Source organism: Alistipes shahii WAL 8301 (assembly GCF_025145845.1).
Classification (GTDB): domain Bacteria; phylum Bacteroidota; class Bacteroidia; order Bacteroidales; family Rikenellaceae; genus Alistipes; species Alistipes shahii.
This window is the reverse complement of the sequence record NZ_CP102253.1, coordinates 517,117-632,459: the sequence shown is the minus strand read 5'-3', so window position 1 is coordinate 632,459 and position 115,343 is coordinate 517,117. Positions and strand designations below refer to the sequence as shown.

The 115,343-nt window shown below is 53.5% G+C and carries 111 protein-coding genes, 1 tRNA gene, 3 pseudogenes and 1 riboswitch (1 of these 116 running past the window's edge); of the genes and pseudogenes, 55 read left to right on the top strand and 60 right to left on the bottom strand.

The window, feature by feature from the left end:
* The 5 genes in view from NQ492_RS02790 to NQ492_RS02770 are tightly spaced (at most 46 nt apart) and all read left to right on the top strand, a layout consistent with a single transcriptional unit that may run on beyond the window.
* Positions 1 to 846, top strand: partial view of a PcfJ domain-containing protein gene (locus tag NQ492_RS02790; protein WP_015547222.1) — the 3' portion only. The gene continues 438 nt to the left of window position 1, outside the view; 846 of the gene's 1,284 nt are visible here — the last part of the coding sequence; the start codon falls outside the window, past its left edge; its stop codon occupies positions 844 to 846.
* 42 nt (positions 847 to 888) lie between these two features.
* A complete protein-coding gene (locus tag NQ492_RS02785) occupies positions 889 to 1,206 on the top strand; it encodes a hypothetical protein (RefSeq protein WP_004295436.1) in 318 nt (105 codons plus the stop codon).
* A 46-nt stretch (positions 1,207 to 1,252) separates the two neighbouring features.
* Entirely contained in the window at positions 1,253 to 1,519 is a 267-nt protein-coding gene (locus tag NQ492_RS02780) for a DUF6956 domain-containing protein (protein ID WP_004295438.1), read from the top strand.
* Positions 1,520 to 1,523: 4 nt separating this feature from the next.
* A complete protein-coding gene (locus NQ492_RS02775; protein ID WP_004319137.1) occupies positions 1,524 to 1,703 on the top strand; it encodes a hypothetical protein in 180 nt (59 codons plus the stop codon).
* The gene (locus tag NQ492_RS02770) at positions 1,687 to 1,890 is read left to right on the top strand and encodes a hypothetical protein (protein ID WP_004319138.1); all 204 of its coding nucleotides are present in this window, start codon (positions 1,687 to 1,689) and stop codon (positions 1,888 to 1,890) included. The genes NQ492_RS02775 and NQ492_RS02770 overlap by 17 nt, the downstream gene beginning before the upstream one ends.
* 69 nt (positions 1,891 to 1,959) lie before the next feature.
* On the opposite strand, the gene NQ492_RS02765 is transcribed toward NQ492_RS02770, so the two are convergent.
* From NQ492_RS02765 to NQ492_RS02660, 22 genes and pseudogenes are all read right to left on the bottom strand, one after another.
* Positions 1,960 to 2,847 (bottom strand): IS3 family transposase, encoded by an 888-nt coding sequence (locus tag NQ492_RS02765; RefSeq protein WP_117615371.1) that lies wholly within the window; start codon positions 2,845 to 2,847, stop codon positions 1,960 to 1,962.
* Positions 2,778 to 3,302: a helix-turn-helix domain-containing protein gene (locus NQ492_RS02760; RefSeq protein ID WP_032558195.1), complete on the bottom strand. Its 525-nt coding sequence runs from the start codon at positions 3,300 to 3,302 to the stop codon at positions 2,778 to 2,780. Before NQ492_RS02760 ends, NQ492_RS02765 begins: the two co-directional genes overlap by 70 nt.
* Before the next feature lie 70 nt (positions 3,303 to 3,372).
* On the bottom strand, positions 3,373 to 3,759 hold the full coding sequence (locus NQ492_RS02755; protein ID WP_004295441.1) for a hypothetical protein: 387 nt from the start codon (positions 3,757 to 3,759) through the stop codon (positions 3,373 to 3,375).
* Between the two features lie 361 nt (positions 3,760 to 4,120).
* Positions 4,121 to 6,073, bottom strand: a complete 1,953-nt coding sequence (locus tag NQ492_RS02750; protein ID WP_004319139.1) for a DUF4116 domain-containing protein — start codon at positions 6,071 to 6,073, stop codon at positions 4,121 to 4,123.
* 63 nt (positions 6,074 to 6,136) lie between these two features.
* Entirely contained in the window at positions 6,137 to 6,580 is a 444-nt protein-coding gene (locus NQ492_RS02745; RefSeq protein WP_004303788.1) for a DUF3872 domain-containing protein, read from the bottom strand.
* A gap of 13 nt (positions 6,581 to 6,593) precedes the next feature.
* Entirely contained in the window at positions 6,594 to 7,178 is a 585-nt protein-coding gene (locus NQ492_RS02740; protein ID WP_004319140.1) for a conjugal transfer protein TraO, read from the bottom strand.
* A 1-nt stretch (position 7,179) separates the two neighbouring features.
* Complete coding sequence (gene traN / locus NQ492_RS02735; protein ID WP_004303795.1) at positions 7,180 to 8,100, bottom strand: conjugative transposon protein TraN; 921 nt, start codon at positions 8,098 to 8,100, stop codon at positions 7,180 to 7,182.
* A 72-nt stretch (positions 8,101 to 8,172) separates the two neighbouring features.
* Positions 8,173 to 9,453: a conjugative transposon protein TraM gene (gene traM / locus NQ492_RS02730; protein WP_004319142.1), complete on the bottom strand. Its 1,281-nt coding sequence runs from the start codon at positions 9,451 to 9,453 to the stop codon at positions 8,173 to 8,175.
* Complete coding sequence (locus tag NQ492_RS02725; RefSeq protein ID WP_004319143.1) at positions 9,428 to 9,727, bottom strand: TraL conjugative transposon family protein; 300 nt, start codon at positions 9,725 to 9,727, stop codon at positions 9,428 to 9,430. The genes traM and NQ492_RS02725 overlap by 26 nt, the downstream gene beginning before the upstream one ends.
* Positions 9,728 to 9,731: 4 nt before the next feature.
* Complete coding sequence (gene traK / locus NQ492_RS02720) at positions 9,732 to 10,355, bottom strand: conjugative transposon protein TraK (protein ID WP_004295450.1); 624 nt, start codon at positions 10,353 to 10,355, stop codon at positions 9,732 to 9,734.
* 11 nt (positions 10,356 to 10,366) lie between these two features.
* Positions 10,367 to 11,446, bottom strand: a complete 1,080-nt coding sequence (traJ, locus tag NQ492_RS02715) for a conjugative transposon protein TraJ (RefSeq protein ID WP_004303797.1) — start codon at positions 11,444 to 11,446, stop codon at positions 10,367 to 10,369.
* Positions 11,447 to 11,465: 19 nt separating this feature from the next.
* Positions 11,466 to 12,086, bottom strand: a complete 621-nt coding sequence (locus tag NQ492_RS02710; RefSeq protein ID WP_004319146.1) for a DUF4141 domain-containing protein — start codon at positions 12,084 to 12,086, stop codon at positions 11,466 to 11,468.
* Between the two features lie 35 nt (positions 12,087 to 12,121).
* Positions 12,122 to 12,436, bottom strand: a complete 315-nt coding sequence (locus tag NQ492_RS02705) for a DUF3876 domain-containing protein (RefSeq protein WP_004303798.1) — start codon at positions 12,434 to 12,436, stop codon at positions 12,122 to 12,124.
* A 14-nt stretch (positions 12,437 to 12,450) separates the two neighbouring features.
* Positions 12,451 to 14,028 (bottom strand): annotated as a pseudogene (locus NQ492_RS02700) (TraG family conjugative transposon ATPase); the annotation flags it as partial.
* 113 nt (positions 14,029 to 14,141) lie between these two features.
* Complete coding sequence (gene ltrA, locus NQ492_RS02695) at positions 14,142 to 15,803, bottom strand: group II intron reverse transcriptase/maturase (RefSeq protein WP_004319152.1); 1,662 nt, start codon at positions 15,801 to 15,803, stop codon at positions 14,142 to 14,144.
* A gap of 601 nt (positions 15,804 to 16,404) precedes the next feature.
* Positions 16,405 to 17,325: pseudogene (locus NQ492_RS02690) on the bottom strand (TraG family conjugative transposon ATPase); the annotation flags it as partial.
* Positions 17,322 to 17,648 carry a DUF4133 domain-containing protein gene (locus tag NQ492_RS02685; protein ID WP_032558190.1) on the bottom strand — a complete coding sequence of 109 codons (327 nt, stop codon included), beginning with the start codon at positions 17,646 to 17,648 and terminating at the stop codon, positions 17,322 to 17,324. The gene NQ492_RS02685 and the pseudogene NQ492_RS02690, both read right to left, overlap by 4 nt.
* Positions 17,649 to 17,668: 20 nt before the next feature.
* Positions 17,669 to 17,971: a DUF4134 domain-containing protein gene (locus tag NQ492_RS02680; RefSeq protein ID WP_004303800.1), complete on the bottom strand. Its 303-nt coding sequence runs from the start codon at positions 17,969 to 17,971 to the stop codon at positions 17,669 to 17,671.
* Between the two features lie 145 nt (positions 17,972 to 18,116).
* Positions 18,117 to 18,857 (bottom strand): hypothetical protein, encoded by a 741-nt coding sequence (locus tag NQ492_RS02675; protein WP_004303801.1) that lies wholly within the window; start codon positions 18,855 to 18,857, stop codon positions 18,117 to 18,119.
* Positions 18,854 to 19,273, bottom strand: coding sequence for a DUF3408 domain-containing protein (locus NQ492_RS02670; protein ID WP_004303802.1), 420 nt, complete (start codon positions 19,271 to 19,273; stop codon positions 18,854 to 18,856). Before NQ492_RS02670 ends, NQ492_RS02675 begins: the two co-directional genes overlap by 4 nt.
* 43 nt (positions 19,274 to 19,316) lie before the next feature.
* Positions 19,317 to 19,739: a DUF3408 domain-containing protein gene (locus NQ492_RS02665; protein ID WP_004295459.1), complete on the bottom strand. Its 423-nt coding sequence runs from the start codon at positions 19,737 to 19,739 to the stop codon at positions 19,317 to 19,319.
* Between the two features lie 6 nt (positions 19,740 to 19,745).
* Positions 19,746 to 20,498: a ParA family protein gene (locus NQ492_RS02660; protein ID WP_015547221.1), complete on the bottom strand. Its 753-nt coding sequence runs from the start codon at positions 20,496 to 20,498 to the stop codon at positions 19,746 to 19,748.
* Positions 20,499 to 21,201: 703 nt separating this feature from the next.
* Here NQ492_RS02660 and mobA point away from each other — a divergent pair.
* The 6 genes from mobA (at position 21,202) to NQ492_RS02630 (ending at position 26,029) form a co-directional block, all read left to right on the top strand.
* On the top strand, positions 21,202 to 21,624 hold the full coding sequence (gene mobA / locus NQ492_RS02655) for a conjugal transfer protein MobA (protein ID WP_004295462.1): 423 nt from the start codon (positions 21,202 to 21,204) through the stop codon (positions 21,622 to 21,624).
* Positions 21,618 to 22,763: a conjugal transfer protein MobB gene (gene mobB / locus NQ492_RS02650; protein WP_004295463.1), complete on the top strand. Its 1,146-nt coding sequence runs from the start codon at positions 21,618 to 21,620 to the stop codon at positions 22,761 to 22,763. Before mobA ends, mobB begins: the two co-directional genes overlap by 7 nt.
* A 37-nt stretch (positions 22,764 to 22,800) precedes the next feature.
* Positions 22,801 to 24,810 (top strand): conjugal transfer protein MobC, encoded by a 2,010-nt coding sequence (gene mobC, locus NQ492_RS02645; RefSeq protein ID WP_005681351.1) that lies wholly within the window; start codon positions 22,801 to 22,803, stop codon positions 24,808 to 24,810.
* 154 nt (positions 24,811 to 24,964) lie between these two features.
* Complete coding sequence (locus tag NQ492_RS02640; RefSeq protein ID WP_004295465.1) at positions 24,965 to 25,246, top strand: Imm17 family immunity protein; 282 nt, start codon at positions 24,965 to 24,967, stop codon at positions 25,244 to 25,246.
* A gap of 4 nt (positions 25,247 to 25,250) precedes the next feature.
* Positions 25,251 to 25,646, top strand: coding sequence for a hypothetical protein (locus tag NQ492_RS02635; protein WP_004295466.1), 396 nt, complete (start codon positions 25,251 to 25,253; stop codon positions 25,644 to 25,646).
* Positions 25,643 to 26,029 (top strand): hypothetical protein, encoded by a 387-nt coding sequence (locus NQ492_RS02630; protein ID WP_004295467.1) that lies wholly within the window; start codon positions 25,643 to 25,645, stop codon positions 26,027 to 26,029. The genes NQ492_RS02635 and NQ492_RS02630 overlap by 4 nt, the downstream gene beginning before the upstream one ends.
* A gap of 28 nt (positions 26,030 to 26,057) precedes the next feature.
* On the opposite strand, the gene NQ492_RS02625 is transcribed toward NQ492_RS02630, so the two are convergent.
* The 17 genes from NQ492_RS02625 to NQ492_RS02545 form a co-directional block, all read right to left on the bottom strand.
* On the bottom strand, positions 26,058 to 26,648 hold the full coding sequence (locus NQ492_RS02625) for a DUF4948 family protein (RefSeq protein ID WP_004319175.1): 591 nt from the start codon (positions 26,646 to 26,648) through the stop codon (positions 26,058 to 26,060).
* 92 nt (positions 26,649 to 26,740) lie between these two features.
* Complete coding sequence (locus tag NQ492_RS02620) at positions 26,741 to 27,286, bottom strand: imm11 family protein (protein ID WP_083810223.1); 546 nt, start codon at positions 27,284 to 27,286, stop codon at positions 26,741 to 26,743.
* Between the two features lie 75 nt (positions 27,287 to 27,361).
* A complete protein-coding gene (locus tag NQ492_RS02615; RefSeq protein ID WP_004295470.1) occupies positions 27,362 to 27,967 on the bottom strand; it encodes a hypothetical protein in 606 nt (201 codons plus the stop codon).
* A gap of 65 nt (positions 27,968 to 28,032) precedes the next feature.
* Entirely contained in the window at positions 28,033 to 28,653 is a 621-nt protein-coding gene (locus NQ492_RS02610) for a hypothetical protein (RefSeq protein ID WP_004295471.1), read from the bottom strand.
* Positions 28,654 to 28,711: 58 nt separating this feature from the next.
* A complete protein-coding gene (locus tag NQ492_RS02605) occupies positions 28,712 to 29,467 on the bottom strand; it encodes a DUF6630 family protein (RefSeq protein ID WP_004295472.1) in 756 nt (251 codons plus the stop codon).
* 70 nt (positions 29,468 to 29,537) lie between these two features.
* Entirely contained in the window at positions 29,538 to 29,891 is a 354-nt protein-coding gene (locus NQ492_RS02600; protein WP_008763881.1) for a hypothetical protein, read from the bottom strand.
* Positions 29,892 to 30,210: 319 nt separating this feature from the next.
* Positions 30,211 to 30,552 carry a hypothetical protein gene (locus NQ492_RS02595; protein WP_004295473.1) on the bottom strand — a complete coding sequence of 114 codons (342 nt, stop codon included), beginning with the start codon at positions 30,550 to 30,552 and terminating at the stop codon, positions 30,211 to 30,213.
* Between the two features lie 57 nt (positions 30,553 to 30,609).
* Complete coding sequence (locus NQ492_RS02590; protein WP_004319185.1) at positions 30,610 to 31,221, bottom strand: hypothetical protein; 612 nt, start codon at positions 31,219 to 31,221, stop codon at positions 30,610 to 30,612.
* Between the two features lie 76 nt (positions 31,222 to 31,297).
* Positions 31,298 to 31,993, bottom strand: coding sequence for an Imm19 family immunity protein (locus tag NQ492_RS02585; RefSeq protein WP_007851804.1), 696 nt, complete (start codon positions 31,991 to 31,993; stop codon positions 31,298 to 31,300).
* A gap of 81 nt (positions 31,994 to 32,074) precedes the next feature.
* Positions 32,075 to 32,539, bottom strand: a complete 465-nt coding sequence (locus NQ492_RS02580) for an Imm21 family immunity protein (protein ID WP_009040062.1) — start codon at positions 32,537 to 32,539, stop codon at positions 32,075 to 32,077.
* 40 nt (positions 32,540 to 32,579) lie between these two features.
* Entirely contained in the window at positions 32,580 to 32,828 is a 249-nt protein-coding gene (locus tag NQ492_RS02575) for a hypothetical protein (RefSeq protein ID WP_015547218.1), read from the bottom strand.
* Between the two features lie 72 nt (positions 32,829 to 32,900).
* Complete coding sequence (locus NQ492_RS02570; RefSeq protein WP_004319187.1) at positions 32,901 to 33,464, bottom strand: hypothetical protein; 564 nt, start codon at positions 33,462 to 33,464, stop codon at positions 32,901 to 32,903.
* Between the two features lie 78 nt (positions 33,465 to 33,542).
* Positions 33,543 to 34,436, bottom strand: coding sequence for an immunity 22 family protein (locus NQ492_RS02565; protein WP_018697075.1), 894 nt, complete (start codon positions 34,434 to 34,436; stop codon positions 33,543 to 33,545).
* 80 nt (positions 34,437 to 34,516) lie between these two features.
* Positions 34,517 to 35,140: a hypothetical protein gene (locus NQ492_RS02560; RefSeq protein WP_015547216.1), complete on the bottom strand. Its 624-nt coding sequence runs from the start codon at positions 35,138 to 35,140 to the stop codon at positions 34,517 to 34,519.
* A gap of 68 nt (positions 35,141 to 35,208) precedes the next feature.
* Positions 35,209 to 35,958, bottom strand: coding sequence for a DUF4241 domain-containing protein (locus NQ492_RS02555; RefSeq protein WP_004327342.1), 750 nt, complete (start codon positions 35,956 to 35,958; stop codon positions 35,209 to 35,211).
* A 73-nt stretch (positions 35,959 to 36,031) separates the two neighbouring features.
* Positions 36,032 to 36,457: a hypothetical protein gene (locus NQ492_RS02550; RefSeq protein ID WP_005681360.1), complete on the bottom strand. Its 426-nt coding sequence runs from the start codon at positions 36,455 to 36,457 to the stop codon at positions 36,032 to 36,034.
* A gap of 64 nt (positions 36,458 to 36,521) precedes the next feature.
* Positions 36,522 to 37,640: a tyrosine-type recombinase/integrase gene (locus NQ492_RS02545; protein ID WP_004319196.1), complete on the bottom strand. Its 1,119-nt coding sequence runs from the start codon at positions 37,638 to 37,640 to the stop codon at positions 36,522 to 36,524.
* Between the two features lie 313 nt (positions 37,641 to 37,953).
* On the opposite strand from NQ492_RS02545, the gene NQ492_RS02540 reads away from it, so the two are divergent.
* The 5 genes from NQ492_RS02540 to NQ492_RS02520 all read left to right on the top strand — a co-directional run bounded on the left by NQ492_RS02540 (position 37,954) and on the right by NQ492_RS02520 (position 48,444).
* Positions 37,954 to 39,411: a DUF3945 domain-containing protein gene (locus NQ492_RS02540; protein WP_004303814.1), complete on the top strand. Its 1,458-nt coding sequence runs from the start codon at positions 37,954 to 37,956 to the stop codon at positions 39,409 to 39,411.
* Positions 39,412 to 39,414: 3 nt separating this feature from the next.
* Positions 39,415 to 39,627, top strand: a complete 213-nt coding sequence (locus NQ492_RS02535; protein ID WP_007486319.1) for a hypothetical protein — start codon at positions 39,415 to 39,417, stop codon at positions 39,625 to 39,627.
* Positions 39,628 to 39,642: 15 nt separating this feature from the next.
* Positions 39,643 to 41,742 carry a type IA DNA topoisomerase gene (locus NQ492_RS02530; RefSeq protein ID WP_015547215.1) on the top strand — a complete coding sequence of 700 codons (2,100 nt, stop codon included), beginning with the start codon at positions 39,643 to 39,645 and terminating at the stop codon, positions 41,740 to 41,742.
* Between the two features lie 143 nt (positions 41,743 to 41,885).
* A complete protein-coding gene (locus NQ492_RS02525) occupies positions 41,886 to 42,335 on the top strand; it encodes a DUF1896 family protein (RefSeq protein ID WP_004295482.1) in 450 nt (149 codons plus the stop codon).
* On the top strand, positions 42,322 to 48,444 hold the full coding sequence (locus NQ492_RS02520) for a helicase-related protein (protein ID WP_005681365.1): 6,123 nt from the start codon (positions 42,322 to 42,324) through the stop codon (positions 48,442 to 48,444). Before NQ492_RS02525 ends, NQ492_RS02520 begins: the two co-directional genes overlap by 14 nt.
* Positions 48,445 to 48,507: 63 nt before the next feature.
* Here the strand turns inward: NQ492_RS02520 and NQ492_RS02515 are convergent, their stop codons facing one another.
* The 5 genes and pseudogenes from NQ492_RS02515 to NQ492_RS02495 all read right to left on the bottom strand — a co-directional run bounded on the left by NQ492_RS02515 (position 48,508) and on the right by NQ492_RS02495 (position 52,522).
* Entirely contained in the window at positions 48,508 to 49,521 is a 1,014-nt protein-coding gene (locus NQ492_RS02515; RefSeq protein WP_004295486.1) for a PDDEXK nuclease domain-containing protein, read from the bottom strand.
* A 136-nt stretch (positions 49,522 to 49,657) separates the two neighbouring features.
* On the bottom strand, positions 49,658 to 49,984 hold the full coding sequence (locus NQ492_RS02510) for a helix-turn-helix domain-containing protein (protein ID WP_004295487.1): 327 nt from the start codon (positions 49,982 to 49,984) through the stop codon (positions 49,658 to 49,660).
* Between the two features lie 3 nt (positions 49,985 to 49,987).
* The gene (locus NQ492_RS02505) at positions 49,988 to 50,299 is read right to left on the bottom strand and encodes a helix-turn-helix domain-containing protein (protein WP_004295488.1); all 312 of its coding nucleotides are present in this window, start codon (positions 50,297 to 50,299) and stop codon (positions 49,988 to 49,990) included.
* A 398-nt stretch (positions 50,300 to 50,697) separates the two neighbouring features.
* Positions 50,698 to 51,558 carry an RteC domain-containing protein gene (locus NQ492_RS02500; protein ID WP_004303821.1) on the bottom strand — a complete coding sequence of 287 codons (861 nt, stop codon included), beginning with the start codon at positions 51,556 to 51,558 and terminating at the stop codon, positions 50,698 to 50,700.
* 105 nt (positions 51,559 to 51,663) lie between these two features.
* Positions 51,664 to 52,522: pseudogene (locus tag NQ492_RS02495) on the bottom strand (helix-turn-helix transcriptional regulator).
* A gap of 497 nt (positions 52,523 to 53,019) precedes the next feature.
* Here NQ492_RS02495 and NQ492_RS02490 point away from each other — a divergent pair.
* A complete protein-coding gene (locus NQ492_RS02490) occupies positions 53,020 to 53,385 on the top strand; it encodes a YbaN family protein (protein WP_044054791.1) in 366 nt (121 codons plus the stop codon).
* Between the two features lie 79 nt (positions 53,386 to 53,464).
* On the opposite strand, the gene NQ492_RS02485 is transcribed toward NQ492_RS02490, so the two are convergent.
* Complete coding sequence (locus tag NQ492_RS02485; RefSeq protein ID WP_015547214.1) at positions 53,465 to 54,097, bottom strand: DUF4377 domain-containing protein; 633 nt, start codon at positions 54,095 to 54,097, stop codon at positions 53,465 to 53,467.
* A 129-nt stretch (positions 54,098 to 54,226) separates the two neighbouring features.
* Complete coding sequence (gene typA / locus NQ492_RS02480) at positions 54,227 to 56,029, bottom strand: translational GTPase TypA (protein ID WP_022062640.1); 1,803 nt, start codon at positions 56,027 to 56,029, stop codon at positions 54,227 to 54,229.
* 90 nt (positions 56,030 to 56,119) lie between these two features.
* Between typA and aroB the strand changes: the two genes are divergently transcribed.
* Entirely contained in the window at positions 56,120 to 57,133 is a 1,014-nt protein-coding gene (gene aroB / locus NQ492_RS02475; RefSeq protein ID WP_138265999.1) for a 3-dehydroquinate synthase, read from the top strand.
* A gap of 88 nt (positions 57,134 to 57,221) precedes the next feature.
* Here aroB and NQ492_RS02470 read toward each other — a convergent pair whose 3' ends face one another.
* The 4 genes from NQ492_RS02470 to NQ492_RS02455 all read right to left on the bottom strand — a co-directional run bounded on the left by NQ492_RS02470 (position 57,222) and on the right by NQ492_RS02455 (position 60,889).
* On the bottom strand, positions 57,222 to 58,502 hold the full coding sequence (locus NQ492_RS02470; RefSeq protein ID WP_015547211.1) for a malic enzyme-like NAD(P)-binding protein: 1,281 nt from the start codon (positions 58,500 to 58,502) through the stop codon (positions 57,222 to 57,224).
* Positions 58,503 to 58,601: 99 nt separating this feature from the next.
* A complete protein-coding gene (locus tag NQ492_RS02465) occupies positions 58,602 to 58,814 on the bottom strand; it encodes a hypothetical protein (RefSeq protein WP_044054412.1) in 213 nt (70 codons plus the stop codon).
* 10 nt (positions 58,815 to 58,824) lie between these two features.
* Entirely contained in the window at positions 58,825 to 59,832 is a 1,008-nt protein-coding gene (gene ruvB, locus NQ492_RS02460) for a Holliday junction branch migration DNA helicase RuvB (RefSeq protein WP_015547210.1), read from the bottom strand.
* 331 nt (positions 59,833 to 60,163) lie between these two features.
* Complete coding sequence (locus tag NQ492_RS02455) at positions 60,164 to 60,889, bottom strand: NigD1/NigD2 family lipoprotein (protein ID WP_044054411.1); 726 nt, start codon at positions 60,887 to 60,889, stop codon at positions 60,164 to 60,166.
* 134 nt (positions 60,890 to 61,023) lie between these two features.
* Here NQ492_RS02455 and NQ492_RS02450 point away from each other — a divergent pair, with 134 nt between their 5' ends.
* Both NQ492_RS02450 and NQ492_RS02445 read left to right on the top strand, forming a co-directional pair.
* On the top strand, positions 61,024 to 61,572 hold the full coding sequence (locus NQ492_RS02450) for an RNA polymerase sigma factor (protein WP_015547208.1): 549 nt from the start codon (positions 61,024 to 61,026) through the stop codon (positions 61,570 to 61,572).
* Positions 61,573 to 61,644: 72 nt separating this feature from the next.
* Entirely contained in the window at positions 61,645 to 63,012 is a 1,368-nt protein-coding gene (locus tag NQ492_RS02445) for a porin family protein (protein ID WP_015547207.1), read from the top strand.
* 245 nt (positions 63,013 to 63,257) lie between these two features.
* Here the strand turns inward: NQ492_RS02445 and NQ492_RS02440 are convergent.
* Positions 63,258 to 63,332, bottom strand: a tRNA-Arg gene (locus tag NQ492_RS02440).
* A 44-nt stretch (positions 63,333 to 63,376) separates the two neighbouring features.
* On the opposite strand from NQ492_RS02440, the gene NQ492_RS02435 reads away from it, so the two are divergent.
* The 6 genes from NQ492_RS02435 (at position 63,377) to NQ492_RS02410 (ending at position 68,239) form a co-directional block, all read left to right on the top strand.
* A complete protein-coding gene (locus NQ492_RS02435; protein ID WP_044054409.1) occupies positions 63,377 to 64,006 on the top strand; it encodes a hypothetical protein in 630 nt (209 codons plus the stop codon).
* Positions 64,007 to 64,011: 5 nt separating this feature from the next.
* Entirely contained in the window at positions 64,012 to 64,608 is a 597-nt protein-coding gene (locus NQ492_RS02430) for a riboflavin synthase (RefSeq protein WP_015547206.1), read from the top strand.
* A gap of 4 nt (positions 64,609 to 64,612) precedes the next feature.
* On the top strand, positions 64,613 to 65,662 hold the full coding sequence (locus NQ492_RS02425) for a sensor histidine kinase (protein ID WP_015547205.1): 1,050 nt from the start codon (positions 64,613 to 64,615) through the stop codon (positions 65,660 to 65,662).
* Between the two features lie 242 nt (positions 65,663 to 65,904).
* Complete coding sequence (gene lgt, locus NQ492_RS02420) at positions 65,905 to 66,777, top strand: prolipoprotein diacylglyceryl transferase (RefSeq protein ID WP_044054790.1); 873 nt, start codon at positions 65,905 to 65,907, stop codon at positions 66,775 to 66,777.
* Positions 66,774 to 67,745: a hypothetical protein gene (locus tag NQ492_RS02415; RefSeq protein ID WP_015547203.1), complete on the top strand. Its 972-nt coding sequence runs from the start codon at positions 66,774 to 66,776 to the stop codon at positions 67,743 to 67,745. The genes lgt and NQ492_RS02415 overlap by 4 nt, the downstream gene beginning before the upstream one ends.
* Positions 67,745 to 68,239, top strand: a complete 495-nt coding sequence (locus NQ492_RS02410) for a GtrA family protein (protein WP_015547202.1) — start codon at positions 67,745 to 67,747, stop codon at positions 68,237 to 68,239. The genes NQ492_RS02415 and NQ492_RS02410 overlap by 1 nt, the downstream gene beginning before the upstream one ends.
* Before the next feature lie 86 nt (positions 68,240 to 68,325).
* Here the strand turns inward: NQ492_RS02410 and uvrB are convergent, their stop codons facing one another.
* A complete protein-coding gene (uvrB, locus tag NQ492_RS02405) occupies positions 68,326 to 70,398 on the bottom strand; it encodes an excinuclease ABC subunit UvrB (protein ID WP_015547201.1) in 2,073 nt (690 codons plus the stop codon).
* Between the two features lie 177 nt (positions 70,399 to 70,575).
* Here uvrB and dnaG point away from each other — a divergent pair, with 177 nt between their 5' ends.
* From dnaG to NQ492_RS02380, 5 genes are all read left to right on the top strand, one after another.
* On the top strand, positions 70,576 to 72,549 hold the full coding sequence (dnaG, locus tag NQ492_RS02400; RefSeq protein ID WP_015547200.1) for a DNA primase: 1,974 nt from the start codon (positions 70,576 to 70,578) through the stop codon (positions 72,547 to 72,549).
* Between the two features lie 223 nt (positions 72,550 to 72,772).
* Positions 72,773 to 73,234 (top strand): SsrA-binding protein SmpB, encoded by a 462-nt coding sequence (gene smpB / locus NQ492_RS02395; RefSeq protein ID WP_015547199.1) that lies wholly within the window; start codon positions 72,773 to 72,775, stop codon positions 73,232 to 73,234.
* Positions 73,234 to 74,010, top strand: a complete 777-nt coding sequence (locus NQ492_RS02390) for a Cof-type HAD-IIB family hydrolase (RefSeq protein ID WP_259873661.1) — start codon at positions 73,234 to 73,236, stop codon at positions 74,008 to 74,010. Before smpB ends, NQ492_RS02390 begins: the two co-directional genes overlap by 1 nt.
* Before the next feature lie 127 nt (positions 74,011 to 74,137).
* A complete protein-coding gene (gene tsaB / locus NQ492_RS02385) occupies positions 74,138 to 74,845 on the top strand; it encodes a tRNA (adenosine(37)-N6)-threonylcarbamoyltransferase complex dimerization subunit type 1 TsaB (protein ID WP_015547198.1) in 708 nt (235 codons plus the stop codon).
* A gap of 15 nt (positions 74,846 to 74,860) precedes the next feature.
* On the top strand, positions 74,861 to 75,415 hold the full coding sequence (locus tag NQ492_RS02380) for a hypothetical protein (RefSeq protein WP_022061972.1): 555 nt from the start codon (positions 74,861 to 74,863) through the stop codon (positions 75,413 to 75,415).
* A 63-nt stretch (positions 75,416 to 75,478) separates the two neighbouring features.
* On the opposite strand, the gene NQ492_RS02375 is transcribed toward NQ492_RS02380, so the two are convergent.
* A complete protein-coding gene (locus tag NQ492_RS02375) occupies positions 75,479 to 78,094 on the bottom strand; it encodes a glycoside hydrolase family 31 protein (RefSeq protein WP_147620624.1) in 2,616 nt (871 codons plus the stop codon).
* An 83-nt stretch (positions 78,095 to 78,177) separates the two neighbouring features.
* The gene (locus NQ492_RS02370; RefSeq protein ID WP_015547197.1) at positions 78,178 to 79,539 is read right to left on the bottom strand and encodes a DNA recombination protein RmuC; all 1,362 of its coding nucleotides are present in this window, start codon (positions 79,537 to 79,539) and stop codon (positions 78,178 to 78,180) included.
* A gap of 63 nt (positions 79,540 to 79,602) precedes the next feature.
* Here NQ492_RS02370 and rpe point away from each other — a divergent pair, with 63 nt between their 5' ends.
* Positions 79,603 to 80,253 carry a ribulose-phosphate 3-epimerase gene (rpe, locus tag NQ492_RS02365; RefSeq protein WP_083810221.1) on the top strand — a complete coding sequence of 217 codons (651 nt, stop codon included), beginning with the start codon at positions 79,603 to 79,605 and terminating at the stop codon, positions 80,251 to 80,253.
* A gap of 55 nt (positions 80,254 to 80,308) precedes the next feature.
* Here the strand turns inward: rpe and NQ492_RS02360 are convergent, their stop codons facing one another.
* On the bottom strand, positions 80,309 to 80,869 hold the full coding sequence (locus NQ492_RS02360; RefSeq protein WP_015547195.1) for an HD domain-containing protein: 561 nt from the start codon (positions 80,867 to 80,869) through the stop codon (positions 80,309 to 80,311).
* An 80-nt stretch (positions 80,870 to 80,949) separates the two neighbouring features.
* Between NQ492_RS02360 and abc-f the strand changes: the two genes are divergently transcribed.
* The 4 genes from abc-f (at position 80,950) to NQ492_RS02340 (ending at position 86,254) form a co-directional block, all read left to right on the top strand.
* Positions 80,950 to 82,893 (top strand): ribosomal protection-like ABC-F family protein, encoded by a 1,944-nt coding sequence (gene abc-f / locus NQ492_RS02355; RefSeq protein ID WP_015547194.1) that lies wholly within the window; start codon positions 80,950 to 80,952, stop codon positions 82,891 to 82,893.
* Positions 82,894 to 83,056: 163 nt separating this feature from the next.
* The gene (gene rlmB, locus NQ492_RS02350; protein WP_015547193.1) at positions 83,057 to 83,797 is read left to right on the top strand and encodes a 23S rRNA (guanosine(2251)-2'-O)-methyltransferase RlmB; all 741 of its coding nucleotides are present in this window, start codon (positions 83,057 to 83,059) and stop codon (positions 83,795 to 83,797) included.
* 151 nt (positions 83,798 to 83,948) lie between these two features.
* Entirely contained in the window at positions 83,949 to 85,682 is a 1,734-nt protein-coding gene (locus tag NQ492_RS02345; protein WP_044054407.1) for a DUF4153 domain-containing protein, read from the top strand.
* Entirely contained in the window at positions 85,679 to 86,254 is a 576-nt protein-coding gene (locus NQ492_RS02340) for a M48 family metallopeptidase (protein WP_015547192.1), read from the top strand. The genes NQ492_RS02345 and NQ492_RS02340 overlap by 4 nt, the downstream gene beginning before the upstream one ends.
* Before the next feature lie 10 nt (positions 86,255 to 86,264).
* On the opposite strand, the gene NQ492_RS02335 is transcribed toward NQ492_RS02340, so the two are convergent.
* Positions 86,265 to 87,689: an MFS transporter gene (locus NQ492_RS02335; RefSeq protein WP_015547191.1), complete on the bottom strand. Its 1,425-nt coding sequence runs from the start codon at positions 87,687 to 87,689 to the stop codon at positions 86,265 to 86,267.
* A 23-nt stretch (positions 87,690 to 87,712) separates the two neighbouring features.
* Positions 87,713 to 89,281 (bottom strand): glycerol-3-phosphate dehydrogenase/oxidase, encoded by a 1,569-nt coding sequence (locus NQ492_RS02330; protein WP_015547190.1) that lies wholly within the window; start codon positions 89,279 to 89,281, stop codon positions 87,713 to 87,715.
* Between the two features lie 203 nt (positions 89,282 to 89,484).
* Between NQ492_RS02330 and NQ492_RS02325 the strand changes: the two genes are divergently transcribed.
* Positions 89,485 to 90,279 (top strand): DeoR/GlpR family DNA-binding transcription regulator, encoded by a 795-nt coding sequence (locus tag NQ492_RS02325; RefSeq protein WP_044054406.1) that lies wholly within the window; start codon positions 89,485 to 89,487, stop codon positions 90,277 to 90,279.
* Between the two features lie 98 nt (positions 90,280 to 90,377).
* Here NQ492_RS02325 and NQ492_RS02320 read toward each other — a convergent pair whose 3' ends face one another.
* Positions 90,378 to 91,013 (bottom strand): hypothetical protein, encoded by a 636-nt coding sequence (locus NQ492_RS02320; protein WP_022062311.1) that lies wholly within the window; start codon positions 91,011 to 91,013, stop codon positions 90,378 to 90,380.
* 55 nt (positions 91,014 to 91,068) lie between these two features.
* Positions 91,069 to 91,830 (bottom strand): glycerophosphodiester phosphodiesterase family protein, encoded by a 762-nt coding sequence (locus tag NQ492_RS02315; protein ID WP_015547188.1) that lies wholly within the window; start codon positions 91,828 to 91,830, stop codon positions 91,069 to 91,071.
* A gap of 263 nt (positions 91,831 to 92,093) precedes the next feature.
* Between NQ492_RS02315 and galK the strand changes: the two genes are divergently transcribed.
* The 18 genes from galK (at position 92,094) to NQ492_RS02230 (ending at position 113,443) form a co-directional block, all read left to right on the top strand.
* Positions 92,094 to 93,221, top strand: a complete 1,128-nt coding sequence (galK, locus tag NQ492_RS02310) for a galactokinase (RefSeq protein WP_015547187.1) — start codon at positions 92,094 to 92,096, stop codon at positions 93,219 to 93,221.
* A 440-nt stretch (positions 93,222 to 93,661) separates the two neighbouring features.
* Positions 93,662 to 94,729: a site-specific integrase gene (locus tag NQ492_RS02305; protein WP_259873651.1), complete on the top strand. Its 1,068-nt coding sequence runs from the start codon at positions 93,662 to 93,664 to the stop codon at positions 94,727 to 94,729.
* A 429-nt stretch (positions 94,730 to 95,158) separates the two neighbouring features.
* Positions 95,159 to 96,052, top strand: coding sequence for a phage integrase SAM-like domain-containing protein (locus NQ492_RS02300; RefSeq protein ID WP_004289225.1), 894 nt, complete (start codon positions 95,159 to 95,161; stop codon positions 96,050 to 96,052).
* Between the two features lie 46 nt (positions 96,053 to 96,098).
* Positions 96,099 to 96,428, top strand: coding sequence for a site-specific integrase (locus tag NQ492_RS16185; protein WP_004289226.1), 330 nt, complete (start codon positions 96,099 to 96,101; stop codon positions 96,426 to 96,428).
* Between the two features lie 386 nt (positions 96,429 to 96,814).
* A riboswitch (cobalamin riboswitch) is annotated at positions 96,815 to 97,006 on the top strand.
* Between the two features lie 155 nt (positions 97,007 to 97,161).
* Positions 97,162 to 98,079: a DUF4465 domain-containing protein gene (locus tag NQ492_RS02295; RefSeq protein WP_007567599.1), complete on the top strand. Its 918-nt coding sequence runs from the start codon at positions 97,162 to 97,164 to the stop codon at positions 98,077 to 98,079.
* A gap of 64 nt (positions 98,080 to 98,143) precedes the next feature.
* Positions 98,144 to 99,925 carry a PKD-like domain-containing protein gene (locus NQ492_RS02290; RefSeq protein WP_004293827.1) on the top strand — a complete coding sequence of 594 codons (1,782 nt, stop codon included), beginning with the start codon at positions 98,144 to 98,146 and terminating at the stop codon, positions 99,923 to 99,925.
* 14 nt (positions 99,926 to 99,939) lie between these two features.
* On the top strand, positions 99,940 to 102,030 hold the full coding sequence (locus NQ492_RS02285) for a receptor L domain-containing protein (protein WP_015547186.1): 2,091 nt from the start codon (positions 99,940 to 99,942) through the stop codon (positions 102,028 to 102,030).
* 28 nt (positions 102,031 to 102,058) lie between these two features.
* Positions 102,059 to 103,159, top strand: coding sequence for a YncE family protein (locus NQ492_RS02280; RefSeq protein ID WP_004293828.1), 1,101 nt, complete (start codon positions 102,059 to 102,061; stop codon positions 103,157 to 103,159).
* 18 nt (positions 103,160 to 103,177) lie between these two features.
* On the top strand, positions 103,178 to 105,256 hold the full coding sequence (locus tag NQ492_RS02275) for a TonB-dependent receptor plug domain-containing protein (protein WP_044054402.1): 2,079 nt from the start codon (positions 103,178 to 103,180) through the stop codon (positions 105,254 to 105,256).
* An 11-nt stretch (positions 105,257 to 105,267) separates the two neighbouring features.
* Positions 105,268 to 106,407: an ABC transporter substrate-binding protein gene (locus NQ492_RS02270; protein ID WP_004289233.1), complete on the top strand. Its 1,140-nt coding sequence runs from the start codon at positions 105,268 to 105,270 to the stop codon at positions 106,405 to 106,407.
* Positions 106,408 to 107,388: a FecCD family ABC transporter permease gene (locus NQ492_RS02265; RefSeq protein WP_004311292.1), complete on the top strand. Its 981-nt coding sequence runs from the start codon at positions 106,408 to 106,410 to the stop codon at positions 107,386 to 107,388.
* A complete protein-coding gene (locus tag NQ492_RS02260) occupies positions 107,385 to 108,143 on the top strand; it encodes an ABC transporter ATP-binding protein (protein WP_004289235.1) in 759 nt (252 codons plus the stop codon). The genes NQ492_RS02265 and NQ492_RS02260 overlap by 4 nt, the downstream gene beginning before the upstream one ends.
* The gene (locus tag NQ492_RS02255) at positions 108,140 to 108,706 is read left to right on the top strand and encodes a DUF2284 domain-containing protein (protein WP_004289236.1); all 567 of its coding nucleotides are present in this window, start codon (positions 108,140 to 108,142) and stop codon (positions 108,704 to 108,706) included. The genes NQ492_RS02260 and NQ492_RS02255 overlap by 4 nt, the downstream gene beginning before the upstream one ends.
* 1,782 nt (positions 108,707 to 110,488) lie before the next feature.
* Entirely contained in the window at positions 110,489 to 110,905 is a 417-nt protein-coding gene (locus NQ492_RS02250; protein ID WP_007567627.1) for a DUF3408 domain-containing protein, read from the top strand.
* Positions 110,906 to 110,934: 29 nt separating this feature from the next.
* Positions 110,935 to 111,321: a DUF3408 domain-containing protein gene (locus NQ492_RS02245; RefSeq protein WP_007567629.1), complete on the top strand. Its 387-nt coding sequence runs from the start codon at positions 110,935 to 110,937 to the stop codon at positions 111,319 to 111,321.
* A gap of 27 nt (positions 111,322 to 111,348) precedes the next feature.
* Positions 111,349 to 112,137, top strand: coding sequence for a ParA family protein (locus NQ492_RS02240; RefSeq protein ID WP_015547185.1), 789 nt, complete (start codon positions 111,349 to 111,351; stop codon positions 112,135 to 112,137).
* A gap of 146 nt (positions 112,138 to 112,283) precedes the next feature.
* Positions 112,284 to 113,213 carry an amidoligase family protein gene (locus NQ492_RS02235; RefSeq protein WP_044054392.1) on the top strand — a complete coding sequence of 310 codons (930 nt, stop codon included), beginning with the start codon at positions 112,284 to 112,286 and terminating at the stop codon, positions 113,211 to 113,213.
* Positions 113,210 to 113,443, top strand: a complete 234-nt coding sequence (locus NQ492_RS02230) for a hypothetical protein (RefSeq protein WP_015547183.1) — start codon at positions 113,210 to 113,212, stop codon at positions 113,441 to 113,443. The genes NQ492_RS02235 and NQ492_RS02230 overlap by 4 nt, the downstream gene beginning before the upstream one ends.
* Positions 113,444 to 114,306: 863 nt before the next feature.
* On the opposite strand, the gene NQ492_RS02225 is transcribed toward NQ492_RS02230, so the two are convergent.
* A complete protein-coding gene (locus tag NQ492_RS02225) occupies positions 114,307 to 115,314 on the bottom strand; it encodes an IS110 family RNA-guided transposase (RefSeq protein ID WP_231839903.1) in 1,008 nt (335 codons plus the stop codon).
* Between the last annotated feature and the right edge of the window lie 29 nt (positions 115,315 to 115,343).

Genomic DNA, 115,343 nt, shown 5'->3' with positions numbered 1-115,343 from the left:
CCGATGGGCTTCTTCGTTCACGGGTGGAGTTGGTCGAGCGCATTGGAACTGCGGGCGGAGAACGACGGGAAATACAACATCACGCCCACACGCATCTATCCCCGGCAACGGCTTATCCCCGAACTGCGCCGAAGCGGCTACGGCAAACAACTCCCCGATGTAACCCCTTTCGACCTTATCCACCTGCTGCTCTCGGAGAACAAGGCCGAAACGCTGCTTAAAGCGGGACAAACGGCACTCGTGCGATTTTTCGCCCGTTCCTCCCGCAATATCGCAGACTATTTGCCGGCCATCCGTATCGCCATCCGTAACGGGTACGCTATCGGGAAACCGACGGAATGGTGCGACTACATCGACCTGCTGCGATTTTTCGGGAAAGACCTGCATAACGCCCATTTCGTGTGTCCCGCAGACCTGCCCGCAGCGCATGACCTCTACATGGCAAAAAAACGGCGGCACATGCAAATGGAACGGCGGCAGGAGGAACGGCGCAAGGCGTTGGAACAGGAAGCCTCGTTTGTCGAAGCCAAAGGGCGGTTTTTCGGAGTGGAGTTTTCCGACGGGGAAATCTGCATCAAGGTGTTGGACAGCGTTGAAGCCATACGGCAGGAGGGCGAGGCCATGCACCACTGCGTGTTTACCAACGAATACTATCTGAAAGCCGACTCGCTCATACTCTCGGCCACAATCGACGGCAAACGTATCGAAACGATAGAGGTGTCCCTAAAACGCATGGAGGTCGTGCAGAGCCGTGGCGTGTGTAACAAGAATACCCCATACCACGGGCAAATACTGAAACTGATGAAGGGGAACATGTCCCTTATACGGAAACGAATGACAGCATAAAAATCGGGGCGGCGAAAGCCGCCCTACAAAAAAAACATAACAATGAAAATCATCTATAAAAGCTACATGGCACGCCCGCTCAAACCCTTCGGGGAGTGGGATTGGGAAGTTCGGGAAGCAGTCAAGACCGCCCTTGCGCTCGTCGAGGGGAAAAACGGGTTCAAAACCCATTCCGAGATATGGCGAAGGTGCAACCTCGTCATTACCGTGGGACACAACATCTACACCACGAGTATCGAGATACGACCACCCGAGCAGGACGTGATACGCCGTAGGAGCAACTGGCATAACGGCTACGCCTACTACTGCAACGGCGTGTTCTGGGCGAACATGAGCAGGGTTAGAGTGGAACTTGTCTGATTAAAAAATTTCGGGGCGGCAAAAGCCGCCCGTAAAAAGCGAGAATATGAAAACGAATGAAGTAAACAAGGAAATCTCCTATGAAACGCTGCTCGTAACCTTCGGCGAGGGTATCGGGCGGCTCAACACCATGTTCGACGACCCGCAGGTGTGGGGCGTTGCCACGCTGAAGCAGTGGATCGACGGGTATGAAACTACGCGCTTCACCGAAATCGACGACCGAACGGCGGTTATCACATCCGAATACAACATGGACAGCGTGAAGGAATGGCTGCAAAAGAACACACCGATTATCAACCTGGAAAAACGATAAAATCATGCGCAAGTACAAATTATTCATCGGCTACCGGCTGCTGGGAGAGTTTTCCGGTATATGGGAAGCTAAAAATTTCGCCGCTGAAAGCGGCATGAGCGGAATTTTCTCGCTCGTGGGAGAAAATTACCGGGACAGTTGGTACGAACCCAAAAAACAAGAAAAGAATGGAAACAAAGATTAAAGACATCACGGGAGCGGAAATAACCGTTACCGACTTAAAAGAGGCGGTACGCCAATGCCGGGAGTGCCTCGCAAGTCCCTACCTGATGCCCTCGGGGCATACCGTGGGGGAAAACCATGCCTACATGTTGCGGCAACTGCTCGCCCTGCAAAGGCGGAAACGGGAACACGGCGGGCAACGGCCGTGAAAATACGACGCGAAAAAAATCGGACGATAACTGAAGTGCACCCCAAATATTGGACGGATTAGTATTTGTTTAGATGGCATGAGTTCGGTATTGTACCGGGCTCATGTTGTTTAAGTATTTCTTTATCCGCTTGTTATTGTAGTAGTCGATATATTCTTCCAATTCTTTTCGGAAATGGTCTATGGATGAGAATTTTTGCAAATATAATAATTCGGACTTCAATAATCCAAAGAAACTTTCCATAGCAGCGTTATCCAGACAGTTACCCTTGCGCGACATGCTCTGTGTAATACCTTTCTGTCTTAAACGGAGCTGATACTGCTTCATCTGATACTGCCAGCCCTGGTCGGAATGCAAGACAATACCCGGAGAATCCGGTATTCTGGCAAACGCATCGTCCAGCATCTTCATGATCTGCATAAAGTTAGGGCGTTCAGCTATTTTATAGCTAATAATCTCCCGGTTATATAAGTCCATAATCGGCGATAGATATAACTTTACGCCGCAAACCGAAAATTCCGTAAGGTCAGTAACCCACTTCTGATTCGGTTTTTCGGCTGCAAAGTCGCGTTGCAGAAGATTGGGCGCTATCCGTCCGATCTGTCCTTTGTATGAACAGTATTTACGGAGCCTGACCTGACTTTTTATCCCGCAAATATTCATCAGCTTAAGTACGGTTTTGTGATTTATCGCATATCCGATCTTATTCATTTCAACGGTAATGCGCCGATAACCATAACGCCCCTTATGTTCGTGATATAACCTTATAATACTCTCTTTTTCGCGAGCATATTTATCGGGTTGTTTTGATTTTCTGAAGTGATAATAAAATGTGCTTCGCGCCATCCCTGCGGCTTTGAGCAATACTGAAAGCCGGCACTGCGGCCTTAGTCCTTCGATGGCTTGGGCTCTTTCCCGCTCTCGCGGACAATGCGCTCCTCGACTAAGGCCTGCAATTTTTTTAAGTAAGCATTCTCGGCACGAAGATACTCCAGTTCCTTAAGCAACTCTTCGTGCGGAGTCGTTTTGAGTTTGACTTTTTTAGTCTTCGATTTACTCATGGCCGGCCTCCTTCTTTGCGGTTTACGCCGCAGGCCTTCAGCACCTTGGTTTTGATAGAGCCGCTCCCATTGACGAATAACAAAAGGGCCCGGAATGCCGAAATGCACTGCTGTCTCCAGCAAAGATAGATGATTTTGGTGCATATGCTTCAAAACTGACAACTTAAATTCTGCACTGTAGCTACCGTGGCGCAGCTTAAGGCCGGCAAGGCCATGGCGCTCGAATAATGTTACCCACAAGTGAACTTGCGAGCGGCCACAGCCCAAGTGACATCCGGCTTCCCTAACCGAAAGTCCGCCTTCGAGTACCAGTTTTACGGCCTTTAAACGAATCTCATAATTATATTTCATAAAAAACACCCCAAAAGTGTCCAACTTTTGGGGTGCAGTACAAACAACCGTCCGATTTTTTTGTTTCCCGTCAATCGACCGCCGTATGGTCGCCCAGCTTCCCGTGCAGTTCACGCCCGATATGTCCGGCAATGCCACGGGGAGAAATTTCAGAGATTGAACCCCACCCGCCATGCGTGTATATGCACGTCTTGAGCGGTTCGGTACGGGAAAGGTAGAACAGATAGCCGTTGCGGAGCAGGATGCCCACGAACACCGAGCCGACCTCGATGTCGGCGATCTCGTCAAAACGTATCTTCCCGTCATTGTATAATACTGCCGTGCCATCCGCATCGGGAATGACGAACAGATCGTCTTCCATGACAATCCCGTGCAACTCGATTAGCGACCCCAGGCATTCACTCGCCGATACCCGGTCGTAATCACCCTTTACCTCATTTGTCGATTTCGTTTCCATATCGCTTTTCTTTAGGTTCAGACAAATACCATACGAAAAAGGCGTGAGAATACGTTAAATACCGGCATTGAGGTACAGCCAAGCACCCATCCACTCGATAGATAATTTCTCCCCACGCCGCTATCGCATACGCTTGACGCATATAGACACGACGATGAAGAAGAGAACTACCCATTATTTTGCGAGCGGATTAAAATTTGGCTGTTTTCAATGCCCCACCATAATGTGTTCCTTCCGTATGTAAATCGCCCGGCGGCACGCCGCCGGAGGATTCGATTGCAAATATAACGATTTCATCCGGGTATCGGCGACAACACGTGCGATTTTTAACAACCTTCCTGCCAAAGAACTACCCGCCGTCCTACAATTTCGGCCCCCGGGCGGGTTTGCGGGGCGCGACCTTCGGCTGCGCCTTCTTCTCCCTGGGCGGTTCGACGATCCGCAGTTTGAGTTTCTCCGTCTTACGGTCGTAACGCACCTCGCAGCAGTCAATCTCACCCGCAACCGACGTCCACACGTTGTTCACACGCACCGCGCCGCCCGAGTAGAGGGTCTTGTATTGTTCGTATTCGAGCGGCTGCCGCAATTTCGCGTCCACCTGACGGTGGAACGAATAGATATTACGTCCCTTTGCTATCTCGTCGGGAACGTAAACCCGCAACTCGGGATGGGTGGCCTCGGCATAGAGGCACAGATCCGCCGTGCGAAGCTCCCTCGGAACCCACTGGATCATCCTCGGGTCGCCCCGCACGGCCGTATCGGCCACGAGCGGCGTGATGGCCGTCTGGGGAATGTCGTACAGCACCCCCGCATCCTTGCGAACGGCCTCCAACGCCACCTCCTCCGTTACAAGCCGGCGGTTCAGGTGCAGGACACTCATCAACCGGTGTATCTTTTGCGGGTCGTCCTGCTCGCGGAACACCTGCAAGACCAGGGCGGGGTCGCTCAACGCGCTGATAACCGAGAAATCGGTTTTGTCCTTCCCGTAGGTACGCTCGAAAGCCTCCCGGCTCATCTCCGGCGTCCGGGCTTCGCGGGGGACGCCTTTCAGGTTTTGCGGGTTCTCCCGCACCAGGCTCATGTATAGATCCGGGCTTTTCATGCTCTCGGGCAGGTGGGCGATGGCATAGGGACTGCGCCGTATGGCCTCCATGCACAACTCCGGCGTTTTCCACTTCTCGGGGACATATTGCAGGTAGCTCCCGTCGTGCCCGACGGCCCGGCGGCACATCTCCTCGTTCTTGGCGTGGTCGGGAAGGTTGTAGAACAGCTCCGGCTCCAGGGCGAAGATCTCCCGGGCCACCCTCGGCGTGACGTGTGCCGGGTTCATGTGCTGCAAAAAATCGAAGGTCTTCTCGTAATTCGTGCAATAGAACCCCAACGCCTTCATGTGTATATCCTCGAAAGGGATATAGCGGAGGACACGCAGGTCGTCGGCACGGATCAACGCCCGGTTGCAGACCTCCGGCGTGAGCTGTTCGGGGTTGAAAAAGCGGATGGCCAGGGGATCGCGCTCCAGCGCCATCCCGCACAGACGGTCGGTTTTCAGATGCTTCGGAACGTACTCCAGCGCCAGGTAGTTCGAGGACACGGCGGCCTCGCAGACCCGTTCCGTGCGTAACTCCTCCGGCACTTCATGGAGCAGGATGCCGTCCCCACTGACGGCACGCAGGCAGACTGCCTCCGTGCGCAGTTCCACCGGCACGAGCGAAAGGCAGGACGCGTCCATCCCCACGCCGTGAAGGGCCAGTTCCCCGGTCATGACCTCCGGGGCAATGGAGGCGAAAATCTCGAACTTGTCCACGAACGACATCCCGAATTTTTTCAGCCCTTCCAGGCATATATCGGGATACGGAATGTAAGGGAGTATCTTGTAATCGGCACTGTCCACCGCTTTCAACGCCGCACGGCATATTTGCGGCGTCCTCAATTCCCCGGGAACGGCCTCCAGCACCAGGCCGTTGCGCTTCACGGCCGCCATGCACAGTTCGGGGGTCTTCAACCCCTCCGGAACGTAATACAGCGCGTAGCTGTTGCTATCGACGGCGGCACGGCACATTTTCGGTGTCTTCAGACGGTCAGGGACGAATTTCAGTGTTTCGCCCCGGTGGCCGGCCGCGGCAAGACAAAGTTCCGGCGTTTTCATCGCTTCGGGAACGAACTCGATGTTGAAAGCCGATTTCTTGATGGCGAAACGGCAGACTTCCGCCGTTTTCCGATCCTCGGGCAGCGTCTCGAAAAGGTTCTCACGCCACGGGTTCTCGTACACCCCCGTATCGAGATAGGCTATATCTATTCTCTCTTGCTCTGTCATGGTTTTCAGTATTTATGGAAAGCGCCCGGGTGACGGGCGCCTCTCTTGGTTAGACATATTCCGTTATCGTTCCGTTTCCTCCGTCCCGTTCTCGCTCTGGAACGTGAAGGAGGTCTTCACGACCTGACCCGTGTTGTCCTCGACATAGACGTCGATGGCCTGCTGGTCATCGCTGCGCGATGTGTAATAGAGGCGGAACACCTCACGGTCGAGCGGATAGCGGTCGTTGGGCAGGAACACCGTACCGTCGTCCATCCTCAACTCACCGCGCCCGTCGGGCTGGAAATAGCGGATCGTGTAACGCGCGCCGTCATATCTCCCCTCCCGCACGAGCGTGCAGCGGATTTCAGCGGTTTCACCAACGGAGATTCGCTTCTGAACGGGCATCGTTTCCAGAGAGAACGTGTACGCCTGCTGTATATCCAGCCCGTTGTCGCAGGATGCGCATAAAAGACCCAGGGCGGCGATCCAGACCGCCAGGGCCAATATCTTTTTCATCTTTTTCATGTCGCTTGCAAGTTTAATGGATTATGAATTTCACGCCCAGGCCGAACTGCGCGTGGAAATGTCCCGTTGTAGTGCCCCATAGGATACGCTCACGCCCCGTCAGCGAGAGGATAATCCTGTCGGTCAGGTACGCATCGACCTCCAGCGTGACGGCCCCGCCATAGAGGAAACGGTCGCGGTGGCGGAGCGTAGAGCCGTCATAGAGCCGCCTCTCGCCCCGGTTCACGCTCTCGTAACCGGCCAGCGCCGAGCCGCCGAGGTAGAAGAAAAAAGTCCTGGACGGGTCGGCGAGGAACTTGTAATAGTAACCTCCCTCGGCCGTGAACTGCGCCACCGGGATACGTTCCGACTTGTAGGGGTAATAACGGTTCAGGAACTCCGCGCCGAACACCCACTTGTCGGCATTCTTCGCGTAGCGGCTCATGGCCAGCCCGAACCAGTAGCCCGTTTCGCTGCGGCTGTCCCGGGTATAGAAGCCGTCGGCCATGCCTCCCCGTATTTCCAGCCCGCGCATGGCGGGCAGGGCACGCTGGGCGTGCGCCCCGTCCGAAAGGAGGAGGCATAACCCCAGCGTGAGAATGAATATCGCCCGTTTCATATCACTTTACCTTTAACTCGTTGATAACACGTGCGCGCACCAGGTCGGCATTCTCCACCGTGAAAGTCTGGTGTCGCCCGCCTTGCTGCTCGTGCAGTTCCACGACCAGCTGCTTGTCGTCGGCCAGCGTGAACTTCGGGAGCGTGAAGACCATGCGCTCGGTACGCTTGCCGCCGATGACCTGCACGTTGTTGTACGCACGCACGGGCCATACGACCTGCTCCTGGATGGCCGTGCGTTTGGCCACCTTCTTGTCCGTAATCTTGAACGTCAGGTAGTCCACGTTGAAAGGCACGTTGGAGGAGTTTTTCAGTTGGAGGTGGAAATAAAGCAGGTCGTTATGCACGTAGATACCTTTGAGGAGGTATTGTACCCCGAAACGCTTGCAACCGATATGCTTGATCTCGCGGCGGTCATTCTTGTAAATGGACTGCATGATCAGTTTGACCAGCAGCGGAGATTCGCATCCCAACTCCTGCAAATAGATGTCCAGCGCGTTATTGGGGCGGTTTACCGCCTCCCCGTCATGCAGGAAGTCCGCCATCTCGACCGACAGTTTCACCGGCTCGTCGGCATACTTGACATTGAAGCTGTAATAGGCCCCGTCCTCGGTAATGACCGAAAGGTTGCTCTCGCGCGAGAAATCACGCAGGGCCGCCTTTACACGCAGCACGTTTTCCGTGCCGTCGGCTTTCGCCGCCAGAAGATCCGAAGACCCCAGATCGACGTAACGGATGGCCGAGGGGAAAATCACATGAACGGTCTTGCTGAACGTCACCTCCAGCGCGTAGGGCGGGATAACCCGGTTGAAGGTCAGCGGACGGGTAAGACCGTCGTACAAATCGCCCGTGGAGGGCTTTTCCTGCGCGTGGGCAGCGAACATGCACCCGATAAAAGCGAGTGCCAGAAGAATCTTTTTCATACTCGATAAATTTTTGATTGTTGATAAAAATGGATTTTTTCAGTGGTGTACGGAAGTACGTCGTTTGTACCCTTATTGAAGGGGCGGGAGCAGCAGGACGCTGTAACCGGCCTTGAGCGTGACCTTGACCGAGCGCATCTTCTTGCTCACGTATTGCGACACGCCCTGGATGGCGCTGCGCCCCAGGTCGGAGAGCAGTTGCGAACCGGCATCGTCCGTGATCGTGATACTGCTGCCCATGCCCGCGCCCATATTGGCGGCGATCTCCTTCACGGCATTGAGTTCTTCCGACCCCGGCACGGGAATACCCTCGTTGCCGTTCGTGTCATAGACCGACAGATCGACCGGAACGACCGCCCCGCCGTGCTGGACAGCGCTGACCTTGACCGTCAGCCGTTCACCGTTGATCCTCGCCGCCCCCGTTACGGGCGTACCCGAGGGGATGAGCAGATCTCCCGCCATCATCGGTTCCAGCAGCCGGAAAGTAACCTCCCCGCCATCGGTGAGCGTCACGGTTTGCTGCACGGCGGCACGGATACTGTTGCGCTCGGGCTCGCGAAGGTCGCTCCCCACCGTGTTGAAACCCCAGTTCCGGGGCTTGACGAACTCACGGGCGAAGACCGAATCGGGCAGCGGGGCGGCAAGCAGCGACACGATGTTACGGCGCACCTGGCGCACGGGCTGCACGGAAGCCTTGCCGGAAACGGAGGCTTTCTGACGCGGGGCTTCAGGGGCCTGACCGCCGTTCATGTAGCGGGCGGCGATCTCGTAGGACTTCTCCAGCAGCGCCACCTGCTCCTCCTGGGCCGTTTTCTGCGCCTGCTGTTCTTCCAGGCGGCGTTCCAGTTCCTCGATGCGGGCCTGCATCTCGCGCTCTTCCCCCGTTTCACCGGCGGTGTCCTCGTAGAAACTGCCTAACTGGCGGTTGATGTCGGCATAGGCGGCACGGGAAGTCCGGAAAGCTCCCGACGAACCGCCGGCAGGGCCGGAAGACTTATCCGGCACGGCAGCGGGCATGACGGGCTCTTCCTCCTCGTCCTCCATCCCGAACGCGAAATCCTGCAAGGAGCGCATCTTTTCCCGCTCCCTGCGCCGCATCTCCTCCTGCACGTAGGCATCACGCTTGTCCGAGAGGATACCCTCCGATTCCGGGGTCGGCAGCTCCGTGTTGAAACCCGCCGAAGGCTCCTCCCGTTCTTTTTCGCCGGGGGAGAAGATCAGCCACATGCACCCGGCAAAGGCCAGGAAAAAGAGCGGGAAGACCACCATCTTCTTCCGCATCTGTATCTGCCGGGGCGTGAGTTCCTTTTTCCCCGCCTCCGGCCGTTTATTCTGTTTTTCGTTCGTCGTCATAATTGAAATCTTTTAGATGTTTTACACTGTCGGCCTCCTGCCGTTGTCTTAATTCCAGCTCCAGCCGCTCGATATGCCGTATCTGCATCCGTTCCCCGGCTCCCTTGCCGAAGCGGTAGATGGAAGACACGGTAAAGTAGAGCGACAAGACGGAAAAGAACAAGAGCAGCGTGAGGATCACGATAATCCGCTTATCGGGCGAGAGCGCCCCGCAAGCGCGGCGCAGGAGGTCTTCGACCCACTCCCCGAAAGCCTTTATTCTCTTCTTTGCCATAGCCTTATCTTTTTAATGTACGTAAATCGCGGTTCTCCAGAATCTCGAATTTCTCCATGATGAAACCCTGCGGGTTATTGTCCGAACGCCCCGAGTTGATCAGCTCGCAGCGCGTGACCAGCGAACGCTCGGTGATGTTGCTCTCGCGGACAATCATTTGCCGGGCATAGGTCATGGCCCGGTAGGGATAGGCGTTGAAGTCGCACACCACGGAGTCCACCTCGATACGCTGGCTGATGTTCCCCGACACCACACGGTTGTAGTAACCTTTCTCCTGCATGTCCTGGTAATAGGCGAAGGCACTCTTATCGACCAGGAACAGCGCGCGGTTGATGTTGCTTTCGATGGCCGCACGGTCGGGCGAGAGGGTAAAGAACAACTCGTGAAAACGCCGGATATGTTCGCGCGCCTCCACGGGGCGGTTCTGGCTCAAATCCTGCGAGAGCGCCAGCATCAGCGACTTGCCCCCGTCCAGGACGTAGATCTTCTCGCGCTGCTTTTCGGCGAAACGGAAGCTCGCGACCACGCTGAACACGGATACCAGCGCGCACAGGCAGAGGAACACGATACCGAAAAGCCGAATCTGCCTGAAACTTGTTTCGATGTTTTTTAATGACTTGAATTCCATTGTCCAAATTGTTATGAATGATTACTGTTACCTTGTGTTGCCAGGTTGCGCCCGTTGGGGGCACTGCCCGAAGCCGGGCCACCGCCGCCGTTACCGGAGGAGGAACCGCCACCGCCGCGACGCCCGAACGTGCGGCCGATCATGTTGCCGGCGATACCGCCCGCGACACCCGTGGCGAATGCCCCGGCCTTGTTGATACCGCCCATAGCCCCGCCGGCTCCGCCCGACTGGATCACCCACTCGGCAACGGTGGGGATCGTGAAATAGCCTATGATACCTATAATCAAAAAGATAATATAGACACCGCTGCCGCTGTCGGGAATGTAGTTGGGGTCTTGCAGGGCCAGGACGTCCGCCTGGAGCATCAACGTCTGGATCTTGGCCAGCACCGCGGAGAACAGGTCGGCGATGGGAAGCCAAAGGTACACGCTGATATAGCGGGAAATCCAGCTCGCGAGCGTCGAGTGGAAGCCGTCGTAAATGGAGAGGGCGAACGACAAGGGCCCCAGAATCGACAGCACGACTAAAAAGAATGTCCGCAGCGTGTCGATGGTAAGCCCCGCGGCGTTGAACAACAACTCGAAGAAGTCCCGGACAAGCTGCCGGAAACCGGCCTTGATGTCGTACCACGTGCGTTCGGCCCACATGCTGATAATCTCGCCCAAATCCGTGATACCCATATCCGCAAGCCGTTGTTCATACACCTCGTCGTCCACTAACCAAGCCTTGCCCTCGCGCCTGCGGGCCTCGGCTTCCAAATCGTCCTTCTGTTGCTGGTATGCCTGCAAATCCAACGTCTGCCCCTCCAGTATGGCGTGCGTGCCCTGCACCACGGGCGACATCACGGCGTTGATCGTCCCCAGAACCACGGTGGGAAAGAACATCACGCACAAGCCGATGGCGAAAGGCCGCAGGAGCGGGAACACGTCGATAGGCTCCGCATTGGCCAGTGCCTTCCATACCCGGTAAGCCACGTAAAAGAGCGCACCCAGGCCGGCGATACCTTTCGCCACCCCGATCATGTCGCCGCATAGCGGCATCATCTCCTGATACAGGTTCCGGAGAACCTGGTGTAAATTGTCGAAATCCATGACTGCCTCCGTTTTCAGGTTACCAATATCTGTCGTTCGGGTTCCCGTAAAGTGCCAGCACCCGGTGCGCGTCGCCCTTTTCGCGGCCGCGGATGAAGGACACGGAGATGGTCTTGCGCGTGTAATAGCGCGTGAGGTTGCGGTACTCCAGCATCTTCGTGTAAACCTGATCCACCACGTCCATCCGCTCCTTGTCCGAGAGCGAGAGGCCGTTGCCGCCGGTTATGACCGTCTTGAGTTCCGCCACCAGCGCGCCGCCCTCCTCCAGCAGCCGGGCGTAACCCGCCGAGATCGCCGCCAGCTCGTCCACCGTGAAGTTCGGGTCTGAAACCATACGGTTGAATCCCGAGGTGTAGATTTCCGTGATCTCGCTGACCATTTCGAGCGTCAGCTTCACCTTCCGGGCATCCTTGATGATGTTATGCACCGATTTGAGGGCGTCGTAGTAAGCCTTGCTCTGGTTATAAATCTTGATACTCTCTTGCAGCGACTTGACCATGTTGGTCGCCGTGGTCGAGCTTTGAACCGCGCTCTTGATGTTCTGAACGAGGTTCGACGGGTCGATGACCGTCCACTGCGCTTTTGCCTGGTACGTGAAGCAAAGAAGCCCCACGAACAGCGTTAAAATCAATCGTTTCATCCTTTTCATTATTTAATTCGTGAATACTTGGGCGGTCATTCCGACGCCCGGTAATAATCCCCGTAGGCGGAGAGCTGGAGCACCTCGCGCCCCGCATCGTAGGCCAGGGCGACATACCCGTAGAGGTCGAAGTAACGGATGCCTCCCCAATACTTCCTCACGGGACGGGAGAAGCGTGTCCCGTCCTTGTAAGACACCTCCACGTAAAAACCGCCGCCCCGGCGTCCCGGGTTGCGGTAGATGCGAACCCGGGGAGAACCCGAGCGGCTTTCCCACTCGCCCGCCACCTCGTACAGCGCGAAGTCCAAACGCGCCGCCGTGGGGTCTGATCCGATACACTTGCGATACATGGCCTGCCCTCCCTTTAACGTTTGCCCTCGGCGAGCTGCCTGATCGCCAGTTCCATATCACCGCCCAGCTCGCCGGCAAGCCGCTGCACCTCCACTTTCTCCGTTTCCTCGGTCGTGTAGGCCAGGTACTCCGGGACGCTGACCTCCGTGGCATAGACCGCCGACTGAACGCCGCCCAGACCGATCCAGACCTCCTTGTATTTACGGGAAGGGTCGTTGGACTGGTTGATCGAGAGAATCTGCGCCTTCTCCTTGTCGGTCAGCCCCAACAAGGACTGAATCGCGTCGAAACGGTTCATGAACTTGCGCTGGTCGAGCAGGATCTTGCAGTCCGAGTTGTTGATGATCGCCTCCTTGACCACCGGGCTGGAAATGATGTCCTCGACCTCCTGCGTCACCACGATGGCCTCACCGTAGTATTTGCGGACGGTTTTATACATATAACGCAGATATTCAGCCATATTGGCCGTAGAGAGCGCCTTCCAGGCCTCCTCGACGATGAGCTGTTTGCGTACCCCCTTGAGCCGTCTCATCTTGTTTATGAAAGCCTCCATGATGATGATGGTGACCACGGGAAAAAGCTCCTTGTTTTCCTTGATGGAATCCACCTCGAAGACCACGAAGCGCTTCGAGAGCAGGTCGATGTTGGCCCGGGAGTTCAGAAGGAAGTCGTAGCGTCCGCCCTTGTAATACTGCCGCAGGGTGATGAGCATGTTGTCGATGTTGAAATCCTCGCGGCTGACCCGGATCTCCCGCTCCTCCAGCTCGCGGCGGTAGTCGTCCCGCAGGTACTCGTAGAAACTGTCGAAACACGGCACGATATTCCGGTCGGCGCGGATACGCTCGATATAGGCGTTCACGGCACTGCCCAGCTCGCCGCTCTCGGTCTTCGTGATCTTGTCGTCCTCGGTTTTCCAGAGTGTCAGCAGCAGCGTCTTGATGCTGTCCTTCTTCTCCACGTCGAAATAGTAATCGTCGGTGTAGAACGGGTTGAAACTGATGGGATGTTCCTCGGTATAGGTAAAATACACGCCGTCCTCACCTTTGGTCTTACGCCGGATCAGCTCGCAAAGACCCTGGTAGCTGTTACCGGTATCCACCAGCACGACATGCGTGCCCTGCTCCCAGTATTGGCGGACTAAATGATTCATAAAGAATGACTTGCCTGACCCCGAGCCGCCTAACACGAATTTATTCCTGTTGGTAATGATCCCTTTTTTCATCGGTTCGTCCGAGATGTCCAGGTGCAGGGGCCTGCCGCTTACGCGGTCGCACAGCTTGATGCCGAAAGGACTGGACGAGGATTTATAGTTGGTTTCCTCCGTGAAGAAACAGACCGCGGGCTCGATGAACGTGTAGAACGATTCCTCGGCGGGGAAATCCCCCGCATTGCCCGGCATACCCGCCCAGTAGAGCGTGGCGGCGTCCACGGTGTTGTGGCGCGGGCGGCACTCCATCAGAGCGAGCTGGCTGCCCACATCATTGCGGATATGCCGGAGCTCCTGCACGTCGTCCGACCAGGCCAGCACGTTGAAATGGGCCCGGACGGATTGAAGACCGAACGAGTGCGCCTCGTTGAGATACTGGTCGATGTCGAGTAGGTCAGCCCCCTTACGGGAGCTTTCCCCTCTAAGAACCGTACGTGAGAGTTTCCCCTCATACGGCTCAAGCAATTCAAAACTTTTATTTGTAACTAAAAGCCGGCTCATAGTAACTTCCATTTATTTCTGTTAGTAATTCGGCTGCAATGATCATGTATTAGGACTTTCGCCTTTCTACTGCTCCCTGTCATTTCAGTAATTTTCCAGGGAGTTTCCCGTGTGATGTGCTTGCCACACACAGGGCAACATTGCATTTGCTGATTCCACAGGCGATAGATATATTGCTTGCCGTCTAAGTGTGCAAGCATTCTTCGGGTCTTGTATTGATCGAAGAAATCTTTCCAATCGGCATCATATGGGTTGGCCTCACTGCGGATTTTGATATGTCGCTTTATTTTCGTATCCGACAATCTCACAAGAGTGTGGTATTTATCCACTTTCCTGTTTTCAAGCGGTACGGCAAAAGTCCAGCTTCTACCTCTTACAGTGTGATAATACTTGTTGGCAATCCATCGTTTACCTTTTTTGGGATGTCTTCTGCGAGACCATCGCCATAGTTTGTTGAAAATTTGTGCATCTGTTTTACGGAAAGTTTCCGATGCAGAACACCCCTTGTAGTAGTTCGCCCATCCTCTAATGACTGGGTTTAGCAATCGTATCAAAGATTGTTGCTTAGAAGACTTGTTCTTGTCCACTATTTCACGAACCTTATCTAAAAATCTCTTTCGACTCTTCTTGGATGGTTTTGTGATAAACTTGCCTTTATATTTTCTGATATTGAACCCAAGAAAATCAAACCCTTCTTCTATATGAGTTATCTTAGTCTTTTCTTCTGATAAGGTAAGCCCTCTTGCTTGAAGAAACTCAATGACTAATGGTTTAACATGGTTCTCCAACAACTCCTTACTCTCTCCTGTGATAATAAAATCATCCGCGTAGCGAACAAGATTTATCATAGGAGTATAGTAATTTTTCTTCGAGCGGTTTATCGGAAAGCTATCGGCAAGCAGTTTTTCCAGTCCGTCCAAAGTCATATTTGCAAGAGTTGGGGAGATGATGCCGCCTTGAGGAGTTCCCTCCTCTGTCGGAAAAAGTTGCTTGTTGAAAATAAATCCACTTTTCAACCATTTACGGAGCAAAACTTTATCCATAGGGATATTGTCAAGCAACCATTCATGACTGATATGGTCGAAACAACCTTTGATATCACCTTCTAAGATCCATTGTGGGGATGTCGTCCTTGCCAGGTCATTGAAGCATTGTTGAACGGCATCTGCCGTGCTCCTTTCTTTTCTGAAACCATAAGAATTGGCATCAGCCGTTGTTTCAGCTACGGGAGCCAGTGCCATCAGATACAATGCCTGCATAGCCCGGTCTTTCATAGTTGGTATACCCAATGGTCTTAATTTCCCGTTACTCTTTCTGATATGTACTCGTCTCAGAGGTTGGGGTGTATAACCTCTCCTTTTCAGTTCGGTTATTGCACACACTTTAGCATCTGGCGTTTTCCATGTTACCATATCGACGCCAGCCGTTTTACTCCCATTATTGGAAGTTACACGTCTTACCGCTAATGCTTTAGCGTAAAACGAGTGGGTCAGTGTCCACTGCAAGGCTTTGACCTTGTTGTGGCGACCCTCTTTTTGAGCCTTTACAATACGCGCTTGTAGCTTTTGAACCGCAGCTTCGCATTTGAGCCAATTTATACTGTCCCATTTGCTCTGCGTTTGGTCAGTCGATGCACACGATTTTTTAATTTCGTTCATTTGCTTTTCTCCTTTTAAAAGTTCTAAAAGTTTCTTGTAAAGAATCACCTACCGCAGAAGTCAGCCTGCTTTCGCAGCGGGATGATGTTTCAATCCCTATTCACCCCATTACAGGGTGGCATTCGCTTTTTCTGCAATCCTATACCCGCACTCCATTCGGCATTCCTTACGGTCTGCTTACCTGTCATTGGCAGGAGAAATACGGGCTTACTACGTTCCGTGCAAGTAACTTATAAGTGGGTTAGGTTCTGTCTATTACACCGGCAGTACTCTGTTCGTGTATTCCCAGAATGGAGAGGAATAACCGACTGCTTCCCTTTTGGGCTGAAGCCTATCAGTATCTTTGGCTTCTTCAACCTTACGACGTTTAGACGACAGTTCGCTTACGCTAACCATACCACCCAAGCCAAGCTCCCTGACTGTATGATACTAACAGCCATTGTCTTTCCCTCACGGTTCTGACTGCTCCTTTCGGAAGGGCTACCTTGTCTGGACAGCTTTGATACAGTATATTACTATTGGTGCATCTGTCCATAGGCTACCGTTGACGAAACAACGGGTTAAATCTAAGTTTAACAATTACTTACACAGCGACGTATCGCACCCACTCCTTGTTTATCTGGTTCCCGCGGGAGTAGCGGGAAAGGGACTGCATGTTACGCGCACGTTTCTCGAACATACGCAGGTTTTCGTCGCTGTCTTCCAGGAACACGTACTGGTTGTAAAGGTGGTCGCAGGAAAGCAGAAGCCCCACGGGGGCCGCGAACGAGAGCAGGCAGTCCGAACGGTCGGTGGAAAGACGCTCGTAACGGGTGTCCGTACCCACGCGCCCCGGCAGGTCTTCCGTGTCCGAGAGCGTGTGCAGGCACACCCGTTTGTTACCCACGCGCAGAACCTCGGCCCCCAGCTCGATGTCCTGAAGAGAAGTCGTCTCCGAGAGCGAGAGGGAAAAGTACCGTTCCAGCAGGCCCGGACAATCCGCCGTACCCGTGATCTCGTCCCCCGTGAGGCGGACAAGGGTCAGGAAACCCGAATCGTTCAGAATACGCTCGAACTGTTCCGCCGCCTCCAGGAATTTTGTCGCCGCCTCCCGGTTTACCTCTTTGGGAATGATGTTGCCCCGGCAGAGGGTCGAGAAGTCTGAACGCATGTGCATACGCTCCCTCGTCGTTTTCGTCAGGTAGAGGAAGCAGGCGTGGGTCAGGAACGGACGCTCGTTGAAATGCCGCTCGTAACTGCGGGAGAGGAAACTCATGTCCCCCTCGCCCGTGGCCGGGCGGTAACGCTCGCGGATGAACCAGTCCTGCTTGTGTACCACGCTGTATTCGGGCAAGACCTTCAGGGCCTTGCACCAGGCGGCGTGGATCGCCTCGTACTCGGCGGACGTGACGGTGAACAGCTCCGGGAGTTCGACCCGATAGACGACCGTTATGTCCGCGTCCTTGCTGATGATACAACCGCCTTCCACGGCCAGGAGCGGGAACTTGCTTTCCAGCGTGGTAGCTTTCAAGATGTTTCTCATACGCGGCCCCCCTTTCTTTTCAGCAACCGGCGCAGGGACTTGCGGTTGAGCAGGTAGCGGGGATGCCGGCGCGCGGCGAGCAGCTTCATCAGCCCGTGTTCCCCGTAACGGGCGTTCAGGCGGAAGGTAAGCCAGACCAGCACCGAAGCCGCCGCAACGCCGAAAGCGATACATACCCACTGATCGACCCCTGCCATGTAGAGGATGACGAACACCACGAAGACGGCCAGCAGGCCGCCCGCGAAGATGAAGAGGTACTGCGCCTTCAGGCCCCGGAACTCCACGCTCTTGCCGATTCCCTTGTTGATTCCATATTCCATAATTATTTGCATGACAGGTTGGACTACAAGAAGAAAGAGCGTAGGATCGTCGCGGCGACAATCAGGAAAATACACGCGCCGAACCAGCTCGCGGCGGTCTTCGACGTGTCGGGGTCGCCGCTCGAAAACTTGTTATAGACCTTGATCCCCCCGATAAGGCCGACCACAGCCCCAATCGCGTAGATGAGCTTCGTTCCGGGATCGAAGTAGCTGGTTACCATGTTGGTAGCCTCCGTAATGCCGGCGATGCCGTTGCCCTGCGCGAAGGCGGAGGAGATGGCGGCAAAGAGAAATGCCGCCGGAAGAAGAATCTTGTTCTTTCTCATAACTCGATAATGTTTGAATTGTGGCGCGGGGATGGATAGGCCCCGCACCGGGTTAAACTTCTTGATTCGGATTTTTTCAGTGGTTCGAGGATAGCCTCACGCGCTACCCGTAGTCTTTTTCTTTCATCGTGATGTCATTATGGGGTTAAACAAACTCACGGACGTCGAAACCCGTGGGAACCGAACCCTGCGGAGATGGGCTTTCCGCAGACCTCTCGGACATACGCCGGTGAAAGGCCGAGAGGTAGGTGTCGATCAGGGATTTTACCCTGTCGTTCCCGTCGGGGCGGCCCGAAACGATGACCTCGAACATGTCGGTCTGTTTCAGGCCCAGGAGGACACGTCCCGTTTCCTCCCTTTGCTCGTCTGTTGAAGGTGGATCGTGTACCACGTGGCGGTAGGCTTCGCCCATCTGTTCAAAACTAACCCCCTGGGCAAGCGAGCGGCCCAAAAGGGGCAGCTCTTCGGTGTCGTCTTCATCCTCGTCATAATCCGGCTCCTCCGCGTCCGCATCCGGGAAAGATTCATCGTACAGCGGAAAGTCGATTTCCAGAGGTTCGTTAGGCTCCCCCTCGGGAGCGACACCGAACACTTCATCCAGGTCTTCCGGCGGAATCTGCCGGGGGTGTTCGGGTACATTCGTGGGCACAAATATATCGGCTTTTTCCGTAACTTTTTCAGTTTCAGATTCTACGGCAGCTTGTGGCCGGGAGTGGCGCGGGTCGAGGACAAAGCGGCTCCTGCCGATGATCTCCTGCCGGCAGGGCGTGTCTTCGGCAACGATCCCGTCTGCCGGTTCGTTACGTTCCATCCGCCGCAGGCGGAAAAACGCCCACAAGGCATACCCCACGGCAAAGAGGGGCAGCAGCCACAACGCCCCGTTCATCGCTCCTCCGCTTTGGGTTGCAGGGAGGCCACGGCCTCACGCTCCTCGAAAAGCCGCTCGATGGTTTCCCGGTTATCGTCCAGGTGCGCCTTGAGAACCTTGTCCACGTAGGCCGTGATCGTCACGTCGCCACGACCGATGACACGGGTGATCTCGCGGATACGCTCGTGGTACGACGGACGTATCTTCACGTGCTTGTTACCGGCGAAAGGCAGCCGCAGCAGGCAGATGTAACGGGCCAGGTACTCGGCCTCGGGGGTGGGGACAGTCCCCACGGCGACCTCCCCCGAAGGGCCGTCGGGGACGATAAGGGTTTTCATCCTGCGCCGGTAGCGGCACACGCGGAAGATGAAGGGTACGGCGACGCAAAGGACGGCCGCCAGGATAACAGATAAAATAATTGCTTTGTCTGACATGATGGATTGTTTTTAATGGATTGTAAAAATATTGGGTTCATAACTAAAAAATATCGGAGTTCCGTTTCTTGTAGAGTTCCGAAATTTCCTCCTGATAGGTCGCGAAATGCTGCTCCAGCACATTGTCCAGGTAGCTATACAGCGAGAGTTCGTTCTTACCGATAACCTGCACTATCCGGGTTATACGCTCGTGAAACTCCTTGCGGATATACACCGTTTTGCCGCTTCGGGTATTGGAGGGGGCGTTCCGGATAAAAAGACGCTCGTAATCCTGGCCTTTCCCTCTTCGGCGGCGTCCCTCCTCTTTCGTAGCCGACGAGGAGGCGGCCTCGCCGGACGGTTCCGATAGAGCCGATGCCTCCTCCTCTTTTTCCGGCGTGTAAGGATGTAGTGGCCGGTTTCGGCTTTTGGCCTGGCTGATGATGAAGGAAGCGTCCAAACCGTCGTCATGTTCTTTTCCGCTCATAAGATTCTACTTTAACAGTTCGATCAATTCATCCACGAGTTTATCCAGGTTGCTGCCCCGGATCAAAGAACGGTCTGCCGGGAAGAGCGTGGAGCGGAAGACAGAGCGACGGCTGGCGTTCTGCTCACGACGAAAACGCTTGGTGTCAGGCAGGAAGGTCTTCAGAACAGGAAGCTCCAACTCTTTCATTACCGCCTCGTAAACCTGATATAATTCTGTCTTTTCACGTCCGTCCACCATGTTCCATAGCATATACAGCCCTTTCATCCGGGACTTCTCGCGGCCCATGATATGCTCCTTTACCACAACCGCGTAATTCAGGGTGCTTTCCATGACAACCCGGTCGGCACTGATCGGGGCGACGAGATAATCCATTCCGGCCAGGGAATGAATCAGATCCTCGTTATTGATCGTACCGGGAAGGTCGAAGAACACATAATCGAAATCACCTTGCGGCAGGAGGTAGTCGGCATCGGCCAACGCCTCTTTCGTGTTGCTTTCCACGACAGGATAGGCTTTCTTTTGAAGCCGGGTGAATTGTTCGTAAGCTAACCTCTTGTAATGTTCGTCTTCGAGGGCAAGCTTCAGGTCACGTTCCCGCATCTCCACGATGGAGTGTTGGGGATAATCGCAGTCGATGACCGCGACATTGAAACCCTTTACATAGTGCAGGTAAGAGGCTGCCAGCACCGTGAGGGTGGTTTTGCCCGCTCCGCCTTTTTGGGTGGAGAAGGCCACGAATTTCGTTTTCTCTTTCATTGTTCCATGCGTTTTTAGTTATACAATCGGGTAATCGTTCATCTCTTCACGTATCCGGGCAAGTGACGGCATGAGATTTTATGCAGGTATGCCGGCACGCATATATGCTGGTGCGCTGGCAGGCTGTTACGCCGGTATGCCGGTGCATGGGCGCGTGTCCGATTTTATACTCATGCGCAACCGCATTTGCTTATCCGGACAAAGACCCGCTTTTTCCTCTGCACACGGTGTTTTCTGCATCCGTCCGCACGTGTGCGGACAGGAGGATGTGTCATTGCCCGTATCCGTTCTCACGTGCAAAGTAAACCCTTAAAAACACGGGTTGTATGCTCTTTTTCCGCTATGGCCGCGTGTGGCGTCAAAGTGGACGCAAGTGGCATAATCGCTTGTGGTACAAGCGATTGAATAGGTCGGTATCTTTGCCTCGTGAACGATCCCGACGCTAATGAAGCCGTCCTTGCCCCGTTTTACGGCGGCTCTTTCAATGTTCTGTCCGCGAGCGGGCAGAAGGTATTTGCAAAGGGCAAATAGCAAGCTGTGTTTTCTGCTGCACGATTCTCGTTTTGCAGCAGAAAACAGCTTGCCCGCAAGGGGGAGAAAGCACCTCCGGAGTCGGTGCTTTTCAGAAGGGCGGCAGGCCGCGAAGGGATCGGAATTTTCAGGAACCGGTGGGGCTCTGGCCTCTCCTTAAAATTTCGATGCGATGGAAAAGAACAGAAAGCCCCGAGGGGGCAAAGGGGGACGACCCGCGAAAAACGACCCGGCCGTTTACCGCTTTTCGGTAAACTTTTCAGCCGTGGAACATGCCCGTTTCCTCGACCTTTACGAGCAGTCCGGGCTATTGTCCAAAGCCGCTTTTATCAAAGCGAGAGTGTTCAACGAGGCGTTCCGGGTGGTAAAGACCGACCGGGGAACGCTCGAATACGTGGCGAAGCTGACCGCTTTCCACGCCCAATTCCGTGCCGTGGGAACGAATTACAACCAGGTGGTGAAGGAGCTGCACGCGCATTTTTCCGAGAAGAAAACACTCGCGCTGCTCTATAAACTGGAGAGAGCGACACGTGAACTGGCGGCCGTCGGGCAGCAGGTCGTGTCGCTCTCCGAAGAGTTCAAACAGCGATGGTAGCCAATATCACCACCGGAAAAGACGTGTACGGCGCGCTGGCGTACAACCAGGAGAAAGTCGATCGGGGCGACGGGAAAGTACTGCTGACCCACATAGTGAGGGAGCCGGCGGATGGGCGCTTCAACGTGGCCGCGACGGCAGAAGACCTCCTGCGCTGGATGCCCTCGCACTACCGGACGGAAAAACCCGTCGTGCACGTATCGCTCAACCCGGCTCCCGAAGACCGCCTTGACGACGGGCAGCTCGCGGAGATAGCCGGGGCCTACATGGAGCGCATGGGCTGGGGAGGACAACCTTATATCGTATTCAAGCATACCGACATCGGACGGGAGCATATCCATATCGTGTCGGTGCAGGTGGCCCAGGACGGGCGCAAGATAAACGACAGCAGGCGCAACGAACGCAGCGTGGCCGTTACCGAGGAACTGGAACGGGAGTACGGACTGCATCCCGCCAAAGGGAGAAGGCGGGAGAAAGGGCAAGGGATCGTCCCCGCCGATTACACGCGGGGCGACCTGAAACGCCAGGTGGCAGCGGTAATAAAACCGGCCGTGGCGACATACCGCTTCCAGACCCTCGGCGAGTTCCGGGCATTGCTGTCCTTATATAATATAGGTATAGAGGAAGTCCGGGGAGAGCGGAACGGAACCCCCTACCGGGGATTGCTCTACACGCTGCTGGACGAGAACGGGGACAAGGCAGTGGCCGCGCCGCTCAAATCCTCACTGTTCGGTAAAGAGGTCGGGTATGACGGGCTGGAACGGCACATGGAGCGTAGCGCCGAACGGTTCGGGAAGGACGACACGAGGAGGCAAATCCGTGGCCGGGTCGATAAAGCGCTTCGGGGAGAACCCACGGAGGAAGAACTGCGCGAACGCCTGCGGGGAGCCCGGGTGGATCTCTACATACGACGCAACGAAAACGGCCGCATCGTGGGTGTGACGTTCATTGACCACGAAACACGGACGGTCGTGAACGGATCACGGCTGGGAAAGGCATACTCGGCCAACGCCTTCGAGCTGCGCTTCGGCGGAAAACGGAATCCCGGGGAAAACACGAGGGGCTTGTCCCCGAAACAAGCGCCTGCCGGACGGGACGGGCAACGGAAGCGGAATACCTCACGACGGAGGAAAGTATAACATCTCAATTATCATTCATTTATTAAATCTTACGGTTATGCAACAGGAAGACGACCTTCGGGGTCTTGCTAAAACAATGGATTTCATGCGGGCATTGAGTATCTTGTTCGTGGTTATCAACATCTACTGGTTCTGCTACGGGCAGATACGGGAATGGGGAATCAATATCGGCGTGGTCGATAGGATTCTGCTGAACTTCGACCGCACCGCGGGGCTGTTCCGGAATATACTATGGACGAAACTTTTCGCCGTAGTGTTCCTCGCCCTTTCATGCCTCGGGACAAAAGGAGTAAAAGAGGAGAAAATTACCTGGCGGAAAATCACGGCATCGCTGGCCACGGGAGGCGTGCTGTTCTTCTTCAACTGGTGGCTGCTGGACTTGCCGCTGACGGCAGCGGCGAACGCGGCTTTCTACATACTGACCCTATCGGCCGGGTATATCTGCCTCTTGATGGGCGGCGTGTGGATGTCCCGCCTGCTGAAGAACAATCTCATGGATGACCCTTTCAATAACGAGAACGAATCATTCCAGCAGGAAACACGCCTGATCGAGAACGAGTACTCCATAAATCTGCCGACGAAATTTTACTATAACAAACAGTGGAACAACGGGTTCGCCAACGTTGTAAACCCGCAAAGGGCTTGCATCTGCATGGGAAGCCCGGGCAGCGGGAAGAGTTATTGTGTTGTAAACCAGTTTATTAAACAGCAAATCGAAAAGGGCTATACCCAATACATCTATGACTACAAGTTTCCCGATCTTTCGGAAATCGCTTACAACCACCTGCTGAATCACCAGAAAGGTTACAAGAAAATCCCGACTTTCTACGTCATAAATTTCGACGACCCGCGCCGCTCGCACCGCTGTAACCCCATTCACCCGGACTTCATGACCGATATTTCGGACGCCTACGAGAGCGCCTATACCATCATGCTCAACCTGAACCGAAGCTGGGTGCAGAAGCAGGGCGATTTTTTTGTGGAAAGCCCCATTATCCTTTTCGCGGCCGTGATCTGGTTCCTGCGCATCTACGACAACGGGCGGTATTGTACCTTCCCGCACGCCATCGAGTTCCTGAACAAGCGGTACGAGGATATTTTCCCGATTCTGACATCCTACCCGGAACTCGAAAACTACCTCAGCCCCTTTATGGATGCCTGGCTCGGAGGCGCTCAAGACCAGCTCCAGGGCCAGATAGCATCGGCCAAAATTCCGCTTTCCCGCATGATTTCGCCCCAGCTATATTGGGTCATGTCGGGCGATGACTTCACGCTCGACATCAATAACCCGAACGATCCCAAGATACTCTGCGTGGGGAACAATCCCGACAGGCAAAACATTTACGGAGCGGCTTTGGGATTGTATAATTCCCGGATTGTCAAGCTCATAAATAAGAAAGGCCAGCTCAAATCGGGCATCATCATCGACGAGCTGCCGACAATCTACTTCAAGGGACTCGACAACCTGATCGCCACGGCCAGAAGCAACAAGGTCGCCGTGCTGCTGTGCTTCCAGGATTTTTCACAGTTGAAGAGGGACTACGGGGACAAGGAGGCCGCCGTCGTGATGAACACGGTGGGCAACATCTTCTCCGGGCAGGTCGTAGGTGAAACGGCCAAGACACTCTCGGAACGGTTCGGTAAGGTATTGCAGAAGCGGCAGAGCATGACGTTGAGCCGCAGCGACAAATCGACATCCATATCCACGCAGCTGGACAGCCTGATCCCGGCCTCGAAGATCTCGACGCTCACGCAGGGAATGTTCGTCGGGGCTGTGGCGGACAATTTCGACGAACGTATCGAGCAGAAGATTTTCCACTGCGAGATTGTCGTGGACAACGAAAAAGTGAAAGCGGAAACGGCCCGGTACAAGAAGATACCACAAATTACCGATTTCACGGACGAGAACGGGACGGATCACATGAAACAGGTCGTGCAGGAAAACTACGAACGTATCAAGGCAGAGGCCGGCCGCATCGTCGCCGAGGAACTGGAACGTATCAAGAACGACCCGGTGCTTTGCAAGCTCCTGCCGGAACAGAACTAAATGAACACAAACACCCCCGCAAACACCCTCCGTTACCTTAACGGGGGCTGTTTCTTGGTTTTATAACCGCACAGCCGGTGTTTTGGAGCATAAAGTAGTGATTATGTGAACAGAAAACATTATTTTTGTGTTCGGAATCCTTTTAATTATAAGTATGACAGTTACCGATATATACGAAGCAATGAACAGCAAGGCGGAAGCGTTTTTCGAGTGGTTGCAGGCTCACCCGAAATACGGGTTGCTGTTTGGTGTCGGGTTGCTTGCCCTATGGCTTGCAGGGTTGCTGTTCCGTTGGAAATGGGCGTGTCATTGGCAGTTTAACAGCAAACTGTGGTTATTTGACGATTGCAAGCCTGAAACACGCCGCAGGGTTCAGATTGTGTTGGTCAGCGTTCTGATTATACTTATATTGGTTGGTTTCTTTGTATGGAGATAACGGTATGGAAAAGGACAATCGCAAATACCGGATCTGCTTCATCGACTATATGTGGTATGTAGCCGAGATATGGCACGAAAGGGAGCGTACCAATCTCAACGGACGTATGCTACTGTTTTGGTGCTGGCTCTTCGTCCTACTCATACCGCTTGGGGTTCCGCCGATATTGCGCCTTTTCGGCTGGATGATTGGTTTGGCCATAGTGATTCCTCTCTGCTTTCTTCCCGATTTATTCTGCAAGCTACGCTATACAGCCGGACGGCGTGAAGCGCTCCGTGAACATTACGGGAAGATGAAACATCCCGGCAGGAAGCTCGCCAAAATAGTTCTTATCGCTATCGCCCTGATCGTGGCAAATGTAGCGCTGATGTTCCACCTCGGATTTATACATTGGGCATGATGAAACGGCAGGAGAATAAGCAACGGTTCTATCTCTGGGACTACCTCTGGTGGATGGGGGAGAAATTGGAACAAGCAAGACGAACAGGCAGGGTCGATGGCGAAATGATGCTCTCGATTTATATCTTCGCTCTTTTGATATTCCCTATGATGACTGTTACTATCCGGCTTTTTCCAGGTGTGTCGGCATTGTTGCCATGTGTCGTTTTTAGCATTGTCACATTTGCCGTTATGTCGCTCGTCAGCAGGATTTACAAATGGCGAGGCAAAGCAGTGATGTCTCACTATGCCAAGTGCAGGTTTAACGAACTCCTTGCGGTTCTGTTATTTTTCCTTGCGATAGCCATTATCTGCTTTATGATGTATCTTCTTGACAAAAAGTGAAACAAGCTTTGATACGAACTCCGGGCCGTTATATCGAATGGTCTAACTCGATGTACCAGTTTCCCTTGATGGGTTTGTAAAGCGTGGTGTCGTTGTACGTCCTGCGGTAGATCTCGTTCAGGTCGCCATATTCGGTGATACGGATATTCCGACGGCTTCTCAATCCGGGATCGTAAACGAAACTCTTGGACGTTCCCGCATCCACGATGCCGTGGGAGTAGTACGGCATAACAAGGCTCACATATACCGAATCTGCCGTTCCCCATTCCCTGCGATCAACAAGGATAAAACCGCATCCAATCTCTGATAACAAGGAGTCGAGTAGGATTCGCTCCGGCTTCAACAGTCCATATACCGGAATGTCTTGTTCGTCATTCGTTTCATGGAATGTATCGCTTTGTTCTGTTGAATCAAGTATAATGACCTCTTCCGGAGAAAGCGGCGGGTAGTGAAAACTACCTTCTGAACTCTCTGCCATGATTTCGTACACCTTACGGAACGCCACCTCGTGCGTGGTGAAATGGCGTATCATTTCCTCGTCCGACGGCGGCATGGGAGGCTCTCCGCAGCTTGCGGCAAGCAGGATTACAAATAACAGGATTATGATTGGTGTTCTCATTTTCTAATGTTTAATAGGATGCAGATAATCACTGTTTAAGTGATTGATGTGCGTGTTATCAATACTTTAACTACAAACTTTAAAACAATCATTCATTTTATAATAATAGTTTCGTATCTATCAAAATGTATTCCTTGAAGATGATGTTTCAATACAAGGTTCTTAAATTCCTCCCCATAAAAAGTATAGCGACAATTTACATTCGGAAGTCTGAAAATAGTTTGCTCTTGGATTTTATTTTTATCCAACACAAATTTATTTATACAACCCACCCATCCTCTTTCTTTATCTAACCACACTATATCTGATTCTTTTTCAATCAAAGCATCTATTATATTGGTACAATGAAAAAAATAAAAACCTTTTGGCGACTTTATATCAAGAATTTCTCCATTTTTGATAAGAATATTTTCTAAAATACTTAATGCTTTGTCGCTAATAGTTAATAGAGGATTACAAAATTGTGATAAATCAAAATGTTTATGTCTATTACTTTTTTTCCATATATATTCCATCTCAGGAGGATTCCACTGCTTTAGTAAACCTTCAGCATGTCCCATACAATTTTGCCAATCTTCCACATTTGGAAAACGTAAATCGTTAAATCCTTCTAAACTACCTATTAAGTAAAAGTTCATATTGTCGTACTGTAATTGATAATGGTTTGACGGGGAACGGCGTTAGTCCGTTATCCCGGCTTGTTAATATTAAATTTATGTTTCCTGATAGATTGTTTCAGAATATAATTCTGTCGAAAGAATAATAGATTTTAATTCTCCATTAGACTTATAATCAAATGAATGTTGTAACGTATCCTGTTCAATATCATTTCTATCAAATTGTCTTATAACTATTTTTTGTAGGCGGTCATTTTCATAAAAATATGTTTCTTCTCTACTTCCACGAGAACCCTTTGAATACATTTTCTCTATTTTACCATTACTTCCATATAGATAATATCGGACATTCACAATACGTTTGCTATTATCATATGCAATAGTTTTCATGAGTTCCTTTTCATAAATGAAAAAGGTGTAATAGAATTGATTTTTAAGTTCCAAGCCCTCTCGGATTTCTATAATTTGATTTTTTACATCGAAATAATAAGTAAATAGGTTATTAGTTGTTTTGAGAGAAGTTACATTTCCAACTATTTTCCCTTGCTTAAACCTGTTTCTTTGATAAGAATAAGGGGATATTTCGTAGAACTCACCTTTGTAATTCTCTTCCCTTACAACATTCTTATCAATTTCTCTTTTCAATTCATCAAACATATTTCTCAATGAATTAAAATCATCTTTCAATTTATCAGGTATCATAGTGTTTCCTTTTAATATTAATGTTTGGTGGCTAACCGACCTTTCAGGGGTAGTTAAGCCGCTTGTTAGCAACCTCTTTTCGTTTTATAGATTATTTCAGAATATCCATTTGGAAATGATTTGGTAATACTTTCTAAAGCCCCATCGTCTTGATATTGGAATATATGAATTAAATCATTACCACTATTACCCTCAATATCATATTGTTTGACTTCAATATGTGTCAAAGCATTTTCTTTATAGATATAATTCTCTTCACGGCAACCATACCTACCACATAACTGTGACCGTTTCAGCTTTCCGCCCTCAAAAAAGTAATGGCATACATTCATCAAATGTTTTCCATTATCGTATAGAATACTTTTCACAAGATTGTCTGTATAATACAGGAAAGTGTGATAAAACTGATTTTCAATAGAACAACCAACCTTAACTTCTACGATTTGATTTTGGTTATTAAATCCGTAGATACAAAGATTTTTGGTGCTTTTTATTGTATCAGGACGCTTTACAGGTTTTCCTTGTTTGCAACCATTACGCTGATAGGAATATGGAGTAAGTTCATAAAACTCGCCCTTATACAACTCAGTCCTGACAACATCGTCTTCTATTTGTTGCCTTATGGTTTCAAAGTCATTTTTCAATGCTTCAAATTCAGTTCTTATAGTTTCTCCAATCATTTTCATCTTTTTGGGGTTGCTAATGTTCGGCAGCGTTCCGCTTATTCAATCGGTTTGCTGTTTGTTATCGGTCTATTTCTTCTGTTTCAATCTTGCCTCCAAGTTGTTCAATTTCTTTTCGATATTCATCCACAATTATAGAGTTCCCTATTCCAAGTAAAATTTTATCTCTTGAACAAAATTCCTTGATTTCACTTAGTGGAACAGAAAATTTCTTTTTTAAGTACAGCATAATTTTAGGCAATTCATTTCCCTTGTCTGCAAGATATATATTGTAAATCTTAGGACTAATGATTGTCAGATAATCATCTAATTCCGTATTCTCAAATTGCACAAACTCGGCAGTTGGTAATATTGCATAACGAAAACAATCCGATTTTGTATCACAAAACACAATGGAATAACCGCCTCTGTTAAGTTGCTTGTTCATAGCTTGGAACAACAAAGGCAAATAGTCACCTCGGCGAATTTTGTCCCAATCCAAAGAATCCTCAAACTTTTTAGTGTTCCATAAGAAACGTTCTATCCCATAATTCTTTAACATCATCGTAATGGAACGCTTAACCTGCCCTGAATATTCTTCACCACTCCAATCAATAACTGCCATTCTGTGAGAAACTATAGCAAAACAAAGCATAATATCTACTTCACTAAATTCATTGTCTTCAGAGCTTGTATCGTACCATCCCTTTTCAAACATTTTCCTATGTTGAAGGACAAAGGTTCTCTTATCTATATTGAACAACTGAATCATTTCTAAAAATTCATCATAGTGTTCTTTTAATAACACTTTAGCGAATAATTGAAGTTTACTATCCATATTTTAATTTTTAGACCGATAATGTTTGTTGGATAATCGACCTTTGGAAGATTAATCCGTATGCTATCGTTTATTTCAACTTAATTAGTTTTTCATATTGACAAGAAACATCAAGAAGTTTATCTACTAATTCATCTCCAAGCCAACAATCTATTAGATATTTGCCATAACTTGGTGTAAACGAGTAAATATCTTTATCAATCGCATTAATCATATTTTCCAATTCTTTTTGTACATTATGTAATGCACCATCAGGAAGAGAAGTCTTCCTACATTCAAAAGGTTGCGCTAATATTCTTTTTACATCATCAAGTATATTCACACAACAACTTTTTACTGTTTCTTTTCTACTTACCATATTAAACGATAATGTTTGGTGGCTAACCGACCTTTCAGGGGAGGTTAAGCCGCTTGTTACTAACATTTTATTGTGTCAATTCATTATTAGTTTTACAACAGACCAATGACATTTGCAACAATATATATTGTCGCTATGTTGTTCTATACCTTCTATATCTATCATTGGAAGTTGTAATTTCTTTCCTTTCATCACAATCTCAAACTCATTGAAATGCCAATCTTTAAGTTCTTGTTTTTCTATTGTGAAGCCACAACTCTGTAAAAGTGTTGTAAGCTCTATTATAGGATTGCATATTGATTTGTATTGACACATATTATTTTTTCCTTGTTAGTAATGTCCGGCAGATAAACCGCCTTCAATGTTTCATCTGTTTGTTAGCAACCTATTTTCTATCAATCTTTTGTAAAAGTTGATTGTAATACTTCTCTAACATTTTGATGTTATTTTTTCTGTCAATTTTTCCACTTTCATTATCTGTGTATGCAAACCACTTAAATAGCAATTCAACAAAAATATGTTTACCAATTTCTGTTAAAGAACTTTCCTTAATAATTGAAGGCATGATTAGGTTTCCTTCATTATCACATGGATTATCACACAAAAGCCCCTTTCCGTATGCGTAGTTTAATAAGTTCTGACAACAGACTTTTGCGTAGTCTTTATCTCTCTGACGGATTTGAGCTTCTATAAGTCCGTCAACATCAAAAATTATTTGGTCACTCATATTCTTTTTAGTTTGTAAAGTTGCTAATGTTCGGCGGATAATCTCTCTTACGGAGATTTATCCATTTGTTACCGATGTGCCATTTATTTCTATTTCTTTAAATTTTAAAAACTCATTTGCCTTATACAAATGAAGTAATTGCATTTTCATATTTTCATTGACAATGTTTTTATAAAAACCGTATTTATTCCACCCTTTTAAAAAGAACCCATCTACAGATGAAGGTATTTTAGACATATCTAACACAAGTGTACTCATGCATTCAAATTCTTCTCGTTTGGAATGAATATTGTCAACACAATCAATTACTTCATTAAAAATAATTGCCATATAATCAAGTGGGAAATCTCCATATACTGAAACCCTTTTTAAAGAAATTCCTTTTATGGAGGACAATTCGTTTATATTCAATATATCTTCTCTGACAAGAAACAAATGGCTGACTTCAGCAAATTCTGGCATTCTTATTTGCCCAAATCCAGATATACTTTTAGCGATTAGCCCCTTACCTTTGATAAGAGCTTTTATCTGATACCTTTCCGATGAAGATGAATCTATAATTCTTTGAAAATTAATTTCTTTATCTTCATATATAAACTCCCACGAATATGTAATACATTTCTTCCATATTCGATTTTCTCCATTCAAGTATATTTTATACCATTTCATATTGTCATTGTTAATCGGTAATGTTCTGTGGATAATCGACCTTTATAGGAGATTAATCCGCTTGTTAGTTGCATATTTATAATCTCGATAAAAGGATATTTAGCTCCTTTATTTCCTGCCTTTCATCATCATATACCAAAGCATTTCTATATGAATGATTGCTTGTACATATCGTTCCTATCTTGGGAATTTCTTGTATGTCAGAGTTGGATATTAATAATCCATTCAAGATACATTTACCTATATATGCGGAATGTTCCTTGAATAAGGGAATTTGTTGCAATCGTTGGATTATTGCATTAAGTGCTATGCCTTTTTCTTGTTCCCTGATTGCAGACAAAGGTAAGAGTAAATGGAACAGTACATCTCCATATTTCTCTTTTGTAATCCTCATTAATTCCGAATATGTGAGATACTTCAAGTGAAAGTTGCCACTAACTTCCCCGATTAAAGTGTCATTCAAAAAATAATATGTACAGCAAGGATGAAATTCTATTGTCAATACAATATCGCTGCCGATAGGAAGTGTTAGAGTTCTTGGGTTTTCTATTTCACCTTGATTTTCGGATGTTTTCAAATCAATTTGAGATAGCCAACACCAATATTTCTTGTACTTCTTTTTATCCAACAATGTTAGTACAAGTTCTTCATCCCATACTTCATCAAAATTCACATCCCTTTCTTCATCAAAGGCTTGAATATGATGATGCAACATTACGTTCCAAAAAAGTGCATTTGAGAACGAATATTCTTTTTCCGATATTACATTCATTTTTATTTCATTTTGGGCTGCAACTAATGTTCGGTGGCTAACCGACCTTTAAGGGGAGGTTGAGCCGCTTGTTAATCGTCTTTATTGGATTGAATGTATTATTAAAGATACTTCGTCTTTTTGATAAAGATAAGTTTTTATTATACAAGATGTTTTTTGTAATGATAAAAAAACTTTAACCGACGCTTCACAATAGGGAGACAAAGAATCAAATAGGACTAATTCAGTAGAATCCCATTTTACTTCAACTTCTTCTATTGGTTCAATCCCGTTTACGATATCATTCTCCAGAAGTTTTTCCACCGTTAAATAATCGGGAGCATACTTCCAGCGGATTATTAAGATTGCTCCATCTTTATTTACTATGCGTGTAGCCATCGGTTCATCTCCCATTACCAATAAGACATGATTGTCTATATAGATTTTCCCCAAGTAATCTGTTACGCTACATATAGCATTGTAGTTTTCTTGACCCTTCCATTGATGGGCATATTGTTGCTCAACAATGACAAATGGGCTTCCTGATGTTTCAATCCAATTATTCATATTTTTCTCAGCGATTAATGTTTGGCAGCGTTCCGCTTGTTTAGTCGGTTTGCTGTTTGTTATCCGCATTTTGAGCATCCAGTTCGTCAAAAATTATATCTAAGACAGCATTTGTTTCTTCGTCTGTGAGATTGAAGTTTTCTTGTTCGACTTTCATGCTCTCATAGATTACAGCCATATCTTCTCCTTCTGTTGAAAAGAACTGTTCTGTTGATTTAATGCCAAATTCTTCTACAAGCATTTTTCTAAATACCTGTATGGCTTCTTCCGTTCGCTTTTCTTTTTCCATATCTATTTTCTTTGTTTATTGCGGATAATGTTTGGTGGCTAACTAACCTTTATAGGAATGTTCAGCCGCTTGTTATAATAAGTTTCCAATATCAAAGCCTAATTCTTTTAATACATTTGTTTGTTCTTTTTGGTATTCTAAAGTTCCACTATGGATAAAATCTTTATTTACAATATAGCTATTGGGGAAATCCTTGTAATACCTCATTAGAAAGTCTGGTATAATTTTATAAGTATTAAAACAAAATAAAATCTTACCAGATTTTACTAATCTAATAAACTCCTCTTTACTTTCACATTGATAAAGGTTCCCATCTTCATGAAAAACTCTGCATTGATCAAGAAATAATTTCATGTTGAAATTAGCAAAATTAGCTAAATATTGAGGGCGTTGCCACCGTGCAATATCTGTACTGTCTGGAGATGATACGACTTTTCCCCATATACCTCGTTTTATAGGAAAAGAGTTACAGCTAAAATAGAGACGATAATGGGTTTGGGCAAATGTCTCTTCATTCAGTTCGCCTTCTAATGATGAAAAAACGCCATAACATTCGTTTGTCAAAAGTCTTACATAATATAATTCACCATTTCGACCATTAATTTTATAAATTGCCCCCAACTCATATTTTGCCATAATGCTTTGATTTTTATTTATTATAATGTCCAGTGGATAATCGACCTTTAAGGGAAATTTATCCGTTTGTTAGTCGCTTTATTCTGCAATATAAGTTTCCAAATATTGAATACCGTTGTAACTGTCTAATTCATCCACAAATTTTTTAGGTGTTTCATATGAATCATAATTTTTCTTCTTAATAAAGATTTTTTGATTCCTTTTGTTGTCCTTGAAACCATTGGGTATATAGCACACAATACAATTTGATGGCTTTATGTGGTATTCATCAATATCGGACTCAATATACCAGTCAAGGACAAGTTTGTTATCAATCATCATTCTAACAAGATTAAAAGGATTTTCGGGTTCATCCTTAATTTCCACAGTTAGAAATTCTGGATAGTAATACTTTATATTAATGTCTTTACAGAACTGACAGCGATGTTCCGGATTTGGGCGTTTCTTTGTACGACTTTCTTCGTAATCTCGTATTTCTTTCATGTATTCATCTTGATTGAAATACTCCATAAATTCTTCCCGACTTTTATCGGTTGTGCCAATCCAAATCATATATTCTAATCCTGCATTAGACCCTTGTACACCTTCAGGCGACAGTTCAAACTCAAACGTACCAAGATAAGTCATGGTTGTGGTATTCTCTGCCTTCTTAGGAGATATACCCTCACGACAATTATAGCAGATAACAGCATTTGCCATTGTAATATTTTTATCAGCTATCGACAGACTTATCTTTTGGGTATCAGCAGGAATAAGGTTAAGTAATCCTGCCAAGCCGTCAGATGTGAATTTCATAATAAGAAAATCCTCATCATAGCTCATTACACCAAGCTCCTTACAGAACTGGCAACGAAGTTCCTTATTGTCTTCATCGTAATCTTTCCACCATTGACGGAAAGCCGATTGATCCATATATTTCTCAAAATCAGCTTCGGAATCGAATTGACCGACCCATATCATTATCTTACTCATTTTCTTTTTTTTATTTTTCAAGCGACTAATGGTTTGCAGCTTGCCGCCGTTAGGCGGAACAGGTGCATGTTATTCGCATATTATTCGGGTCGCCAATATGGATGTAATGCCGTTCCAATATTAAACATTGGAACATTAAACTCATTTATCCATTCAAGGCGAGTCCAAATGCCAGAGTTTTCACCGACCATAAATATCCTTTCATTACAAAAAACAGCTTCCATTTCATAAGGGCGACGACCAATTTCAAAGTTCATTACAATAAATCTAACTGGAGCTTTATCTTGTAACGGTACAACAACCGAATTGCATTTTAAGGTGGATTTTGCCACTTTACCTAATGTCTTTCTACTATGTCTTACAGCCTCAATAGAGCGTTTGGCATTTCTCGAAATCGCCATAGGCCTATATATCGGACCAAATTCCGGCTCTACATCATTTGGCAGGACATCCATTTTATCTACTAACTTTGTAAGACCGTCAATCATCATTTCTTTTATTTCATTTGAATTAATATTGCAAAATCCCGCCCATGCAACAAGCTGTTTGTCGGTAGGAAAACTCTCGCCGTTCACATCAAACCACACATTAAAATCGCTGCCCAAAGAATTGATATAGATAGGGGATTTGGCTGTATATAGTCCCCAATCATCAATTTGCCAAAGCGAGCAATCAAAGTTTGATATATAGTTTTTTTCTTCCATTTGTTTTTGCGAATAATGGGTTGTAAATAGCAACTGTTAGGGTTGCTTATTTACTTGTTATCCGCACATTAATTCTCTTCATCATTGCCATAGGCTAATTCTATATCAATAAACTGAATTACCAACTGACATATTTCGCCGCCTTCGTCTATGCCCCAATAAACCGGATACGTACCATCTCCGAACCCTGATTGAAAAATGGGAATATGATACTCCGTCCCCGGCACTTGCCAATTTAACCAGTCTCCGCCTGCACGTTGATATTCTGGATGGAGATAATAGTTTTCTTTGAATAATGCAGCAAAATATCCATCATAAGGATTATCATCGGGATTATCTTTGCGCCATTGTTCATCCCAGTCGCAATAAATACGGTGGATAATTTCATCACATACACATCCTAAACCAGCATCTACACAAAATCCAAAGTAATCACCCTCTTCCAATGTTTCAAGGTTTTCATTCCCAACTAATGCTTCATAGAATCGAACAGCCCGCTTTTCATTGAAGCGCAAACGTACTGCGGCATAACGGTCGCAATCCTCGTCGTCAGATTTGATTACACAAATTTCCGTTTCATATTTACCCGCAGGAGCGTTCTGAAAATATGGACGTTCGTTTCTGTTTGGGAGATATACCAATGGATCTCGTACCAAAAGATTTCCACTCGGCAAATCGCAAGAACCGATATTAATCGTCGTTAACGATTTTCCTGCAATTTCTTCTTGCTCAAAATAAGTATTGAGGTCAACAGGGCAGACGGTTTTTTCTTTTACCGATTCCCATTTTTTCATCCAGTTGTTTTCTAATTCTTTCATATTCCTTTTTGATTTTTAGTTGCGGATAATGTTTGGCAGCTAACCGACCTTTAAGGGGAGGTTGAGCCGCTTGTTATTCTTTCAATTTGGATATGGAGTGTAATATTACAGCTCTTCTATTGGTTATACCGGTTTCTTCACATATACAAGCAATTCCATCAGACAATATTATGGCAAAGCCAAAATTCGACTGTATTCCTGCATTTATAGCCTCTGATATATCTGCCCATTTTTGATCCAGCTCAAAAAAACCGATGCAATATCCTTCTTTCTCTTTAGATAATTCACGAAGTCTATCTGTCAAATGGATTAAATCCGTAGAATTATAGACCTCGACAATCTTATTCTCATTTATAATATCCATCATATTATGACAAATTCGACTAATAGCTTTTACTCTTTTTTTGTTTGATGACAGTTCAAAAAAGAAACGGTCTTGATAACCAGACTTAATGAATTGCTTACAAAAAAAATCTTCTATGGTATTTCCTTTATTCATATCCAATTCTTTTGAAGAATAATGTTATACTATCAGCCGATTTGGCTGTTATTTTCTTTAAGTATCAGACCTCGTCTTCCTCCATCAACAGATCGTCCAACGGGCTTTTGATATTGCTTTTGAAAGTGTCGGCTATGTGGACATACCTTTCTGTCGTCTTGATATTGTTATGTCCCATAAGCTCTTTCACTATCTTGATGTCGGTTCCCTGCTCCAGCAGGTGAGTGGCGAACGAATGGCGCAGCAGGTGCGGATAAATCCGTTTCGTGATTCCCGCTTCCCGGGCCGCTGCCTTCAGCCGTTTCGACACGATACTCTCGGTGAAAGGTTCTCCCGGTCTGTGTTCAAAAAGCCACACTTTCGGTTTGTATAGTCTGTTATATTCCGTCAGCTTTTTCATCAACGGTCTTGACAGCAGGGTGTAGCGGTCTTTTTTCCCTTTACCCTGCCGCACCCGTATCAGGGAGCGGGATTCGTTGATGTCGCCGGGTTTCAGTTCCAGCAGTTCGCTGATGCGCAACCCTGCGGAATAGAGTATGGAGAACATACAGAAGAAACGCAGGTCTGTCACCGTCACGTCGAGTATTTTCTTTATTTCCTCCTTGCTCAACACGTCGGGCAGCGTCTTCTCCCGTTTGGCACGGTTCACCTTGTAACACCGCCGTTCCTGACCGAGAACTTTCTCGTAATAGAACTTGATGGCGTTGATACGCTGGTTTTGCTGGCAGGAGGATATGTTTTTCTCGTGGATGAGATACAGCAGGTAGTCGTTTATCTCGCCGGGAGTAACCGTTTCAATCTTACGCCCCTCGAAATGCTGTTGGAAATCGCGGAAATAGGAGGTATATACCCTTACGGTATGGTCACTGTAACGCACTTGCTGAAGTTTTTCCAGATAGCCTTCCGGCAGTGGCGGCCGTTTGTCTTCCTCTTTACGGGGTGCGGTTTCCTTGATGGCAGAATAGTCTATAAACGCCATTTTTACATAGCGGTCGAAGAACTCGGCAAGCACGAAATCTTCTGCCGGCAGATAAGCCCTGCCGCCGACAAGCAGTACGTTTTCTTCCTTCGACAGCGACAAGCGGATGTCATTGTCATTACCGAAAGTCACTTCGACAAATTCTCTCCCGTTTCTTATCACCGGAGAAAGTTTGATCTTGGTTTTTGGGGTATATATTTCCATGCCTCACGTTTTGTCGGATATTGAAACCCGTTTTCGCAAATTTATAAAAAAACACGGGTTATCCATGCGCTTTATTGACATTTAACAATAGATCCCGACTACCTGACAAATAAGGTGAGGAGCCACGAAAATACCCTCTGCCAAATCCGTCCTTCCCGGCACTCCGTTTCTCCGATTTCCTCTGCCCTGCGCCACAAGCGGCCACTTCTGTGCCCGATGCTTCCATAGCCTTTCCAACTCTTTTACGTTCAGCCGGTTCCCCTTACTTTCGTTCCCGCATCGCTATTGGTGCTAACTAAAAACACTCGTAATTATGGACGAAAACGTAAAGAACGACGCTAAACAAGTCATGCTCGTTCAGAATGCCGACGACGGACGACTACAAGCCGTTACCGGCGTGGATCAGGACGGCAATATCCAGACCGCCGACCCCACGGATCAGAACGTGGCGAGCCTGCTGAACGTGAACACGCAGGATTCAGCCCTCGAAGCCTTCTTCAAAAAGTTCATGGAACAGGCCCAGAACCCCGTCCACACGGGTATCTTCGTCATGACGGAGAATGCCCTGAACAAACTTATCCGCATCGACTTCGACCCGGAGATTCTGGAAAATTACCGTATCGACCCCTCCGAACGGCTTCAGACGCAGGAGCAGCGGCAGTTCGAGCCGCTGGACGTCACGAAGATAGACCTGGCGGATATGGAGAAGAAAGGTATCCGCATGGAGGACATCGAGCCACACCTGAAAGCCATGTCTTACGGACATAAATCCAACGGGCTGGTGGAGATGAACCCCGAACTGGAGAACGGGATGCGTGTTTCCACCAAAGGGCGCGTGTCGCTCGAAGAGCAGGCGGACGGCTCGCTGCGCGTCGTGCCGCATTACTGGCAGGAACGGCCCGACCTCGACGCCCCCTTCCACGGGGTGCTGCTCGATGAGGAGGCGAAAACGAACCTGATGAACACCCGTCATGCCGGGAAAGTGATCGACCTGGAGCTGGAGCCGGGCAAGCTCACGCCCTGCTACGTGTCGATAGACAAATGGACGAACACTCTGGAACCCATGCCCGTTTCGCTACTCGAAAAACGTGCCCGTATCAAGGAGGCCGACCTCTCGGAAGGCAAGCAGATGGATTTCTACGGCGGCGGCAAGGTGTTGCTCGAAGGATATACCACCCGCGCGGGTTATAAGCGGGATGCCTATATCCAAATCGACGCGGCCGAACGTAACTATTCCTTTACCTACGACGGTTTGGATCGCAACCGCTACGCCCAGGAGAACAAGGAGATTTACCGCCAGAAGGCCGCCGAGAAAAACGGACGGCAGGAAACTACGGCCTCCGAACGACAGCCCACACTCACGATTCACCGGACAATCCTCAAAGCCTCCGTGCCCAAAGAGGCTTATGACCAGTGGACGGAAGCGGTGAACGACCCCTCCAAGCGGGCGGATGTCAAGGCTTTCTACATCAAGGGCATGGTCAAGGACGGGCAGGGTGAGCCGTTCAACGCCTGGGTCAAGCCCAACTTCGAGCGTAACAAGATGGACTTCTTCCGCTGGAATCCCGACCGTGCGAAACGGCAGGGAGCGGAGGTCAAACCCGCCGTTGAAAGCCGTACCCAGGTCGCCGTCAATTCCGAGGGCAAGACCGTCGAAGCGGTCAAAGGTGTGAAAGAGCCGCTCAAGCAGGGACAGCAGGAGGCCACTCCGGCGCAAAGGAGAAATTACCGCAGCTGCAAAAAGAGCAACTCCAAAGGTGTCAAGGTATAACGTATGAAATGGTTCTACATGCAGACCGGAGCCATGCCGCTCCTGATCGCAGCGCTGGCCGCCTTATACCTCCGGCCGGGTAAACGCAGCCCCCCGGAGGAGGCAGACGACGGACGGCAGTATTACGACGGGAACAGCAACCATGTCTATTACGACCGCCGGCTGATCGCCCGTCCGGAAAAAGAGAAAGAAGAACTACAAGAAAACAACCACTGAAAAATCCGAATCATCATGCAAGTTATTATCGCAGAAAAGCCCTCGGTGGCGCGTGAGATCGCCGCCATCGTGGGAGCCACGAACCGTAAAGACGGTTTTATAGAGGGAAACGGCTATGCCGTAACCTGGGCCTTCGGCCACCTGGTCGGGCTGGCAATGCCCCAACAGTATGGCATCGCGGGTTTCCGCCGGGAAAACCTGCCTATCCTGCCATCATCGTTCATCCTCCTGCCCCGGCAGGTTCGGGAGGGTAAAGAGTATAAGGCCGACCCGGGTGTCGTGAAGCAGCTCGGTATTCTCCGGGAATTGTTCGGCATGGCCGAGCGCATCATCGTCGCGACCGACGCGGGGCGTGAAGGGGAGCTGATCTTCCGCTACATCTACTCTTACCTGGAATGCCGTACCCCTTTCGTGCGGTTATGGATCAGCAGCCTGACCGACCGGGCCATCCGCGAGGGGTTACAACACCTTCGCCCCGGCAACGAATACGACAACCTTTACCTCTCGGCCAAAGCCCGCAGCGAAGCCGACTGGATCGTCGGTATCAACGCCTCGCAAGCGCTTGCTGTGGCTGCCGGGCGGGGTGTCTGGTCGCTCGGACGGGTGCAGACCCCCACGCTGGCGATCATCTGCTCCCGTTACCTGGAGAACAAGGCGTTCAAGCCCGCCGCCTATTTCCGGCTGAAGCTTTCCACGGCAAAGGAGGGCACGGAGTTCACCGTCCTCTCCACGGAGAAATTCGACGGCAGGGAGAAGGCGGAAGCAGCCCGCGCCGAGGTTATCGGCGCCCGAACGGTACGCGTCGTGAACGTGGAGCGCAAGGAGACCAGGGAACAGCCGCCTCTCTTGTACGACCTGACGACACTCCAGAAAGAGGCCAACAGTCGGTATGGTTTTTCGGCAGAAAAAACGCTCGACATCGCCCAGTCGCTTTACGAGAAGAAGTTCATCACTTATCCCCGTACCGGCTCACGCTATATATCGGAAGATGTGGCCGAGGAGATTCCGGCACTCATCGGGAACATGACACGCTATCCCCGTTTCGCGGAATACGCGGGCAGGATGGATACCGCATCTCTCTCCCGCCGAAGCGTGGACAACGAAAAGATCGCCGACCACCACGCGCTGCTTCCCACCGAGAACCTCCCTTCCGAACTGGATGCCGACCACCGCATCGTCTATGAGATGGTCGCGGGGCGGATGCTCGAAACCTTTTCCGGGGCCTGCGTGAAAGAAAACACTTCCCTTACCCTGCAAAGCGCGGGACATGATTTCACGGCCCGCGGCAGTATCATGGTCGAGACGGGCTGGCGGGCCGTCCTGAATGAACCTGTCGAGGAGAAAGAGGAGGACATGACCCTCCTTCCCGACATCGTGCAAGGCGACGAGCTGCCCGTCAAGGGATGCGTCACGGAACAGAAACAGACCCGGCCGCGCCCCCTTCACACGGAATCGAGCCTGCTGGCGGCGATGGAAACCGCCGGACGCGAACTGTCCGACGAGGCCGAACGCGAGGCGATGAAGGATGCCGGCATCGGCACGCCCGCCACCCGTGCCGCCATCATCGAAACGCTCTTTGCCCGCGAGTATGTCAGGCGAGAGAAAAAGTCGCTTGTACCCACGGACAAGGGACTGGCCGTGTATGCCGTGGTCAGGGACAAGAAGATCGCCGATGTCGCCATGACGGGCGGCTGGGAACTGGCCCTCTCGAAGATCGCCACCGGGGAGATGGACGCCCCGACGTTCCATCGCGGTATCGAGGTCTTCGCCTCGCAAATCGCCAAAGAACTGCTGGAAGCAAGAATCGACGGCGCGGAGAGTGACACAGCCTGCCCGCGTTGCGGCAGGCCCGTGGTGTTCTATCCCAAACTCGCCAAGTGTCAGAATCCCGATTGCGGCCTGACCGTATGGAGAACCGTGGCCCGCAAGGAGCTGACCGACAAGCAGCTCGCGGAACTGCTGACCAAAGGCAAAACCGGCACGATCCGGGGATTCGTCAAAAACGGCGGCGGGACGTTCGACGCGGCCCTCACGCTCGATGACCAGTTCAAGACCTCGTTCGTTTTCGAACCGCGCGATACTCCCAGGCAGGGAAAGAGGAACAAACGGAAATAATCGTTACCTTTGCCACTGGAAAAGACCTGTCATAACGAGATACGCTTGTTTGATAAGGATTTTTTCAGTGGTCGGCGCTTCGGGTGGGAACCCGGGGCGCCTTTCTCTTCCCCGATTATCAACGACCACTAAAAATTCTTATCATGCCAGACAAGCAACACCATACCCCCACGGGGGAATTGTCCTATTACGGACTTTCGTTACTATCCTACCTCAAGGACAGCCACCCGGAACTCATCGCCGAAAGTGAGTTCATCGCCGAGCGGGCCGACAGCGCCGCCCAAGCGTACAGCGAGGCGATCCGTTCGGGCTGCAACCACATCGAGGCCGAAGAAATTGCCCGCGAGGAACTCTGCCGCGGACTGCACTTTTCACCCTACAACACGCTGGTAAACATCCTCTGGAGGGAATTCGAGGCGGAGATTCCCGAGGATACCGCCCGGCAGGCGGCTCTACGCCTGCTGCCCCTCTGCCGCGGGGTGCTGGAGAAGTACGACCTCACGGACGACTTCGCCGACACGCCCGACTATGAACTGTTCTATACCGAACTGACGGGAACCGTCCAAATACTTCTCGAAGATGGCATTCAATAAGAAAACCCACCTCCGCCAGAATATCGACGCGCTGAAGACGGCCTTCACGCTCGACAGGGAACGGCGGGCGCCGACTCCCGAAGAAGAAAGGACACTCGGCGCATACAGCGGCTTCGGCGCCATCAAGGAAGTGCTGGAAAACCCCACCGGGAAACCGGACAAGGACGGCATGGCAACGCTCGTGGCCGAGTTGCAAGAGGTCATCAGGGCGAACACCCCCGACGAACGGGAATACAAGCGCTACATGGACGGGATCAAGAACTCCGTCCTGACGGCTTTTTACACGCCCCCGAAAGTGGCAGACGCCATCGTGGAGGCGATATGGGATACGCGGATCGCCCCCCAACGTATTCTTGACCCCAGCGCGGGAACGGGGGTTTTCGTCAATGCCGTGGATTTCCACGACCCCTACGCGGAGATCACCTGCTTCGAGAAAGACCCCGCCACGGGGTTGATCCTGAAGCACCTGCACCCCGAAAAACGGGTGCGGGTACAGGGATTCGAACGTATCGAACCCAAATACGCCGGTTACTACGACGTGGCCGTGAGCAACATCCCTTTCGGGGACGTGGCGCTCTTCGACCCGTTCTTCTCCACCCATACCGACCCCGTGCGGCGGCAAGGCACACGGGCGCTGCACAACTATTTTTTCATGAAGTCCGTCGATATGGTACGCGAGGGCGGCCTGGTGGCATTCATCACCTCGCAGGGAGTATTGAACGCCGAGCAGGGACGCCCCGTGCGCGAGTGGCTGATGAACCGCTGCGAGCCCGTATCGGCCATCCGGCTGCCGAACAACCTCTTTACAGAACACGCGGGGACGGAGGTCGGCAGCGACCTGGTTATCCTGCAAAAGAAAGCCGCCACGGGGGAACTGTCCGAACGGCAGCGGGATTTCATCGAATCCCGCAAGCTGTCGAACGGCATCCGGATAAACAACCTTTTCCAGTCGTTCGACAGGGTGATCCATACCGAGGCCAAAGTAGGCAAAGACCCCTACGGCAAACCGGCGATGGAGTTCACCCACGCGGAGGGCGTGGACGGCATCGACCGGGAGATGCGGCGTATGCTCTCAGAGGATTTCAACCGGCATTTCAACGAGAGTTATTGCCTGGAACATGCTCCGGAACAGACACCCGGTACACCGGAGCGGGAATTGTCCCGTCCCCGTCAGGCGGAACGCCAGCGTGCCGAAAGACACGAGCCCCGCCTTGCCGGAGAAATCGTCAAGGAGATTATAGCCGACGCCCGTAACCTTCAGCAGCAGCGGGAAGAGGAGGAAAAACGCCGCGTCGTCGCCGAAATGGCGGCGCAGGGCTACCATGTCGATACCGAAACCGGGGAGATTACCCGAATCGAAAACAAACCCGGACAAGCGTTACCGGATTCTGCCGCCACTCCCGCCGGAGAACCGACCGGAGAGGATCTGGCCGACTTCGGGGCCTGGTCGAAAGAGCGGGAGAATCGCTTGTGGGAGCAGCACCCGCCGAAACCCGAAGATTTCGGCATGGCAGATACTCCCGTGCAGCACGTGGGCGGAACAACGGAACCGAAACCGCAGGAGGGCTTCGCCGGGTCGCTTTTCGACACGGTGGAAACGGCGGCTCCCGTACCTGCCACCCAAGCTGCCGAACCGGTAAACGTGCAGCAGGAACCGTTGCTGACGCTCTACGATCTGTTCGGCTTCAGCGCCGAGGAGCGGCGGCAGGCAGAACTCGGTATATCCAAGAAAAGGAACAGCCGCCGGGGAGCAAAGCGGAAGACGCCCCGGCAACCCTCGTTATTCGCCCCGGCCTCCTCTCCGGAGGAACAGAAGAGCGAAATGCCGAAAACGACGCCACCGGAGCGTGATCCCGAAGACTTGTATGCCTCCCTGAACTGGGAGGACAACCCGCCGATCAACGGCTTTTACGAGATGATGATGTCGCTTACCCCGGAACGGAGGGCGGAATTGCGCCGGCAAAACGCCCGGCAGCAGGAAACCCCGGAACAGCGGGAACGGCAGGCGGTACGCCCCCCGACGGAAGCCCCGAAAGACAGACGGAAACAAGCCGCCGGTACGCCGAGAACGGGCAGCCTGTTCGACACGCCGGACAATCCGGAGGAGGAAGAACCCGGTAAAGAAATGCCGCAGATACGGGAGGCGGATATGAAACCCCGCCCGTTCGAGGGTGAGGTCGCCCCCTATTTCCGCGAAGGGACACTCGTCACGGACGGACAAAACCGGGTCGGCTACCTGCGGGGGATTGAATCCCTGCAACCCATGTTCCACCCGCTGGAACTCACGCCTGCACAACGGACGAAAGCCTCCATGTATATCGAGATACGCGATGCCTATTACCACCTTTATAACAACGAGGCGGAAACGCTGACGGCGAACCCCGCCCTGCGGGAGATGCTCAACCGGCTTTACGACAATTTCACCGAACGCTTCGGACGGCTCAATGACAAACGCAACCTCGACCTGATCAAGATGGACGCGCGGGGGACGGAGATTCTATCGCTGGAGCGTTACATCGACGGCAAGGCACGCAAAGCCGACATCTTCGAGCGTCCCGTGGCCTTCAATCCCGATGAGATCACGCACGCCGACGACGCTTCGGAGGCCCTTGTGGCCAGCCTGAACAAGTACGGCCGGGTGGAACCGCACTACATGGCCTCGCTCACGGGAACTACCGTGGAGGGAATACTCGGGGAACTGAAAGGACGTATCTATTACAACCCGGAAACGGACGGCTACGAGGTTGCCGACAAGTTCATCGCCGGCAATGTCATCGGGAAAGCCGAACGGATCGAGGCGTTCCTGCGGGAGAATCCCGACCACGCCCCGGCCCGGGAATCGCTGGAGGCTCTGCGCGAGGCGACGCCCAAACCCATCGCTTTCGACGACCTGGACTTCAACCTGGGCGAACGGTGGATTCCAAAAGGTGTTTACGAGCGTTTCGCCTCCTCGCTCTTCGATACGGAGGTGAAGATCACCTTCGCCTCCAACCTGGACGAGTACGGCGTGAAGGCGGAAGCGACGAACGTGAAGATCACGGAGCAGTATGCCGTCAGCGCGCAGACCCGTAAGTACAACGGCCTGCACCTTTTGAAACACGCCCTGCAAAACACTTCGCCCGACATCACCAAGACCGTCCTCAAATGGGTGGACGGCGAACGGCGGGAGGTCAAAGTGCGTGACGGGGAGGCCATACAGCTCGCCAACAGCAAGATAGACGAGATCCGGGGTGCTTTCCCCGAATGGCTGCGCGAGCAGTCGTCCGACTTCAAAGACCGCCTGACAGACCTCTATAACCGTACTTTCAACTGTTACGTGCGCCCGAAGTACGACGGGACGCACCAGGAATTCCCCGACCTCGACCTCAAGGGGCTGGGAATAGACAATCTGTATGACAGCCAGAAGGACGCGATATGGATGGACAAACTGCTCGGCGGCGGGATAATCGACCACGAGGTGGGCGGCGGAAAGACCCTCATCATGTGCTGCGGGGCCTACGAGAAGAAACGCCTCGGGCTGGCCAATAAACCCATGATTATCGGGCTGAAAGCCAACATCCATGAAATAGCCCGGACGTTCTGTACCGCTTACCCGATGGCCAAAGTCCTCTACCCGGGCAAGGAGGATTTCACGCCCCGGAAGCGTGAGCGCATCTTCCGGGAGATACGCAACAACGACTGGGACGCCGTGATCCTCTCGCACGAACAGTTCGGCATGATACCCCAGTCTCCGGAGATACAGCAGGAGATATTGCAGGCCGAGCTGGACTGTGTGGAGGAGAACCTCGAAGTGCTCAAAGCACAAGGCAGGGACGTTTCCCGCGCCATGATGAAAGGGTGTCAGAAACGCAAGGCCAACCTGGAAGCCAAGTTGCAGAAGGTGGCGCACGCGCTGGAAACACGCAAGGACGACGCCGTGGACTTCCGCCTCATGGGTATCGACCACCTCTACGTGGACGAGAGCCATAAATTCAAGAACCTGACTTTCACGACCCGGCATGACCGGGTGGCGGGCCTCGGAAATCCCGAGGGGTCGCAGCGGGCGCTCAACATGCTTTTCGCGCTGCGTACCATACAGCAGCGCACGGGCCGCGACCTGGGGGCGACGTTCCTCTCGGGAACGACCATCTCCAACTCGCTCACGGAACTGTACCTGCTTTTCAAGTACCTGCGCCCGAAGGAGCTGGAGCGTCAGAATATCCGCACCTTCGATGCCTGGGCGGCCATATTTGCCAAGAAAACCATCGACTACGAGTTTTCCGTGACCAACGAGGTCGTGCAGAAAGAACGGTTCCGATATTTCATCAAGGTTCCCGAACTGGCCATGTTCTACTCCGAGATTACAGATTACCGCTCGGCGGAGGATATAGGGATCGACCGACCGCAAAAGAACGAGATATTGCACAATATCCCGCCGACACCCCAGCAGACGGAGTTCATAGAACGACTGGTGCAGTTCGCCAAATCGGGCGATGCCACGCTCCTGGGCCGCCTGCCGCTCTCGGAGCGGGAGGAAAAGGCGAAAATGCTCATTGCCACAGACTACGCCCGCAAGATGTCGCTCGATATGCGTATGATAGACCCCGAACTATACAGCGACCACGTGGACAACAAGGCGAGCCACTGCGCCCGTATGATTGCCGGTTACTACCGCCGTTTCGAGGCGTACAAAGGTACGCAGTTCGTATTCTCCGACCTGGGAACCTACAAACCCGGAGCGGGGTGGAACGTCTATTCCGAGATACGGCGTAAACTCGCGGAGGATTACGGCATACCCCAAAGCGAGGTGCGGTTCATCCAGGAGGCGACCTCGGAAAAAGCGCGCAAGGAGATGATCGCCGGTATGAACACCGGAAAAATCCGCGTACTCTTCGGATCGACCGAGATGCTCGGGACGGGAGTGAACGCGCAGAAACGCTGCGTGGCGATACACCACCTGGACTGCCCCTGGCGTCCCAGCGACCTGGAGCAGCGCGACGGGCGGGGAATACGCACCGGGAACGAGATCGCCAAACTCCATGCCGACAACAAGGTGGACGTGATATTATACGCCGTCGAGAAGTCGCTCGACGCCTACAAGTTCGGGCTGTTGCACAACAAGCAACTGTTCATCCGCCAGCTCAAGACCAACAACATGGGAAGCCGTACCATCGACGAGGGGGCCATCGACGAAAAGAGCGGCATGAATTTTTCCGAGTATGTCGCCGTCCTCTCGGGAAATACAGACCTGCTGGACAAAGCCCGCCTGGAGAAGAAGATTGCCACGCTCGAAAGCGAACGCCAGGCATTCGTGCGCGGCAAATCATCGAGCCGCTACAAGCTGGAGCAGATCACGGAGAAGATAGAGAAGAACAACGACCTGATACGGCGTATCGGCAAGGATCTGGAACACTTCAAGGCCCGCGTCGAGTTCAACGAGGACGGCTCGTACCGCAATCCCGTGAAACTGAACGGGCTGGAAACCTCCGACCCCAAGCTCATCGGGAAACAGCTCAACCATATCGCCGAAACGGCACGCACGCTCGACAGGCTCGAACCCATCGGGAGCCTCTACGGGTTCGAGCTGCTCGTCCAGAGCGAAACGACCGGGAAAGACGGGCTCGACCTGGTGCAGAACCGTTTTTATGTCCGGGGTGAAGGGGATTATCTATACCAGTATAACTACGGGAATATCGCCTCCGACCCGCGACTGGCGGCGATGAACTTCATCCACGCGCTCGCGACCATCGAGCCGACACTGGAGAAATTCCGGAAAAAGAATGAGGAACTGGAGAAAGATATTCCCGTCCTGCGGGAAGTGGTGGAAAGTTCCTGGCGCAAGGAGCCCGAACTGACGGCCCTAAAAGCTGACCTGACGGAAATAGACCGCAGGATACAGCAAAGCCTCAAACCGATAGAAGAGAGCGAGGGAAAGGAGGCGGAGGAGGATAACGACGTGTGCCGGGAACGGCATGACACGGCGGAAGAGCTCCCGAAGGAAGACAACACGGCGGCCCGTATTCCTTCCCGGCTGCGGCAGATTGCCGACGCCTCCGGGGGGCGCATCGTGATCGCGGGCGTGGGCAGCCCGCCGGAGAACGGCCCTGCGAAGAAAGGGATCAAGATGTAAACGAAAAGCCGACGGAAGTACAGATTTCCATCGGCTTTTTTCATATGTCCGTGAGCGTTGTCGTCACACTTCCTGCAAGAGTGTTTGCAGCTCCTCCTGCGTGGGAAGATAGGTCATGTACTGGGCGGCGAAGACCTGCTTTTCATCTTCGGGCAGCGTATAACGGACGACCGCGTCGTTTTTCTCCGCGCAGAGGACGATACCCACCGGAGGGTTATCCCCGGGATTCATCAACTCACGGGTGTAGTAATTGACATACATCTGCATCTGCCCCAAATCCTGATGGGTCAGCTCCCCGGATTTAAGGTCTATTAAAACGAAACAACGGGCCAGGTAATTGTAAAAGACCAGGTCGATGTAGAAATGCTTGTCATCGAAGGAGATACGCTTCTGTCGCGCGACGAAGGCGAAGCCTTTCCCGAGTTCGAGCATCAAGCGCTGCAAGCGGCTGATGAGCAGTTGCTCCAGATCGGTTTCCAGAAAATGCTCTCCCTGCGGGATACCGAGAAACTCCAGGATATACGGGTCGCGGATGATCTCTTTGGGTTCGACACGTCCGGGTTCGGTACGGGAAATCTCCTCTTTCACAGCTTTCTTGTCTCGGCTGGCCAGCAGGCGGTCATAGAAAAGCGTGTTGATTTGGCGGTCGAGCTGCCGGACACTCCAGTTTTCCTTGACGCACTCGTGCAGGTAAAAATCACGGGCGGCATCGCCCGACACCTTGAGAAGCGTGCGGCAATGCGACCAGCTCAATTTATCACACAGCGTGTGATATTTCGGGTAGCACTGGTAAAACTGCCTCATGTACCGCAGGTTGGTGGCCGTGAACCCGTTTCCGAACTCCGCCACGAGCCGCCTGGAAAGGGTGTTGATGACAGCCTTGCCATATCCGGCACGGTCGGTTCCCTGCTGCTCGTACTCCACTATGTATTTCCCTACCTGCCAGTAAGCCCTCACGAGGGTCGAATTGACATGATGTATCACCTTCGCGCGCGCTTCCTGCAAGATATGGCGCACATTATGCAGCAGCTCTTCCTCCCCTTTGTCGGCAGGATATATTTTATCAGTTTCTTTCATTGCTTCATTATTATATAGGCTTCATTCAGCAAACATACTGATTTTACGGCAAATATCGAGCGGTTGTACCGCCTTGTCGTGCCTTATTCCATGTATCTCCGCGTTTTTCCATGACGCCGGACTCTCGGGACAGGGCCTAACCGGAACCGGCAGGACGATCCTTTTTCAGCTTGCGGAAATTACTGAAGTTACGCTCGATGAACCGCAGGACGTCCGATTCCCGGTAGAAGGTCTTGTGATAGATCATCTCGTAAGGCAGCTCTCCCGAGGTGCGGTAACGCTGGAGTGTGCGCTTGCTGATATTGAGCATACGGCACAGGTCGTAATTGTCCAGAAGACGCTCCCCGTCAGGCAGGATGGAAAGCGGTTGCTCCACGTCCCCCGCGCACAGCTTCTCGATACGTTCCAGCCGTTCCGAGAGCCGCTGCATCCATCCGTCGAAATATTCCTTGTCCAGAAACATGGCCTACTCCTTTGGTTGGTTCTTGCGCCGCACGGAACGCTCCTTCAGCACACGGCGGATTTCCGTGAGGGAATAATACAGCTTCCGGTTGATGGCCGAATAGGTGATCACGTGATCCGAGCGGAGGCGTTGAAGGGTACGCCCGCTGATACCCAGGTAACGGCAGACCTGCTCGCCGTCCATCCATTCGTCGTTTATATACTCCTTATTCCATGCACGCCCCTTTTCAGGGAGAGAGGCGATTGCAGCCTCTATTTTCTCTATACGCCCGACAAGCTCGTTATAGGCTCGCGAACCGATCACTATGATTTTCATACTCCTTTGTTTTTTAGTCTGTTACAAAGGTCGGGCTTATATGGACAGCTTAAAACGAGGTCGGTACGACTTTTTTTTGATAATTTGCAGTGAACTGATTCTCAACGGTTCATGCGGTGAAGAAGGCAGTGTTTTTTACCGAAATCCGCGGCCCGTACTCGGTATTTTTATGGGCAGAAATGCGATAGAATACTGTGATTCAACGCTTAACGGTGTTCTAATCCGGACGGGGCTACAACGGAACACCCGTATCGGCTCCTTATACGGGTGCAAATACGGGCGTTCGGGAAAGTTCCTTTCGAGAGTTACGGGGGAAAACCGACCTCGGTTCTTTTGTTATATACAACGCTGATTATCAGTGTTTCTATAAGGAATAGAGTGCTTTACCGGTTCATATTCTACTCGGAATTGCCGTTTTTCTTGTTTCGCTTCCACGTCTGCATACGTTTAAGCAGGGCCTCTTTCGCCTTGTCAAGCCACGGTGTCGGGTTGTTTCGGATTTTCATATCGCAGAATGTCCTCGAAAGGTTCATGTCGAGGTGTACGTTGAAAGCGTTGGAAATGTAGCTGGCAAGTTGCGTGAGTGGCACATTGCCGAAACAGCCTTTACTGTCGAGCAGGTAAATAAGTTCCGTCAGATCCGTCTTCGAGTCCTGCCATGTCGGACGCACGTCAGACAATGGCAGAACCATGTTCCGGAGGTTCGTGCTCTCCAGTGATTCCAATTCGCCCATAAGATAAACCGACAACATATCGTTGGCCAGGATTTTCGCCACCTTGAAATCCGCGTTTGTCGAAAACTGCGGGTCGAGTTCATAGTAGAAGGTTTCCAGGTATTGCTCCGTGTCGGTCTGCCCGCGCAGGAAATAGAGGCTGTCCAGGTGTGTAGCGCCGCTGCGGAAATAGCGGATAAAGTCAAGGCGTTTCTGCGTGTACGCGTTGATGGCCCGAACATGGGCGTCCAGGTACTCCCGTTGTGCCTCGATACTTCCTACCGGACGGTTCATCTCGATATTGTAGAGCTTGCGGTAATAGATCAGACGGCAAAAAAGACGGGGTTTGATTTCTTTGAAGAACTTTATTTCCTCGTCATCGTTTTGAAAACGGTAGCCGATGATATATTGTTTCAAACGGTCGAACGCTTCTCCCAGGACACGTGACGCTTCAAGCGACTTTTTCAACACGTCGGTATCCCGCGATTCGATACGTTCGATACTCCGCAGGACTTCGCTGTTTAATTTTTCTATAAATGCAATCATAATCCGTCTTGTTACTTTCGCGTATAAAGTTAGCGAATCGAAAAACCGGCGGATTACGATTTTTATCTTTCTCTTCGTTTTTTTATCACGAGGCCGATTTTAATGTCAGATCCGGCCTTCCTGGCGGATGGAAGTGGGATTGCTCCCCATATTCCGCTTGCAAAAGTCCGTAAAGTGGGATTGGGCGGAGAAACCGCACATGTAGGCTATTTCCTGCAACGTGTAGTGTGTCGTCCGCAGCAACTCCCCGATACGTTCGATACGGCGCTGACGTAACCACGAGGAGGCCGAGCAGCCGAAAACCCGCTGGAAACGCCGGCGGAAGGTAATCGTGCTGGAATACCCGCAAACCCCGGCGAGTTCCGTGACGTTATCCGAGGCAAGATAATTCGATTTGACACGGGAGATGAACTCGTAATCGTCCCCCAGGTGCAACAGCTCCTCGAACTCCCCGACATCGGCGGGAGTGAGATGTTCATAAGAGGCGTCGAGCATTTTCAGCATGACAGCAGCGTTACATTCAACGGGCATACCCAATGTCTTACGGGCTTCACGCAGGTAATTCTTAAACCGCAGCCGCAGCGTGTCGTGATGCGGGTAGGAACACTGGAACAGAATGGTGCAGACCGTCCGCAGTTCATCGACACAACAGTAGCCGAAATACCACGTTACAAGACGCTCGACGTAATGGACGGCATGAAACTCCTCCGAAAGCATCAGAAGAAGCAGGAACGGGGTGAAATCCTGGTATTCCCCCGTTATGGGACGGGGTGCTTCGTCAAGCAAGGAGGCAATGTCCCGCATCAGAAGAGAATCTCCCGAGTACGCTTTTATTTGTTCGGAACTGCGGGCATAATCCCGGTAACGCGATATGACCGCCGACAAAGCATTGAACTTCACGGCGTGAACGCCTTCTATATAAGGAAGGGCGAAGACTGTTGTAAATGGATAAGTCGGTTTGCATAAGTCATTTCTATAAAACGGAGCCGCATCCCCTTGTTGCCAAAGCTCCGCAAGTCGTTACTTATGAACCGCTTGGAACACGGTACGAATCCTAATTACAAATATATCGCATCCGACAATCCGGAACAAATATCAGCAGGCAAAAATGAAAATAAACCTCGTTATTTTTGATTTTTACCTGCAATAATATTATATTTGCAAACAAATAAGAGTTGTTTGACAGCATGAGAAATATAGTGTATCAAAGCACTTTACCAATTTCTTATCCGTTGCCTATTCTCATGCGAGTTTCTTTTAATCTATTTGTAGTCAATTAAATACCTTCAGACTACATCAAATATACAAAAAAACGGGCGGTTGTCAAACCGGATTGCATGCTGCCCGGCACGGTAAGACATTCCGACTCCGAAAAGGAGCGTTGCGGTCCCGGCACCAAAGATAAATAAAAATCGTGTCGCACGGCATTTCCCGGTCCCGAATTTGTGTTATTTTTGCACCGTGAAGATTTTTCTCGCCATACTGGGCTGCGCGGCGTTCGTGCTGGGCGTCGTCGGCATCTTCGTGCCGCTGCTGCCCACGACGCCGTTCCTGCTGCTGGCCGCGGCCCTCTGGGTTCGCTCCTCGCCGCGGCTCTACGAGTGGCTTCTGGCGCACCGCTGTTTCGGCGGGTATATCCGCAACTTCCGCGAAAACCGCGCCATACCGCTGCGCGCCAAGGTCGTTTCCATAGCCCTGATGTGGGGCACGATGCTCTACTGCATCTTCGGACTGCTCGACGGGAGGTGGTGGGCGCAGGTCGGCCTGCTGGCCGTGGCCGTCGGCGTCACATGGCACATCCTTTCGTTCGCAACGCTCCGCAAGTGATTTCCCGGCTTAAAAAGCCGGTTTTAGAGGGCGGAGGCGGGACGGTTCGTTTCCGGTCCGGGTCTGCGCAGTCCCCGGTTCATTTATCCGGTATTCCTTCGGAAACCTTTTCCTCGCTCGAAATCAGCTTCGTCAGGCGGTATTTCACCTCGTAGTCGCCCTTCGCGTCGTCGTATTCGGCGACGGGACGGATGAGGAGCCGGGCCTCGAAGCCCGGTTCGAAATCGAAGCCCTCGATCTCCCACGGGAACGGCTCCCACTGCGGGTCGGTGTAGCGCATGTCCTTGATCCAATAACCGCTCGTTGCCGGACTGTCGGCGCGCCGGGAGGCGATGGTGACCTCGAACTCCGGACTGAATTGCAGCGGATCGACATCCGACTGCATCGGCGTGCGCGAGATCGGCTTTTCCATCGTGTAGCGGTATCCGGGGCCGTCGGCCGGGGGATTGGGGATGGGGTCGATGCGGACGAGCATTTCGGTCTGGTACCCCTTTTCGAAGGTGAAATTCGCGATGGAGCCTGAAAACGTGCGCCATTCGGCGTCAGGGGCGGTCTTGACGATGTAGGCCGGGACGTGGCCGAAACTCATCACGATGCCCGCGACGCCCTTTTCGGGGGCGACGGTCCAGGTTTCGGTGCGCGGTTCATGGCCGTCGTCGCAGCCGCCGAACCCGAGCGGCAGCAGCAAAAGCAGGACGAAGCATTTTTTCATAGAGGTCGGGGATTTCCCTAAAAACGGAGCCAACGCCCTGATACTGCACGGTCTGGCACAAAAAAAACGGACCGGAGTCCGTTTTTTCGTATAGTCGGGTCGCGTGCGCTCGATAAGAACGCGGACGGGTTATTTCGCCGCGCGTTTGCGGTCGTTCTCGTCGAGCAGGATTTTGCGCAGGCGCATCGAGTGCGGCGTGACCTCGACATACTCGTCGCCCTGGATGTATTCGAGCGCCTCTTCGAGCGTGAAGACCTTCGGAGGCGCGATCGACGTCTTGTCGTCCGATCCCGAAGCGCGCATGTTCGTGAGCTGCTTGGCCTTGGTGACGTTGACCGTGATGTCGTTCTGGCGCGTGTGCTCGCCGATGACCTGTCCGGCGTAGACCTGCTCCATCGGGCTGATGAAGAAGCGGCCGCGGTCCTGCAACTTGTCGATCGAATAGGCGTAGGCCGTGCCGGTCTCGCCCGAGATGATCGAACCGTTGGTGCGCATCTCGATCTCGCCGACCCACGGTTCGAACCCTTTCAGACGGTGTGTCATAATGGCTTCGCCGGCCGTGGCGGTCAGCATGTTCGACCGCAGGCCGATGATGCCGCGCGAGGGAATGTCGAATTCCAGGCGCGTGCGTTCGCCGTCGGAGGCCATGTTCGTCAGCGTGCCCTTGCGGCGCGTCGTGAGGTCGATCACCGTGCCCGAGTACTCCTCCGGGCAGTCGACGGTCATCTCCTCGATCGGCTCGCACTTCTTGCCGTCGATCTCCTTGACGATGACGTGGGGCTGGCCCACCTGTAACTCGTAGCCCTCGCGGCGCATGGTCTCGATCAGCACCGAGAGGTGCAGCACGCCGCGCCCGAAGACGTTGAACGAGTCGGCCGAAGGGCCGGGCGTCACGCGCAGGGCGAGGTTCTTCTCCAGCTCGCGGTCGAGCCGCTCCTTGATGTGGCGCGAGGTGACGTATTTGCCGTCCTTGCCGAAGAAGGGCGAGTTGTTGATCGTGAAGAGCATCGACATCGTGGGTTCGTCGATGGCGATGGGGGGCAGCGGTTCGGGATTCTCGTAGTCGCAGACCGTGTCGCCGATTTCGAAGCCGTCGATGCCCATGATGGCGCAGATCTCGCCGCAGGGAACCTCCTCGACCTTCTTCTTGCCGAGGCCCTCGAAAACCATCAGCTCCTTGATCCGGGTTTTCTGCATCGTCACGCCGTCGCGCTTGGCGAGGGTCACCATCTGGCCCGCCTTGAGCGAGCCGCGCGTGACCTTGCCCACGGCGATACGGCCCGTGTAGGCCGAATATTCGAGCGACGTGATGAGCATCTGGGGCGTGCCCCCGACGATTTTCGGCTCGGGGATCTCGTCGATGATGGCGTCGAGCAGCGGAACGATCGAGTCGGTCGGCTCGTTCCATTTGTGCGACATCCAGCCCTGCTTGGCCGAGCCGTAGATGGTCTTGTAGTCGAGCTGCTCCTCGGTGGCGTCGAGCGAGAACATCAGGTCGAAAACCTGCTCGTTGACCACCTCGGGACGGCAGTTGGGCTTGTCGACCTTGTTGATGACCACGATGGGCTTCTTGCCCAGCGCAAGGGCCTTCTGAAGCACGAAACGCGTCTGCGGCATCGTGCCCTCGAAGGCGTCGACCAGCAGCAGCACGCCGTCGCACATGTTCAGCACGCGCTCGACCTCGCCGCCGAAGTCGGCGTGGCCCGGGGTGTCGATGATGTTGATTTTGTAGTCCTTGTAGATGACCGAAACGTTTTTCGAGAGGATCGTGATGCCGCGTTCGCGTTCCAGGTCGTTGTTGTCCAGTATGAGTTCGCCGGCCGGCTTGGCGTTGTCGCGGAGGATGTGCCCCGCCAGAATCATTTTGTCGACGAGCGTCGTCTTGCCGTGGTCGACGTGGGCAATAATCGCAATATTGCGCAGTTTTTGCATAAAAGTATATTTTGTGCTGCAAAGGTAACAAATTCTCGGGAAATTATACTAAATTTGCTTGTTTCTCAAAATTCTTAAAAAAGTTAAATAATGAAACCTGCCTTCAACGTTCGCCAACAGAGCGAAATTTTCATAGGCCCGCTGGCCGACATTCTCTCCGGGGTGCTCCCCGAAGGGCGCGTGGTGGTGGTCTCCGACTCCACGATCGACCGGCTGTACCATTCGGTGCTGGCGCAGTACGACACCGTGCTGATCGGCCTGGGCGAGAGCGTCAAGACGATGCAGACCGTCGAGATGATCTACCGCCGTTTCATCGAGCTGGGCGTGGACCGTTCGACCTTCGTGCTGGCGGTCGGGGGCGGCATCGTCACCGACGTGGCGGGATTCGCCGCATCGACCTACATGCGCGGCGTGAAATTCGGATTCGTCTCGACGACGCTGCTGGGGCAGGTCGACGCTTCGGTGGGCGGCAAGAACGGCGTGAACGTCGACGGCTACAAGAACATGGCCGGGACCTTCACGCAGCCGCAGTTCGTCATCTGCGATCCCGCGCTGCTGCGCACGCTGCCCGAGCGGGAGTTCCGGGCCGGGCTGGCCGAGGTGGTCAAGGCGGCGATCATCGCCGACGCCGATCTGTTCGGACGCATCGAGCGGACGACCTTCGAGGCGCTGCGCACGGATACCGATCTGTTGTCGGACGCCGTTTCGGCGGCGATCCGCGTCAAGGCCGACATCGTCGAGCGCGACGAACGCGAGTCGGGCGACCGCCGCAAGCTGAACCTCGGGCACACGCTGGCGCATGCCATCGAGAAGGCCTCCAACCGCATGAACCACGGCGAGGCCGTGGCGGTGGGAACGGCGCTGATCGCCGGGGCGGCGGTGAAGCTGGGTGCGCTGACGCAGGCCGACTGCGACCGGATCGTGAATGTGCTGACGGCGCTGGGCTTCGACCTGACGCCGCCCGTGGAGGTGAAACGCCTGCTGAAAGAGGTCGGCAAGGACAAGAAAAACGAAGACGGCATGCTGCGGATCGTCCTGCCGGTCGGGATCGGCGACTGCGAGGTGCGGCCGATGACGATGGATGCCTTCGCGGCGTTGTTTTAGAGCTGGTTCCGGCGCTTTCGGTACAGAGAGGGTCGGGTGTGCGGTAGATACAAAAAAAATCCGGTCGAATCATTCGACCGGATTTTGCTTATTCCTGATAGCGTTTCCGCAGACTCTCGGCATAGGTGTCCCAGTCTGCGATCGGTTGTTTGGCGACGCCCGATTCGACGGCGGCCTTCGCAACGGCGGGGGCGACGGTGCACAGCAGGCGCGGATCGAGCGGCTTGGGGATCAGGTAGGTGCGCCCGAATTCGAGCTTCTCGACCCCGTAGGCGCGCAGGACCATGGTCGGAACCGGCTGGCGGGTCAGTTCGGCCAGCGCATGCGCCGCGGCGAGTTTCATCTCCTCGTTGATCTTCGTGGCCCGCACGTCGAGCGCACCCCGGAAGATGTAGGGGAACCCCAACACGTTGTTGACCTGGTTCGGGTAGTCCGAACGGCCCGTGGCGAAGATGATGTCGGGGCGCGAGAGCATCGCGGTATCGTAGGCGATTTCGGGATCGGGATTGGCGAGGGCCATGACGATCGGGTTGCCGGACATCGTGCGCAGCATCTCGGGCGTCAGCGTGTCGGCCTTCGAGACGCCCAGGAACACGTCGGCGTCGTGCAGCGCCTCGGCCAGCGTCGTGATGCGCCGCGTGGTGGCGAATTCGCGCTTCATCGGGTTGATGTCCTCGCGGTAGACCGTGACCGCTCCATGACTGTCGCAAAGCACCATGTTCTCGCGGCGGATGCCGAGCTCCACGAACAGGCGCGCGCAGGCGATGGCGGCGGCTCCGGCGCCGTTGACCACAACGCGCATTTTGTCCAGCTCCTTGCCGGCGATCTTCGCGCCGTTCAGAAGCGCCGCCGAGGAGATGATCGCCGTGCCGTGCTGGTCGTCGTGCATCAGGGGAATGTCCAGCTCCTCGCGCAGGCGGGTCTCGATCTCGAAACACTCCGGGGCCTTGATGTCCTCGAGGTTGATGCCTCCGAAGGTGGGAGCGATGGCTTTCACCGTGCGGATGAACTCCTCGGGATCGGTCGTGTCGACCTCGATGTCGAAGGCGTCGATGCCTGCATAGGTCTTGAAGAGCATGCTTTTGCCCTCCATGACGGGCTTGGCCGCCAGGGGACCGATGTTGCCCAGTCCGAGGACGGCCGTGCCGTTCGAGATCACGGCCACGAGGTTGCCCTTGCCCGTGTATTTGTAAACGTCGTCCGGCTCTTCGGCGATGGCCAGCGACGGAGCCGCCACGCCGGGCGAGTAGGCCAGCGACAGATCGTACTGCGTATGATAGGGTTTGGTCGGGACGATCCCGATCTTACCGGGGCGGCCTTCGCTGTGGTAGCGCAGCGCCGCGTCGTCGAGTTGCGTTTTTGTGTTCATCTCTCTCATTTTCCGTTAGTAACCTGTTAACCTATAACGGCAAATATAACACAAAAATTGCTCCGATCTTAACAAATTTTAGAATTTTCTGAAATTATTTTAGAAATAAAACCGCAGGCCGCCGTTGACGCCCGTCCGGGTGCGGGTGGGGCTTTGGATGCCCGGGAGTCGGCAGGAGCCGGCGTAGAAGGTGTAACTGACGCCGACGCGGTAGGAGATGCGGTATTCGCAGCCGATGTCGCAATGCACGCCGAAATTGCTGATGGAGCGTTTGTCATAGTGACGGCCGAGGTGTTCCGGGCGTGTCGGCAACTCCCCGCGGTCAGAAGAGCGAAGCCTCTCCGTCGCGCGGGTGGGTGAATCCGAGGTGCTGGTAGGCCAGCGGCGTCGCCTCGCGGCCGCGGGGCGTGCGTTTGAGGAAGCCCTCCTTGATCAGGAACGGCTCGTAGACCTCCTCGATCGTCCCGGCCTCTTCGCCCACGGCCGTGGCCACGGTGTTCAGGCCCACGGGACCGCCGTTGAATTTCTCGATGATCGTTCCGAGAATCTTGTTGTCCATCTGGTCCAGTCCGCGCGAGTCGATGTTCAGCGCCGCGAGGGCGATGCGGGTGATTTCGAGGTCGATGTGCCCTTCGCCCTTGACCATCGCGAAGTCGCGCACGCGGCGCAGCAGGGCGTTGGCGATACGCGGCGTGCCGCGCGAACGCAGGGCCACTTCGTGGGCCGCGTCGTCGTCGATCGAGACGTCGAGGATGCGTGCCGAGCGCCGCACGATGCCCGCGAGCACCGGGGCGTCGTAGTATTCGAGGTGGCACTGGATGCCGAAACGCGCCCTGAGGGGCGAAGTCAGCAGGCCGCTGCGCGTCGTGGCGCCGATGAGCGTGAAGGGCGCCAGCTCGATCTGGATCGAGCGGGCCGAGGGGCCTTTGTCCAGCACGATGTCGATTTTATAGTCCTCCATCGCCGAGTAGAGATACTCCTCGACGATCGGGCTGAGGCGGTGGATCTCGTCGATGAAAAGCACGTCGCCCGGATTGAGGTTGGTCAGCAGGCCCGCCAGGTCGCCCGGCTTGTCGAGCACCGGACCCGACGTGACGCGCAGCTGCGCCCCCATTTCGTTGGCGATGATGTTCGCGAGGGTCGTCTTGCCCAGTCCCGGGGGGCCGTGCAGCAGGACGTGGTCGAGCGAGTCGCCGCGCATGAGCGCCGCCTTGATGAAGATATGGAGGTTTTCGACGATCTTGTCCTGCCCGGAGAAGGTTTCCAGCTCCTGCGGGCGGATTTTGTTCTCGAATTCGAGATCGCTCTCCGTGTTGCGTACGATTGACATGATGCAAAGATAGCGATTTTCGGCAAATCTGCGCCCTCGGGGCGAAAAAACAATGCGCCGGGAGGCGGGCCGGAGGCCGGTTCGGGGCGCACGGCCGGTGTTGGAGCGCGATCCGGGGCATGGCCCGGGAAGGGCCGGCTCGCTTCGCCCGGGGGAGGCCTGCCCGCAACGCAGTTGCGGGCGGACCCCCGGGAGCTGCCGCCTGAAAACGGAGTCGAGGTTCCGGAGAACGAATCTTCCGACCACACGCGCCTCTGCGGGGCGCTGCGGCAGGACGCAAAAAATCCGGTCCGCAGAGTGGCGGACCGGAGCAGCTGCCGTGAGGGAGTGGCTACTTCTTCTGCAGCAGGTCGAGTTTGATCTCCTGGGGACCGTTTTTGTTGGTCTCGATATGCAGGACGACGCCCTTCTTGCCTTCGAGCCGTTCGGCGAGCGGCGTGAGGTCGAACGAAACGTAATAGCCGTCGGTATAGCCCTGCGTGTCGCCGCCGGGGTTGTGGCGCAACTCCAGTTGCAGGTAATCCGTTTCGGCCGCTTCGGACTGTTCGGCGCCTCCGTCACCCTTTTCGCCTTCGTCTTTCACCTCGTTGACGATCACCGTGAACGTGTGTTTCGAATTGTCCGATACGGGGTAGAGCGCATAGAAGGTCAGCCACTCTTTCGTGAGGTTGAACGTATTGCTCTGGAAGCCCGTTTTGGCGCTGCCCAGCTCTTCGAGCCGAGCCGCGTCGGTCACGATCTCCGAAGTGCCGGTGTAGATGTTTTCCACGAAATAGAGGTCGATGTTGTAATCGTAATCGGCAATGCCGTTCTGCAATGTGAACCAGATGATGACCCGCTGCGTTTTGTCGGGATCGGGCTTGTAGCCCGGGACGCGGGACTTGTTGCCGGGGTAGAGCGTCTCCCCGTTGTCGCGCTGGAAATAGTAGTCTCCGCCGTCGAGCGTGCGGACGGTGGTGATGAGCGTACGGAGCGGTTCGCCGCCGTCGTCGTCGTTGCAGGAGGTAAAAGCGGTGACAGCTATAGCTGCGATGAGGAATAAACCGAATTTTTTCATAATATCCATATTTTATGTTACCTTTCGCTCTTAAAACGTCCGGCAGGGCCGAATACTGCATGCGAAATAAATTTTTTTCACTCATGCAGTCTTTTGCCTTCCGCGGCATTTATAGAGTGTATTGAGTAATGCAAATGGAGGAACAGATACTGGCCGAAGGGTGCAGGAAAGGGGACGATATGGCCCGCAAGGAGCTGTACGACCGCTATGCAGGCCGTCTGTTGTCGATTTGCATGCGTTACGCCGGAGACCGCGCGACGGCCGAAGACCTGCTCCACGACGCTTTTCTGAAGATCTACGGGGCGTTCGACCGCTTCACCTACCGGGGAACCGGCTCGCTGCGCGCCTGGATCGAGCGGATCACGGTCAACGTGGCGCTGGAGTGGATACGCAGCCGCAGCAAGCTGGGAAGCGTGACGCTCGACGAGGGAAAGGCCGCGGCGGAGGTGGCGGAACCGGACGTGGCGGAGATGGCCCGCGTTCCGCGCGAGGTGCTGATGCGGTTCATCGGCGAGCTGCCCGAGGGTTACCGGGCGGTGTTCAACCTCTACTGCATCGAGGAGTATTCCCACCGCGACATCGCCCGGATGCTGGGAATCAACGAGAAAAGCTCCTCTTCGCAGTTGTTTCGCGCCCGGGCCATGCTGGCCCGCAGGATCAGGGCTTATTTGGAGACGCATTGAAATCGAGAGGATGCAGCTCCGGAATATCAGAAAAAGGTGGATCATCCGGCGCTGCCGGACTCACATAGAACTATGAAACAAGACAAGGATTGGATCAAAGCCATGCGGAACGCGCTTCGCGACGCCGAACTCCCGCCTCCGGCGGGGGGATGGGAGCGTTTGCAGCGCGAGTTGGGCGGTGCGGCTCCGGGGCCGGAGGTTTCCGGGACAAAACCCCGCGGGTCCGTATGGCGGATCTACCGGCCGCGGATTGCCGCCGCAGCCGCTGCCGTGCTGATCTTGGCCGTTGCGGGTGAATTTCTGCTCCGGCCGGACAAGGCGTTGGAAAATGATGGGACTGTTATCGCATCGGTGGCGGAAGACGGAGCAACCGCGGTTGCCATACCGCAGCCCGCGGAGCCGGAAACCGTACGGGACGCCCTTGCAAAGGCGGTGGGGCTGCCCCGGGAGCAGGTTGCCGGGGAGGTATCCTCCGCGGGGCGGCGGTCGCTCCTCGCTGCGGCAGCAGGGCAGCCTGCGCAGACGGCGGCCCTGAAAGATCTCCGGACGGACGGTGAGCCTGCGGTCCGGGCCGGAGAGGTTGTGGCGGCGGAAGTTTCCGGAGAGGCGGCGAAGGCGTCGTCCAGTGAAGTCGCAAAGGCGTCATCCGGTGAAGTCGCGAAGACGGCCTCCGGAGATACTGCGAAGGCGGAGGCTTCCGGCGAAAGGGCTTCGAAGCAGGCTTCCGGGCGGCCCGCAACGCGGTCGGCGGCCGGCGCGGCCGGTCGTGCGGGGTTCTCCGACGAGCCGTTCGTAGCCTACACCAAACCGCATAAAAAGGCGTCGTTCTCCCTGTTTGCCGGCGGCGGCGTGGCGGGCGGAAACAGCGAAGGTCTGGCTCCCCGGATGCTCAACACCTCGATAAAGAACGATGCTTCGTCGGTGATCGGCAACGGCAACAGCCTGGCGCCCCTGCGCAGCAGCGGATACGGCGAGAGTTCGTTCCGCCACCACCAGCCGTTGAGCTTCGGCATCGCCGTGCGCAAGGAGTTCGCCCACGGACTGTCGCTGGAAAGCGGCGTGAACTACACCCTGCTGCGTTCGGACGTGAGGATGCAGTACACCTCGGACGACGTGGCGCAAAAACTCCATTTCATAGGGGTTCCCCTCCGCTTCAACTGGCAGTTCCTCGAGCGCGGCCGCTTCTCGTTATATATGGGTGCGGGCGGCATGGTCGAGAAATGCGTTTCGGCCCGGCTCGGCTCCGAGACCGTCGACGAACCGGGCGTGCAGTGGTCGGCGCTTGCAGCCGTGGGGGCGCAATACCGTGTAGGCGGTATGGTGGGGCTTTATTTCGAGCCTGAAGGATCGTATTACTTCACCGAAACCGGATTGCGTACGTCGCGTACGGATTCACCTCTGACGCTGACCTTGAGACTGGGCGTGCGCCTCTCTTTTTGAAGTCTGATTTTATAAATCGCACATTTATTGTATAAGAGGAGTTCGCACCGGGAGTGCGGATTCCTTTTATCGTATTACGGGCAGGCGTGTCTAAAAGTGGCATTCGGACGATTAAATATGCTATTTTTTGTTGTATGATCGAAATTTGTTACTATTTTTGTTGAATAAATTAAGTGACGCCCGACTTTGCATTCGCCCAGATACGATAAAAAAAAGCACAAGTGCGCTTGTTGCGCACCTGTGCCTGGTAGTCCCGACGGGAATCGAACCCATATCGTAAGAACCGGAATCTTATATTCTATCCATTGAACTACGGGACCGGGTGTGCAAAGATGCAAAAATTTTTTTAATATTCGAAAAAAAAATGCGAGAAAAGCAGAATAATTGGCAAAGAATCGAGGCCGTAATCAAGTGGGCGAATATGTCGACCAACTATTTTGCGCTATATATCGGCCTGGCGCGCGGCGAAAACCTCTATCAGATAAAGCGGGGCAACAACGGCATTTCGCTGGACGTCGCCGACCGTATCGTCAGCAAATTCCCCCAGGTCGACAAACTCTGGCTGCTGACGGGGGAGGGGCAGATGTTCTCCGAGGAGCGGATACGCGGCGCGCAGATACCTTATTATAATGTGGATGTCGAACAGGGCATCGCACATCTGGAGCATCTCGACGCCGAGAGCAACCTCGTCGTGCCTCCGGTGGGGGCGTGCGACCTGGCGATGTGCTATACGGGGCGTGCGATGGGAAACATCGTGCCGCCCGGAACGGTCGTGCTGCTGAAAGCCGTGGACCGCGATGCAATTATTCCCGGGGGTGAATATGTGATAGTCTGCCGAAAAATTGTAACTTTGCGGATAGTTCGGGCCGCCGACGAGGAGGGCAAAGTCCGCCTGGTGGCCGGGGATCGGGAGAATTACGATGACATCGTTTTGAACGTCAACGATATAGTCTCGGTCTACAAAGTGAAGGGAAAATTGATCATAAACAGTTGAAGAGTATGTTTTCAGGCATCGTGGAACGTACGGCGGAAGTGGTTTCGATCCGCACGGACCGTCAGAACAAGGATTTCACGCTCCGGGCGGATTTCTGCAAGGAGTTGAAAATCGACCAGAGCATAGCACATAACGGCGTATGTTTGACAGTTGTGGACATCACGGAGGACACCTACACCGTGACGGCCATGAAGGAGACGCTCGACAGGAGCAACCTCGGGTTGCTGCGCGAAGGCGATCTGGTCAACCTCGAACGGTCGATGAAACCCGATGCCCTGCTCGACGGGCACATCGTGCAGGGGCACGTCGACCAGACGGCGGTCTGCACGGCGAAGGAGGATGCCGACGGAAGCTGGTACTTCACCTTCGAGTACGAGCCGCAGGGCGCCGGACTCTGCACGGTCGAGAAAGGTTCGGTGACGGTCAACGGCGTGAGCCTCACGGTCTGCGACTCGAAAGAGAGCAGTTTCCGGGTGGCGATCATTCCCTACACCTTCGAGCACACGAATTTTTGCCGCATCGAAGTCGGTTCGGTCGTGAACCTCGAATTCGACATCGTCGGCAAATACATCGCCCGGCTGATGCAAAACTACATGAAGTAAGCCTATGGTACACATCAAGACAAAGGAGGGCGCGTCGCTGTGGATCGCCCTGCTCGCCACGGCGATCGTCGCCGTGGGTATGGTTATACAGCATATCGAATGGTGGATCACGCTCTGCACGTCGGTCGGGGTGTTCGTCGTGGTGGCGCTCGCGGCGCTGTTCATCATCCGCAAGTACGTGGCTTACAAACTCAAGCCGATCTATTCGATCGTGCTTTCGCGCGACGTGCACACCAACGAGATCTTCTCGGAACTGAAGGACAAGCGCGTCGAGAACATCGGCGAGGAGCTGACGGCCTGGGCCGACACCAACGACCGGGAGATCGCCCGGCTGAAAGAGGCCGAGTGCTTCCGCAAGCAATATCTGGGCAACGTGGCCCACGAACTGAAAACCCCGATATTCAATATCCAGGGATATATTTCGACGCTGCTGGACGGAGGGCTGGAGGACGAACTGATCAACCGCAAATACCTCGAACGCGCCGAGAAGAGCATCGACCGTCTGATCAACATCGTCAACGACCTCGACACCATTTCGAAACTCGAAAGCAGCATGAACAAGCTCAATCTGGAGCGATTCGACGTGGTGGCGCTGGCCAAGGAGATCGCCGAGCAGGCCGAGATGGAGGCCGACAGGAAGGAGATCCGGATTTCGGTCAAGGGGACCGACAACCTGCCTTCGCCCTTCTGGGTGCTGGCTGACAAACACTACATCGGGCAGGTGTTCGTCAACCTGATCATCAACTCGATCCGCTACGGCAAGGAGGGCGGGCAGACCCGCATCCGTTTCCGCGACATGCTGGATAAAATTCTGATCGAGGTGGAGGATAACGGTTCGGGTATTGCCAAGGAGGACCTGCCGCGTGTGTTCGAACGCTTCTACCGTACGGACAAGGGGCGGTCGCGGGAGCAGGGCGGCACGGGACTCGGGCTGGCCATCGTCAAACATATCGTCGAAGCGCACGGCGAACGGATCACGGTCCGCAGCGAACTCGGCGTGGGCAGCACGTTCTCCTTCACGCTGAAGAAGGTGAATTTGCAGGAGATGAAATAGAATGTACGAAATCCGGAGTAAGATCCGTTAGCATTTCGGTCTGAATTCCGGTTGCGTCGCGACAAGTCCTTTACGTGGGTCGTTTGAGAGACGGCTTTCGGACGAGAGGCGCGGGGCGTACGCCGTCTCCCTCCCCGAAAGAGGGGCGGGGTGGCAGATTCGAATGCGACGCCGGAGACGGCGACTGTGACCGCCCGAAAAGGAATCGGGGCTGAATAATAAAGAAACAACTTAAATAAATGATTCTACAACCTCTTTCCGTTGTCTGGAATTTCGATCCGGTGCTGTTCAGCATCGGGTCGCTCGACATCCGTTATTATGGGCTGATGTGGGCGCTGGCCATTCTGATCGGCGCGAAATTCTTCGATAACTTCGTCAATCGCGAAGGACTTCCCGCAAAGGTCTCGGAGTCGATTTTCATTTACGGAACACTCGCCACGATCCTCGGCGCGCGGCTCGGCCACTGTCTGTTCTACGACACGATGGAATACCTTTCGAAGCCGTGGACCATCATCACGGGATTCCGCGACGGCGGAATGGCCAGCCACGGCGCGGCCATAGGCCTGCTGATCGGGTTGTGGCTCTTCTCGCGCCGCAACAAACTGCCTTATATCTGGTCGCTGGACCGCATTATGATTCCGGTGGGCATCGGCGGTGCGATCGTGCGGTTGGGCAACCTGTTCAACTCGGAGATTTTCGGCCAGGCGACGACCCTGCCGTGGGGCTTCGAGTTCGTCCGTTCGCACAAGTGGGTGGCCGAGTTCGCCCCTGCGGCGGTGCACCCGACGCAGATTTACGAGGCGCTCTGCTACCTGGCGACTTTCGGCATCCTTTGCTGGCTCTATTACAGGAGGGATATTGCGCGCCGCCGTCCGGGCATTCTGTTCGGAATCGGCCTGATCGGTACGTTCCTCACGCGCTTTTTCATCGAGTACATCAAAACCGAGCAGGAGCCTTTCGAAGTGGGCTGGGCTTTGGACATGGGCCAGTGGCTCAGCATTCCCTTCATCCTGCTGGGAATCTATATGATCTGGCGGGGCGCGACCCGGCCCGGAACGGTTCCGGCCCCGGTGCCGAAAGCCCCGGCCGCAACGCCTAAAAAGAAGAAAAAATGAACGCGAACCCGATGGAAGAGCAGATCGGCAGGCTTGTCGGCAACCTGCTGGCCGGCGGCGGGGAGATTTTTCTGCCCGGCGTAGGCTCGCTCTACACCGAGCGGCAGGGAGCCAGGCGGCTCAACCGGCGAACCGTACTGCCGCCGAGCCGCACGGTGGCCTTCACCTCGCAGCAGCGGGGCGTGTCGCTGGTCGACGAGATTGCCCGCGTCATGCGTGAGGCCGGCGGATACGAAAATCCCGAAGCCGAGGCGCAGGCCGTTTACGACCGCTGGATCGCCCGGGTGCACCGGGTCGACCTGCTGACCGTCGAGGGCGTCGGAGAGCTGAAATTCAAGAATTTTATCCCCGACGAGGCGTTCGATCTCCGGCTGAATCCGCAGGGGCGCGAACCCGTGCGAGTTCGTGTGCAGCGTCGTTTCGACTGGCCGCTGTGGGTCGGCATCGCGGCAATCGGGATTGCGGCGGTCTATGGCGGGCGGGAGTTCCTGCTGCTCTATCCGGAGGCGCCGGAAGCGGCGGCCGTGACGGAGATTCCCGCTGCGTCCGACAGCTTCGGGACCGTCGAAGCGCCCGATGCTTTGGTCGAGGCTCCTCCGACGGAACGGTCTGTGGCCGGGGTGTCCGCTGCGCAGGCGGGGGGCGCGGCTTCGGGGGCTTCCGTTCCCGATGCAGCCCCGGAACCGGAGACCGCCGAAACGCATCCGGCGCAGGAGCAGGACGTCCCGACGGCGTTGCTTTCGGGCCGCCACTATGTCGTGCTGGGGGTTTTCAGCACTGAAGAGAACGCCCGGCGCGCCGTGCGGGAGACCGAGGCCAGGGAGTCGGCGCTCCGTTGCCGGATTTATCGTTTCGGAGGGAAATTCATGGTTTCGCCCTTCTCGTCGGACGATGCCGGAGCCTGTGCGCAGTTCATCCGCGTGCAGGACGGGCGTTTCCCCGACATGTGGACCTACACCGCCCGCTGATGGCCCTTGCGGAGTTGATAATCCGGGCGATCGACTGGTTTTACATCCGGCCCGTCGCCGCGGTCCTGCCCCGGCAGGTGTTCCGTTACGCGGTCTGCGGCGGTGTGACCTACATCCTGTTCGATCCCGTCTGCTATTTCCTCTTTTACAATTTCATCGTGGCGCACCGCTACGTCGACCTGGGATTCGTGGTCGTCTCCCCGCACATCGCGGCGATGATTCTCGTCTTTCCGTTCACCTTCTTCGTGGGCTTCTGGCTCAACCGTTACGTGGCGTTCCGCCGGTCGCCGATCGGGGCCGGGACGCAGCTTCTGCGCTACCTGCTTTCGGTGGCGGGGTCGGTGCTGCTGACCTATGCGGGGCTGAAGTTCTTCGTGGAAGTCTGCGGCGTGTGGCCCACGCCGGCGAAGATGGTCACGACGCTGCTGACGACGGTTTACAGTTTCCTCGCAGCCAAATATTTCACCTTCCGCCACGCGGAAAAACCGGAATAGACAAGAATCTGAATTCCATTCATAGCCGAACGACTTTTCGTGTCGTCGGGAGCGGACTTTCAGGCCGATTTTTGCAGAATGCCCGATTATGAATTGTGAATTGTGAATTGTGAATTCTGATTCCGGTTCTCCTCCCGCAGTTTCTGGAGTTCGTACATCCGGTCGCGGAATTTCGCCGCGGCGAGGAAGTTCAGCGATTTGGCCGCGCGTTCCATCTCCTCGCGGGCCTTGTCGATCAGCGCGTCGATGTTCTCGCTGGCCGTGTAGCTTTTCTGCACGTCGGCCGCCGCCGCGTAGTGGTCTTCGGCGATGGGGTAGGCCGTCATGTTGACCTCCGACGTGTCGACGCGGCCCGCCAGCAGCGCGCTCTGTCCCGAGCCGCTCTTCTGCGCCTGCCGCGGCAGCATTTCGTGCTCCATGTTGTAGCGCACCTGCTTCTCGCGGCGGCGGTTGCTCTGCTCGATGGCGTAGCGCATCGAGTCGGTGCAGGTGTCGGCGTAGAGGATCACGTTGCCCTGCGAGTGGCGCGCGGCGCGTCCGGCGATCTGCGTGAGCGACCGGACGTTGCGCAGGAATCCCTCCTTGTCGGCGTCGAGGATCGCCACGAGCGCCACCTCCGGCAGGTCGAGTCCCTCGCGCAGCAGGTTCACGCCCACCAGCACGTCGAACATCCCGGCCCGCAGGTCTTCGAGAATCTGGATGCGCTCCAGCGTGTCGACGTCCGAGTGGATGTAGCGGTTGCGTACGCCCACGCGGTCGAAGTATTTCGAAAGCTCCTCGGCCATGCGTTTGGTGATGGTCGTCACGAGCACCTTGTCGTCGTTCTTCACGCGCTTGTCGATCTCCCCGATCAGGTCGTCGATCTGGTTCAGCGTCACGCGCACCTCCAGCGGCGGGTCCACCAGCCCCGTGGGGCGGATCAGCTGTTCGACGATCACGCCCTCGCTCTTCATCAGCTCGTAGTCCGCGGGCGTGGCGCTCACGTAGATCGACGTGCCCTGCAACTGTTCGAACTCCGAGAAGGTCAACGGGCGGTTGTCCTTGGCCGCCGGGAGGCGGAAGCCGTACTCCACGAGGTTCTCCTTGCGGGCGCGGTCGCCGCCGAACATGGCGTGGACCTGCGGCAGGGTGACGTGGCTCTCGTCCACGACCATCAGGTAGTCCTTCGGGAAATAGTCGATCAGGCAGAAGGGGCGCGTCCCGGCGGCGCGGCCGTCGAAGTAGCGCGAGTAGTTCTCGATGCCCGGGCAGTAGCCCAGCTCCTTGATCATTTCGAGGTCGTACTCCACGCGCTGCTTGATGCGCTGCGCCTCCATCGGACGCCCGGCGCGTTCGAAGAACTCGATCTGCTTGCCCAGGTCGAGGTAGATCTGCTGCACGGCGGCGTTGATGCGCTCTTTGGTCGTCACGAACAGGTTCGTGGCGTAGAGCGTGATGCTGTCGAGCGAGGCGATGCGCTGTCCCGTGACGGGGTCGATCGACTGGATGGCCTCCACCTCGTTGTCGAAGAACATCACGCGGAAGCATTGGTTGCCGAACTCGCCGAAGGCCGCCATGATGTCCACCGTGTCGCCGTTGACGCGGAACGTCGCAGGCTCCAGCTCGCGTTCGGTGCGGGTGTAGAGCGCCTCGACCAGCTTGTAGAGGAAATGCTTGTAGCTGACGACCTGCCCCACCTTGATGTTGATGGCCGTGGCGTGGAAGTCCGCCGGGTTGCCCGCGCCGTAGAGGCACGAGACGCTCGACACGACGATCACGTCGCGGCGGCCCGACAGCAGCGTGGCGACCGTGCCGAGGCGCATCTTCTCGATCTCGGCGTTGATCTGGAGGTCTTTCTCGATATAGGTGTCCGTCGAAGGCAGGTAGGCCTCCGGCTGGTAGTAGTCGTAATACGACACGAAATATTCCACGGCGTTCTCCGGGAAGAAGTTGCGGAACTCCCCGTACAACTGCGCCGCGAGGGTCTTGTTGTGGCTCAGGACCAGCGTCGGACGGTTCAGCCGCGCGATGACGTTGGCCACCGTGAAAGTCTTTCCCGAACCCGTCACGCCCAGCAGCGTGTTGTGTTTGGACCCGTGTTCGATCGAGCTGACGAGCTGCCCGATCGCCTCCGGCTGGTCGCCCATCGGGGCATAGTCCGATACTAACTTGAAATCCATAGATGCAAAGGTAGTGAAGAATTAAAAATTAAGAATTAAAAGTCGCGAATTATTTCCTCGTGTTCGAATCTCATGCCGAAGAAGTGCGGGGACATCGGATGGAAGACGGCGGGCGGAGAATAATTTTTAATTCTTAATTTTTAATTCTTAATTCGATTATTCGTACCTTTGTAGGCTATGATCGACCGGGAAACAGTAGACCGCATTTACGCCGCCGCCAATATCGTGGATATTATCGGCGAATACGTCACGCTCAAACGCAAGGGCGTGAACTACCAGGCGTGCTGTCCGTTCCACAACGAGAAAACCCCGTCGTTCGTCGTGTCGCCCTCGAAGGGCGTCTACAAGTGTTTCGGATGCGGCAAGGGCGGCAACGCCGTGACCTTCCTGATGGAACACGAGAACATCACCTATCCCGAGGCGCTGAAGATGGTGGCCAAGCGCTACGGCATCGAGGTCAAGGAGAAGGAGATGACCGAGGAGGAGGTGCGACGCAACGACGACCGCGAGTCGATGTTCGCCCTGAACGGCTGGGCTGCGGAGTACTTCGCCAATTACCTCCACCGCGAGACCGAAGGGCAGAGCGTGGGCCTGGCCTATTTCCGTCAGAAGCGCGGCATGACCGACGCCACGATCCGGAAATTCGGACTGGGATTCTGTCCGGCGAAGGGCGACCGGATGTCGAAGGACGCCCTGGCGGCGGGTTACAAACAGGAGTTTCTCGTCTCGACGGGGCTTTCGCTGCAACGCGAGAGCGACGGGTCGCTCTACGACCGCTTCCGCGACCGTGTGATCTTCCCCGTGCACAACATTTCGGGGCGCATCGTGGCGTTCGGAGGCCGCACGCTGCGCACCGACAAGCAGGTGGCCAAGTACCAGAACTCCCCCGAGAGCGAGATATACAGCAAGAAACGCGAACTTTACGGTCTCTATTTCGCCAAGAAGGCCATTCAGCAGCAGGATTTCGCCATCATGGTCGAAGGATACACCGATGTGATTTCGATGCATCAGGCAGGGGTCGAGAACGTCGTGTCTTCGTCCGGCACGTCGCTTACGACGGAGCAGATACGCCTGCTGAACCGCTTTACGAAGAATATCACGGTGATCTACGACGGCGATTCGGCGGGCATTCACGCCTCGCTGCGCGGTATCGACATGATCTTGAAGGAGGGCATGAACGTGCGCGTGGTGCTGCTGCCCGAGCCGGAGGACCCCGATTCGTTCGCGCGCAGCCATACGGCATCCGAGTTGCAGGAGTATATCCGCGCCAACGAGCAGGACTTCCTGGAGTTCAAGGCCAAACTGCTGTTGCAGGACGCCGAGGGCGACCCGATCCGCAAAGCGGCGCTGATCGCCGACATGGTGCAGTCGGTGTCGGTGATTCCCGATCCGATTCAGCGCTCGGTCTACATCAAGGAGTGCGCGCGGATCATGGACATCGACGAGCAGATACTCATTTCGGAGGTGGCGCGCAAGCGCATGACCACGTCGGGCGACCGCGAGACCGACGAGTTCCTGCGCCGTCAGACGACCCTCCGGCAGCGGGAGGCGCAGCAGCCCGGGGTGGAGTTCGTCAAACAGGTCGAGGCGGGGAGCAGTTTCGAGACGCTGGAGCGCGAGATCGTGAAATACCTGCTCAAGTACGGGCACTGCTCGTTCGATTTCAAGGAGGGCCGGACGATGGTGGCGTGCAACGTCGCGGAGGTGATTTTCTCGGAGCTCAGCGACGACAACATCGCCTTCCGCAATCCGGTCTACAACAAGATCATGGCGGCCTACCGCGAGCAGTGGGCGCAGCTGGGGACGGGGGTGGAGGTTCCGGCGCACGTCTTCCTGAACCATATCGACCCCGAGGTGTGCAACATGTCGGTGGACATCCTCACCTCGGACGACAACTATGTGGCCAGCGAGCTGTGGCGGCGTAAGGAGATCCACATCGACACCGACGCCGAGATGCTGGCCGTGGGGGTTCCGAAGGCCGTGACGCTCTACAAGTCGAAGGTGATCGAGGCGCTGATCAAGGAGTTGCAGGGCCGGCTGGGCGACGAGAACATTTCCGACGAGGAGATGCGCGACGTGGTGCAGCGGCTTACGGCCTACAATCAGGTCAAAGTAACGATTGCAAATAAGATACAACGATTGATTTTATAACCCGTATTTGACGGGCCGCATTGAAGGGAGACTTCGGGATAAGGATTTTTAAAGAAAAAGGGGGCGGGTCTCGGGTCGTACACGCATCACTGCGCATACCGTGTGCAAACAGAAAATAAACAGAAAGATGTGTAAAACATATCAAAGATAAAAGAATTAGTTACCTTGACCGATTCCCACCCCCGCAATTAAAATCGCAATTTGTGTGCCGTTTTTGAGTATTATGAGTGAACAGAAAAAGATAAATATCCGGAACAAGCGCGCGACGTTCGACTATGAGATTCTGGAAGAATACGTTGCGGGCATCGTGCTCGTCGGAACGGAGATCAAGTCCATCCGCGCCGGCAAGGCCTCGATGGTCGATACGTTCTGTTATTTCGACAAGGGCGAACTGTGGGTGCGCGGCGTCAACATCGCCGAATACGCCTGGGGAACGTGCAACAACCACGTGCCGCGCCGCGACCGCAAGCTGCTGCTCACGGCCCGCGAACTGGACAAGTTGCAGCGCGCTTCGCAGGACAAGGGCCTGACGATCGTGGGCCTGCGGCTGTTCCTGAACGAGCGCGGCCTGGCGAAGGTCGTCGTGGGGCTGGCCCGCGGCCGCAAGTCGTACGACAAGCGCGAATACCTCAAGGAGAACGACGCCCGGCGCGAGATGGACAAGGCGATGAAAAACTACCGGTAATGATAAAGGCTATATTTTTGGACGTCGACGGAACGCTGATCAGCTTCAAGACCCACCGGGTGCCCGCTTCGGCGCTCGATGCGTTGCGTGAGGCCCATGCGCGCGGCGTGCAGCTGTTCATTGCCACGGGGCGCGCGGCGGCCGATCTGGCCGATCTGGAGGCGATTCCCTACGACGGCGTGGCGGCGCTCAACGGCGCCGACTGCCTGATGCGTGACGGCCGCGTCGTGGCCCGGCATCCGATTCCGCGCGCCGACTTCGAGAAGTCGCTCGCCTTGTCGGCGGAGCTGGATTTTCCGGTCGGGTTGGAGTTGAACGACGGGGTTTTCGTCAACCGCGTGACGCCCGAAGTGGTGCGTCTGGCGGAGATGGTGGCGCATCCGGTCCCCGAACAGGTCGATCTGCGGGCGCTTTTCGACCGGGGAGACTGCTGCCAGATGTGCTTTTATTTCGATCCCGAACTCGAAAAGAGGGTGATGGCCGAACTGCCGTCGCTCGTGGCGTCGCGCTGGTGCCCGATTTTCGCGGACGTCAATGTCTGGGGTGTCGACAAGGCGACGGGCATGGCCGAGTTCGCCGCGCATTTCGGCTTTGCGAACGGCGAGACGATGGCTTTCGGCGACGGCGGCAACGACGTGGCGATGCTGCGGGCCGCAGGCGCGGGCGTGGCGATGGGCAACGCATGCGACGAGGCGCTCGCCGCCGCGGACTATGTGACGGCTTCGGTCGACGACGACGGAATCCGGCGCGCATTGGAGCATTTCGGGGTGATATAGCGTCTGCGTTCCGGCGGATAATCCGGGTTGCGTCGCGACGAGTCCCTCCCGAGGGAGGGCAGATTTGCAAACGACGCCGAAGGCGGCGACAACCGCCGATGGTGGCGAAAAAACGATAGGATAACTTATGAGTTTAATACTTGCTATTGAGACCGGAACGGACATCTGTTCCGTGGGCATCGCCAAGGACGGCGAACTGCTGTCGCTGCGCGAGAGCGACGAGGGGCGCGACCACGCCCGCAAGGTCGGCGTGTTCGTCGACGAACTGCTGCGCGAGACGGACATTGCGCCCGACGAACTCGACGCCGTGGCTGTGGGTAAGGGCCCCGGATCGTATACGGGACTGCGCATCGGCGTGTCGTTCGCCAAGGGATTGTGTTACGGGTTGCAGAAGCCGCTGGTGGCCGTCGGGTCGCTGGATGCGCTGGCCGAGGTGGCCCGCGAGGACTACGAGGCGGGGATTCTCGCCGTAGATGACTGGTCGAACGCCTTGCTGTGTCCGATGGTCGACGCCCGGCGCATGGAGGTCTATGCGCAGGTTTTCGACGCCGAAGGGCGTCCGCAGAGCGAAGTTTCGGCCGAGGTGGTCGACGCCGGGAGTTTCGCCGCCTTCCGCGGTCAGGGGCGTCCGTTCGTGATCTTCGGCAGCGGGGCGCGCAAATGCGCCGGCATCCTTTCCGACGCGGTGTGCGTGGAGGTGACCCCGTCGGCCCGCGGGCTTGCCCGGCTCGCCCAGCAGGCCCTCGACGAAGGCCGCACGGAGGACATCGCCTATTTCGAGCCGTTCTATCTGAAGGATTTCGTCGTTACGACATCCCGCAAGAAGTTGTTTTGAGCGGTTTCCGGCAGTATGACCGAGGCTGACCTGATACGGCTCCTGTCGGAGCGGTTCCACGGCAATTTCGCCGACGAGACGGCCCGGAGGGTGCGCGATGCCGGGGCTGTGGACCTGTTGTACGAGGTGGCGACCGCGCCGCATCCGGAGCTGCCGGGACCTGTCCGGCAGAAGGTGCTGTTCCGCGGCGCCTATGTGCTCGAACGGATCTATTTCGACGCCCCCGAGGCGTTCATGCCCCGTGCCGAATCCTTTTGCCGGGTCGATTTCGCGGCGTGCGCCAACGCCAGCGCGCAGCGTCATTTCGGGAAGATCATGGCCGACCTGCTGGGACGTTATGCGCCCGAACCCGGCGATCTGGAGCGGATCGCCGAAACGGCCGCCGGATGGGCCGTGTCGCCGGAGGCGAAAGTCGCCGTGAAGGTCTGGGCCGTGGAGGTCCTGAAACGCTGCCGGGAGCGTGTCGGCTGGGTCGCCGAATCGTGGGACGACATCGTGGAGACGGTGGCCCTCGACGCTACGCCGGGCATCGAAAGCCGGATGCGCAAAAGCTGGAAAACGAGGTCGTAACTGGGTCGGAGCAAAATAAAAACCCCGCTGATGTCAGCGGGGTTTTTCGTTCAGAGCGGGCGGCTATTTCACGCCGCCGATCTGCGCGCGCAGTCGTTTTTTGAAATTTTCACCGATGATGGTCATTTTGTCCGTGGTCTCGAACAGCGCGGCCTTGTTCTTCTCGTAGGCAGCCAGGTAGCCGGCGATGCGACCCGGGTCTTCGAGAATGAAATTGGGGCACTGCGAGACGTTGAGGTACTCCTTGGGCAGCATGAGGTAGGGTTCCGTCTTGCCCTGTTCGGTCTTGAATTCGACGGTCAGGTCGATGCAGCGTTTGAAGACTCCGCTTTTGCCGTAGAGGTCGGCCTGGTGCGCCGCGGCGTGGTCGTCGAAGGTCAGCACGACCTCCAGCGGACGGTCGCAGGGCGCGGCGTCCGTGTAGACGACCGGGGCGAGCGTATAGGCGTCGTAGGTCCACTGTCCGGCTTTCGGGAAGCGGGCGTAGGGGATTTCGCGGCCGTTTACCTGCACCGTTTTGGGCGGGAAGGTCGCCGGGAAGCGCATTTCGTAGCTGCGGCTGTCGGGAGCGCCGGCGTAGGTGCCTTCGCGGGGCGCGACGACGGCGCGCAGGGTGTTGCCCTCCTGCTTCTTGGCGACCTTCGTGGTGGCGTAGGCCGTGGCGTACTGCTGGCTGACGCCGTCGTCCTCGTAGTGGACAAGCTCGCCGTCGGCCCCGGGGATGAAGGTCAGCACCAGCGTGTCGCAGGGCTGCTGGAGGTTTTTCACCGTCTGTGGGTTCATCGGGAGGATGGCTCCGGCCCGCGCGTACCAGGGATTTTCCGAGAGGGTGTAGTGCAGCTCCTCGGTGCGTCCGCCCTCGTACATGGCCCCCGTGGCGCAGTCGTACCACCGGCCCTCGGGGAACCAGATCCGGCGCGCGGCCAGCCCCGTGACGCTGTCGACCGGCTCCACGACGGCCGTGGCGAGGATGTCATTGCCGAACATGAACTGCTCGGGGACGTTGTAGGCCTCGTCCCGTTCGGGATGGTCGTAGTACATCGGACGGCACATGCCGACGCCGGTGTCGTAGTTCTCGCGGGCGGCGTTGTAGACGTAGGGCGCCAGCGTATAGCGCAGGCGGATGGCGTCGCGCATGACGAACAGGTGGTCGGGGAAGAACCAGAGGTAACGCTCGATGCGCGGGTCCTTGGTCGAGTGGGTCTTGAAGATCGGGGTGAAGACGCCGTATTGCAGCCAGCGGGTGTAAAGTTCGGGATCGGTGGCTTTCGTCTCCTTCTTGAACATGTGGCCACCGATGTCGTGCCCCCAGTAGCCGTAGTTGACGTTGGACGAGGTGGCCGTGAAATAGGGCAGGAAGGCCAGCGTCTCCCACTTGGCGTAGGTGTCGCCCGAGAATGCCAGCGGATAGCGGTGCGATCCGAGACCGCCCCAGCGGTGGTAGATGAAGGGCCGCAGCGCGGGGTTCTGCTGCTCGGCGTGGTGGAAGAAGGTGTAGTTGAGCCAGAAGGTGTTCGAAAGTCCCGGGGTGAATTTCGACTCCATCCACTGCTGCCAGTCGAGCCACCAGAAATCGACGCCCTGGCGCTCCATCGGGTTCAGCACGGTCTTGAAGTAGGCGTCGGCCCATTTTTGTTCGTCGATATGGAACGGCACGCTCTTGCCTTTTTCGGTCCATCCGTACTCCCGGGTGAACGGCTCGTAAACGTCTTCGTAGGGTTGGATGCCCGAGGCGGGGTGGAGGTTGAGCGCTACTTTCAGCTGCTCGTTTTCGGTCCATCGGAGGAAATTCGCGGGCGAGGGGAACAGCTCCTTCTGCCAGGTGTAGCCGGTCCAGCCGATGCGCTGTCCGTACTCGTCCTTGGCGGGGTTTTTCTTGCGCAGGCCCCAGGTCTCGTGCCAGTCCATGTCGACGATCAGCACGTCGATCGGAATGTCGACCGACTTGAGTTTCTGCACCAGGTCGACGAACTCGTTGTCCGAATACTGCCAGTAGCGGCTCCACCAGTAGCCGAAGGTGTACTTCGGAGGCAGCGGCGCGCGGCCTGCGACGAGCTGGAAATCGGCGAGCGCCTGCTTGTAGTCGTGCCCGTAGGCGAAGAGGTAGAGGTCCTGGCGGTCGCCCGCGGGGCGCGCCTCGACCCACTCTTTCCAGGCGGAGCCGTCGGGCGTCAGCACGTGGCGGCCGCTGTCGTCGACCACCGACCATCCTGCGCGCGAAAGAAGCCCCTGCTCCATCGGTTCGCGCCCCAGCTTCCTGCCGTCGCATCCGTCGAGCGTGCGGGTCGTGCCCATGAGGTTCTGCGGGTCCTCCGTGCCGGGGGTCCATACGACCTCGCGGCCGTTGAGCCGGAAGACGGCTTTCAGGTTTTTGTCCGAAAACTTGCCGCCTTTGGTGTAGGTCAGCGTCAGGGCCGGGGTGGTGATCGTCAGCCGGGATTTCGTGTCGCGGACCTTGAAGTCCGGCACGGGCGTCTCACGGTTGACGAAGGTCAGCGTGGCGCGGTCCTCGAAACGGCCGTCCTCGCTCCACTCCATGCGGATCAGCTGCGGGGTGAGGACCGTGAAGCGTGCGTTGCCCGCCTCGACGACGGCCCGCGGGTCGGCCTTGGGATTCCCGGCCGCGGCTGCGCCCAGCGTCAGCCACAGGGCCGTAAAAAGAATTGTCGCTCTTTTCATAAGTTTATGGGGTTAGTTTGCTGAATAGACACATCCCGCAGGCAAAACGATGAGCCTGCGGTGCGATTTTTTTTGCGGAGGGGCTATGCGCCGCTGTCCGGCAGGGCGGCGGGGGCCTCGGAACGGTCGTCCGAATCCGTATCGCTGCCGGCGATTTCGAGCGTGCGCGCGGCATGCTGCCGCTTGGTTTGCAGGCGGGCGGTTTTGCGCAGGCGTTCGCCGACGCGGATGATGTTGTCGTTGCCCGTGCAGAGGCGTTTGTGGGCGTCTTCGTAGGCGTCGCGGGCCTTGTCCAGCGCCGTGCCGACCCCTTCGAGCGAGGCGGTGAAGGCCACCAGCTGTTCGTAGAGCTTCAGTCCGCAGGCGGCGATCTCCTTGGTGTTCTTGTCCTGGTCGTTGTATTTCCAGAGGTCGGCGACGAGTTTGAGCAGGGCGAAAAGGTTCGTCGGCGACGAGATGATCACCTTTTTGTCGTAGGCGTCGGACCAGATGGCCGTGTCGTTCTGCAACGCCGCGAGGAACGCCGGTTCGTTGGGGATGAACATGATGACGAAGTCGGGCGAATTGAGCCGCCGCTGGTACTCCTTGCGGCCCAGTTCGGTGACGTGCTGCCGCACCGAGGCGATGTGCGCCGCGAGATAACGCCGCCGCTCCTCCTCCGTGTCGGCCGAGGAGTAACCCACGAAGGCCGTGAGCGAGACTTTCGAGTCGATGACGATGTCCTTCTTCTCGGGCAGGTGCAACACCACGTCGGGCCGCAGGTTGCGCCCCTCCTCGTCCTTGATGTTGTACTGCGTCTGGTAGTGGATGCCCTTCGAGAGGGCCGAACTGTCGAGGATCGTTTCGAGCAGCATCTCGCCCCAGTCGCCCTGCACCTTCGAATTGCCTTTCAGGGCGTCGGTCAGGTTCCGGGCCTCGGTGGAGATCGTCTGGTTGAGTTCCATCAGGCGTTTGAGTTCCGATTTCAGCTCGCCCCGCTGGGAGGTCTGCGTGGTGTAGATCTCCTCGACGCGCTTGCGGAAGTCGACGATGTTCTCCTTGAACGGTTTCAGCAGGATGTCGATCGACTCCCTGCTGGTCTCCTTGAACCGCTGCGACTGCTCGCCCAGAATCTCCGTCGCGAGGTTTTTGAATTGCATGCGGAAACGCTCTTCGAGCTGTTCGCGTTCGGCTTTCTCGGCGGCGCGCTCCTCGGCGTTCTTTTGTTTCAGGCCGGCGATTTCCGTCTGGGACGAGGCGCGCAGGGCGGCCAGTTCGGTTTCGGTGCGCAGCCGCGTTTCGATCTGCACGCGGATGTCCGCTTCGGCTTGCAGGCGGGCCTGCTCGGCGGCGGTCTTGTCGGCACGCAGGTGGCCGGCTTCGCGGCGGGCGGCGGCGAGCATGGCCCCGAGCGCCGCCGAGAGGGCGCCGAGCACGATGATTGCAAGAATGAATGCGGTGTTCATACTGACAAAGGTAGAATTTTCCGTGGAATTTTTCGTATCTTTGACCGACAAACTCTTTGATTCATGCAACGTATAGTAGCCCCTTCGATGCTCTCGGCCGACTTCGGCCATCTGGAGCGCGATACCCGGATGGTCGACGCCAGTGCGGCCGAATGGGTCCATATCGACGTGATGGACGGCGTTTTCGTCCCTAACATTTCATTCGGGTTTCCCGTGCTGAAAGCCATCCGCAAGGCGACGGCGAAATTTCTCGACGTGCACCTGATGATCGTCAGCCCGGAAAAATACGTCGCGCGCTTCGCCGAGGCGGGGGCCGATCTGGTGACCTTCCACCTCGAAGCGACGGACGACCCCGCGGGGTGCGTCGCGCTGATCCGCCGGGCCGGAGCCAAAGCGGGCGTGTCGATCAAGCCGGCGACGCCGGTGGAGGCGCTGCGCGAGGTGCTGCCGCTGGTGGACCTGGTGCTGGTGATGAGCGTCGAGCCGGGATTCGGCGGACAGTCGTTCATCCCGGGGTCGCTGGAGAAGATCGCGCAGCTGCGGGCGATGGCCCGGGAGATGGGTCTCGAAACGATCATCGAGGTCGACGGAGGCATCTCGGCCCGCAACGCCGGAGCGGTTTACGGGGCGGGCGCCGACGTGCTGGTGGCCGGCAGCAGCGTTTTCGGAGCCGAAGATCCGCAGGCCGAGGTCGTGAAGATGCTCAACGCCTGACCGGAGGGTCCGTCCGGAAGAGCGCAGGGGATTTCATTTCGGAAAAAACACTCCATCAGCGTCCGGCGTGCCGGGCCGTCTCGGCGTCGAGCAGTCGGCGCAGTCGGCGCAGGAGCGCATCGTCGCGGAACCACTCCGCGCCGTAGGTCAGGTTGAATTCGTAATCGAAATCGGCGGGATTGGCTCCCTGATTGTGCTGGAGGATGGTCTCGGCCTTGTCGAGCGCCTTGACCCAGCGCGCTTCGGGCGTGGCGCAGGCTTCGTACTCCTCCCAGAGCGTCCGGATGCGTGCTGCGGCTTCTGCGGGCAGCAGGGGCGTGAGCCGCTCCATGGCCGCAAGTTCCGCCGCGGCCTTGGAGGCGGGGTCGCACTGCGCAACGGCCGGGATGTCGCCTTCGTAAGCCTCCCCGAGGTCGTGGACCAGGCACATCGCAAGGACCCGAGGCAGGTCGAGTTCCGGTTTTTCGTCCGCAAGGACGAGGGCCAGCAGGGCCAGCCGCCACGTGTGTTCGGCGGTGCTTTCGTGCCGTCCGGTCGAGGTGCGGGCCGAGCGCAGGACGTTTTTCAGCCGTTCGGCTTCGCGCATGAATTGCAGGTATCGTTCCAGTTTTTCCATCTCCGGGATTCTGTTTCGGGACCGTAAAGATACGATATGTCGGATTAAATCGCTAACTTTGCGGTGTTTTTAGATTCGCCATGATTTCATTAGACAACCTTACCGTCAGTTATGGGGGCTGGACCCTTTTCGACAATATTTCGTTCCTGATCAACCCGAAGGACCGCATCGGACTGGTGGGCAAGAACGGAGCGGGCAAAACCACGCTCCTGCGCATCATCACGGGCGAACAGCAGCCCACGTCGGGCGCCGTGACGCTCAACGGCGACTGCACGATCGGATACCTGCCGCAGACGATGCGCGTGGCGGACACCACGACGCTCGCGGAGGAGACCGCCAAGGCCTTCGAGGAGGTGTTGCGGCTCGAGGCCGAGATCGAGGCCCTGACGCGCGAGATCGCCGAGCGCACCGACTACGAAAGCTCCGAATACGAACAGCTCCTGCACCGTCTGAACGACGCGCAGGACCACTATCATATCCTCGGCGGCGAGACCCGCGACGCGGACATCGAGAAGACGCTGCTGGGCCTCGGGTTCAAACGGTCGGATTTCGGGCGCGCCACGAGCGAGTTCTCGGGCGGCTGGCGCATGCGTATCGAGCTGGCGAAACTGCTGCTCAGGCGGCCCTCGATCTTCCTGCTGGACGAACCGACGAACCATCTCGACATCGAGTCGATTCAGTGGCTCGAAGAGTATCTCCGGAATTACAACGGCGCGGTGCTGCTCATTTCGCACGACCGCGCCTTTCTGGACAACGTCACCAACCGCACGGTCGAACTGTCGCTGGGCAAGATCACCGATTACAAGGTCTCCTATTCGAAATACGTCGTCCTGCGCGCCGAGCGGCGGGCGCAGCAGATGGCGGCCTACGAGAACCAGCAGCGGATGATCGAGAAGACCGAGGAGTTCATCGAGAAATTCCGTTACAAACCCACCAAGTCGAACCAGGTGCAGTCGCGCATCAAGCAGCTGGAGCGGCTGGACCGTCTCGAGATCGAGGAAGAGGACCTCGCCACGCTCAACATCAAGTTCCCGCCCGCGCCCCGCTCGGGGCAGATCGTCGCGGAGATCAGCGAGGCCGGCATGTCGTTCGGCGAGAAACATGTCTTCAGCGGCGCGAATTTCGTCATCGAGAAGGGCGACAGGATTGCGTTGGTAGGCCGCAACGGCGAGGGCAAGACGACCCTCGCACGCATGCTGATCGGCCAGCTGACGCCCACCGAAGGGTCGGTGCGCCTCGGGGCGAACGTCAATATCGGCTATTACGCCCAGAATCAGGACGATCTGATGGACGGCGATTTCACGGTCTACGACACGCTGGACCGTGTGGCCGTGGGCGACATCCGGACCCGCCTGCGCGACATTCTGGGGGCGTTCCTGTTCCGCGGCGAGGACATCGACAAGAAGGTCAAGGTCCTCTCGGGCGGCGAGCGGGCGCGTCTGGCGATGGCCCGCATGATGCTCGAACCGCGCAACCTGCTGGTGCTGGACGAGCCGACGAACCACATGGACATGCGCTCGAAGGACATCCTCAAGAACGCCATTATGAAGTACGACGGCACGGTGGTCGTGGTGTCGCACGACCGCGAATTCCTCGACGGCATGGTCGAGAAGGTCTACGAGTTCCGCGACGGCGGGGTGAAGGAGTATCTGGGCGGCATCTACTATTTCCTCGAAAAGCGCAAGCTGGAGTCGTTGCAGGAGATCGAGCGGCGCGACGCTCCGGCCAAAATGCCTGCGAAAGGCGACGAACCGAAGCCGGCCGTATCCGGAAAGCTCTCCTACGAGCAGAGGAAGGAGCAGGAGAAGCAGCTGCGCAAAGCGAAAAAGGTCGTGGAGACGATCGAGGCGGAGCTGGCCGACATCGAGAAGCGGATCGCGGAGTACGATGCGCGGTTCGCCGCCGCGACCGAATACAACGAGGCCGACTACAAGGCTTACAACGAACTGAAAACCCGTTACGACCACCAGATGCACGAGTGGGAGAAGGCGTCGTATGAACTGGAAATCATCGAAAACGAGTGATTCCCAATTCTCTCGGGCACCTTTCGAACTTCCCTCGCCGGTCGAGACAGTCACATACGTGGAGTATGCTCCTGCCTTGCCTGACTCGCGAAACTCAAAATATGCTCCGCGATAATCGGAAATCGGGAATGGCGAAGAACGAACAAAGCAAATATACCTAACTATGGATAGCAACCTTATTTTCGGGATTCGTCCCGTGGCCGAAGCGATCGAGGCCGGAAAGCAGATCGAGAAACTCTACATCCGCAAGGGCGCCGAAGGGCAGCTGATGCAGGAGCTGAAAGATCTTTGCATGCGCCACCGTCTGCATTATCAGGAGGTTCCGGTCGAGAAGCTCAACCGCCTGACGCGCGGCAACCACCAGGGCGTCGTGGCGCAGACCGCGGCCATCGAGTATGTGCAGCTGACCGACATTCTGGAACGCGTGCCCGAAGACGAGACGCCGCTCGTGGTGTTGTTCGACGGGGTGACCGACGTGCGGAATTTCGGGGCCATCGCCCGCTCGGCCGAGTGCGCCGGGGCGCACGGGCTGATCACGCCGCTGAAGAACTCGGCGCCCGTGAACGCCGAGGCGATCCGCTCGTCGGCCGGTGCGCTGACGACGATTCCGGTGTGCCGCGTCGGCTCGGTCCGCAATACGCTCAAGGCATTGCAGGCGGAGGGCTTTCAGGTCGTGGCCGCCACGGAGAAGAGCCGCAAACTGCTCTACGATGCCGATTTCCGCCGTCCTACGGTGATCGTGATGGGCGCCGAGGATACGGGCATCTCGAAAGAGGTGCTCAAGCTCTGCGACGAACAGCTGGCCATTCCGCTGATCGGTCACATCGAGTCGCTCAACGTCTCGGCCGCGGCGGCCGTGATGCTGTTCGAGGTCGTGCGCCAGCGCATCGGGCCGGAGAACTGAAAGGAGGAGACGGAGTCCCGCCATTGCGGGGAGCGCAGCGACGCGGCAATCCTTGCGGCGTTACGACACTCTCCGCAGATGGCCGCGGCATCTGACGATGCCTCGCCATGACGAACGAATATGCAAAGCCGATAATCAAAATCATAATTCTGTGAAAGCCAAACTCGAATACTGCCTGCGCTGGCTCCGCGAAGGGGCCGTGCGGGTCGTGCGGTCGTACCCGGTCGAAACGCTCCTGGCGCTCTACGCCTGCATCCGGTGCCTGCTCACCTACGAACTCGACTGGAGCGAGGAGGAATTGTTTAATAGACTTGGCCTCGTGCCGCTGTTCTTCGCTCTGGCGCTTGCCGTCAACAACCTGGCGGGGCGCGGACCGTGGCGGAAAGTCTATTGGGTCGTGTGGGCGCCGATCGTGCCGCTGACGCTTTGGAGCGGTCTCGGCGACTGGATCGAAAGCGCGTCTTTCCGCATTTCGCTCGGCATACTGGCGCCGCTGCTGTTGCTGTTGAGCCTGCGGGCCGTGCGCAACGACCGGTTCGTCAACGGCGCGCTCGTCTGGCTGCGCTCGGGTGCGCTGGCCCTGCTGTTCGCCAATGTCGCGCTGGGGCTGTTCTATGCGATACTCTATTCGGCGACCTATATCTTCGGCCTCGACGGAGCGTGGATCGAACACGTCGCGGTGTGGGCCGTGACGATCTGCGAGACGCTGGCCGTGCCGCTGCTGTTCCTGATGATGGCCGACCGCTGGCGGGACGCCGAACTGCGCGGCAGCCGCATCCTCGAAATGCTGCTGAACTACATCGTGACCCCCGCGCTGCTGATCTACGCCGCAATCCTCTACCTCTACATGGCCAAAATCCTCGTCACGTGGACGCTGCCCGAGGGCGGCGTGGCCTATCTGGTCTTCGGGTTCACGATGACGGCGCTGGCCGTGAAGGCGCTGGGGCGGCTGCTTGAAAAACGGATTTACGACTGGTTTTTCGACCGTTTCAGCCTTGTGTCGCTGCCCGTGCTGACGCTGTTCTGGATCGGCGTGGTACGCCGCACGAACGAATACGGCCTGACCGAACCGCGCGTCTACCTCGTGGTGTGCGGCGGTCTGATGACCCTCTGCGTGCTGTTGTTCCTTTCGCAGCGTACGGGCCGTTACCTGTGGGTGTGTCTTGCGGCATGGGTGAGCTTCGCCGCGCTGGCTTACGTTCCCTTCCTCGAGCCGGAGCGTATCGCCGTGCAGTCGCAGACGCAGCGCGCGGAGCGGGTGGCGGAGCGGCTCGGACGCCTCGGCGGGGACGGACGGCTGCTGCTGACGCCGATGCCGCTGGCCGATACCGTTTATAAGAAGGAGTACCGGAAACTCTACGAGTCGCTCGACTATATCCGCCGCGACAGCGCGGCTTTCGCCCGTTTCGGCGTGAAGGACCTCGACGATCTGGCCGCGATTTTCCCCGAAGCGATGCGCGATTACGTGAGGTGGGGCTATGATTGGAGCTGTGTCGATACATGTGTCGATACCAATATTATTGAACTGGAGGCGCCCGTTAATGTCCGGTTCGAGGTAAATGCGGAATATCCGCATTATTATACGAATCTCCGGAACTGGTACAACGATCATAGTTATGATGTCAGCAACGATACGCTTCGTCTGTTTTTGGGGGAGGAGTGTGCCGTGTACCGGATTTCCTGTCGGGATTTGCTGGAACGCCAGCTGGAAAGGAGTGGATTCGATCCGGCCGAAGCGTGCGAGCCTGCGCCGGAGCAGTTGCTGCGGCTGTTGGATTACCGCGATGACCGTTGCCGGATTCTGTTCGAAAATATTAAGTTGGAACGTACGGATTCTGCCGTTGTAATACAGGGAATGGCGATCAATGCTGTGCTGATGCGATGACCTCCCTCTATGTGCATCCCCGGCTGGGCGAGGTGACCCTCTCGCAGACCGTGCGCGCCCGCCGCATTTCGATTTCGGTGCGCGCCACGGGCGCCGTGCGGCTTTCGTTCCCCTGCGGGGTGCCGCAAAAACGGGCTTTGGATTTTCTGGAGCAAAAAGCGGAATGGATCGGGGCGGCGCGCGAACGGCTCGCCCGCAAGCGGGCATCCCTACCTTCGCAGTTGCCGCCCGAGGAGCGGAAAGCCCGTATCGAGGAGCTGCGCCGTGCGGCGAAAGCCGACCTGCCGGGCCGCATCGGGCGGCTGTCGGAGGCGACGGGCCTGAAGTACGAAAAACTTTCGATCCGCGCCTCGCGCACGAAGTGGGGGAGTTGCTCGGGGAGCAACCACATCTCGTTGAGCCTCTTTCTGATGACTCTTCCGGAGCACCTGCGCGACTATGTGATCGTCCACGAACTCTGCCACACGGTTCACCACGACCATTCGCCCCGTTTCCATGCCTTGGTCGACCGTCTGGTCGGAGGGCGTGAAAAAGCCCTTAACCGGGAGTTAAGGGCTTTCACGATTCGTTAGCGGGAATTTTCTATCGGGAGAGAGCCTGTTTCTCGCGTTTCCAGGTTGTGGCGCAGAATGCCGTGGCAAGCAGGCTGGCGACAATGAACATCCAGAAGGTGGCGTTCCATCCCAGCGAGTTGTCGTTGGCGACCGAACCCATGACGATTTTCGCCAGCACGGCGTCGCCGAACAGGTAGCCGAACAACCCGACGAATCCTGCGGCCGTTCCGGCTGCATTCTTCGGCACGAGGTTCAGCGCCTGAATGCCGATCAGCGCCACGGGACCGTAGATGCAGAACCCGATTTCGCAGAGCGCCGTGTAGACGACCGTGCGGCCGATGGCGGCAGGGTCGCCGCCGAAGATTTCAGCCAGCGACTGGGCAATGGGAGCGGCTTTCCAATAGACCAGAATGCCGATCAGCACCAACACCATGTAGATCACGTTGGCCGGGGCGCAGCGTCCCTTGAAGAATTTGGCCGAGATCCATCCGCAGATGATCGTTCCGGGGACGCCCGCGTAGTTGTGCAGCGAGAAGGCCAGGTTGCTCTGCGAGGCATCCATGATATTCATCTCCTGCAGGTAGACCGGCGCCCAGTCGCTAATGCCGTAACGCACCAGATAGACGAAAGCGTTGGCCAGGGCGATGAGCCAGAGAATCTTGTTCTTGAAAATGTAGTCGACGAAGAGTTTTTTGAAGGGGATTTTCTGTTCTTCTCCCTTGGCGGCCTTTACCGCCGAGTAATCGTTGCGGTATTCGTCGATGGGAGGCAGCCCGCAGGCCTGGGGCGTGTCGCGCAGCGCCCACCAACAGAAAACGGCCAGAAGAAGCGCCACGCAACTCGGGAAGATGAAGGCTGCACGCCACGTGTCGCCCCATCCCAGCATGGCGAAGATGGCGATTCCGGCGGTTACGAGCAGTCCCAGCGAGCCACTGCCGATCGTGTGCGACGTATTCCATACCGACATTTTGAAACTGCGTTCGTTCTGGGAGAACCAGTGGGCCATGATACGCCCGCAGGGAGGCCATCCCATGCCCGAAAGCCAGCCCACCAGCAGCATCAGACCGAAGATAATGCCTACGTTGATGCCGGGATTTGTGTGGCTGTAAGGGATCAGTCCCGTGCAAATCATCAGCAACGATGAGAGAATAAGTCCTACGACAAGGAACTTGCGTGCGTCGGAACGGTCGGAAAGGCTGCCCATGATGAACTTGCTGAAGGCATAGGCGATCGAGATCGCCGAACCCGCGAGTCCTACGCTGGCCTTGTCGAGGAGTCCCGACTCGATCATGCCTGGCGCTGCGAGCGAAAGATTCTTGCGCACCAGATAGTAGGCTGCGTATCCCAGAAACGCACCCAAAAATACGCGCAGACGCATCTGCGCGTATTTGGCCGGGATTTTGTCCTGGGAGAGCCTCGGTTTGGGAGCCGGAGGATTAAAAAAATTGAACATTTTAAGCTTGGGTTAAAGTCCGTTTAAGCTTCAAAGATATAATTTTTCGCCATCTTCGTGAAACTTTCGACCTGCGCATCGATCCATGCCTGGTCGCGGCCCAGTTCGCGGGCCATCGTTTCGGCGACCTTCGGGGCGGCGGCCATCGCCTCGCGGGCGTCGACGAACAGCAGCCGCACGCGGCGCGCCAGCACGTCCTCGACCGTGAGGGCCATCTCCTCGCGCACGGCCCAAACCACCTCGGCAAGCGTGTAGCCGAACTTCGGAGAGAGCTTTTCGCCCAGCGCCGGGTTTTCCTTGATCAGATTCAGGATCTTCGGCTCGTCCGAACCGTAAACGTACATATGGTCGGCGAGGTTGGGATTCTTGCGGTAGCCGTGGATGTGGAATTTCTTGGTCACGCACTTGCGCCGGGGAAGTCCCGCTACTTCGATGGCCTTGTCCACCGTGTCCTCGGCCATCAGGCGGTAGGAGGTCCACTTGCCGCCGGTGATCGTCACCAGACCGTTGTCCGAGGTGATGACCTTGTGGCTGCGCGAAATCTCCTTCGTGTTCTTGCCCTCCTTCTTGGGCGCCGCCAGCGGACGCTGACCCGCGAATACCGAGAGGATGTCCTTGTAGGTGGGCGCCGGGTTCATGTAGAGTCCCGCGGTGCCGAGGATGAAGTCGATCTCCTCCTTCAGCGGACGCGGCTCCTCCTCCGGGGTGGGGCGCACGATGTCGGTCGTTCCGACCACGACCTTGTCGTGCCAGGGCACGGCGAACAGCACGCGGCCGTCCGAGGTCTTGGGAACCATGATCGCATAGTCGCTCTGCAGGAATTTCATGTCCAGCACGAGGTGCACGCCCTGGCTCGGGGTGACCATCTTGCGGTGTTCGGGGCTGTCCATGTGCATGATGTCGTCGACGAAGCAGCCGGCGGCGTTCACGACGCTGCGCGCCTTGATCGAATACTCCTCGCCGGTGGTGTTGTCGACGAACTTCACGCCGGCGACCTTGCCCGCCTCATTGTGCAGGATGCCCGTCACGGTGGCCTCGTTGACGACCGTGCCGCCGTTCTCGACGCAGGTCTGGGCGAGGTTGATGGCCATGCGCGAGTCGTCGAACTGTCCGTCGTGGTAGACCACGCCGCCCTTCAGCCCCTTTTCGACCGAGGTGGGGATGTATTTCATCACTTTCTTGGCGGAGATGTACTTCGAACGTCCGTAGCCGAAGCCGAACGAGAGCAGATCGTAGAAGGTCAGGCCGCAGAAGTAAAGGAAATTGTCCCAGTAGCGGTAGTTCGAAATGACGAACGCCTGGTCCTTCACCAGATGCGGGGCGTTGGCCTTCATGCGGCCGCGCTCGCGCAACGCTTCAAGCACCAGCATCACGTCGCCCTTTTGCAGGTAGCGCACGCCGCCGTGCACGAGTTTGGTCGAACGGCTCGACGTACATTTCGCAAAGTCGGTCTTCTCCAGGCAGGCTACGCTCATGCCGCGCGTGGCTGCATCCACCGCGACGCCGAGTCCGGTCGCACCGCCGCCTACGACTACCATGTCCCAGATTTTGCCCTTGTCGGACAACTTTTTGATTTGTGATGCTCTTTCCATAAATATCGGTTTGATGATTGATTTCGTTTCGGAACAAAAGTACAAATCATTTCGGCGATTTCAAAATAAAAAACCTTTTAATTTGAAATATTCTGATCGGGCATGCAATTTCTTGCGGGAGGGAAAATAATCGCGGCGGAATGTTCGTGTTTCGAATATTTTTCGTATATTAGTCTCTCAAAACTTTAAAATTTTAATTGCGCATGAACAAACCAGGTGAAGAACCACTTTTGAGCCTTCCGGAACGGCACAGCCGTATTTTGTCGCTGTTGCAGCAGAACGGCTCGATTTCGGTGACACAGCTCTCCGAACTTTTCAAGGTTTCGGAAGTGACCATCCGCAAGGACCTGTCCTACCTCGAACAGCAGAAGAAGCTCTACCGCACCCATGGCAGCGCCATCCTCATAAGTCCCTATATCAGCGACCGTCATGTCAACGAAAAGGAGAAGAAGAACGTGGCCGAGAAGCGGGCCATCGGCGCGGCCGCTGCGGAGCTGATTTCGCAGGACGATTCGATCATCATCGCTTCGGGAACGACGATGGCTTTCCTGGCCCGGGAGATCAAGCCCGTCGGCCACCTGACGGTCATCACGGCTGCGGTTCCCGTGACCCAGATCCTCTCGCAGCACGCCGATGTGGATGTCCTCCAGCTGGGCGGCATCACCCGCAGCAGTTCGGTGTCGGTCGTGGGGCCCTTTGCCGAGGCGATGCTCCGCAATTTCAATTGCAGCAAACTGTTCGTAGGCGTGGACGGTATCGACACGGAGTTCGGACTGACGACGACCAACGTGCTCGAAGCCTCGCTGAACGATGCGATGATCAATGCCGCGCAGAAGGTCGTGGTGCTGGCCGACTCGTCGAAATTCGGCCGCCGCGGGTTCAGCAAGATCTGCGATCTGGAGGCTGTCGACCGAATCATCACCGACAGCGGTGTGCAGCCCCTCTATCTGGAGCGTCTGCGTGAACGCGGCATCGAGGTGACGGTGGTGGATGTCTGATATGCCATTCTTCCCCGAACGTGGAATCATAAAAAAGCGGCCGTGAACATCACGGCCGCTTTCAGGTTAAGCGAAAAATAGAGGTTCGGCACGGTTTATCATTTCGGTTCCGGTTTACGGTAAAAGTCACCTGCATGTTGGAAGTCGAATCCTATCATTTTTTCATTATACGTGTCTTTCATTTTGGAAATCGTGATCTCTATTTTGATATTTGTCCAATGTGCCGGATTAGCTACCGTAGGCTTTTTATCATAAAATTGGTAATAATCCGCATTCGGAGTTTCGATGACGTATGCAGGTGCGCCGCAATATTTCTCGATCGCCTGGACGACCTCTTCCCGCGTGGCCGTCTTACTCTTTAAACCGAAAACGGCAAAGTCCGAGATATTGTGCCAATTATCGGAACGCGGTCCGATGCTGATGCTGTTTACAAGGCAGTCGGCTTCATCGAGTTCCTGCGCCGTGGGGTTGAATAGCGTAGCCTCGATTCTCTCTCCCTTCCCGTTGGTTAAAGTTACGGCCCAAAATTCGTTTTCGCCGGTAGGAGGAATTTTGGTGTTGACTGAGCCGCTTTTATAATTCGAGGTCTGCATCAGGTCGATAAGTTTGCAGGGAAATTCGATTTTGCAACCGTTGAGAACAAATCCCGACTCCCAGAACGCCTCCGGGATGTTTACAATGTCTGTTTGTGCAATGACCGCATCTCCTGGCCCGAGGCTCAGCAATCCCAGCATCAGTAGCGCTTTTTTATACATATCTTTAGCGGCTGTCTGACGAATCGGCCGGTCGTTATTTCAGCAGGGCTTGCAGCCGCTCGGGGTAGTCGGTGGTGATGTAGTCCACGCCCAGCCCGATGAAATACTTCATGTCCTCCTCCGAATCCACGGTCCAGACGTTGACTTCGAGACCCAGATCGTGCGCCTGCTTCACCCATTCGGGGTTTTTGCGGAGCACCTTCATCGAGTAGTCGATGCCGGCCAGCCCCAGTTTCTTGATGCTCTTGGGAGCCAGGTCGCCGTTGAGGTAGTAGATTTTGGTGTCGGGAATGAGCTTCTTGAATGCCATGCAGGCGTTGATCGAGAAGGCGATGATCTCCGTCTGGTCCAGCACGCCGTATTTCTTGAGCTGCTTGACGATCTTTTTGGCGGCGAGGTCTTCGCGGTTGTAATCCGAAAGCGACTTCATTTCGAGAATCAGGCGCGTGTCGGGTTTCGAGGCGACGAGTTTCAGGTAGGCGTCGAACGTGGGGATGTTCTCGCCGTTGGGCAGCACGATGGCCGTGATCTCCTTGGCGGTGGCTTTCTCCATGTTGACGTCCGTGCCTTTGTAAATGCGGTCGTGGTTGACGATCAGTTTGTCGTCGGCGGTGAGCCATACGTCGATTTCCGAGCCGAAGACACCGATGGCGTCGGCTTTCGTGAACGAAGCGATCGAGTTCTGCGCCGATTCGGGGGCTGTCCAGTAACCGCGGTGTGCGATTACCTTGGGTTGGGCTGCGACGGCGCCTCCTGCTAACAGCATGGCGGCGGCCAAAATGAGGTTTTTTGTCATATCGTTTGAAATGTTAGTTGGTGACTTCTGAAACGAAACCATTACAAAGGTAGCAAACATTTCCGGATTTACAAGTCGAAAGGAAGGCAAAACTTTCGTTTGCATAAGGATGTCGCCGCAGCCGTTTTCGGGGATTCCGGGCATGAAATGGTCGATTTTTATTGTTAATTGAAACGAAATTATGCCGGGCGTCACGGATTTTTTTCCTATCTTCGTGCAATCCGAATCCGGATACTCAAACTTAAAACCACAAAATAAGAGCCATGAAAGAAAAAGTCAGCAAGAAATTCAATGAACTTTACGGCGAAGGAGCCATCCTGTTCGCCTCTCCGGGCCGCATCAACCTGATCGGCGAGCATACGGACTACAACGGGGGCTTCGTCTTCCCGGGGGCGGTCGATAAGGGTATTGTCGCGGCGATCCGGCTCAACGGCACGGACAAGGTGCGCGCTTATGCGCTCGACCTGGGCGAAAGCTCGGAGTTCGGTCTGAACGAGGCGGACAAACCGGCCGAGAGCTGGGCGTGCTACATCTTCGGCGTCTGCCGCGAGATTCAGAAGCGCGGCGGCAAGATCGGCGGTTTCGACACGGTGTTTGCCGGAGACGTGCCCCTGGGCGCCGGCATGTCGTCGTCGGCAGCGCTGGAATCAACCTACGCCTTTGCGCTGAACGACCTCTATAACTGCGGTATCGACAAGTTCGAACTGGCGAAGATCGGTCAGTCGACCGAGCACAACTACTGCGGCGTGAACTGCGGCATCATGGACCAGTTCGCCTCGGTGTTCGGCAAGAAGGGCAACCTGATCCGTCTGGACTGCCGTTCGCTGGAATACGCCTACTTCCCGTTCGACCCGAAGGGCTATAAGTTGGTTCTGCTGGATTCGCGCGTGAAGCACGAACTGGTAGGCTCTCCGTACAACGACCGCCGCGCTTCCTGCGAGCGCGTTGCGAAAGTGCTGGGGCAGGAGTTCCTGCGCGGCGCCACGATGGAGCAGCTCGAGGCCGTCAAGGATCGGATTTCGGAGGAGGACTACAAGCGCGCCCGCTATGTGATCGGCGAGGAGAAGCGCGTTCTGGACGTATGCGAAGCGCTCGAAAAGGGCGACTACGAGACGGTCGGCAAGCGCATGTACGAGACCCACTGGGGCATGTCGAAGGACTACGAAGTGTCGTGCGAGGAGCTGGACTTCCTGGCGGAGGTCGCCGAGGAGTGCGGCGTGACGGGTTCGCGCATCATGGGCGGCGGCTTCGGCGGCTGCACGATCAACCTGGTGAAGGACGAACTTTACGACAACTTCATCGCCACGGCCAAGGAGAAGTTCAACGCCAAATACGGCCACGAACCGAAGGTTTACGACGTCGTGATCTCCGACGGTTCGCGCCGGCTGTAATTTTCGATGATTGCGGCGCATCCGCCGCAATCATCCCCCCGAACGGGACGAATGGATGACGTATGCTCCATTCGTCCCGTTTTTACGATGTATGCCTCGCTGATCAAAAACGACGGAACTTTCGGGGGGGGCAATCCGTGGACGGCTTCGGTCGAATTGAAAACAGCGGACCCGCCGGGTTCGGTATTTGTAGGTAAACGAATATGCAGAAAAGAGTAAATATCATGTTTACAGGTATTTAATTCCCTGTTCTGCATCTGTTCCGAGCAATAAAATTGCAGAATCGGGCAGGATTAACGGTGAGTTGTGTTACTTATCCGTTACCTGCCCGAAATGCTTTGATTTACACTAAAGTGCTTGTTTTCAGCTTATTGTGTTGGATTTCCGCATAACAAATAACCTGACTTAACGTTTAACAAATCCACAAAGTTCAGGTTATCATGCAACGCAGCACTTTCAAAGTCTTTTTCTACGTGAAAAGGCAGTCGGAAAAACATGGTCAGGTTCCCGTCATGGGTCGTATCACGATTAATGGTACGATGTCGCAGTTCAGCTGCAAACTCACCGTTCGCTCCACCCTTTGGGATGCCAAGGCGAACAAGGCTTCCGGTAAGAGCCTCGAAGCTCAGCGTCTCAATGAAAAACTGGAAAATATCAAGACCAATATCGGCAAGCAGTACCAGCGGCTCTGCGACCGTGATTCGTATGTTACGGCCGAAAAAGTCCGCAACGCCTTCCTCGGTATGGGCGACGACTGCCGCCTGCTGTTGCAGACCTTCGACGAATACCTTGCAGGGTTCCTCAAACGTGTGGGCAAAGACCGCGCCTATTCGAGCTATGACAATTACCGCAAACGCCGTAACCGGCTTGCCTCTTTCCTCGAATACGAATACCGTGTAAAAGATATTCCTTTCAAAGAGCTGAAGCGGGATTTCATCGAAAAGTTTGTAGTCTACCTCTCCTCGGTACAAGGGATGCGTTCCGGGACGATCCATTCGACTATCAAGAAACTGAAGCTGATGACCTACACGGCGTATAAGAACGGCTGGATTCCCACCGATCCTTTCGCAGGTTTCTACGTCAGGCCGGAGTACTCGGAACGTCGCTACCTCTCGGCTTCGGAATTGCAGGCTGTCATGGATGTCAGGCTCCCCAACTATCGGACAGGCATCAACCGGGATGCCTTCGTCTTCTGCGCCTTCACGGGCCTGAGCCATGCGGACGTAGTGAAACTCACCCACGCGGACATCCATACGGACGATAACGGAGAGCGCTGGATTATCGACAGGCGCCAGAAAACAGGTACGCAGTTCCGGGTCAAACTGCTTCCCGCCGCTGAAATGCTCTACAAGCGTTATAAGGATACATATCGCACAAGCGAGAAGGTTTTTCCGCTTAAAGGCACTTATAAAACACTGAACATGTCGTTACGTCATGTTGCCAGACATGCCGGTCTGTCGTTCAATCCGACGATCCACATGGCGAAACATCATACAATCTCTATCTAATTGAAAATTAAACAGTTATTTCTGTTTAATTAATATCAGGTAACGATTTAGAAACGAGCGAATTACAATATTCTGTTTTCTTTTGCCTCTGTCAAAGAACGATTCTTTCAATGCAAATATACACTTTACTTGTGACAAAAGCAATCTTTTTCTACATTTAATCGACTTACAGTCAGCCTTAAAGAGGGTATCTGGTCTCATTCCATCTTCTTCCTCAAAAATAACATAGCAGTCTAAATTGGTTTATGTATGGGATAGGTCTTGTTCATTCGATCCGGTAGACTACTATACATAAAAGTATAAAGGCGAGATACGACAAGGAGATGCCATGCTTTTGTGTAAGGGGAATCTCTCTTAGCTTATCGCAGACCATGTATAGCTAAGTGTTTTGAGAATAAACAGTCTGTAAAAAACGGAAAGACACCGATTATGGGCCGTATCACCATCAATGGAACCCAAGCCGGTTTCAGTTGTAAGAAAGAAGTGTCCCTCGCTTTGTGGGACGTCAAAACCAACCGGGCCAAAGGCAAGTCCGAGGAGGCCCGTACACTCAATCAGGAGCTTGACAATATCAAGGCGCAAATCACCAGGCACTACCAGTACATCTGCGACCACGACAGTTTTGTTACAGCCAAGAAAGTCTATAACCGCTATGTCGGCTTCTCAGAGGAATGCCACACCCTTATGAACCTTTTCAGGGAACAGCTGGAACCGTATAAAAAGAAAATCGGCATAGAGAAAGCCGAAAGCACCTACTGCGGTCTGGTTGCCGATTACAAGAGTCTCCTGCTTTTCATGAAAAGCAAGAAGAATGCAGAGGATATTGTCATCGAAGAACTTGAGAAATCATTCATCGAGGATTACTACAACTGGATGCTCGGTACATGCGCTTTGGCAAACTCCACTGTCTTCGGGCGTGTCAATACCTTGAAGTGGCTGATGTATATCGCGCAGGAAAAAGGCTGGATACGGGTTCATCCGTTCGCATCATTCGAGTGTATGCCCGAATACAAGAGGCGTTCTTTCCTTTCCGAAGAGGAACTGCAAAGGATAATCCATATAGAACCGAGATACAAACGCCAGCGTGCCATGCGCGACATGTTCCTGTTCATGTGCTTCACCGGTCTTTCCTATGTGGACTTGAAAGCCATAACATACGATAATATCCATACCGACTCCGACGGCGGTACATGGCTGATGGGTAACCGTATAAAAACGGGAGTGGCGTATGTCGTAAAATTATTGCCCATTGCTATCGAACTGATTGAAAAATATAGGGGTACGGATGAAAAGAAAGACTCCCCGAATGTGTCTTTCCGGTAGGTGAATACAATGCCATGCGGCTCAGTCTTGGAATCATAGGCAGGAAATGCAACTCCGGGGCGAGGTCACCCCGCACATCGGACGCCACGCATTTGCCGTTCTGGCCATACTCAAGGGGATGCTGCTGGAAACTCTTCAGAAAGTGTTTGGGCATAAGTCCATCACATACGTCCTGCGCATCCATTCACTTGTCCGGCGCAGGCGGGGCAATCTTTTTCTGGAAGTCGCCCATCTGTACGACCAGCGTGCTGACCAGCTTTCTCAACTCCTAATACGCGCTTGTTTCAATAATTGTCAGTTCCATACTAAAATTCTTTTTAAGATTCTGAATATGCGACAAAGTAACGCACATCCTATATCCTTTCCAAACAGATAATATCAGAGTCTTCCGTTGGCGTGCATTGGCGTATCCAACGTTAAAAGAGAAGGTCCTTCACCTGCATCCATGCGGCAACGGAACTTCCATTCCCTTACTTGTTTTCCATAAATTTATAGGATTAATTTCTGGTGCATGATATTAATAGTCATTATTCTGTCTGCTTTTTTTGCTTGCATAATTGCAGCTAACAGTTATCTATTCCAGAACGCATTGTTATGGAAAATGGCAAGCTGTTTTGTTGGTTTATGGATATTGTGTATGATAATTACCGTCTTCGTTTGTCGTAAACTTGAATGCTCTAATTAAAACGGTACGGTTGTCATGCTTTGTGTGTTTTATTATAAATATTATGAATTATTTGGAATTGATATGTAATATAGATAATTTTGCAGTCGGGAAATGGTTTCGGGAGGTTTACGCCTTCCGAATGAAAAGGGAACCCGGTGAAAATCCGGGACAGTACCCGCTGCTGTGAGTCCACAAAAACGGACATCGAACTTTTGCCACTGGTGTAATACCGGGAAGGCACGATGACCGGGACGAGTCAGAAGACCTGCCATGACCGGAATGAGATTTACACCTGCGGGATATACGGGTCGTAATCAAATAAGGAATAGCTCATCGGCCATTCAATATTTGAAGACAGACATATTCCCGTTCGTGTAAGTCCGCACGAACGGGAATTTTTTGTGTTTGTTAATAATATGTTTTACATTAAAATGAGTGACCTATGAAAAGAAAATTACGCTTTCTGGCAGGTGCCTGTCTATTTACCGCAACCGCCTTGTTCTCTGGCTGTAGTTCGGACGATGACTTTTTGATGGACCCGGTTGATTCCGGAACTTCGCAAACCCGTGCTGTGACAAATCCGGACGGTACTTTAACTATCACTTTCGATGATTTCGATCCCGGCATGTTAGCAGGACCTACCTCGGCCGGAGAAAATCTTTATTCGTACCAAGGGTATCCTCAAGTAACCACCATTTACGACAATACTCCGGAAGAATATCTCTTCCTTTCAATGTTTAATACTGTAGGTGGAAGCACAGAGTATTCCAGCGGCGGCATCGCACTTTCCAACTGGAACATCCGCTCCAATCAGTCGGGAAATACCGGAGACTGGTGGTATTCTTATCTAAACCAATGTTCTGTCTATAACACTGCGGTGGAAGCGGAAGGACAGAATAAGGAAGCCGGGCACAGCGGTTCCAATTTCGGTGTCGTTTACGGATATGTGGATGCTTACAATCAGGCATGGATGGCTAAACCAGAATTTTATTTCAATGTTCCCCGGAAATTGGTCGGCCTGTGGATCTGCAACACCTCATACACTTATGGTGTCATTACTTATGGTAATCAGTTCGGTTCTACGGGGGTAGCGACTCCTCTGAAAGAGATGAAAGGGTATTTCCAAGTGAATCTGGAATGTTATGATGCGAATGGCGGTCTGATCCGCACTTACAAACGTCTTTTAGCCGATTATCGTAACGGCCAACAACAGGTTGATCCTATCACGACATGGGATTATTGGGAAATCAATGCCGAAGGGGTGCAAAGTGTGAAATTCAACTTCGAGGGTTCGGATTCGGGAGCATACGGTTTGAATACTCCGGCTTATATCTGTATTGATGATATCACCATACAATAAAAAGAATACAAGGATATCCCTTCTGTCGGGGGTATCCCTGTTATTTTTCTAAAATCCACACATCATGCATCGTTTTCACTATTTTATTATTTCTGCCTGTATGCTGTTCACCTCCTGCAACAAGGATGAAGTCATTACCGAAGAAGTAGGAGGACAACCTATAATAGAACTTGACAGCGAGACCGGTATTTACACTGTCAAGGTCGATCACGAATTGACTATCGCCCCGACATACCAGAATGTTGAAGATGCTCTTTTTGCTTGGACGATAGACGGTACGCTGGTTTCTTCGGGTCCGTCTCTTCAACGTACATGGAATGAATGCGGGGATTTTTATGTCAAACTAAGAGTAGACAATGCGGAAGGCTATGCCGAAGAGGAACTGAAAGTAGAAGTGAAAGAACTCACCCCTCCGGTCATCTCACTGGCACTACCTTCGCAGGGGCTAAAAGTCGTCCGGAATACCGATTACACATTTACTCCCGATATTCAGCATTCGGATGTCGAAGGGTTCAAAATCGAATGGGTACGGGAAGGAAAAATCGTTTCCACCGAGAATACTTATACTTTCAATGAAAAAGAACTCGGTGTTTATACGGTGACAATCAACGCTTCCAATATAGATGGGACAACAACGAAAGACGTAAGCGTAGAGGTCGTGGAAACGATGCCCTACGTTGTCAAATTCCCGACCCCGTCTTACCTGCAAACATCCACGGACAGGTACACTTTTGCCGACCGTCCTGTTTTCCTGCGTCCGTTGTTGGAGTATTTCGACAATCCCCGTTTTGAGTGGAGTGTGGACGGTCAGGTCATGGAAGGAGAAGTGGAACGCATGTTCAAGTTCACGCCGTCCGCACCCGGAGAATACACCGTCTCCTGTACTGTGTCGGAAGACACACCGACGGAAAAAATAAGCAGGAATATCGACAAAGGGAAAACGGCTGTCACTGCCACCGTAAAAGTCGTTTGTGTGGACAAAAAGGAACAAGACGGCTTCCGGGCTTCGGGAAGTTCCAAGCTCTGGAATAAAGTCTATGAATATACCCCAGCTCCCGGCCAATTTATCAACGAGACGAGCACGATAGGCGGTATGACCGGCAACGAAACATCCCCTGAAGCGGCTGTCGCATGGGCAACACAGCGTTTGAAAGACAAACTGCACGTCTCTTTAGGTTCTTTCGGGGGTTATATCATCGTCGGCTTCGACCACAGTATTCCCAATTCGGGTAACCAATATGATTTCTGTGTTCAGGGGAACGCCTTTGACGGCAGTTCCGAACCGGGTATCGTATGGGTCATGCAAGATATAAACGGAAACGGATTGCCGGATGACGAGTGGTACGAACTGAAAGGATCTGAAGCAGGCAAGGAAGAAACAATACAGAATTTTGAAGTGACCTATTACCGTCCGGAAGGCAAAAAAATGGATGTCCAATGGATCAGTTCCGACGGTAGAAACGGCTGGGTAGACTATCTGTCCGCTTATCATACACAAGACTATTATTATCCGGCTTGGATTTCGGAAAACAGTTATACCCTGACAGGCACTTGTCTGGCCGCCCGCAACACCCAAGATTCTCAAACCGGTTATTGGGATAATCAGAGTTATGACTGGGGGTACGTGGATAATTTCGGAAACGACCAGATAGAAGGCGGCAGTACGGTGGATGGAAGCGGACAAAGGAACGGTTTCAAAATTTCCAATGCCATCCATGCCGATGGAACGGAAGCCAATCTGCAATATATTGACTTTATCAAAATACAATGCGGTGTTCTGGCCAAAAGCGGCTGGCTGGGCGAAGTTTCTACGGAGGTATTTTCTTTTGAGGATCTAACCAAATAATAAAAATTACAAGTATGAAAATTTATTTTCTTCCCATGCTCCTATCCTTGTTCTTTTTGGGAGCGTGTGACAAAAACGATGAAATTATACCTGAAGATGCAGATGAAAATTTCATCACATCGGTCGTGATGACCGTGGACGGGAAATCGTACACGGCCGACATTACGGACAATACAGTAACAATAACCGTTCCCTATACGGTATCGCTGAACAACGCCGAAGTGGAATTCAAGTACACAACTTCTGCAACAATCATACCTGATCCTGAAACGGTAACGGACTGGGATAACGAACGAACCTTCCGGGTGACATCCTATAACGGAGATGCCCGCGAATATACCTATAAGGTCGTGAAAAGCGAGATAGAATCTGACGGAGATGTGGAGTTGAAGACCACCGAGGAGGTAGCTTCTTTTGCCGCAACCAAAACAACCGTTGTCAAAGGGAACCTGATTATCGGCTCTGATGCGGAAGAGGCAGAAAAAATCACTGACATATCTGCATTGGCATCTTTGAAAGAGGTTACTGGCAACATTGTCATTCGTAACAGTTACAACGGTGCAGACTTGACAGGGTTGGATAATATCGTTTCTGCCGGAGGTTTACAGGTAGGTTCGACCGATGTCGCCTCGAAAGCTACGGAACTTCACATGATTTCCATGAAAGCATTGGAAACGCTCTCCGGAGACATATCGGTATATAACGACCAAGTGACGTATGTCCTATTCGAGAAACTGGCAACTATTGAAGGAAGCGTGATGTTCAATGCGTCGTCGTTACAGAGTTTTGAGTTTCCGGTTCTGACTACTGTAGGTCAGGATCTGAATCTTCAAGGACTCAATGAAGAGAACACAGCAGCCGGTTCGATTGCGTCTTTGGAAATACCGGAACTGACAAGTGTCGGAGGGGTCTTGTCCGTAAACAATCTTGCCAAGCTGACTTCCATGAGCTTCCTTAAGCTGAAAGAGACCGGTGGCCTTGATTTCCATACCGTCCCCGTGATGTTGGAAACCATCAACCTTCCGGAAATCGAAACAGTAAACGGAAGTATTATTATGGAAGCCAATATGGAAGCTCCTCCTACCGGTAGTTTTGTTCCCCAACGAAATGACGTGCTTCAGGCTTTCGGTGGAATGGACAAACTGACAACGATAAAGGGACAGATAAAGATAAAGAATTTCACGGCACTCAAACAACTTCCCGACTGGAGCAAGATCACCACACTTGGAAGCATCACGCTGGATTATCTTGAAGATGTGAGCGGAACACTGCTGTTGCCGAACGCCCGATTTGAAACCTTCGGAGAAACAGCGCCCCAGATTGAAATTATAAACAAGGTGCAGCTCTCCAAAATTGAAACAGCCGAAGATTTGTCAAATGTAAATTTTGTCATCACCAGTCTCACGAATAATAAGTTCCCTGAAATCACGTTCAAGAATATCAAAGACTTCACTTGTAAGCCAACCACCAACAATATCGATTATACCATATCGACAATTCAACATGTATATGGAAATCTAAATGTGACAGGCCAAATGCGAAGCAATGCCAAATTTCCCGACTTGGAAATCATAGATGGATATGGATATATCCAAATACCCATGTTTGCTTCAATCACAATGCCAGTCTTGAAAGAAGTGGGAGGACAGTTCTATTTATCTGGAAATTTTACCAGTTGTAACTTGCCCTTACTATCCAAAGTTTGTTGTTCAGCTTCTCCTGTATATTATAAAGAGGGAGAGGGTTCGTTAGCAATATCTTTACAAAGTAAATCGCTGGATATTCCGGAATTGCTTCACGTAGGAGGTGAAGGGTTGTTCGTTAATAAAGCAACAGGCATTACTTGTGATAAATTACAGACTATAGATGGTACGCTACAGATAAAAAGTGCGACTTTTCTTTCTCAGGAAACACTTTCCATGGAGAAGTTGGAGACCTTGCATGGGGTTGTTTTTGACGGTTTGACGAAATTTACCGACTACACTTTCTTCGGCAAGTTTATAGAAAACGGAATGATTACGGGGGAAAGTTGGAGCGTGACGAAATGTGGGTATAACCCAACCTTCCAAAATATGAAGGACAAACAATATACGCAGCAGGATTAAACCTTATACCTTAACCAGAGTACCCGTAATGATTCGGGTACTCTTTTTTATCCGAATGACAATGAGCAGAACAATACAACGGATTTGCCTTTTTCTTTTCTGCCTGCCAGTTTTCGGCAGTTGCATGAAATGGGATTACGGAGAGATGGAAGATTTCTCTGTATCGGCCTCTGGTCTTTTCATTACCAACGAGGGGAATTTCCAGTACAGCAATGCCACGCTTTCCTACTACGATCCCGCCACGTGCGAAGTGGAGAATGAAGTGTTTTACCGTGCCAACGGGTTCAAGTTGGGCGATGTGGCCCAGTCTATGGTTATCCGGGACGGTATAGGCTGGATCGTGGTGAACAACTCGCATGTGATTTTCGCCATCGACATCAATACTTTCAAGGAAGTGGGCCGTATCACAGGTTTCACCTCACCCCGGTATATCCATTTTCTGTCGGATGAGAAAGCCTATGTGACGCAGATATGGGACTACCGTATCTTCATCATCAACCCCAAGACATACGAGATTACCGGCTATATCGAATGTCCAGACATGGACATGGAATCGGGTTCCACCGAACAAATGGTACAATACGGCAAGTACGTCTATGTGAACTGCTGGTCGTACCAGAACCGCATCCTGAAAATCGACACGGAGACGGACAAGGTCGTGGACGAACTGACCATCGGCATACAACCTACTTCGCTGGTCATGGACAAATACAACAAGATGTGGACCATCACGGATGGCGGTTACGAGGGCAGCCCATACGGTTACGAGGCACCGTCTCTCTATCGTATAGACGCCGAGACTTTCACCGTAGAGAAACAGTTCAAGTTTAAGCTGGGCGACTGGCCTTCGGAAGTCCAGCTCAACGGTACACGGGATACACTTTACTGGATCAACAACGATATTTGGCGAATGCCGGTGGAAGCCGACCGTGTTCCCGTCCGGCCTTTTCTGGAGTTTCGGGACACCAAATACTACGGCCTTACGGTCAATCCCAACAACGGGGAGGTATATGTGGCCGACGCTATTGATTACCAGCAACAAGGTATCGTGTATCGCTATTCGCCGCAAGGCAAGCTGATCGATGAATTTTACGTGGGAATCATTCCGGGAGCTTTCTGCTGGAAATAACGAGGAAGGAGGACAAAAATGAAAAGACATCTTATTCTATTGTTCGTGGGGGTAAGCCTGCCCTTTCTGCTTGCCGCCCAGCAGAAAAATTCCGTCAGCATTACCAAAAGGGTACTACGTATTCCGGAGGTTACGGTGGTGGGCAAACGACCTATGAAGGATATAGGCGTGCAACGAACCCGTTTCGATTCCATCGCCATGAAAGAGAACATCGCCTTGTCTATGGCCGATGTGCTGACATTCAACTCATCCGTTTTTGTCAAGAACTACGGACGCGCCACGTTATCCACCGTGGCTTTCCGGGGTACCTCTCCCTCGCATACCCAAGTGACGTGGAATGGTATGCGCATTAACAACCCGATGCTGGGCATGACGGATTTTTCCACCATCCCTTCTTACTTTATCGATGATGCCTCGCTGCTGCACGGAACGTCATCGGTAAACGAAACGGGCGGCGGCTTGGGTGGTCTGGTCAGGCTCTCCACTTCTCCGGCCAACCATGAAGGGTTCGGGTTGCAGTACGTGCAGGGAGTGGGGTCGTTCAGCACGTTCGACGAGTTTCTCCGCCTGACCTACGGTGACAAACACTGGCAGTCCTCCACCCGTGTGGTGTATTCCTCTTCCCCCAACGACTACAAATACCGAAACCGGGACAAGAAGGAAAACATCTATGACGAGGACAAGAACATCATCGGTTCCTATTACCCGACGGAACGCAACCGCAGCGGGGCTTATAAGGATCTGCACGTCTTGCAGGAAATTTATTATAACACGGGCGAAGGCGACAAGTTCGGGCTAAACGCCTGGTATATCAATTCCAACCGGGAACTGGCGATGCTCAGCACGGATTACGGGAACGACATGGACTTCGAGAACCGCCAAAGGGAGCAGACGTTTCGCGGCGTCCTCTCGTGGGATCGCGTGCGGGAGAAATGGAAGGTCGGTGTAAAAGGCGGCTATATACACACATGGATGGCCTATGATTACAAGCGGGACAAGGGAAACGGCGAAATGGCTTCGATGACCCGCTCACGCAGTAAGATTAACACGTTCTACGGAAGTGCGGACGGGGATTATGCTCCTTCAGAGAAATGGCTGTTCACGGCCGGTGTTTCCGTACACCAGCATTTGGTGGAAAGCGCGGACAAAAATATCATCTCGCAGGAAGGTAACAAGGCTGTTGTCGGGTATGACAAGGGACGTGTCGAGTTTTCCGGTTCCGTTTCTGCGAAATGGCGGCCTGTCGATCGTTTTGCCGCCTCGCTTGTCCTTCGCGAGGATATGTTCGGTACGGAATGGGCCCCGGTTATCCCGGCTTTCTTCATCGACGGGGTACTGTCGAAAAAAGGCAATATCGTGGCGAAAGCATCCATCTCCCGGAACTACCGTTTTCCCACGCTGAACGACCTCTATTTTCTGCCGGGCGGTAATCCCGACCTGAAAAGCGAGCACGGCTTCACATACGACGTGGGGTTGTCGTTCTCGGTGGGGAAAGAAAATGTATATGCTTTGAGCGGTGGTATCAACTGGTTCGATTCGCACATCGACGACTGGATCATCTGGCTACCCACAACCAAGGGATTCTTCTCCCCCAGAAACCTCAAAAAGGTACATGCTTACGGGGCAGAGACCAACGCCCACCTTGATATAATGCTCGGAAAGGACTGGAAACTGGATATGAACGGAACTTTCTCGTGGACTCCCTCGAACAACGAGAGCGAACCGATGAGTCCGGCAGACCAATCCGTCGGCAAACAGTTGCCATACGTGCCGGAGTTTTCCGCAACGGTGACCGGACGTCTGTCATGGCGGACATGGAGCCTGCTTTACAAATGGTGTTATTACAGCCAGCGTTATACCATGTCGAGTAATGACTATACCCTGACGGGCTATCTGCCCCCTTACTTCATGAATAACGTGACACTGGAAAAACAGCTCTCTTTCCGATGGGCCGATCTGTCGCTAAAGGGCAGCATCAACAACCTGTTCGATGAAGAATACCTTTCCGTATTGTCCCGTCCCATGCCGGGCATCAATTTCGAGATATTCATCGGCATAACACCCAAGTTCGGAAAAAACAAAAATAGTAAACGATAATCTGCATCAATATGAACGCATTAAAGAATTTAAGCCTGATTTTGTTGCTTTCTCTGGCATTTACAGGCTGCCACAACAAAAGCTCAAAAATCAATGATTTCAACCTGCTGCTTTATGCTCCCGAATATGCCTCCGGCTTCGACATCAAAGGGGCGGGCGGGAAGGAAAGCGTACTGATAACCGTCAGGAATCCCTGGCAGGGAGCGGACAGTGTAACCACATGGCTGTTTATCGTCCGCAACGGTGAAGAGGTTCCCGAAGGGTTTGCAGGACAGGTACTCAAAGGAGACGCCAAACGCATCGTGGCGATGTCTTCCACTCATATCGCCATGCTTGACGCAATCGGTGAAGTCCGGTGTATAACCGGCGTTTCGGGAATCGACTACATTTCCAACCCAGACATCCAAGCCCGCCGCGACAGTATTGGTGATGTCGGCTATGAAGGGAACATCAACTACGAGTTGCTGCTCTCGCTCGATCCCGACCTCGTTCTGCTCTATGGGGTGAACGGCGCAAGCGCAATGGAAAGCAAACTCGAAGAACTCGACATACCGTTCATGTATGTCGGCGATTATCTTGAAGAGTCGCCTCTCGGCAAGGCCGAATGGATGGTAGTGCTTTCAGAAGTCACAGGAAAACGTGAGAAGGGTGAAAAAGCCTTTGCCGCAATCCCGGTCAGATACAACGCCTTGAAAAAGAAAGTGGCCGACAGTACCCTCGGCACTCCTTCGGTTATGCTTAATGTTCCCTATGGCGACTCGTGGTTCATGCCTTCAACCCAAAGTTATGTAGCCCGCTTGATTACTGATGCGGGAGGCCGCTATATCTACCAGAAGAACACGGGAAACGCTTCTATCCCCATTGACTTAGAAGAAGCATATCTGCTCGCGTCGGATGCGGACATGTGGCTGAACGTGGGAATGGCGAACTCCCTTGACGACTTGAAGGCATCATGTCCGAAATTCACCGATACCCGATGTTTCAAAAATGGAGAGGTGTATAACAACAACGCCCGTACCAACACAGCCGGGGGTAACGACTATTACGAGTCTGCCGTCGTGAATCCTGACATCGTGCTCCGCGACCTCGTGAAGATATTCCATCCTGAACTGGTGCAGGAAGAGTGTGTGTATTACAAGCAACTGAAATAGATGCGTTCCCGTTCGACTATATTATTCTCCATATTGATTACGCTCACGGTCGGTCTTTTTTTACTGGACTTGGCCGTGGGAGCTGTCAACATTCCGATCCGCGATGTATGGGCAGCACTGACCGGGGGAAATTGTTCCCGTGCCACGGAAAAAATCGTACTCAACATACGCCTCATAAAAGCTATAGTGGCACTGTTGGCCGGGGCTGCCTTATCGGTCAGCGGTCTTCAGATGCAGACCCTCTTCCGTAATCCTCTTGCCGGTCCCTATGTCCTTGGCATCAGTTCCGGTGCAAGTCTCGGTGTGGCACTTGTGGTACTTGCCGGGATCGGTTCATCAATAGGCATTGCCGGAGCAGCGTGGGTGGGTGCGGCTGTCGTGTTGCTCGTGATAACTGCCGTCGGACAGCGAATAAAAGACATCATGGTAATCCTGATTCTGGGCATGATGTTCTCATCGGGCGTAGGTGCTGTCGTGCAGATATTGCAGTACCTCAGCAAAGAGGAATCGCTGAAAGCCTTTGTCATTTGGACGATGGGGGCTTTGGGTGACGTCACCTCCGGACAACTTCTGATTCTTGTTCCATCGGTGTTTGCCGGACTGCTGTTGGCGGTACTGACCATCAAACCGCTTAACCTCCTGCTGTTCGGAGAGGAATATGCCGTAACAATGGGACTGAATATTCGGCGTTCACGCAGCCTGTTGTTTCTCTCGACAACGCTGCTCGCCGGAACGATAACCGCTTTTTGCGGTCCGATAGGTTTCATAGGTCTCGCTATGCCTCATGTCACAAGAATGCTTTTCCAAAATAGCGATCATCATGTCCTTCTGCCCGGAACAATTCTTTCGGGAGCATCGATATTGCTTCTTTGCGACATCATTTCTAAAATATTCACCTTGCCGATCAACGCCATTACAGCTCTATTGGGAATCCCAATCGTCGTATGGGTGGTTTTACGCAACAAATCCATCACCGCATGATAGAATTACAGCATTTTTCCATAGGTTACAAAGAAAACTCGTTGCTCCACGAGGTAAATGCCACGATAAAAAAAGGTCAACTGACAGCCCTTATCGGAAGAAACGGGACAGGAAAATCGACGTTGCTCCGCGCCATAGCCGGTCTGAACCGGTGTTATTCCGGAAAAATCATTCTCGACGGGCACGACATCGCCTGCATGAAAACCGAAGATATGGCAAAAACGCTGGCTGTCGTCACGACCGAGCGCACGCGCATCGCCAACCTGCGGTGCAAGGATGTCGTAGCCATAGGCCGTGCTCCTTATACCAACTGGATAGGTAGGATGCAAGAAACAGATAAGGAGATAGTCATGCAATCGCTCATTTCGGTGGGAATGGAGGCTTATGCAAACCGCACGATGGATAAAATGTCGGATGGCGAATGCCAGCGTGTGATGATTGCTCGTGCATTGGCACAGGATACTCCTATCATTCTCCTTGATGAACCGACTTCCTTTCTTGACATGCCTAATCGCTACGAACTTGTGGCGTTGCTTCGTAGGCTTGTCCACGACGAGAAAAAATGTATCATGTTCTCGACACATGAACTTGACATCGCGTTGTCCATGTGCGATTCGATAGCATTGTTAGATACCCCGAATTTAAGTTGCTTGACCGCGTCTGAAATGCAGAAAAGCGGATACATTGACAGACTTTTCCAAAATGAAAACATCCGTTTCGACTCCTTATGCGGTACAATGATTTTGAAACAATGAGTATATACACTGTAGAAAATTTTACTTCAGACATCACTGTTGAAGGATATATCGCCGAATTCCGTGACGAACCACATTTTCTTGAACTTTGCAAACAATGTACCAATTACGGTAAAAGTTGGGGGTGTCCTCCATTTGATTTTGATACGGAATCGTTTCTCCGACAATACAAGTATGCACATCTTATGGCAACGAAGATAATCCCTGAAGACAAAGATATTCCGATTGAATATACACAAAAACTCATTTTACCGGAACGGATACGAATCGAGAGCGAATTATTGGATATGGAACGGAAATATGGAGGGCGTTCATTTGCCTATATAGGTAAATGTCTTCACTGCTCAGATAACGAGTGTACGCGTAACTGCGGCACACCATGCCGACACCCGGAAAAAGTGCGTCCGTCACTCGAAGCCTTCGGATTTGACATAGCCAAAACGCTTTCTGAACTTTTTAACATCGAACTTCTTTGGGGAAAGGATGGCAAATTACCTGAATATCTTGTTCTCGTAAGCGGATTTTTTCATAATGAATACGAACTTTGCAACATAGCATACTAATGATTCGGACATGAAATAAACAGACAAACTAACCACATTCGGTTCAATCTGTTTTGTGATTTCAAATGAATTATAGTTAGATATGTAAAAAGCGACGCTGGAGCTTGAAATAAGTAACGGTTTATCGGTGTATTCTCCGTTAAACCGTCCTGTTTTCGTTAAACGAAAACACAACTTGCTGTCCCCTAATGGGGACAACATTCTCCAATAGGAATTGTGTATCAGCCTATTGTACGGTTATTCTCCTGTGATTTTCGGGTCATTTCCATCAGGCATTTGCCGGCTGCTCTCCCCATAAAAAGGTGGCTATCTCTCCTGAATCATGTGACTTACGCCCATAATTCAGGAATAAGGGAGACGTATGTACTGGAAATCTGCCCTTTCCATACCCTATTCTCCATTAATGGATTGTTATTTTTACACATCTGCAAATGGAGAATGACAGGTAGCCGTATACGCCTTATTGTTTTTCTTCATTGTCTCCATTAACGGATTGCTACTTCTACACTTCTGCAAATGAAGAATGTGCATGTAACCGTGTATGTCTTATGGTTTCTTTTCCTTGTCTCCATTGATGGATTGATACTTCTACACTTCTGCAAATGGAGAGCGGCAGTGAGCCGTATATGCTTCATGGTTTTTCTACATTATCTCCATTAATGGATTGCTACTTCTACACTTCTGCAAATGGAGAAATGGACATGTAGCCGTATATGCTTCATGGTTTTCTGCATTATCTCCATTAATGGATTGCTACTTCTACACTTCTGCAAATGGAGAAATGGACATGTAGCCGTATATAGTTCATTGTTTTTTTCATCGTCTCCATTAACGGATTGCTACTTCTACACTTCTGCAAATGGAGAATGACAGGTAGCCGTGTATGTCTTATGGTTTCTTTTCCTTGTCTCCATTGATGGATTGCTACTTCTACACTTCTGCAAATGGAGAACGTGCAGGTAGCCGTGTATGACTTATGGTTTCTTTTCCTAGTCTCCATTGATGGATTGCCACTTCTACACTTCTGCAAATGGAGAATGGGCAGGTAGCCGTATACACCTTATTGTTTTTCTTCCTTGTCTCCTTTGATGGATTGCTACTTCTACACTTCTGCAAATGGAGAATGGGCATATAGTCGTGTATGACTTATGGTTTCTTTTTCTAGTCTCCATTGATGGATTGCTACTTCTACACTTCTGCAAATGGAGAACGTGCAGGTAGCCGTGTATGACTTATGGTTTTTCTTCATTGTCTCCATTAACGGATTGCTACTTCTACACTTCTGCAAATGGAGAATGGCAGGTAGCCGTATATGCCTTATTGTTTTTTTTCATCGTCTCCATTAACGGATTGCCACTTCTACACTTCTGCAAATGGAGAACGTGCAGGTAGCCGTGTACGCCTTATGTTTTTTCTTCCTTGTCTCCATTAACGGATTGATATTTTTACACTTCCACAGACCGATAATCCAAGAATCCGTATCAGGACGGATGCATGCTCCCACACCTGCCCATAAGGATTTGAAAGGGGCGGTGGACAAGGAACGGAATCCCGCCACTTTTCCACGCCGCTACGGACAGCAGGATTCTGACGTCACTCCCGCATGGGAAGAAGCATCCGGATGGAACCATATGTTCGTCCCCACCATCATGTGTATCATGACAATAAACGACTTTGGATGACTATAAGCGACAGGTGGTTCCGTCCTGTCCTCTTCTTTCTTTATTTTGTATTCCGAAACAATGCCAGTTGTGTAATTTAATAAATTAAGATTTTAAGACAATGGATTCAGAAAAGGAAAAGAACCGGCTTTCCGATATCGTTCTCGAGAGGGTCGGACTCACGGGAAACCTTCTGTCAGCTCCCGTTTCCCCATCCCCGGAACCGGCGGTGGGTATGCCGGGGCATGAAAGGCAGGTCCGTGCAGGGAAAGTGACAGCCCCGGAAGAATACAAGAGGAGGTTTCTTGTTCCCGCTCCCAAGTCTGTGGAGTGGAAGACCGCGTATATTGACGGGAGGCTGCACCGCCGGATCGCCATGCTGGTCAGGGCCGCCGGTTGCGGCAGCATCTCCGGGTTTATCATCCGGCTGCTGGAGCTCCATATGGAGGAGCACAGGGAGGATATCGCCGCCCTGCTCGGTGAGGTCTACCGTCCCTGGGATGAGGACGGACAGCGTGGAGGAACGGCCCGCCGATAAAATGTTGTCATTGTCCAAGAAGATATATCATGACAGGAAAGAACGTAAAAGACCGGATTGGTCCCGGCGGGATGGACGCGGACCGCATCCGTGAGATCATGGGGGAAGCACCTGCCTGTCCCCGGAAGGGACGTGGAATGTCCGGTAACGACATAATGCGTCCCGCAAGGAAAAGCGGCCCCATGCAGCCGTCCGTCTATGGGGAGGAATACCTGCGTGGCATTGCGGGCGTGCAGCGCCGGTCACTGCATATTCCTGCCGCCCTGCACCGGAAACTGTCCATCCTGGCGGGAGCCTCGAGAAATGGGAAGGTCACGCTGGAGGGGTTCATCAACCACCTTGTCTCGCGGCATCTGGAAGAATACAGGGAAACGGTGGAGATGATTCTGGAAGAGTCCCTGCCCGGCCGGTCATAATAGTGTTTAACATTTAATGCAAGAAGTATGATGAAAAAAGAAAAAGAGTTGTTGGTTGCCGTCGCCAGCCAGAAGGGTGGCGTGGGAAAATCCGTCTTTACGGTACTGCTGGCCAGTGTGCTGCATTACCGCAAAGGCCTGCGTGTGGCGGTTGTGGACTGTGACTACCCGCAGCACAGCATCGCCCTGATGCGTGAGAGGGACATGGAGAGTGTCATGAAAAATGACGACCTGAAGGTGAGCCTTTACCGGCAGCACGAGAGAATCCGGAAGCTTGCCTATCCGGTCATCAAAAGCGATCCGGAAAAGGCGGTGGAGGACCTGCGTCGTTATATGGACGAAAAGGGGGAAACTTTCGATATCGTGCTTTTCGACCTTCCCGGAACGCTCCGCAGCGAGGGGGTGGTCTATACTGTTGCTGCGATGGACTACATTTTCATCCCGATCAAGGCGGACAACATCGTCATGCAGAGTTCCCTGCAGTTTACCAAGGCTCTGGAAGAGGAGTTGGTCTCCAGGAAGAACTGCAACCTGAAAGGGACCTGGCTGTTCTGGAACATGGTGGACAGGCGGGGGCGGAAGGATTTGTATGACGTCTGGAACCGGGTCATCGACAAGATGGGGCTGCGGCTGCTGTCCTCACACATTCCGAACACCCTCCGCTACAACAGGGAGGCGGACCCTGTCTGCAAGGGTGTCTTCCGTTCCACGCTGTTTCCACCCGATCCCCATCAGGAGAAAGGCTCCGGCCTTCCTGAACTGGTGGAGGAGATATGCCGTACCATCGGCCTGGAGGAACCCGATACCGACCGGTAGCGGATGTCAGGGTATAGACACCTTAAATAAGGACTTTTAGCCTAAGATAAAGTAAGCTAATAGCATGATAATAAAGCTCTTATAATTACGATTTCTCCTATGAAAGCATTACCTTAGTAGTGTAATAATAAAGGAGGTAACAAGTTATGAACGAGCAAATTAGAAGCATTTTAGCACAAGAGACAACAAAGACAAGCAAGATCCGGCAGCTGTATCTTTTAGGTGTTCCCCGCGCGGAAATCGCAAGAATGGTAACCAACGGCAATTACGGTTTTGTGGTGAATGCCCTGCGCCGGATGAATGAGTGTGGGGACGGTCCGAATATCCATCCGTCGACAGCTGCGTTGGACTATGCTTTCAACCGCAAGTTCGGTATCGAGATCGAGGCCTACAACTGTTCCCGTGAACGGCTTGCACGCGAGCTCAAGGAAGCCGGCATCGAGGTTACGGTGGAAGGTTATAACCATACCACCCGTCCGCATTGGAAGCTCGTGACGGACAGCAGCCTGAGCGGCAACGACACCTTCGAGCTGGTCAGTCCGATCCTGGTCGGTGAAACCGGACTGCGGGAACTGGAGAAGGTCTGCTGGGTGCTTGACTTGTGTGACGTGAAAGTGAACGAGAGCTGCGGTCTTCACGTGCATATCGATGCCACCGGTTTCAACATGGAGACCTGGCGTAACCTGGCTTTGAGCTACAAGCATCTGGAACCGGTCATCGACCGGTTCATGCCGGCCTCCCGTAGGGACAACCGCTATTGCCGCGGACTGGGGCACGTCTCTGATGAGATGATACGTTCCGCCCGGACTGTGGACGAGTTGAAAGGAAGGATCGGCGACCGTTACCATAAGGTGAACCTCGAGGCCTACTCACGGCACAAGACGGTCGAGTTCCGCCAGCATTCGGGAACGACCAACTTCACAAAAATGCGTAACTGGGTGCTGTTTCTCCACAAATTGGTTACCTTTGCCACAAGGGAACATGTGCCTGCGGCCACCACGCTCAGTGACATCCCCTTCCTGGACAGTGAGCAGAAACTATATTATAAATTGAGGACTAAAAAATTATCGGCATGAACAAGCATATGTATATTTTGGCGGACGGCGGCAGGATTGCCGCTTCCGGCCCTTCCGAGTTTGTACGCCTCCTGCGTGAGGGCAGCTGGTTTGACAGCGAGTGCACCGACGAGGAGTACATGGTGAATTTCTCCGGGCGGTACAGGGAACTGCACGGGGTGACGGTGAGGACCGACACGCCGGAGCATTTCATGGACGACCTGAAAAAGTACGGTTACATCAAGGGCTGAGAGGCCCGTTCCTTTATTGTTACGTTCCCTGCCGGTTCATTCATCTCCGGTGGGGATTTTTTTCTTTTTTCACGGTATCTGATCTCCGCCGTATCCTGTTTTCCGGAGGCTGGTTTCACGACCTCCTTCCTCAATCATTTTTTTCTCTTTTCATACTGCTATCAACGGATTGTCGTACTTTTACACACAATCCCGGCAATATCGGGAAGAATCCCGGGCTCTCGCCGGACTGCCATTTGTCATATCTTTTGCCGGCATTGACTATTTATGTCTATATATGACTATAACTGACAAGGTATTCCCTCATACATTTACTCTTTTTTTCTTTGCGGCGTAGGACGACAATCCGCCACCGGGAACGTCCGCCTGACCAAACACCCGGTTATCACATGGAATTAATGTATAAATCAGAAGTTATGGTTATGGACAGCATTGAAAGGAACCCCCAAATCCGTATCATATCGACGGGAAGAAGATGCCGGATATACGTTGCTGCTAAAGGTTCATATTTGAACCGCATTTCCGGGGACCGGAAAGAGGTGGCGCCCACAAGGACTTTTCATCACCGGTCGGAAAGTAAAAAGGCGATAACGGAGAAACGGTAAAAAATATATTGAACTCCTTCTTCAAACAGCTCCGGAGGGGGAGTCGGAAACCACGACACCCAGCCGGAAGTGCCTTTGGAAAGTATTTTGAACTGTATTTCAATAATTTGAGTTTCTGACAGGAAGCTATTTAAAATGGAAAGAAAAATGGACTATAATAAGAAAACTGAATATGGTTAACGATAATTAGTATATTTATGCAGTTGTCGTGCATGGAAAGCTCGTCGGGGCTGACTGCTCAGCCCCTATTCTTATGGATTACGCAAGCGAATTTTGATAATTTCTCGAAAAAAAAGCATCCGTCCTAATTACAGCGAACATAATCGTAACTAATTTCGCTCTAACTGCATTCAGAACCGACATCTTATTTTTTCCCTCTTCGACCTTTCTGTCATAATATTTCTTCAATGGACTATTTTTCACTTGTGAAACAGATAGTGCCGCCATATGTAGCAAATGCTTGATGCTTTTGTCAGCCCTATTAGATACTCTATTTTTAGAACGTTGGCTACTTCCTGACACATAGACGAACGGAACAACTCCTGCATGACAGCAAAACTTCCTGGGATCAGTAAAAGAAGTGAAAGCATCTGTTTCCATGATCATCTTCAGTGCAATACGTTCCCCAACTCCATCCACAGACATGAGTAAATCCATTTGATGAGCAATGACAGGTGCTTGATTTATAAGTTCTTTTATTTCAAGGTCTATTTGTGCTATGTAATCCGTAAATGTATTGATAATCCCTTCAACTCTATTGCATTTAGCAATATATATTGAGTGTTCCATATAGTCTACCTGATCTTTTAGCTGGGATTGATATTTAGCCCTATCTGCAACAAGCATACTGCGTTCTGTTGATAAGTTTTTGAGTTTTTGTATTATAAGCTCTGATGCGGTATACGGTTGTAGGCAATCATTATATCTTTCTGCATACATTGCTATTCGGCAGGCATCTATTTTATCATTTTTGCCACGAGGTATTCCATGACAATATTTTATTTTAGCTGCATCTTCCAAACATAAGTAGACTCCTATACTTTTTGTTGCACAGACCAAAGGATAGGTATATTGCCCTGTATGTTCCGCACAGACAACCAAACTGTCCTCAGAGAGGAAAAATTTCTCAAACGTTCTTGTTAACCAAGATTTAATAGAGGATAGATCATTAGGAATAACATCATAAAGGATGTCCTTACCGTTACTCCTTAAACATAAATCCAATTTTTTCTTACTCGCATCAACTCCTAAATAAAAAACTTTCATACTTTTGTTTTTGAACATTAAACAAAAAA

Coding starts and splice junctions, on each gene's coding strand:
- NQ492_RS02785 (WP_004295436.1), top strand. CDS start 889: ATGAAAATCATCTATAAAAGCTACATGGCACGCCCGCTCAAACCCTTC.
- NQ492_RS02780 (WP_004295438.1), top strand. CDS start 1,253: ATGAAAACGAATGAAGTAAACAAGGAAATCTCCTATGAAACGCTGCTC.
- NQ492_RS02775 (WP_004319137.1), top strand. CDS start 1,524: ATGCGCAAGTACAAATTATTCATCGGCTACCGGCTGCTGGGAGAGTTT.
- NQ492_RS02770 (WP_004319138.1), top strand. CDS start 1,687: ATGGAAACAAAGATTAAAGACATCACGGGAGCGGAAATAACCGTTACC.
- NQ492_RS02760 (WP_032558195.1), bottom strand. CDS start 3,302: ATGAAATATAATTATGAGATTCGTTTAAAGGCCGTAAAACTGGTACTC.
- NQ492_RS02755 (WP_004295441.1), bottom strand. CDS start 3,759: ATGGAAACGAAATCGACAAATGAGGTAAAGGGTGATTACGACCGGGTA.
- NQ492_RS02750 (WP_004319139.1), bottom strand. CDS start 6,073: ATGACAGAGCAAGAGAGAATAGATATAGCCTATCTCGATACGGGGGTG.
- NQ492_RS02745 (WP_004303788.1), bottom strand. CDS start 6,580: ATGAAAAAGATGAAAAAGATATTGGCCCTGGCGGTCTGGATCGCCGCC.
- NQ492_RS02740 (WP_004319140.1), bottom strand. CDS start 7,178: ATGAAACGGGCGATATTCATTCTCACGCTGGGGTTATGCCTCCTCCTT.
- traN (WP_004303795.1), bottom strand. CDS start 8,100: ATGAAAAAGATTCTTCTGGCACTCGCTTTTATCGGGTGCATGTTCGCT.
- traM (WP_004319142.1), bottom strand. CDS start 9,453: ATGACGACGAACGAAAAACAGAATAAACGGCCGGAGGCGGGGAAAAAG.
- NQ492_RS02725 (WP_004319143.1), bottom strand. CDS start 9,727: ATGGCAAAGAAGAGAATAAAGGCTTTCGGGGAGTGGGTCGAAGACCTC.
- traK (WP_004295450.1), bottom strand. CDS start 10,355: ATGGAATTCAAGTCATTAAAAAACATCGAAACAAGTTTCAGGCAGATT.
- traJ (WP_004303797.1), bottom strand. CDS start 11,446: ATGGATTTCGACAATTTACACCAGGTTCTCCGGAACCTGTATCAGGAG.
- NQ492_RS02710 (WP_004319146.1), bottom strand. CDS start 12,086: ATGAAACGATTGATTTTAACGCTGTTCGTGGGGCTTCTTTGCTTCACG.
- NQ492_RS02705 (WP_004303798.1), bottom strand. CDS start 12,436: ATGTATCGCAAGTGTATCGGATCAGACCCCACGGCGGCGCGTTTGGAC.
- ltrA (WP_004319152.1), bottom strand. CDS start 15,803: ATGAACGAAATTAAAAAATCGTGTGCATCGACTGACCAAACGCAGAGC.
- NQ492_RS02680 (WP_004303800.1), bottom strand. CDS start 17,971: ATGAGAAAGAACAAGATTCTTCTTCCGGCGGCATTTCTCTTTGCCGCC.
- NQ492_RS02675 (WP_004303801.1), bottom strand. CDS start 18,857: ATGAACGGGGCGTTGTGGCTGCTGCCCCTCTTTGCCGTGGGGTATGCC.
- NQ492_RS02670 (WP_004303802.1), bottom strand. CDS start 19,273: ATGTCAGACAAAGCAATTATTTTATCTGTTATCCTGGCGGCCGTCCTT.
- NQ492_RS02665 (WP_004295459.1), bottom strand. CDS start 19,739: ATGAGCGGAAAAGAACATGACGACGGTTTGGACGCTTCCTTCATCATC.
- NQ492_RS02660 (WP_015547221.1), bottom strand. CDS start 20,498: ATGAAAGAGAAAACGAAATTCGTGGCCTTCTCCACCCAAAAAGGCGGA.
- mobA (WP_004295462.1), top strand. CDS start 21,202: ATGGAAAAGAACAGAAAGCCCCGAGGGGGCAAAGGGGGACGACCCGCG.
- mobB (WP_004295463.1), top strand. CDS start 21,618: ATGGTAGCCAATATCACCACCGGAAAAGACGTGTACGGCGCGCTGGCG.
- mobC (WP_005681351.1), top strand. CDS start 22,801: ATGCAACAGGAAGACGACCTTCGGGGTCTTGCTAAAACAATGGATTTC.
- NQ492_RS02640 (WP_004295465.1), top strand. CDS start 24,965: ATGACAGTTACCGATATATACGAAGCAATGAACAGCAAGGCGGAAGCG.
- NQ492_RS02635 (WP_004295466.1), top strand. CDS start 25,251: ATGGAAAAGGACAATCGCAAATACCGGATCTGCTTCATCGACTATATG.
- NQ492_RS02630 (WP_004295467.1), top strand. CDS start 25,643: ATGATGAAACGGCAGGAGAATAAGCAACGGTTCTATCTCTGGGACTAC.
- NQ492_RS02625 (WP_004319175.1), bottom strand. CDS start 26,648: ATGAGAACACCAATCATAATCCTGTTATTTGTAATCCTGCTTGCCGCA.
- NQ492_RS02620 (WP_083810223.1), bottom strand. CDS start 27,286: ATGAACTTTTACTTAATAGGTAGTTTAGAAGGATTTAACGATTTACGT.
- NQ492_RS02615 (WP_004295470.1), bottom strand. CDS start 27,967: ATGATACCTGATAAATTGAAAGATGATTTTAATTCATTGAGAAATATG.
- NQ492_RS02610 (WP_004295471.1), bottom strand. CDS start 28,653: ATGAAAATGATTGGAGAAACTATAAGAACTGAATTTGAAGCATTGAAA.
- NQ492_RS02605 (WP_004295472.1), bottom strand. CDS start 29,467: ATGGATAGTAAACTTCAATTATTCGCTAAAGTGTTATTAAAAGAACAC.
- NQ492_RS02600 (WP_008763881.1), bottom strand. CDS start 29,891: ATGTTAGTAACAAGCGGCTTAACCTCCCCTGAAAGGTCGGTTAGCCAC.
- NQ492_RS02595 (WP_004295473.1), bottom strand. CDS start 30,552: ATGAGTGACCAAATAATTTTTGATGTTGACGGACTTATAGAAGCTCAA.
- NQ492_RS02590 (WP_004319185.1), bottom strand. CDS start 31,221: ATGAAATGGTATAAAATATACTTGAATGGAGAAAATCGAATATGGAAG.
- NQ492_RS02585 (WP_007851804.1), bottom strand. CDS start 31,993: ATGAATGTAATATCGGAAAAAGAATATTCGTTCTCAAATGCACTTTTT.
- NQ492_RS02580 (WP_009040062.1), bottom strand. CDS start 32,539: ATGAATAATTGGATTGAAACATCAGGAAGCCCATTTGTCATTGTTGAG.
- NQ492_RS02575 (WP_015547218.1), bottom strand. CDS start 32,828: ATGGAAAAAGAAAAGCGAACGGAAGAAGCCATACAGGTATTTAGAAAA.
- NQ492_RS02570 (WP_004319187.1), bottom strand. CDS start 33,464: ATGGCAAAATATGAGTTGGGGGCAATTTATAAAATTAATGGTCGAAAT.
- NQ492_RS02565 (WP_018697075.1), bottom strand. CDS start 34,436: ATGAGTAAGATAATGATATGGGTCGGTCAATTCGATTCCGAAGCTGAT.
- NQ492_RS02560 (WP_015547216.1), bottom strand. CDS start 35,140: ATGGAAGAAAAAAACTATATATCAAACTTTGATTGCTCGCTTTGGCAA.
- NQ492_RS02555 (WP_004327342.1), bottom strand. CDS start 35,958: ATGAAAGAATTAGAAAACAACTGGATGAAAAAATGGGAATCGGTAAAA.
- NQ492_RS02550 (WP_005681360.1), bottom strand. CDS start 36,457: ATGAATAAAGGAAATACCATAGAAGATTTTTTTTGTAAGCAATTCATT.
- NQ492_RS02545 (WP_004319196.1), bottom strand. CDS start 37,640: ATGGAAATATATACCCCAAAAACCAAGATCAAACTTTCTCCGGTGATA.
- NQ492_RS02540 (WP_004303814.1), top strand. CDS start 37,954: ATGGACGAAAACGTAAAGAACGACGCTAAACAAGTCATGCTCGTTCAG.
- NQ492_RS02535 (WP_007486319.1), top strand. CDS start 39,415: ATGAAATGGTTCTACATGCAGACCGGAGCCATGCCGCTCCTGATCGCA.
- NQ492_RS02530 (WP_015547215.1), top strand. CDS start 39,643: ATGCAAGTTATTATCGCAGAAAAGCCCTCGGTGGCGCGTGAGATCGCC.
- NQ492_RS02525 (WP_004295482.1), top strand. CDS start 41,886: ATGCCAGACAAGCAACACCATACCCCCACGGGGGAATTGTCCTATTAC.
- NQ492_RS02520 (WP_005681365.1), top strand. CDS start 42,322: ATGGCATTCAATAAGAAAACCCACCTCCGCCAGAATATCGACGCGCTG.
- NQ492_RS02515 (WP_004295486.1), bottom strand. CDS start 49,521: ATGAAAGAAACTGATAAAATATATCCTGCCGACAAAGGGGAGGAAGAG.
- NQ492_RS02510 (WP_004295487.1), bottom strand. CDS start 49,984: ATGTTTCTGGACAAGGAATATTTCGACGGATGGATGCAGCGGCTCTCG.
- NQ492_RS02505 (WP_004295488.1), bottom strand. CDS start 50,299: ATGAAAATCATAGTGATCGGTTCGCGAGCCTATAACGAGCTTGTCGGG.
- NQ492_RS02500 (WP_004303821.1), bottom strand. CDS start 51,558: ATGATTGCATTTATAGAAAAATTAAACAGCGAAGTCCTGCGGAGTATC.
- NQ492_RS02485 (WP_015547214.1), bottom strand. CDS start 54,097: ATGAAAAAATGCTTCGTCCTGCTTTTGCTGCTGCCGCTCGGGTTCGGC.
- typA (WP_022062640.1), bottom strand. CDS start 56,029: ATGCAAAAACTGCGCAATATTGCGATTATTGCCCACGTCGACCACGGC.
- aroB (WP_138265999.1), top strand. CDS start 56,120: ATGAAACCTGCCTTCAACGTTCGCCAACAGAGCGAAATTTTCATAGGC.
- NQ492_RS02470 (WP_015547211.1), bottom strand. CDS start 58,502: ATGAACACAAAAACGCAACTCGACGACGCGGCGCTGCGCTACCACAGC.
- ruvB (WP_015547210.1), bottom strand. CDS start 59,832: ATGTCAATCGTACGCAACACGGAGAGCGATCTCGAATTCGAGAACAAA.
- NQ492_RS02455 (WP_044054411.1), bottom strand. CDS start 60,889: ATGAAAAAATTCGGTTTATTCCTCATCGCAGCTATAGCTGTCACCGCT.
- NQ492_RS02450 (WP_015547208.1), top strand. CDS start 61,024: ATGGAGGAACAGATACTGGCCGAAGGGTGCAGGAAAGGGGACGATATG.
- NQ492_RS02445 (WP_015547207.1), top strand. CDS start 61,645: ATGAAACAAGACAAGGATTGGATCAAAGCCATGCGGAACGCGCTTCGC.
- NQ492_RS02435 (WP_044054409.1), top strand. CDS start 63,377: ATGCGAGAAAAGCAGAATAATTGGCAAAGAATCGAGGCCGTAATCAAG.
- NQ492_RS02430 (WP_015547206.1), top strand. CDS start 64,012: ATGTTTTCAGGCATCGTGGAACGTACGGCGGAAGTGGTTTCGATCCGC.
- NQ492_RS02425 (WP_015547205.1), top strand. CDS start 64,613: ATGGTACACATCAAGACAAAGGAGGGCGCGTCGCTGTGGATCGCCCTG.
- NQ492_RS02415 (WP_015547203.1), top strand. CDS start 66,774: ATGAACGCGAACCCGATGGAAGAGCAGATCGGCAGGCTTGTCGGCAAC.
- NQ492_RS02410 (WP_015547202.1), top strand. CDS start 67,745: ATGGCCCTTGCGGAGTTGATAATCCGGGCGATCGACTGGTTTTACATC.
- uvrB (WP_015547201.1), bottom strand. CDS start 70,398: ATGGATTTCAAGTTAGTATCGGACTATGCCCCGATGGGCGACCAGCCG.
- dnaG (WP_015547200.1), top strand. CDS start 70,576: ATGATCGACCGGGAAACAGTAGACCGCATTTACGCCGCCGCCAATATC.
- smpB (WP_015547199.1), top strand. CDS start 72,773: ATGAGTGAACAGAAAAAGATAAATATCCGGAACAAGCGCGCGACGTTC.
- NQ492_RS02390 (WP_259873661.1), top strand. CDS start 73,234: ATGATAAAGGCTATATTTTTGGACGTCGACGGAACGCTGATCAGCTTC.
- tsaB (WP_015547198.1), top strand. CDS start 74,138: ATGAGTTTAATACTTGCTATTGAGACCGGAACGGACATCTGTTCCGTG.
- NQ492_RS02380 (WP_022061972.1), top strand. CDS start 74,861: ATGACCGAGGCTGACCTGATACGGCTCCTGTCGGAGCGGTTCCACGGC.
- NQ492_RS02375 (WP_147620624.1), bottom strand. CDS start 78,094: ATGAAAAGAGCGACAATTCTTTTTACGGCCCTGTGGCTGACGCTGGGC.
- NQ492_RS02370 (WP_015547197.1), bottom strand. CDS start 79,539: ATGAACACCGCATTCATTCTTGCAATCATCGTGCTCGGCGCCCTCTCG.
- rpe (WP_083810221.1), top strand. CDS start 79,603: ATGCAACGTATAGTAGCCCCTTCGATGCTCTCGGCCGACTTCGGCCAT.
- NQ492_RS02360 (WP_015547195.1), bottom strand. CDS start 80,869: ATGGAAAAACTGGAACGATACCTGCAATTCATGCGCGAAGCCGAACGG.
- abc-f (WP_015547194.1), top strand. CDS start 80,950: ATGATTTCATTAGACAACCTTACCGTCAGTTATGGGGGCTGGACCCTT.
- rlmB (WP_015547193.1), top strand. CDS start 83,057: ATGGATAGCAACCTTATTTTCGGGATTCGTCCCGTGGCCGAAGCGATC.
- NQ492_RS02340 (WP_015547192.1), top strand. CDS start 85,679: ATGACCTCCCTCTATGTGCATCCCCGGCTGGGCGAGGTGACCCTCTCG.
- NQ492_RS02335 (WP_015547191.1), bottom strand. CDS start 87,689: ATGTTCAATTTTTTTAATCCTCCGGCTCCCAAACCGAGGCTCTCCCAG.
- NQ492_RS02330 (WP_015547190.1), bottom strand. CDS start 89,281: ATGGAAAGAGCATCACAAATCAAAAAGTTGTCCGACAAGGGCAAAATC.
- NQ492_RS02325 (WP_044054406.1), top strand. CDS start 89,485: ATGAACAAACCAGGTGAAGAACCACTTTTGAGCCTTCCGGAACGGCAC.
- NQ492_RS02320 (WP_022062311.1), bottom strand. CDS start 91,013: ATGCTGGGATTGCTGAGCCTCGGGCCAGGAGATGCGGTCATTGCACAA.
- NQ492_RS02315 (WP_015547188.1), bottom strand. CDS start 91,830: ATGACAAAAAACCTCATTTTGGCCGCCGCCATGCTGTTAGCAGGAGGC.
- galK (WP_015547187.1), top strand. CDS start 92,094: ATGAAAGAAAAAGTCAGCAAGAAATTCAATGAACTTTACGGCGAAGGA.
- NQ492_RS02305 (WP_259873651.1), top strand. CDS start 93,662: ATGCAACGCAGCACTTTCAAAGTCTTTTTCTACGTGAAAAGGCAGTCG.
- NQ492_RS02300 (WP_004289225.1), top strand. CDS start 95,159: ATGGGCCGTATCACCATCAATGGAACCCAAGCCGGTTTCAGTTGTAAG.
- NQ492_RS16185 (WP_004289226.1), top strand. CDS start 96,099: ATGCAACTCCGGGGCGAGGTCACCCCGCACATCGGACGCCACGCATTT.
- NQ492_RS02295 (WP_007567599.1), top strand. CDS start 97,162: ATGAAAAGAAAATTACGCTTTCTGGCAGGTGCCTGTCTATTTACCGCA.
- NQ492_RS02290 (WP_004293827.1), top strand. CDS start 98,144: ATGCATCGTTTTCACTATTTTATTATTTCTGCCTGTATGCTGTTCACC.
- NQ492_RS02285 (WP_015547186.1), top strand. CDS start 99,940: ATGAAAATTTATTTTCTTCCCATGCTCCTATCCTTGTTCTTTTTGGGA.
- NQ492_RS02280 (WP_004293828.1), top strand. CDS start 102,059: ATGATTCGGGTACTCTTTTTTATCCGAATGACAATGAGCAGAACAATA.
- NQ492_RS02275 (WP_044054402.1), top strand. CDS start 103,178: ATGAAAAGACATCTTATTCTATTGTTCGTGGGGGTAAGCCTGCCCTTT.
- NQ492_RS02270 (WP_004289233.1), top strand. CDS start 105,268: ATGAACGCATTAAAGAATTTAAGCCTGATTTTGTTGCTTTCTCTGGCA.
- NQ492_RS02265 (WP_004311292.1), top strand. CDS start 106,408: ATGCGTTCCCGTTCGACTATATTATTCTCCATATTGATTACGCTCACG.
- NQ492_RS02260 (WP_004289235.1), top strand. CDS start 107,385: ATGATAGAATTACAGCATTTTTCCATAGGTTACAAAGAAAACTCGTTG.
- NQ492_RS02255 (WP_004289236.1), top strand. CDS start 108,140: ATGAGTATATACACTGTAGAAAATTTTACTTCAGACATCACTGTTGAA.
- NQ492_RS02250 (WP_007567627.1), top strand. CDS start 110,489: ATGGATTCAGAAAAGGAAAAGAACCGGCTTTCCGATATCGTTCTCGAG.
- NQ492_RS02245 (WP_007567629.1), top strand. CDS start 110,935: ATGACAGGAAAGAACGTAAAAGACCGGATTGGTCCCGGCGGGATGGAC.
- NQ492_RS02240 (WP_015547185.1), top strand. CDS start 111,349: ATGATGAAAAAAGAAAAAGAGTTGTTGGTTGCCGTCGCCAGCCAGAAG.
- NQ492_RS02235 (WP_044054392.1), top strand. CDS start 112,284: ATGAACGAGCAAATTAGAAGCATTTTAGCACAAGAGACAACAAAGACA.
- NQ492_RS02230 (WP_015547183.1), top strand. CDS start 113,210: ATGAACAAGCATATGTATATTTTGGCGGACGGCGGCAGGATTGCCGCT.
- NQ492_RS02225 (WP_231839903.1), bottom strand. CDS start 115,314: ATGAAAGTTTTTTATTTAGGAGTTGATGCGAGTAAGAAAAAATTGGAT.